This window comes from Erwinia sp. JH02 (genome assembly GCF_013074405.1).
Taxonomy (GTDB): Bacteria; Pseudomonadota; Gammaproteobacteria; order Enterobacterales; family Enterobacteriaceae; genus Erwinia; species Erwinia rhapontici.
In genome coordinates, this window is the sequence record NZ_JABANZ010000002.1 from 461374 (window position 1) to 576716 (window position 115343).

Consider the following 115343-nt stretch of genomic DNA (forward strand, 5'->3'; position numbering starts at 1 on the left):
AGTTCGGGAATTCGAACACGCCTACCGGGCCGTTCCACAGAATAGTTTTGGCTTCTTTCAACAACTTAGCCATTGCCAGTGCGGTTTCGTCACCAAAGTCCATGATCTCTTCGTTGTCCTGAACTTCAGACACTTTCTTCACGGTAGAAGGTGCAGTTTCAGAGAATTCCGTGCCTACGCGAGAGTCAGTTGGCACCGGAATTTTGTATTCGTCGCGCAGTTTCTTAGCGGCAGCCACGAAATCAGGTTCGTACAGAGATTTACCCACGTTGTTGTCGATAGCCACGAAGGTGTTCGCGATACCCCCACCCACAATCACGGTGTCTGCAATGTTCACCAGCGAGTTAAGCACATCGAATTTGGTAGACACTTTAGAACCACCAACCACGGCAACCATTGGGCGTGCCGGGGTTTTCAGGGCTTTGCCCAGCGCTTCCAGTTCACCTGACAGCAGCGGACCCGCACAGGCGATTGGTGCAAATTTGCCCACGCCATGGGTAGACGCCTGAGCACGGTGAGCAGTACCGAAAGCATCCATCACGAAGATGTCGCACAGGGCAGCATATTTTTTAGAGAGGGTTTCGTCGTCTTTTTTCTCGCCTTTGTTAAAGCGCACGTTTTCCAGAACAACCAGTTTACCCGCGGTCAGTTCAACACCGTCCAGGTAATCTTTTGCCAGGGAAACGTTATCTGCACCCAACTTGTCTTTCAGGTAGTTCACTACCGGCAGCAGAGAAAACTCTTCGTTGTATTCACCTTCGGTCGGGCGACCCAAGTGCGAGGTGACCATCACTTTTGCGCCTTGCTTCAGTGCCGCCTCAATGGTCGGCAGAGAAGCGCGAATACGTGCATCAGACGTCACTTTCCCTTCTTTTACTGGCACGTTCAGATCCGCACGGATCAGAACACGTTTACCAGCCAGATCCAGATCGGTCATCTTAATTACAGACATGGTGAACCCTCTCGTTGATTCTCAAAGTTTTACAGACGCTGTACGCGCCTTACCTGAAACCGCTGGCGGCCATCGCTAACGTCGTATCGATCATACGATTAGCGAAGCCCCATTCGTTATCGCACCAGACTAACGTCTTGATAAGGTGCTGACCACTGACCCGCGTTTGGGTGCCGTCGACAATAGCACTGTGCGGATCATGGTTAAAATCAATGGAGACTAACGGCAATTCCGTGTAGTCAACTATACCACTAAATGCCCCTTCTGACGCACTTTGCAGCAGGGCGTTAACCTCGCAGGCGCTGACGGGATCCCGCACACTGACGCTGAGGTCAATGGCCGTCACGTTGATGGTGGGAACACGCACAGCAATCGCTTCAAAACGATCGTTAAATTTTGGGAAGAAACGCGTAATCCCGGCAGCCAGGCGAGTGTCGACAGGAATAATCGACTGACTGGCCGCACGTGTACGGCGTAAATCCGGGTGATAAGCATCAATCACCTGCTGGTCATGCATGGCAGAATGGATGGTTGTCACCGTACCCGACTCAATACCCCACGCATCATCCAACAGCTTGATAATAGGGATGATGCAATTCGTGGTGCAGGAGGCGTTCGACACCAGCAAATGCTCAGGCAGCAGATCTTTTTCATTCACGCCAAAGACCACTGTGGCATCAAGATCGTTACCACCAGGGTGTGAGAACAGGACCTTTTTGGCCCCCGCCTGCAAATGGGCTTCGCCATCTGCACGACTGCCATAAACCCCGGTACAGTCCAGCACGATATCCACATTCAGATCGCGCCACGGCAGCGCCGCAATATCAGTATGGTGCAGCAAACGGATCGTGTCATCGCCAACGGAGAGCAGTTCGCGCTCCTGACGCACATCCCAGGCGAAGCGCCCATGGCTGGTGTCATACTTTAACAGATGCGCCATTCCGGCGGCCTCTGCCAGCTCATTGATGGCAACCACCGTAATCTCAGCACGGCGGCCGGTTTCATACAGTGCACGCAACACGTTGCGCCCTATACGACCAAATCCGTTAATGGCAATGCGAACCGTCATATCACTCCTGCTTCAGAATTCACGATGAAATCGGAGGATTAGCCTGAGCCAGCCACCGCGATTTGTACAGGATATTCTTGCATCATAACAAGGCTCAGTCTGAATGGTGATCCTTGTGCGACATAGTACTGAAACGCTTCAGCTAGAATAATAGAAGTAAGGAATAATAGGAATGATTCGGATCAATTGTGGAGCGTAACTTTCGATCTACGTCACAAATTTGGAATTTTTTCTGGCGGGATAAAGAAGGGTCGGGCATGCCCGACCCCTACGGGGAACTGTATAAGGATGAGGCATACCCGACCCTCAAGGTAAACTGCGTAGGGGCCGGGCATGCCCGCCCCCTACGGGGAACTGTATAAGGATGAGGCATACCCGACCCTCAAGGTAGACTGCGTAGGGGCCGGGCACGCCCGGCCCTCATAGCGGTGAGTCATGCCTCACCCGCTATCTTATTACAGCAGGCCTTTTGCTTTAGCGACAACGTTATCCACGGTGAAGCCAAACAGTTCGAACAGCTTCTCAGCGGGCGCTGACTCACCGAAGCTGGTCATACCGACGATAGCGCCGTTCAGACCAACGTATTTGAACCAGTAATCTGCGATACCAGCTTCAATCGCCACGCGGGCGCTGACTGCTTTCGGCAGCACGGCTTCACGGTAGGCAGCATCCTGCTTGTCGAAAGCATCGGTAGACGGCATAGACACAACGCGCACCTTGCGGCCTTCAGCCGTCAGCTTGTCATACGCGCCTACTGCCAGCTCAACTTCTGAACCGGTTGCAATCAGGATAACTTCAGGTGTACCTGCGCAGTCCTTCAGCACGTAAGCACCGCGTGCTACGTTTGCCAGCTGTTCCGCAGTACGGTCCTGCTGTGCCAGATTCTGACGTGACAGGATCAGGGCCGTCGGGCCATCGTTACGCTCAATCGCATATTTCCATGCGATCGCTGATTCAACCTGGTCACACGGACGCCACAGGCTCATGTTCGGTGTAACACGCAGGCTGGCGATCTGCTCAACCGGCTGGTGAGTCGGGCCATCTTCGCCCAGACCGATAGAGTCATGGGTGTAGACCATCACCTGGCGAATCTTCATCAGTGCCGCCATACGCGCCGCATTACGGGCATATTCAACGAACATCAGGAAGGTTGCCGTGTACGGCAGGAAACCACCGTGCAGGGTGATACCATTGGCAATCGCGGTCATACCGAATTCGCGCACACCGTAATGGATGTAGTTACCCGCTGCATCTTCGTTGATTGGCTTAGAACCAGACCACATTGTCAGGTTGCTTGGTGCCAGGTCAGCGGAGCCGCCCAGGTATTCCGGCAGCAGTTTACCAAAGGCTTCGATGGCATTCTGTGACGCTTTACGGCTGGCGATTTTAGACGGGTTAGCCTGCAGCTCTTCAACGAATTTCTGCGACTCGGTTGCCCAGTTCGCTGGCAGCTCGTTGTTCACACGGCGTTTGAACTCTTCCGCCAGTTCAGGGAAGGCTTTTGCATAGGCAGCAAACTTCTCATTCCATGCCGCTTCTTTTGCCTGACCAGCTTCTTTGGCATCCCACTGCGCATAGATGTCTGAAGGAATTTCAAACGGCGCATGGTTCCAGCCCAACTGCTTACGGGTCAGTGCAATTTCATCATCACCCAGCGGTGCGCCGTGGGAATCATGCGTACCGGCTTTGTTCGGTGAACCGAAACCGATGACCGTTTTGCACATCAGCAGTGAAGGCTTATCGCTAACCGCTTTCGCTTCTTCAACCGCTTTCTTGATGGCGTCAGCGTCGTGGCCATCGACACCACGCACAACGTGCCAGCCGTAAGACTCGAAGCGTTTCGCCGTATCATCGGTGAACCAGCCTTCGATGTGGCCGTCAATGGAGATACCGTTGTCGTCATAGAACGCCACCAGTTTGCCCAACTTCAGCGTTCCCGCCAGTGAGCACACTTCGTGGGAGATACCTTCCATCATGCAGCCGTCGCCCAGGAACACGTAGGTGTTATGGTCGACCACATCATGGCCTGGACGGTTGAACTGCGCTGACAGTGTACGTTCAGCAATCGCCATACCTACTGCGTTCGCAATACCCTGGCCCAATGGACCGGTGGTGGTTTCCACACCAGCGGTATAGCCGTATTCAGGGTGGCCTGGGGTTTTGGAGTGCAGCTGACGGAAGTTAGCCAGTTCACCGATTGGCAGGTCATAACCGCTGAGGTGCAACAGGCTGTAGATCAGCATAGAGCCGTGACCATTAGACAGCACGAAGCGGTCGCGGTCTGCCCACAGAGGGTTTGTAGGGTTGTGATTCAGGAAGTCACGCCACAGGACTTCGGCGATATCGGCCATACCCATTGGGGCACCCGGGTGGCCGGATTTGGCTTTTTGCACCGCATCCATACTTAATGCGCGAATGGCGTTGGCAAGCTCTTTACGAGAAGACATTTTCTACTCCAGGTCGGATTTAACGCTTCGCCGTCCTTAACCTATTGTAATGAATGAGTTATCAGGCAAAGCCGAAGGAAAGTCGACCATCAATGTACATGAAATACGGGTAACATGTACATGCCGCAGGATGTAAAAATAATCACAGAAGTTGCAGTTTGAGAGCATGGCGACTAGGCAATCGCCTTTACACGCGCTATAACACCTCTTCCGTCGGCTTTTTTTACCCGACGTTTTTTTTCAACTTAATGATTTTCCTACCTTGTTACCTAAATGGATGAACTGGAATGAAGAAACGTATTTCTTTCGCTGCACTGGCACTGGCCACGACCCTCTCTGGCTGTCAGAATTTTGATGCTAACACGCTGATGCAGTCCGGTGCACAAGCCTACCAGGCTGCCACACTGAGCGATGCACAGGTCAAAGAGTTAAGCGATAAATCCTGTCAGCAGATGGACAGCGAAGCGCAGATCGCCCCTGCCAGCAGCACTTATGCTAAACGCCTGAGCAAAATCTCAGCGGCACTGGGCGACAATATCAACGGTACCCCGGCAAACTATAAAGTTTATCTGACCAAAGACGTCAACGCCTGGGCGATGGCCAATGGCTGTATCCGCGTTTACAGCGGCCTGATGGACCTGATGACCGATAACGAAGTCGAAGGCGTGCTGGGCCATGAAATGGGCCACGTAGCGCTGGGTCACTCACGTAAAGCGATGCAGTTGGCCTATGCCACGACTGCTGCACGTACTGCCGCAGCTTCTGCGGGGGGCGTTGCCGCATCGCTGTCACAGTCTCAGCTAGGTGCACTGGGCGAGAAACTGGTGAATGCACAGTTCTCCCAGAGCCAGGAGTCCCAGGCGGATGACTACTCATTCGATCTGCTGAAAAAGCGCAACATCAACCCACAGGGCCTGGTGACCAGCTTTGAGAAGTTAGCGAAGATGGAAGGGACTCACGAAAGCAGCATGTTTGATTCGCACCCGGCTTCCCAGGCGCGCGCAGACCACATCAAACAGCGTATTGCGGCTGGTAAATAATCAGCACGGGGCGACCTAAAAAAGATCGCCCTGGCAAACCCAGGGGTTGACCGTCTGTTTCGGTCAGCCCTTCTCACAGGAAACTACCCTTTATTCGCTGCCTGTACGTGCAGCATATCCAGCGCCAGACTGGCAGCCGCCAGCGCCGTGATATCGGACTGATCGTAACCCGGTGCCACTTCCACCAGATCCATACCAACGATATTCATTCCCTGTAAACCGCGTACCAGCTTGCTGGCCTTATCGCTGGTCAGGCCGCCAATCACCGGCGTTCCGGTGCCTGGAGCATGAGCCGGGTCCAGGCAGTCGATATCGAACGTCAGATAGATGGGCAGATCGCCGACAATCGCTTTCACCTGCGCGAGGATATCATCCACACTGCGATCGTTGACCTGAGCAGCATCCAGTACATTAAAGCCCAGAGACTTATCAAACTCGGTACGAATGCCGATCTGTACGGAATGCTCAGGTGAGATCAGCCCTTCTTTCGGCGCCGTATAGAACATGGTGCCGTGGTCAAACGTCGGGCCGTTAGAATAGGTGTCGGTGTGCGCATCAAAATGGACCAGCGCCATCTTACCGAATGTTTTGGCATGCGCGCGCAGCAGTGGCAGCGTGATGTAATGGTCGCCGCCGAACGTCAGCATACGTTTGCCGTTAGCCAGCAACTTTTCCGCATGTGCCTGCAATTTGTCGCTCAGATCCTGAGAATCCCCGAAGGCGTAAACCAGATCACCGCAGTCAATCACATTCAGGCGCTGACGCAGGTCGAACTCCCACGGCCAGCGGCAACCTTCCCAGGCCAGATTGGTGGAAATCTGACGAATAGCGCCTGGACCAAGACGGCTTCCCGGACGACCGGAGGTGGCTGCATCAAACGGAATACCGGTAATCACCCACTCGGCATCACTGTCGTAAGGCTGAAAATTGACCGGAAAACGCATAAAACCGAAGGCGTTAGAAACCAGCGAGTTATCGTACTGGTTACCCAGGGTGTTATTCATAGCAACTCCTTTCTGACTGACAAACAAAAGATGAAAAAAATCCCCACCGCGTCGTTAGCCCGACCCGGAAGGGATTCGTTAATTCAGTATGACCGTTTGGGGGCCAGACTTACTCGTCTTCTAAATACGTGTAGCCATACAGGCCTGCTTCAAACTCTTCCAGGAACTGCGCGCGCAGCTCTTCATCCAGGTCACTTTGCTTGATCTGGTTACGGAAGTGCGTCAGCAACTCTGCCGGGTTCAACTGCACATATTCCAGCATATCGGCCACGGTATCGCCTTCGTCAGAAAGCTGTACTTCCACCGAACCGTCGGCGAAAGCAAAGACGTCGACCGCTTCGGTATCCCCGAACAGGTTGTGCATGTTACCGAGAATTTCCTGATAGGCACCGACCATAAAGAAGCCCAGCATCGGCGGATTATCAATATCGTATTCCGGCATTGGCATGGTGGTGGCAATGCCGTCACCGTCAATGTAGTGATCGATAGTCCCGTCCGAGTCACAGGTAATGTCCAGCAGCACGGCGCGGCGTTCAGGCACCTGATTCAGCCCTTCCAGCGGCATCACCGGGAACAGCTGATCGATACCCCAGGCGTCGGGCATCGACTGGAACAGCGAGAAGTTGACGTAAATCTTATCCGCCATACGCTCCTGCAGCTCATCGATAATCGGACGGTGCGCGCGGTTGCTTGGGTCAAGGTGCTGCTGAATATAGTGGCAGATGCTGAGATACAGCTGCTCGGCCCAGGCACGCTGCGTCAGGTCGTAAGTTCCCTGCGAATAACCGGTGTGGATATCGAACAGATCCATCTGGCTGTCATGTAGCCATTCACGCAATGAGCGGCGGTTGCTCGGCTCATGCATCTCCTGCCAGGTGTCCCACATACTGACAATCGGGCGCGGGGAGTCTTCCAGCGGCGCCTGAGGCTCGCTGAATTCATTACGTTCCACACCGATAATGTTGGAGACCAGCACCGTATGGTGCGCGGTCACTGCCCGGCCCGATTCCGTGATCACCGTCGGATGCGGTAAGCCGTGTTCTTCACAGGCATCACCGATAGCCCAGATCACGTTGTTAGCGTATTCGTTCAGACCGTAGTTAACGGAGCAGTCGCTCTGCGAGCGCGTGCCTTCATAATCCACGCCAAGGCCGCCGCCGACGTCAAAGCACTGGATGTTAACGCCAAGCTTCGCCAGTTCGACGTAGAAGCGCGCCGACTCACGCACACCTGTTGCAATATCACGAATGTTTGCCATCTGAGAGCCCAGATGGAAATGCAGCAGCTGCAGGCTTTCCATACGGCCCGCTTCGCGCATAATCTCGACCAGCTTCAGCACCTGGGTCGCGGACAAACCAAACTTGGATTTCTCTCCGCCGCTCGACTGCCATTTGCCGGAGCCCTGCGAAGCCAGACGCGCACGAATACCCAGGCGTGGTACCACGTTCAGGCGTTCCGCTTCTTCCAGTACCAGCTTCACTTCGGTCATTTTTTCCAGCACCAGATAGACCTTGTGGCCCATCTTCTCGCCAATCAGTGCGAGGCGGATATATTCACGGTCTTTATAGCCGTTACAGACGATCACCGAACGCGTCATCCCGGCATGGGCCAGCACGGCCATCAGCTCGGCTTTCGAGCCTGCTTCCAGCCCCAGGGGTTCACCGGAGTTGATCAGGGACTCAATCACGCGTTTATGCTGGTTAACCTTAATCGGATACACCAGGAAGTAATCACCGCGATAGCCGTAAGACTCACGCGCACGTTTAAACGCGGCGTTAATCGAGCGCAGGCGATGCTGTAAAATTTGTGGGAAACAGAACAAGGCGGGTAAGCGCTGGCCTTCAGCCTCACGCTCTTTCACCAGTTTGGCGAGATCGACGCGTGCTTCCGGCACATCGGGATCGGGACAAACGCTGATGTGGCCGAGTTCGTTCACGTCGTAGTAGTTATTACCCCACCAGGCAATATTGTAAGTCCGCAGCATTTTGCTGGCGTCCAAATCGCTCATGGCGACCTCCTGCATGGAACGGAGTACGCCCTGTTCGCCTGCTGACGAACCCTTAATTGTCTTCATGTCGTCAGACATTTCGATCCTCGAATTTCATTGATGCGAAACAGTAAACTACTATCGCAGGGAAAACCCGCGACAACAACCCATCGACTGGCAGGTTAGTCAGCACAAAACGCTGAAATTCCGCACCGAACAACCTCTTAAGTATAACATTATGCAAAATCTTAATGTGCACAATGCGCCCTCTGTCATGAAAATTTGACACTTTGAACATTAGTTGAAATTTTCATTAAAGAAAAAACGCTGGCAATCCGATTAATGAGTAACCTAGAATAGCCGTCCAGATGTTAATCCGTCTAAACTGGTTAACTTCTATACCCTGAATAATTCGAGTTGTAGCAGGGCGACAAACAAGCGTCGCCAGCGAAGCCACAGCTTGAAGTATGACGCTTATCAGCGTCTTGTTTGTACTGCTCATGGCTTTGCCTGTGGGGGCGTCATGTCTGAGTTTCCAGACTGGTTTCCGGTCCTGGCGCATGCAGTCGATTTTCAACCCGTTAGAGTCAAGGTAAAGAATAAAATGGCTAAACACCTTTTTACATCCGAGTCCGTATCAGAAGGACATCCTGATAAAATCGCCGACCAGATTTCAGATGCTGTGCTCGATGCCATCCTCGAGCAAGATCCGAAAGCTCGCGTGGCCTGCGAAACCTATGTGAAAACCGGAATGGTTCTGGTTGGCGGTGAAATCACCACCAGCGCATGGGTCGATATTGAAGAGATCACTCGTCAGACCGTGCGTGATATCGGCTATGTCCATTCCGATATGGGCTTTGATGCCAACTCTTGTGCCGTACTGAGTGCGATTGGCAAACAGTCTCCCGACATTAACCAGGGCGTTGACCGTACCGACCCGCTGGAGCAGGGTGCTGGCGACCAGGGCCTGATGTTTGGTTACGCCACCAACGAAACTGACGTGCTGATGCCTGCGCCGATCACTTACGCACACCGTCTGGTACAGCGTCAGGCTGAAGTACGTAAAAGCGGCAGCCTGCCTTGGCTGCGTCCGGACGCGAAAAGCCAGATCACCTTCCAGTACGACAACGGTAAAATTGTTGGTATTGATGCCGTCGTTCTGTCGACCCAGCACTCCGAAGACGTTTCGCAGAAAGATCTGCAGGAAGCGGTAATGGAAGAGATCCTCAAGCCGGTTCTGCCGACGGAGTGGATCAACGCCAACACCAAATACCATATCAACCCAACTGGCCGTTTTGTTATCGGTGGCCCAATGGGCGACTGCGGTCTGACCGGGCGTAAAATTATCGTTGATACCTACGGCGGCATGGCCCGTCACGGCGGCGGTGCGTTCTCAGGTAAAGATCCGTCTAAAGTTGACCGCTCTGCGGCCTACGCAGCACGTTACGTGGCGAAAAACATCGTGGCCGCTGGCCTGGCCGATCGTTGCGAAATCCAGGTCTCCTACGCTATCGGCGTAGCAGAACCGACCTCTATCATGGTCGAAACCTTCGGCACAGAGAAAGTCTCAACTGAACAACTGACCCTGCTGGTGCGCGAATTCTTCGACCTGCGTCCTTACGGCCTGATCCAGATGCTGGACCTGCTACATCCGATCTACCGTGAAACGGCGGCATACGGTCACTTTGGTCGCGAACATTTCCCTTGGGAAAAAACCGACAAAGCTGAACTGCTGCGTGATGCTGCTGGCCTGAAATAAACTCAAGCCTGATGTATCAGGGGCACCCTCGGGTGCCCTTTTTTATGCCTGAAAGACCCTAAACACATCGCAGTTAGTGATAACGATTACACTTAATAATTCTTTATTTTTCTTAGTGTTATAACAAATAACATCTTCAACTAAATCCTAAAATGCGCTATTTTCAGCGTTGTCCGATAGCCGTTCATTGTAAAAACGGTTAAAGCTATAAAGTGCTATGACTTACTGGTTACAAAGAGTTACAGCGGGATAAAAAGTGTTTTTCAGAAACTTCCAGAGTGTAAGCGATTACACTAATGTGATCTGAAGCACAGTCTGCTGTACCAGGGTTTCCTAACATCTATAACAACAACATACGGTACTACTTAATGGAGGCGACCATGCCTGATAATAAAAAACGCAGCAGGACATCAAACAAGGCTATGACCCTGTTTGTCTGCTTCCTCGCAGCACTGGCAGGCCTGCTGTTCGGCCTGGATATCGGTGTTATTGCCGGCGCATTACCCTTCATCGCGAAAGACTTCAGCGTGACTCCTCACCAACAGGAGTGGATAGTCAGTTCAATGATGTTCGGTGCCGCAATCGGTGCCGTCGGCAGTGGCTGGATGTCATCCTATCTCGGCCGTAAGAAAAGCCTGATGATCGGGGCCGTGCTGTTCGTTATCGGCTCCCTGTGGTCAGCCTTCTCCCCTAACCCGGAAATGCTGATTGTCGCCCGCGTACTGCTGGGCCTGGCGGTGGGTGTCGCATCGTATACTGCTCCGCTTTACCTGTCTGAGATTGCACCGGAGAAGATCCGTGGCAGCATGATATCGCTGTACCAGTTGATGATTACCATCGGTATTCTGGGTGCTTATTTGTCGGATACTGCCTTCAGCTACTCCGGTGAATGGCGCTGGATGCTCGGCGTGATCACTATCCCTGCCCTGCTGCTGCTGGTGGGTGTGTTCTTCCTGCCTAACAGCCCACGCTGGCTGGCGGCGAAAGGTGATTTCCGCAGCGCACAGCGGGTGCTGGATCGTCTGCGTGATACCAGCGAACAGGCTAAACGTGAACTGGATGAAATTCGTGAAAGTCTGAAGATCAAGCAGTCTGGCTGGTCGCTGTTCAAAGACAACAGCAACTTCCGCCGCGCGGTCTATCTTGGCGTGCTGTTGCAGGTGATGCAGCAGTTCACCGGCATGAACGTCATCATGTACTACGCGCCAAAAATCTTCGAAATTGCTGGCTTCACCAATACCACCCAGCAGATGTGGGGAACGGTGATTGTCGGGCTGATCAACGTGCTGGCCACCTTTATCGCTATTGGTCTGGTGGATCGCTGGGGCCGTAAGCCGACGCTAATCCTTGGCTTCATTGTGATGGCTGCCGGTATGGGCGTGCTGGGTACCATGCTGCACGTGGGGATCCACTCAGAAGGCGCGCAATACTTCGCTATTGCGATGCTGCTGATGTTTATCGTTGGTTTTGCGATGAGTGCCGGTCCGCTGATCTGGGTACTGTGTTCAGAAATCCAGCCGCTGAAAGGGCGTGATTTCGGTATCACGGTGTCGACCGCGACCAACTGGATTGCCAACATGATTGTCGGAGCCACCTTCCTGACCATGCTGAACACGCTGGGTAACGCCAACACCTTCTGGGTGTACGGCGCGCTGAACCTGTTCTTTATTGTCCTGACACTGTGGCTGATCCCGGAAACGAAAAACGTTTCACTGGAGCACATCGAACGCAATCTGTTAGGCGGTAAAAAACTGCGCAATATCGGTCAGCGTAACTAAGTACTGACCGCTTGTCGGTACGGGCTTCCCCGTACCGACATTTCCCTTTCGACTTACTTCGCCATCATCCCTTTTAACGCCGCTTCCGCACACTGCTGATCCAGATTGCCACCTGGCGCACCGCCTACCCCAATTGCTCCGATCGTCTGCTCGCCAGATTTCACCGGCACGCCGCCTGCCAGCAGCAGGAAGCCAGGAATATCGCGCATATTCTCAGCACCTTTATTGGACTGTGCCGCTTCCATCACTTTACTGGTCGGGTTTTTGGTCGACAGCGCGGTGTACGCCTTCATCTGACTGGCTTCCACTGTGTGCGGTCCCGCGTTATCCATACGCTGTACGGCCAGGGTGACACCAGCACGATCCACCACGGTAACACTGACGTTGTAACCGCTGGCAGAGCAGGACTGAATGGTCGCCAGTGCCAGCTGGTTCGCCTGCGCCAAAGACAGATTTTCAACGGCCACCGGTGCCGCCAGAGCAGAGAAAGAAGCCAACGTCAGTGACGCGGTAAGCAGAAAATGTTTCATCGTAAAACCTCGGAAAGTACGTAGAAGACAGGACGCACTTTAACCGGGAGACAACGCGCCGGGTATTCGGTTAACTACGATACCCGCCAGGTAAAACTACCTGGTTCTGACGCAGAAAGTTAAGCATTTCAACCTCTTTAACCAGCTGTGCCAGGGAAGAAATATCCAGCTTGCTGAAAATATTCGCGCGATGCGCTTCAACGGTGCGCGGCGATACCCCCAACGTCTGGGCAATCTCCTTATTCGCCTGCCCCGCCACCATCTGCTGCATCACTTCCGCTTCGCGATCGGACAGCTGGCTGAATTTTTCCGCCAGCTCACGCCGCTGCACGCTCAGTTGATAGCGTTTTTCATACTGACTGAAGGCGGCGCTGACCGTTTCAATGAGCAGGTCGGCATCAACCGGTTTAGTCAGAAACTCAAACGCACCGTTCTTAAACGCGCGGCGGCAGGTTTCGATGTTACCGTGCCCGGTCATCAGGATCACCGGCAGCAACACCGCCTGCTGCTGTAATTCATCCAGCAGCGTCAGCCCGGTTTTTCCCGGCATACGGATATCCAGCAGGATGCAGCCATGCAGTTCAGCGCTGTGCTGCTGCATGGCAATAAATTCCCCCGCGCTGGCAAACGCGGCAACCTGCCAGCCCATTGTTTCCAGCAGCAGGGTAAACGACTCGCGGATAGCGCTGTCGTCGTCAATCAGGTAGACCGTCAATAGCGTCATGCAACCTCCAGCGGTAGCCACAGCGTAAAGCAGGCCCCGCCCTGCGGGCGATTAGCCACCTCAATGCGGCCGTTCATTTTCAGTATCAGGGTTTCCGCCAGCGTCATTCCCAGGCCAATCCCCTCTTCACGGGTGGTGAAAAACGGGATAAAAACATGACTCAGTGCCTGCTCCGATAACCCCGGCCCGCCGTCGCTGACCTCGAGCCTCAGCGCATTACCTTCGCGAAGTGCCGTGACGCTCACCCAGGCTTTATCCTGACCCTGCTGTGCCTGAATCGCATTGCTCAACAGGTTATGAAAAATCTGCTCCAGCCACAGCGGCACCGCCAATAGCTCAGGCAGGGGGCTGGCAAAGCGGTATTCGATTTTCACCTCAGCCTCCCGCAGTTCGCGGTCTAACAGCATTTCTACCCGTCGCCAAATCTGACGAATATCCACTGGTTTACGCTCGGCGGGCTGATTTTGCAGATTGTCCCGCCATGCCTGCAAAAGAGATGAAATACGCCGTACCTGGAGCACGGAAGCCTCCAGCACCGCAGGAATGCGATCGTACTGCTGCATTTCCAGCAGGCGCAATGCGCTCTGGTTATAGCTCATGACCGCCGTCAGCGGCTGATTCAATTCATGGGCCATGCCCGCCGTCATCTCATTGATCGTGTCCATGCGCGTCAGCTCGAAAAAATGAACGCGAAGATCGGCCACCTTGCGACGGTGATTCTGCTGCATTACCTTGCTGACGGTCAGGATCACCACGGCCCACATCAGCACCAGCGCGGCAGCCAGATCCCATGAAAGCAGATGCCAAGGGCGATGACTGCTCGCCGTCAGCAGAAAAGGCTGCGAAGCACTGTTAAGCTGACGCGACCAGTGCCAGCGCGTGCCCTTATCGGGCGTGCCTGACTGATACAACCTTTGCCCTTCCCACAGCAGGCTCACCTGCTGAAAATTCGCCAACTGCGGCAGGGTGTTAATCAGACGCCGGGCATCAATGAGCAAACGTATATGGCGAAAATGGTTGTTCAGCCAGTATTGCCCGGGAGCAGCCAGCGTCACCTGAGCCTGAGGATTACCGGTGACCGGTAGTGGGGCCAGTTGAATAATCTGCGGAAATTTTTTCTGCATCAGCGTGAAACCGTCATCATTGTTCAGTAGCGGCATCAGCGCATCATGCTGCGCCAGTGATTTTGTCAGGCTGGCGGCAATTTGCTCAAACTCTGCCGTTTGTAACCGATATTGTTCGTCCAGCTGGCTGCGGATCAGTATCCCTACCGACAGCGCAGAGAGTAACAACCCGATCAGCAGAAGCTTCATTTTTGCACGCAAGGCAGTCGCATCCATGATGGTGTCAGATAAGAGGCGTAATTTATCACCGTTTACACCTTAGTCTATAACGTGGGGGCATTGCCTGCCGATGCCACTGCTACTTGAATTGCCCGGTGTCGGCCCGTATTCTTGCCTGCATGAAATCCCAGAGACTTCCCATCGCTTTGCAACAGGCCGTGATGCGCCAGCTGCGTGAAAAATTACAGCAGGCCAATGTGCGTCTGGAGCGCGACTATCCCGAACCGGCACTGGTTTATCAGCAGCGTGGAACCGCTGCCGGAACCGCCTGGCTACAGCACTGGGAAATCCGCCTGAATCCGGTATTACTGCTGGAAAATCAGCAGGCGTTTATTGATGAAGTTGTCCCTCATGAGCTGGCCCACCTGCTGGTATGGAAACATTTCGGTCGCGTTGCCCCCCACGGTAAAGAGTGGAAATGGATGATGGAAAGCATCCTTGGTGTTCCCGCCCGTCGTACCCATCAGTTCGCAGTTCAATCCGTACGTAGCCGGGCCTTCCCCTATTTCTGCCGTTGTCAGCAGCATCAGCTGACGGTCAGACGCCATAACCGGGTGGTACGCGGTGAAAGCGAATACCGCTGTCTGCACTGCGGTGACATCCTCAAGTCCGGTGACTTCCAGAAATCTTAAAATCTGCCTGATATGATTGAAATTCAGGCAATTTAAGACACCTGTCTTCGCCACTTATTCGTAATATCCTGCATATCTGTTACTCTCCCTGCCTCTTTCATGGATTACAGATTTACTGGAATATGTCTCGCAAAATTTTAGCCTCTGTGGCCTTTGCTCTGCTGTTACCCGCCTTCTTTTCCCATGCCCTCAGCCTGGATAACTATCATCAGAACAGCTTCAACCAGGCGAAAGCTTATGCTGCGCAGATCAATGAGGGTGCGCCCGGCACTTTCTACTGCGGCTGTAAAATTCACTGGCAGGGGAAAAAAGGCGTTCCTGACCTCGCCTCATGCGGTTATCAGGTGCGTAAGAACGCCAACCGCGCCAGCCGTATTGAGTGGGAACATGTGGTTCCGGCCTGGAGCTTCGGCCACCAGCGCCAGTGCTGGCAAAACGGCGGCCGGAAAAACTGCGCCAAAGATGAGGGCTACCGCCGCATCGAAACTGACCTGCACAACCTGCAACCGTCTATCGGCGAAGTAAACGGCGATCGCGGTAACTTTATGTACAGCCAGTGGAACGGCGGCGAGTCGCAGTACGGCCAGTGCGCCATGAAGGTCGATTTTAAAAATAAGCTGGCTGAGCCGCCAGTGCGCGCCCGTGGCGCGATTGCCCGCACCTGGTTCTATATGCGTGACCAGTACCAGCTGCAAATGTCAAAACAGCAAACCCAGTTGATGACCGCATGGAATAAGCAGTACCCGGCTACTCAGTGGGAATGCGAACGCGACCGCCGCATTGCGCGTGTGCAGGGGAATCACAACCCTTATGTACAGCAGGCTTGCCAGCGGTAAAATCACTGACCTACACTGCACAGCATCCGTGCATTCATTTTGACAGGATTTCCATGCGTATACCCCGCATTTACCACCCTGAATCATTAGAGACAGGAAGTGAAACCGCCCTCAGCGAAGAAGCAGCTAACCACGTTGGCCGCGTACTGCGTATGGTGCCAGGCCAGGCCCTGGAATTGTTCGATGGCACAAATCTGACTTTTGCCGCCGAGATTATTCAGGCAGATAAAAAAAATGTGCGTGTCAAAATCATCGCAACCCGCGCCGACAGCCGCGAGTCCCCCCTTCATCTGCATCTTGGGCAGGTGATGTCACGCGGTGAAAAGATGGAGTTTACGATACAGAAAGCCGTAGAACTGGGAGTAAATGTGATTACCCCCTTGTTTTCTGAACGCTGCGGCGTAAAGCTGGATGCAGATCGTCTGGCGAAAAAAATTCAGCAGTGGCAGAAAATCGCCATTGCCGCCTGCGAACAGTGTGGGCGAAACAGCGTACCGGAAGTCAGGCCAGCAATGGCACTTGACGCCTGGTGTGCAGAGCAGGATCACGGGTTAAGATTAAATCTCCATCCACGAGCTGAACACAGCATCAACACACTGCCGCTCCCGGTTGAGCGCGTGAGGTTGCTGATTGGCCCGGAAGGAGGACTCACGTCCGATGAAATCAGTATGACCGCACAGCATGGTTTCACCGATATTTTGCTGGGGCCGCGCGTACTGCGTACCGAAACCACCGCCCTGACGGCGATTACCGCCCTGCAGGTGCGTTTTGGCGACCTGGGCTAAAACTAATAAACATACTTGAGCGTAATCGTCGCAGACAGTTTGCAGGCTAGATAGCTCTAAGTGGAGAAGAAAGAATGATTAAGCTTGGCATCGTGATGGACCCGATCACTTCCATCAATATTAAAAAAGACACCAGCTTTGCCATGTTGCTGGAAGCACAGCGCCGTGGTTACGAAATTCACTACATGGAGATGAACGATCTCTATCTGCGTGGTGGCGAAGGCCGTGCCCGCACCCGCCTGCTGAGCGTAGAGCAGAACTATGACAAATGGTTCGAGTTCGGCAGCGAGCAGGACATTGCGTTGGCCGATCTTAACGTGGTGCTGATGCGCAAAGATCCTCCGTTCGATACCGAGTTTATTTACGCCACCTACATCCTTGAGCGTGCGGAAGAGAAAGGCACACTGATCGTTAACAAGCCGCAGAGCCTGCGTGACTGTAACGAAAAGCTGTTCACCGCCTGGTTTGCCGAATTGACCCCGGATACGCTGGTCACACGTAATGCCAGCCAGATCCGCGAATTCTGGCAGGAACACGGCGACATTATCCTCAAACCCCTGGACGGCATGGGTGGTGCGTCAATCTTCCGCGTCAAGAAAGAAGACCCGAACCTGTCAGTGATCATCGAAACCCTGACCAGCCACGGCGAGTTCTACTGCATGGCGCAAAACTTTATTCCTGGCATCAAAGACGGGGATAAACGCGTGCTGGTGGTGGACGGCGAACCGGTGCCTTACTGCCTGGCGCGTATTCCAAAAGCGGGAGAAACCCGTGGCAACCTGGCCGCGGGTGGCCGTGGTGAAGCTCGCCCACTGACAGAAAGCGACTGGGAAATTGCCCGCCGCGTTGGCCCAATCCTGAAAGAGAAAGGACTGATCTTTGTCGGCCTGGATATTATCGGTGACAAACTGACTGAAATTAATGTGACCAGCCCAACCTGCGTTCGCGAGATCGAAGCCGCATTCCCGATTTCTATCACCGGCATGCTGATGGATGCGATTGAAAAACGCCTGGCCTGATTGTTGCGGCAGGGCCGGACTGCCCTCCGCTCACCCATTAACGCCCGTGGCGAACCGCCCGGGCGTTAACCAGACTACAGAACACTAAGTATGAATTTACAGCATCACTTTTTGATTGCCATGCCAACGCTACAGGACCCGCTGTTCAAACGTTCAGTGGTCTATATCTGCGAACACAATGATGATGGTGCGATGGGGCTGATCGTCAATAAACCGATGGAAAATCTGACGGTTGACGGCATTCTCACCAAGCTAAAAATATCACCTGAGCCACGTGAATCCGACGCAAGACTGGATAAACCGGTGTTTGCCGGGGGCCCGCTGGCAGAGGATCGCGGTTTTATTCTGCATTCCGCACAACGGACATTTGCCTCCAGCATTCGTGTGTCTGACAACACGGTGATCACCACATCCCGCGATGTACTGGAAACGCTGGGTACGCCGGATCAACCCGAACAGGTACTGGTTGCACTGGGCTATTGTGCCTGGGAAAAAGATCAGCTGGAAAGCGAACTGCTGGAAAATGCCTGGCTGACGACCTCCGCGAACAGCAATATCCTGTTCCATACCCCGATTGCCGAGCGCTGGCGCGAAGCAGCAAAAAGTATGGGTGTCGATATCCATAATATCGCCAGTGAAGCAGGACACGCCTGATGAGCAGTATGACCATGTTGTCCTTTGATTTTGGGACGAAAAGTATTGGCGTGGCGATTGGCCAGCAACTGACCGGCACAGCCCGCCCGTTAACAGCGTTGAAAGCCAATGATGGCGTACCGGACTGGAACAAAATTGAAGCGCTGCTGAAAGAGTGGCAGCCGGACCGCGTAGTGGTGGGCCTGCCGCTGAATATGGATGGCACCGAACAACCGCTGACCGTACGGGCACGTAAATTCGCCAACCGTCTGCATGGCCGTTTTGGCGTACAGATTGAGCTGCATGATGAGCGTCTTAGCACTGTCGAAGCTCGTGCTGAACTGTTTGAGCGTGGGGGTTTTCGCGCCCTGAGCAAAGACAGCGTCGATTCGCTTTCTGCGGTCATCATTCTGGAAAGCTGGTTCGAGAACCATTACACGTAAATGAGCTAAACGGGTCAGGCATGCCAGACCCTACACAATCGCCCTCCCGCCGAAGGGGCGTGGCATCACTCGCCCGTTCCCGGCACAACATTAACTCAATACCCCCAATCTTTGCCGTTCCGCCAGGCTCTGCTCAAACGTCTGCATTCCCAGCTGGCTGCCCGTCTGCAACAGCGCCGGGAGCTGATGCGTTTTCCCCTCGCGGATAAGATTCGCCACCGCCGGGCAGTTAACCAGCACCTCGAACAACGCGACCCTGCCCGTTTTTGCCTGCACCAGACGCTGGGCAATCACCGCCTGTAAACTCCCTGCCAGCTGGCTACGCACCAGGTTTTTTTCATTGCCGGGAAACACATCCACCAGCCGCTCCACAGCCTGTGCTGCGCCACGCGTATGCAGCGTTGCCAGCACCAGATGCCCGGTTTCAGCGGCCGTCAGCGCCAGTTGGATGGTTTCTGCATCACGCAGTTCGCCCAGCAGGATCACATCCGGGTCTTCACGCAGTGCCGCACGAAGCCCCGAGCCAAAGCCGTTGAAGTGCAGGCCCTTCTCACGCTGCTGGATCAGCGACTGTGCGCTGCTATGCAGATATTCCACCGGGTCTTCCAGCGTCAGGATATGCCGCTGCTGATGCTGATTAATTTCGCCAATCAGCGCCGCCAGTGTAGTGGACTTGCCGCTGCCGGTGGCACCGGTTATCAGGATTAACCCCTCTTTGTGGTGCAGCAACGATCGTGTCACCTCCGGCAGGTGCAACACGTCCATTGCCGGGCAGTGACGGGCAATAAGACGCAGCGCCAGCGACAGACCGTGCCGCTGGCGGAAGAGATTCCCCCTCAGGCGCACACCCTCTGGCATCGTCAAGGCAAAGTCCACCTGCCCCTGCTGCGCCAGTTCCTGCTGCTGGGCCGCGCTCAGCCAGTGCTGTGCCACGCTTTCCAGCCATGCATTTTGCACCTCAGGCTCGCCGTCAATCGCTGTCAGACGGCCATCACAGCGCCAGAATGGAGAATGACCACTGCAAAGGTGCAGATCCCCGGCATTATGCTTTACACTAAGGGCCACTATTTCCTCAATATCCATATTTCATCCCTGACTATGACTTCGATTGAGCACAACTTACAGCAAGTCCACCAGCGGATCTCAGCGGCGGCGGCACAATGCGGGCGTGATCCACACGAGATTGAGCTACTTGCAGTGAGCAAAACCAAACCTGCGAGCGCGGTCGAAGAAGCTGTGGCAGCCGGGCAGCGTAGCTTTGGCGAAAACTATGTGCAGGAAGGCGTGGATAAAATCCAGCTACTGGCAAATTCTGCCCTGACCTGGCACTTTATCGGCCCGCTGCAATCTAACAAAAGCCGTCTGGTCGCCGAGCATTTTGACTGGTGCCATACCGTTGACCGTCTGCGCATTGCCAGCCGCCTCAACGAGCAGCGCCCTGACGATTTGCCTCCGCTTAATGTCCTGATTCAAATCAATATCAGCGATGAGCAGAGTAAATCCGGTATCAGGCTGGCTGACCTGCCCGCGCTGGCACAGCAGATAGCCGATCTGCAGCGTCTCACACTGCGCGGATTGATGGCTATCCCGGCACCCGAAGCCGACTACGCGCGCCAGTTGGCGGTATGTCAGCAGATGGCCGAAGCGTTTCAACAGCTGCAACAAGATTATCCCGGCGTGGATACCCTCTCGCTGGGAATGAGTGACGATATGGATGCCGCAATCGCGGCAGGCAGTACCATGGTGCGTATCGGCACCGCAATTTTCGGCGCGCGCGACTACGGTCACACCGCCGTTCATCACAACAACTGAGGAACCTCATGCTAGCGTTGATCTTTCTGGTCACAACGGTGATTGCGATTTACATCAAAGTGTTGTTACTGCGCGTCTGGATGCAGTGGGCACGGTGTGACTTCTACAACCCATTCTCACAGTTTGTGGTGAAAATCACCCAACCGATCGTTAAACCTGTACGCCGCATCATCCCGTCTATCGGGCCGCTTGATACGGCTTCATTACTGCTGGCTTATATCGTCAGCGTGCTGCTGGGGCCGGTGACGTTGCGCCTGTTCGTGCCGGATCCAATTTTCCTCTACCTGGGTCTGGTGATCCTGGTGAAAGCGGCGGGTGTGCTGGTCTTCTGGGTCATTATCGTGCGTTCACTGATGAGCTGGGTCAGCCAGGGGCGTAACCCGGTTGATTACGTGCTGATTCAGTTAACAGAGCCGCTGATGGCACCTGTGCGCCGTATTATTCCGGCGATGGGCGGTATCGACTTCTCGGCAATGGCGGTGATTCTGATTCTGTATATGCTGAATTTCCTGGGCTTAGAATACATCCCCGGCTGGGCCCAGTTTTAACTGTCGTCTTTTACCCTACAGATGCGTTGGCTGCCCTTGTGAACCCCGGTCACTTACTACAGTAAGCTCCCGGGGATTCACTCAGTTGCCGCCTTCCTGTAGGGCAAAATTCTCGGTTAAAACGTTATAAATTAATAATATTCTTGGATCTACTATGCAAAAAGTTGTACTCGCCACCGGCAATCCCGGAAAGGTTCGTGAGCTGGCTGACCTGTTAGCCGCGTTTGGGCTGGATATCGTGGCGCAAACGGAACTGGGCGTGGAGTCTGCCGAAGAGACCGGGCTGACCTTTATTGAAAACGCCATTCTTAAGGCGCGCCATGCGGCGGCCATCACCGGGTTACCGGCCATTGCCGATGACTCCGGGCTGGCTGTCGATGCTCTGGGTGGCGCTCCGGGGATCTACTCAGCGCGCTATGCCGGGCTTGATGCCAGCGACCAGCAGAATCTGGAAAAACTGCTGACGGCACTGGAATCGGTGCCGGACGGGAAACGTCAGGCGCAGTTTCACTGCGTGCTGGTCTATCTGCGCCATGCTGAAGATCCGACACCACTGGTGTTTCACGGCAGCTGGGCCGGGGAAATTACCCGCAGCGCGGCAGGCGTAGGGGGCTTCGGTTATGATCCGATCTTCTTCGTTCCTGCGCTGGGTAAAACCGCAGCAGAACTGAGCAAGGCAGAAAAACTCGCGGTGTCACATCGTGGGCAGGCGTTAGAGCTGTTGTTGAGCGCCATGAAACATGGTTAATCTGCCCCCGTTAAGCCTGTACATCCATATTCCCTGGTGTGTACAGAAGTGCCCGTACTGCGATTTCAATTCCCACGCATTAAAAGGTGAGGTGCCGCACGAAGAGTACGTGCAGCACCTGCTGAACGATCTGGATATTGACCTGCCGCTGACTTCCGGGCGCGAAGTCAGCACCATTTTTATTGGTGGTGGTACGCCAAGCCTGTTAAGCAGTGAAGCGATGCAGATGCTGCTGGACGGAGTTCGTGCACGCCTGCCGCTGTCACCCACGGCTGAGATCACCATGGAAGCCAATCCGGGGGCGGTCGAAGCAGAGCGTTTCAGCGGCTATCAGCGCGCCGGTATCAACCGTATCTCCATTGGCGTGCAGAGTTTCAGTGCGGCCAAGCTGGAGCGTTTGGGGCGCATTCACGGGCCTGAAGAAGCGAAGCGGGCAGCGCAGCTGGCTGAGAACCTCGGGCTGCGCAGCTTTAACCTCGATCTGATGCACGGTCTGCCGGACCAGTCGCTGGAAGAGGCGCTGGACGATTTGCGCCAGGCGATTGCCCTCAATCCACCGCACCTGTCCTGGTACCAGCTAACCATCGAGCCAAACACCCTGTTTGCCTCGCGACCACCGCGCCTGCCAGATGAAGATGACCTGTGGGATATTTTCGAACAGGGCGATGCGTTGCTGACAGCGGCAGGTTATCAGCAGTATGAGACCTCAGCCTATGCCAAACCCGGCTACCGCTGTGAGCATAACCTCAATTACTGGCGCTTTGGTGATTACCTCGGTATTGGCTGCGGTGCTCACGGTAAACTGACTCAACCGGACGGTACCATTATCCGCACCGCTAAAACCAAGCATCCGCGCGGTTTTATGACGGGTAAATATCTCGATAAGCGCCACAATGTGGCCGATGCCGAGAAGCCGTTCGAATTCTTTATGAACCGTTTTCGCCTGCTGGAAGCCGCACCGCGTGAGGAATATACGCGCTATACCGGATTGCCGGAAAGCACCATTCGCGCGCAGATCGATGACGCCCTCGCCAAAGGGTATCTGACGGAAACGGCAGAAGAGTGGCAGATTACGGAGAAGGGAAAATTGTTCCTGAATTCGCTGCTGGAGCTGTTTTTAGCGGAGTAATGCTGTTCGGGTCAGGCATGCCTGACCCCTACGAAATTACGCGAATGCCTCGCCCGGACGCAATAACACGTATCCCTCCAGGGCGAGGCATGCAGCGCCCGGCATAAACGCTTACTTCAACCCGGCAATCAACGCCTTGCGTTGGCCTTCAAGACTGGTCACACGATTACAGACTTCATGACCGAAGTTCTGGAAATCCTGCTCCTGATTGCTCCATTCGGCCTGAATCGCCTGCTGTAAACCACCAAGATTACCCATAATGGCCTGCAACGGGTTATCGCCGTTTCCTGCCTGCTTGCTGCCCATCTCGTTCAGACTGTCCTGCACCACCCCACCCATCGCGTTTTGTACCAGACGCTCGCCATCCTGACGCACCTGCTCAACCGCCTTATGATGGAAGGTTAAACCGTCGCTACGCTGCTCGATAATACGGTTCATCTGCTGCTTCAGCTGCCCGTCCAGCGTGGTCAGACGCTGACGCACATTACTGTTCTGCCCCAGTTTCTGAACAATAACGCGGTCCAGCGCAATCCGCCCTTTTTCCAGACGCTGTTTAGCCCCGCTATCAATCCACGGCAAATCACGGCGTAGCGCAGTCTGATAATCGATAGCTTTCTGGCGTGTGGCATCATCAATATTCGCCACTTTACCATTACGCTGTACATCACCCACAGGGGAGATGCTCAGATTCCCGCTGGCGCCAACGACCTCGACCTGATTCGGGCTGATAATGATATCGTCCTGAGGATTAACGCTGCATTGGTAATCCGCCTGTGCCTGGCCGGCGGCCAGTAGCAGCAATGCACCACTCAAAAGCGCTTTACGCATAAATCGTCTCCTTGATATGAAAAAGGGGCAACCACAAACATGGCCGCCCCCCCTTATGTGGTCATCCCGGAGGGCCGATCGAAAAAATGATCGGCCTCTACAGCGCGATTACCCCACTTTCGCAGGGTCTGACCTTCTGTTGCGGTCAGACCGTCAATCCCACCAAACGTCGAAAAGTTCGGTCACTTTCACATCGTTCAGCTTACGCGCTTCCAGCCAGTTTTTAACCAGCTCACGATGCTCATCGGTGCATTTGCCGATTTTCTGCAGGCAGATCAGACCTTCCCACTGCAGATAACCGCTGCCATCGAAGGCAAGGCCGTTAGCGTCGATCACTTCGTTGATCAGCGCATCAACAGTGCTGTCGATAGTCTCTTCGCTGGTGCCTTCCGGGAAGGTAAAGCCCACGGAGAAGCCTAACTCCTGAAACTCATCAATGTGCATTTTCTTACGAAGACGACGACTGCGTTGTGTAGCCATTATTTAACCCTCTCAAACATCAGATCCCATACACCGTGGCCAAGACGCTGACCACGCTGCTCAAATTTCGTTAACGGCCGCGATTCCGGGCGCGGCACCCAGTTACCTTCTTGCGACTGGTTTTTATACCCGTCAATGCTGCTCATCACTTCCAGCATATGCTCTGCATAGGCTTCCCAGTCGGTCGCCATATGGAACACGCCACCCAGCTTCAGCTTACGCAATACCAGTTCGGCAAACGGCACCTGCACGATGCGGCGTTTATTGTGGCGCGCCTTGTGCCACGGATCCGGGAAGAACAGCTGCACCATACCCAGCGAGTTATCCGGGATCATCAGATTCAGCACTTCAACCGCATCATGACACATCACCCGCAGATTGCTGACGCCCGCCTCTTCCGCCGTCGCCAGGCAGGCACCCACGCCCGGTGAATGCACTTCAATACCCAGGAAGTTCTGATGCGGATTGCTGGCAGCCATCGCCACCAGCGAAGCGCCCATACCGAAGCCAATCTCCAGCACCAGCGGTGCGTCACGGCCAAACAGAGCAGTTAAATCGACCGGTTCCGGCTGATACTCAACGCCCATCACCGGCCACAGTGTCTCCAGCGCCTGCTGCTGACCTTTGGTCAGACGGCCCTGGCGACGTACAAAGCTGCGGATCCGGCGCATAGCGCGGCCATTTTCGTCAAATTCCGGTGAGATAACATCGTTTTTCATGATTCTGCCTGCGGCTGTGCACTGTAGAAAGCGGGCATTATGCCTTCAGGAAGTGAAAACATAAAGGCCGCCTGTTGCAGGGACGCCTGCGTAACTGGTTTGCAGTATAGACCCAAAATAATTCGAGTCCCCTCAGGGGGCCTACTTTTGGTGCAGGAAGGCGGCAATGAAGTATGAAGGGTATCGCTGCCAAAAAATACGCTGACAGCATAGCGTCTCGCAGCAGTTAATCAAATGCAGTGATTATCCGGTTTACAGCCCTTAATCTCTGTGCTGGAATCCCTGCCTGGTTTTCAGATTGGCAGAACGGGGATTCACAACATGCAGGCAGCGCAGTTTTCACATCAGGTACTGGAGTGGTATCAGCGCTATGGGCGTAAAACCCTGCCGTGGCAGCTAGAGAAAACACCGTATAAGGTCTGGCTCTCTGAAGTGATGCTGCAACAGACGCAGGTCGCAACCGTTATCCCCTATTTCGAACGATTTATGGCACGTTTTCCTACCGTCAGCGACCTCGCTGCCGCCCCGCTTGATGAAGTGCTGCACCTGTGGACCGGTCTCGGTTATTACGCCCGTGCGCGTAATCTGCATAAAGCAGCGAAAACCGTGGTGGAAAAGCATGGCGGTGTTTTTCCGCAAACCCTGGAAGAGGTTGAAGCCCTGCCCGGCATCGGGCGTTCCACTGCTGGCGCGGTTCTCTCTCTGGCGCTGGGCAAGCACTTCCCGATTCTGGATGGCAACGTCAAACGCGTGCTGGCCCGCTGCTATGCGGTAGGTGGGTGGCCGGGTAAGAAAGAGGTGGAAAAGCGCCTGTGGCAAATCAGTGAAGATGTCACCCCCGCGGAGGGCGTCAGCCAGTTTAACCAGGCAATGATGGACCTCGGCGCGATGGTGTGTACCCGCTCGAAACCTAAATGTGAAATTTGCCCGCTTAATCTCGGCTGCATTGCTTACGCAAATAATAGCTGGGCGCAGTACCCGGGAAAAAAACCGAAGCAGACCATTCCGGAACGCACCGGCTTCTTATTACTGATGCAGCAAGGGCAGGATGTCTGGCTGGAACAGCGTCCCCCGGTTGGATTGTGGGGCGGGCTGTTCTGTTTTCCCCAGTACAGCACTGAGCCAGAACTGCGCCAGGCACTGCGGCTGCGCGGGCTTGATGACAGCAAACTGCAGCAGATGATCGCCTTCCGCCATACCTTCAGCCATTTCCATCTGGATATTGTGCCAATGTGGCTTGAGCTGCCTTCTGCCCGTGCGGCAATGGATGATGTGCCGGGTCTCTGGTATAACTTAGCGCAGCCGCCCGCCGTGGGGCTGGCCGCGCCGGTAGAGCGCCTGCTACAGCAGTTACGCCAGCCACAACAGATGGCGTTGAATGCTCGCGTAACAGAAGAGGAAGAGTAATGAGCCGAACCATTTTTTGTACGTTCCTGCAACGTGATGCCGAAGGGCAGGATTTCCAGTTGTACCCTGGGGATACAGGCAAACGCATTTATAACGAGATTTCAAAAGAAGCCTGGTCAAAATGGATGGCGAAACAGACCATGCTGATCAACGAAAAGAAACTCAGTATGATGAACCCTGATGACCGTAAGCTACTGGAACAAGAGATGATTAAATTCCTGTTCGAGGGCCACGAGGTTCATATCGAAGGTTATACCCCGCCGGAAGAATAAGTCGTTGGGCCTCACTGATGAGGCCCTCTCAAATTGTGGGCGATGCACGAGAAAATGAAGAAAAAACTGATAAGTTTGCTGATTATTGCGCCGTTGCTGGTTTCCTGCTCAGGCAAGAAGCAAAACGCCTCTCATGAAGAGTGGATTAAAGACACCAACGGTTTTGATATTTTGATGGGACAGTTTGCCCACAACATCGAAAATATCTGGGGAATGAATGAAGTCCTGATCGCCGGTCCAAAAGACTATGTGAAGTACAGCGATCAATACTACACCCGTAGCCACATTAACTTTGATGCCGGTAGCATCACTATCGAGACGATCGCAGGAACCGATCCGACGGCCAGTCTGCGTCAGGCGATTATCACCACCCTGCTGATCGGGGAAGATCCGGGTAATGTCGATCTCTATTCCGACGCCAAAGATATTCAGATCAGTAAAGAGCCGCTGCTGTATGGCCAGGTGCTGGATAATACCGGCCAGCCGATCCGCTGGCAGGGGCGCGCCGCCAGCTTTGCTGACTATCTGATCCAGAATAAGCTGCAACGCCGTAATTCCGGTCTGCATGTGATCTGGTCGGTCACCATTCCGATGGTGCCAAACCACCTCGACAAACGCGCGCATAAGTATCTGCCGATGGTGCGCAAAGCCGCCGAGCGCTATGGCGTCGATCAGTCGCTGATCCTGGCGATCATGCAGATTGAATCCAGCTTCAACCCTTATGCAGTCAGCCATGCGGATGCACTGGGCCTGATGCAGGTGGTACAGCATACCGCCGGGGTGGATGTGTTCCGGATGAAAGGGAAATGGGGCAAACCAAGCCGCAGTTATCTGCTCGACCCGGAAAACAATATCGATGCGGGCACCGCCTATCTGTCTCTGTTACAGGGCAACTACCTGGCCGGTATCAATAACACCACCTCGCGCCGCTATGCGGTGATCACCGCCTATAACGGCGGTGCAGGAAGCGTACTGCGGGTGTTCTCCAGCGATAAAGACCGTGCCTTCAGCGCGATTAACAACCTGTCGCCTGCTGAGGTCTACCAGAAGCTGACCACCAGTCACCCGTCGGCAGAATCGCGTCGTTACCTGTCTAAGGTTAACAACGCGCAGAAGAGCTACCACCGCTATTAATGAATCGGCCAGGGGCGACCAGCAATAAAGGTCGCCCCTGACTCACCTCAACATTTCTTCATTTGCGCGCTTAATGCCGCGACAATATAGCTATTCAGCGAGAGCTGATGTTCTGCGGCGGCCTGTGCCAGTTGTTCGCCAAAAGACTCTGGATAGCGCAATGTGAAGGTTTTCACTTTCTCCTCATGCTCATAGGGATCGATGCCACTCTCATGGCAGTCCGCCAGATAATCACGCAGGGAGATTTCACCTTCGCACTTTAACCCTGTAATACTGTCAGCGACAAAATCACAGTAACCCGATAACCCAAGAAACTTACCGCGAAACGCGCCCAGCTCAGCAACAAAATTGACTGCGGCAGGCTGGCCGCCAATCACCATCACGTTAGGTATAGCCATCACTTTATTCATGGTTCAACTCCTGTCTCTTCCAGCCACTCCTTCACTGCCACTACCGCCCCTTTATCTGTCTCCGGTGACGGATGTGGGCGGTGAAAACGTGCCAGTGAGCCATTAAGCAGAAACCTGACACGGGATCCTTGTGCTTCACGGACTTCACCTCCAAGAGCAATGATCAAGGTTTCTATTCGTTGCCACTTCAGATCCGTGGGTATCGGGCGGGTAAAAATTTGCCGCAACGTATCCCGATGTCGTTTTCTTAATGCCGCTATTCTATTCCTCATTGCATCATCCTTGAAGTCATTTTTTGAAGTCAAAATACACTTCAATGACGTTGACGCAATGTCAGATGCCTGGACTTGCGCAGCGCTACGCATAAAAAAGGCGCAGTAAGCTGCGCCTGGGGAATCTCGGGTGAGGTATTACCGACTGATATTCTTGAACTTACGTGTGGTTTCGGTGAGTGCCACTTCGGTTGGCAGGCGCTCCATTGAGCTGGCGCCGTAGAAACCATCGCACTGCGGGCAATTATCCATAATGTACTGCGCATCTTCCGGGCTGGAGATCGGTCCGCCGTGACACAGCACGATCACGTCCTCGCGCACCGCTTTAGCGGCTGCGGCCCAGGCATTCACCAGCGGCACACAGTCCTTCAACTGCAACGCCGTCGAGGCACCGATATTCCCTCCGGTGGTCAGCCCCATATGCGGCACAATAATATCCGCACCCGCGGCGGTCATCGCCTCTGCGTCGGCGGCGCTGAACACATAGGGCGTGGTCAGCATCTCTTTCTGATGTGCCAGGGCGATCATCTCCACTTCCAGGCCGTAGCCCATGCCGGTCTCTTCCAGGTTGGCGCGGAAGTTACCGTCAATCAGCCCGACGGTCGGGAAGTTCTGTACACCGGAAAAGCCGAGGGCTTTCAGGTCATCGAGGAATTTATCGAAATTGCAGAAAGGATCGGTGCCATTCACGCCCGCCAGTACCGGGGTATTTTTCACCACTGGCAGCACCTCTTTGGCCATATCAACAACGATCTCATTGGCATTGCCGTAGGCCAGCAACCCGGCGAGGGAGCCGCGTCCGGCCATCCGGTAGCGCCCGGAGTTATAGATCACGATCAGATCGATCCCCCCGGCTTCTTCGCATTTTGCTGACAGCCCAGTGCCCGCGCCGCCGCCGATAATCGGTTCACGACGGGCAATCATCTCTCTGAATTTCGTCAGCAGCTGCTGACGGCTAAAAGCAGGCATGGTTATCTTCCTTTCGACGCCAGTTGGCGAAATTGAGCAACGGCTTCAGCGGCGAACTGCCGATCGTTGATGTTCCAGGGCAGGCGAATAATCTGGCGCTGTGCGGTCTGTATACAGCTTGCCTCCAGCGTGGAGATAAACGCCTGGTTGGCCTCGGGCGACCAGAATGGCTGGCCAGGCGCATCCAGCGCAGAAAAGCCCCCTTCAGGGATCAGAAAACGCACTTCCCCTTCGCAGCGGTTCAGCTTCTCAGCGATCCAGCGTGCCATCTCAATATTCTCCTCCACGGTGGTACGCATCAGCGTCACCTGGGCATTGTGATGGTAGAACAGGCGTGAGGCGTATTTCTGCGGCACGCTGGCAGGATGACCAAAGTTCACCATATCCAGCGCCCCGCAGGAGAGCACGCAAGGCAGCCTGCTGCGGGCCAGCGCATCGAAGCGATCTTCATCGCAGGCCAGCACACCGCCAAACAGCAAATCACAGACTTCAGTGGTTGTCAGGTCAAGCATCCCGGACAGCATATTGCTGTCTGCCAGTTTCTCCATCGCTTTCCCCCCGCTGCCGGTGGCATGGAACACGAGGCAGTCATAATCGGCTTCCAGCGCGGCACTGGCGGCCTCTATGCACGGCGTGGTGACGCCAAACATCGTCAGGCCGATGGCAGGTTTATCATTTTCATCAGGAGGAAGTGGGAAGCGGACTGCGCCGGCAATCTGGTGGGCGGCATTCCCCAGCACGCGGCGGGAAATCCGGTTCAGCCCGGCGACATCGGTCACAGAATAGAGCATGGCAATATCGCTGGCACCGACATAGCCAGACACATCGCCAGAGGCCATCGTGGAAACCATCAGCTTGGGTACACCGACGGGCAGCACCTGCATCGCTGGTGTGATCAGCGCCGTACCGCCTGAGCCACCCAGCCCAATAATCCCCGCGACATCATTACGCTGACTAAGGAAAATCTCAAAAGCTTGTGCCATGGCGTTAATCGCCTTACCGCGGTCGCCACAGAAGACAGCATCGCGCCCCTGGGGATGATAATCCGCCACCATGGCGGCCGGGATATTCCCCTCAAAAGCGCGGCTAAGTGGTTGAGTAGACAGGTCAACTGTCACCACGGGTACGCCGACCTGAGCAATCAGATCGCGCACATAAAACAGTTCCCTTCCTTTAGTATCCGCTGTAGCAACAACGTAGATAGATCCAGTATCATTTTTCATGGGCGTTACGATAACCTGTTATTTAGATCAATAAAGAGTTGATAATCTTGATATAAAAACGTAAATAACTTTGAATCACTGAAGAGATTGAGTCTGGAAAACTCACAGTAGCACCTTCAAGATTGATAAATCAATTGAATGAAATATGAGTCTCGTCGAGTTTTGACTACGCTTATAACAGCGGGGAATGGCGCAGGCCGCCCCCCGTTGTCAACACTGGTGAACGTGCTGTCACGCCCACCAGCCCGATAAAGAAACAGGTTAAACTGGATAATGAGGTTATTGTGGAGCAAAGGGATTCCGCTAGCGTTTTGGGGCTCACATCAACACGAGCCAGAACGCGCCGCTTACTAATTGATACCGCGATGAAGATGTTTGATAACGGCGCATTTCCATCGATTACCGAAGTTGCGCAGGAGGCACAGCTGTCACGCGCCACTGCTTATCGCTACTTCCCCACGCAGAGTGCGCTGGTCTCGGCCATTGTGTCTGAAACACTCAGCCCCATCAAAAACTGGCAGCCCACTCAGCAAGATGCCAACGCACGCATTGATGAGCTGCTGAGTTTTGCCTTCCCGCGTATGCTGAAACACGAGGGAACGTTGCGTGCGGCGCTGCATTTGTCGCTGACGCAGTGGGCGCAGTCGCAGTCGGTTGATGCCGTGCCACTGAAAGAGAAGCTGGTGCGCGGAAATCGCAAAGCGATGCTGATGCAGGTGGTGGAACCGCTCAACAAAGAGCTGACACCCGATTTGATGGATCGCGTGGTGCGTTCACTGTCGTTGGTTTACGGTTCGGAGATTTTTCTGGTGATGAAAGATATCTGGGGCTGTGATAACGACGAACTGCAGGATATTGGCAAATGGATCGCGAAAGCGATTGTGCGCCAGGCACGGGAAGAAGCGCTCAATACCTGAGGTCGGATACACACCTGGGCGAGGCATGCCTCGCCCCTACGATGCTGCCAGATGACACCGCGTTTAGTAGGGGTCGGGCACGCGACGCTGCCAGATAACACCGTATTTCGTAGGGGTCGGGCGCGCGATGCTGCCAGATGACACCGCGTTTAGTAGGGGTCGGGCGCGCGATGCTGCCAGATGACACCGCGTTTAGTAGGGGTCGGGCACGCGACGCGGCAAGATAACACCGCATTTCGTAGGGGTCGGGCACGCAATGCTGCCAAGTGATACCGCGTTTAGTAGGGGTCGGGCACGCCCGACCCGGTTTTTTTACACCAAAACGTATCCCTGCAAACGCTTAACACCCTGCTCGTCGGTTTCGGCATACACCCCCTGCAACTCCGGCGAGAAGCCCGGCAGCAGGTTAATGCCCTCCTCCAGCGCGAGGAAATACTGCTGCACGGCCCCGCCCCACTCTTCACCCGGCACCACACACAGCACGCCTGGTGGATACGGTAACGCCCCCTCAGCCGCAATACGTCCGGCTGCCTGTGAAATGGGCACCAGCTCCACATTGCCACGAATAAATTCGATATTGGCATCCTGCGGGTTCATCACCATTTTTGGCAGGCTCTGCTGGCGGAACATCGCCTTTTGCAGATCCTTCACATCATGGCTGACATACAGGTCGTGCATCTCCTGGCACAGTCGCTTCAAGGTGTAACCTTCGTAGCGCGCCGCATTTTTCCGGTAGATCGTCGGCAGCACATCGCGCAGTAACGCATCTTCTTTGATGTGTTGTTCGAACTGGGCCAGTTTCGCCACCAGCTTCGCCATCTTCTCCATGCTCTCTGCCGGTGTCAGCAGGAACAGAATGGAGTTCAGATCGCACTTCTCCGGCACCACGCCATTTTCACGCAGATAGTTCGCCAGAATCGTTGCCGGAATACCGAAAGAGGCATATTTCCCGCTGGCAGCATCAATGCCCGGCGTGGTCAGCAGCAGCTTGCACGGATCGACCAGATACTGATCTTTCTCATAACCGCCAAAGCCATGCCACGACGCGCCCGGTGCAAAGCTGAAGTAGCGCGCATCGGAAGCGATCGTCGCCGTCGGCGCATCCTGCCAGGGTTTGCCGTCAACCTCATCGGGAATAAACGGCTTAATCATCTCGCAGCGCGCCAGAATCGCCTTACGTGCATCAATGCCCAGCACCACGCACTCATGCCACAGACGTCGTCCCGCTTCGCCCTGATGCATTTTGGCGTTGATATCCAGCGCAGCAAACAGCGGGTAGAACGGGCTGGTAGATGCATGCAGCATAAACGCATTGTTCAGGCGTTTGTGGCTGCAAAAACGCTGCTGGCCACGGATATGGTTATCTTTCTTGTGGATCTGCGAAGTCTGCGAGAACCCGGCCTGCTGTTTATGCACGGACTGCGTAACAAAAATGCCGGGATCGGACGGCTTCAGATCCAGCAACAGCGGCGAACAGGCTTCCATCACGGGAATAAACTGCTCATAGCCCACCCAGGCGGAGTCAAACAGGATGTAGTCGCACAGGTGGCCGATGCTGTCGAGCACCTTGCGCGCGTTATACACCGTGCCATCGTAGGTGCCGAGCTGGATCACCGCCAGACGGAACGGACGTTCATCCCCGGCACGTTCCGGTGCCACCTGTTTAATCAGGTCACGCACATAGGCTTCATCAAAGCAGTGCGCATCAATGCCACCAATAAACCCAAACGGGTTGCGGGCAGTTTCCAGATATACCGGCGTCGCACCGGCCTGGATCAGCGCACCATGATGGTTAGATTTATGGTTATTGCGATCGAACAACACCAGATCGCCACGGGTCAGCAGCGCATTGGTCACCACTTTATTGGCGCTGGAGGTGCCATTCAGCACAAAGTAGGTTTTATCCGCGTTGAAGACTTTCGCTGCAAACTTTTGCGCATGTTTGGCTGAACCTTCGTGGATCAGCAAATCACCGAGTTTCACGTCAGCGTTGCACATATCGGCACGAAACACGTTCTCACCAAAGAAGTCAAAGAACTGACGTCCGGCCGGATGCTTTTTAAAGAATTCACCGCCCTGATGCCCCGGGCAGGCAAAGGTGGTGTTATCCATCGCCACGTATTTGGTCAGCGTCTGGAAAAACGGCGGTAACAACCTGGCCTGATACCCGGCTGCGGCGGTTTCCAGCAGCGAAGCATCGCCCTCTTCCCCCGTCAGCACGCCATCAACTTCAGGCAGGTCAACCGCCTGCGCGGCATCGTCGAGGGCAATAAACACCGGCAGGTTAAAACCGGTATGACGCAGCAGCGCCAGCACGCCTGAGCGTGAGTCAGAAACGGACAGAACCACCGCGGCGACATCGGTGAAATCAGTATTATCCAGCGTAACGACTTCGCGCCCGGTCTGGAGATGGATTGCCACAGTGGTGCTGGCTGCAATTTTAAGAGGAGTCATGCACAAATCCCTAACGGTCAAGGATGAGTGGGTGCCAGAGGCACAGCAATAGGAACGGCAGCAAAGCGCACGCGTTCCCGGCGAACAGTCATGTTGGGTTTTCAGCAGAATGACTTCAGCTTCAACCGATAGACATCAGTAAAATCAGATCTTGTCTGTTTTTACGCATGGCCAACAGTTAAGCGTAGAAAGACCTCACCGCATGGTGAGAGAATTTATCGACAAGGTATGACAGCAATAAGATCGACCAGGCTGCATCGGCAGATGCGGGTTACAGATGCTGAACAACAGCAGTGAACCTCTCATGGCGGTGACCTCAGTGTGCAGGGATGACGGGGTTGTCAAAATTTGCGCAATAATGGCATTTTTTAGTACCGGGTTCAATGCCAGTGGCCCGGCAGAATAGCGGATACCCGCAGAAAAAAATGTCGGGTTTATCCCAGGGCGGCACGCTGGCTGGCATAATGAATCCGGTTACGTCCGGCACGCTTCGCCTCATACAAGGCGGCATCCGCCTCGGCATACAGGGTGTCAAAACTACTGCGTGAAGCCCCCCAGCTGACGCCCAGACTGACGGTCACCAACCGATCCGGCAGGGAGTTCAGCACGGACGCATTCAGCGAGGCATGAATATAACCGGCTACCACCGCCGCCTGCCCCATGCTGGTCCCCGGCAGCAGGATGGTAAACTCCTCGCCCCCCACGCGCCCCACACTGCCGCTCTCTGGCACCGAGTTCTCAATCCGTTTGATCAGTTCACTGATCACCGCATCGCCGGTGGGATGGCCGAACTGGTCATTAATGGCTTTGAAATGGTCAATATCGAGCAGGATCAGGGAGGCGTCATCCTGATGCAGTGCGCTGCCGATCTGGTTGATGATGGCGCTGCGGTTATACACGCCGGTCAGCGGATCGTGCGTGGCTTCGTACTCCAGCCGTAACGCCAGCTGGCGCAGTTGCTCGTTGAGAAGCGTCAGTTCGCGCTCAGCACGGTCACTGCGGGAAATGAGGCGCCACGACTCACGCATCATGCGCTGATAGTGGCCGCTGAGGGTCAGTAACGCCGCACGACAGGTTTCCGCATCAAGGTGCTCGCGTGCGGCAATATCCCGCGCCTGTTCAAGAATGGCATTTTCATGCGTGAACAGCTCATCGATGCTCATCATTCCGCGCCCCCCGGATGCATATGGAAGGTGATTGCTGAAAAATCGATACTCAGCTCCTGACCGAACTCTTCGGAGATATCGTCTTCGCTGTCGTAATACCAGTGCAGCTCGGTGCGAACCCCGTTGACTGCCGCTTCGTTCAACACGCCAAACAGGCCGAATAACATTTTGGTGCTGGAGCTGTTGAAGTAGCTGAGTGCCACATGGATGCTGACCAGGCTGAGGTTGCGGAAAAAGGCGCTGCCCTGCCACTCTTCCACCGCGGCCATCAGCGGACGGTAAAAAGCGGCGGCATTTTCTGGCCAGGATTCCCCGCTGAGCGACAGCCTGCCGCTGGCGAAATCAAAGTCCACGGCGGGAGTGCTGCTGGTTGCAGGCATGGAGATGTTGTTCATAGCTAAGGTGTGCCCTGTCAGATAGTCGCTTTCAGGTAGAACGCCGAGAGATCCGTCGATGCAACCTGGTGAAAAGTAAATTCCAGCGGTTGGCTGGCGTCCCGCGCCAGAGTCAGCAGGCCGATATTCGCCCCTTTGCTCCAGGCCGGACTTTCTGTACGCAGTGACTGCTTGTAGGTCACTTTAATTTCTTCCGCGCTCATATTGCGCAGCGCCAGCAGGCATTCACTCAGGCGCGCGGATTCATCCGGTCGCACCAGGTTAGCGCTTTCCAGCACATACTTACCGTCATGCAGACCAAAACAGATCGCGCCAAAGCGCATTTCGTCATTATCTTTGCAGAGCGCCCGGCTGTCTGAGGAGTAGCGCAGGATATTTTGCACCATCTCCACAAAAGTGGAGAACAGCTTACGCCGGGTGACAAACGATGCCTCGTTCTGCTCCAGATAGAGGCGGATCACCTCCCCCATCGCCGTAATATTGTGCTGGGAGAAAAAACCGGTGTAACGCAGCGCCACCACATCGTGCGGCGTGTCCGCCAGCAGCCCGCTGATTATCGGATCAGTATTCATAGTGCTCTTGTGCCCGTTGCCCCGGTTCATCAGTAACGAAACCCTAAAAATGTCATATCATCGCGCCGCAGCTGCTGCCCCTGCCAGGCGAGCAAGGTCTGCTGAAGCCCTTCCGCCAGCTCGCTCATCGGGCGCGTCCGATTGCGTTCCAGCTCTGCCTGAATACGCTTGCGGCCAAACATAATCTGCCGTTCGCCCCCGATCTGATCGGTCAGACCATCGGTAAAGGTTAAGAACAGATCCTGGGGTTTCAGCGGCAGTTCATGGCGCGCCCACTCGTAGTCCACCGGGGTATCGGTGTAACCCACGCCCATGCGATCGCAGCTCAGCAGAATGGCCTGCTCGCTCACCGTCGAGAGCAGAAAACCGGAGATACGCGCACCGGCCCAGATCATGCGGTCTTCGCGGGTATCAACAAACAGCGCCAGCGCATCACAGCCGTCGTTCGACAACGAGGTCTGCTCCGACTGCTGCAACTGCCCCAGCGTCTGTTTAATGTAGCGATTGATATGCTGGAGTAACTGCTCCGGCTGCTCCGGTTCACACTGCGTCAGCGCCTTTTCCAGCGCCGAAGAGAGGATGACCGTCATAAACGCGCCCGGTACGCCGTGCCCGGTGCAATCTGCCATTAACAGCAGCCAGCCGTGAGGAAAGGAGTGAAAGGCGTAAAAGTCACCGCCAACGCAGTCACGCGGCTGCCAGCACAGGCAACTATCACGTAGCTGCTGCACCAGTAAGCGCTGTGACTGGTCGAGCATCGCTTCCTGGATCACCCGCGCATATTCAATGCTCTGCATAATTTGCTGATGCTGACGCGCCTGCTGATCCGAGACAGTTTTGATCAGATCAATACCCAGCCCGATGCCGATATACTCACCCGCACTGGTGAGAATAAAGCCATCTGTCAGTGACTTATCGCCCGATGCCACCATTTGCTGCGCCACGCTATCCAGCGTGCTGGCCGCATCGATCACCAGCGGCATTTTATCCATAAAGGCGATGCAGCTTTTGCGGTCATACAGTTCACGGAAGAACGGCCGCGACATCTGCGATAAAAACAGATGACGGTTAATCAGCCCCAGCGGATGGCGTTGCTCCACCACCGGCAGGCTGGTCAGTGACGGTTGTTTGGTAAACAGCTCCATCACGGCCAGATTATCGGCATCCGGTGTGACAAAAGGCACCTCAATACAGAGATCGCGCGCGGTAAGGTGCGGCGATGGCAGACGTTGGGGTGTTAAAGGCGGTAAGTCTAAGTGCATGATACGCGGCCAGTAATCCTCAGTTAGCCCCAGCCTGACAGGCGATTGTGACAGTTTCATGCCAGTATTAAGAATAATCCTAATAACCCGGTTTTATCGCGTATAAAGGGCAACAGCCAGCATAAATCAGGGCAGAAAATGGAATCAGGATGGGTGATAAAACAGGCTAAAAGAGGGGCTTTCACAACAGACTGGTGGAAAAGAGTGCAATCAGTCGGCTTTTCACCATAAAGCCGTTGACGCTGGCAGTGGCATAAGGTTTAATGCGCCCCGTTGCCCGGATAGCTCAGTCGGTAGAGCAGGGGATTGAAAATCCCCGTGTCCTTGGTTCGATTCCGAGTCCGGGCACCAAATTCATATCAACGGACCTCCACGGAGGTCCGTTTTTGTTTTCCCGCCAGAATCATTGAATCTCCTCTAGCTCAGCTCCACAGAACTCAATCAATACCTACCCACATCAAGCTGCTTGTGCGGTTATAAATGAGTGTATAGCCTGATTCGATAATATTAATCTCCCTTTATGCTATCAACACACTGGGCATCATGCCCCGCCAGTCAGAAGTCATACCTTACCCTCACGGAGCCGCTCACGCCCTCACGCTGGCCCGTATAGCCCCGGAACGACAGGTCCAGCCCCAGGTCAGGATGGCTTTCCACCGGCCGCGTATTCAGACCCAGCTCCATCGTCCCCGTTGCCCCCTTTACCGACGGCGCATTAATGCCTACCCCGTAGGCGTTCGCCTTCGCATCCCCGGCAAACTCATACTCATAGATGCCAGCCAGCGTCGCGGTTATCTGCTTCGTTGCCCGGTAGTTCATCTGCTCTTTCAGCTGTGCACGGGAAGAGGTGGATGAAGCAAAGTTCACCCTGTCCCCGTCAATCACCACGCCGTCACTGTCCAGGATTGTGTAAAGGTAACGAACCGACGTATCCAGACCGTAGCGTTCGTTCAGGGTGTAAACGTACCCTGCCCCCGTTGAGCCGCCGACGTAGTTCGAACGATTTTTGTAATACACCGCCGTCCCGCCGCCGGTCACGATATCACCGGAGCCATACTCCGTACTGGTGCGACCTGCACGCAGGCTGGCCTCCCCGTAAAACCTATCGCTACCCACGGGCAGACTGTAGCGCCCCAAGAGTGCAGGGCCGAAGTTATACGTTCTGCCGTCTCCACGGATATCACCCGAGTCAACGCCGTTATGAGTAACGAAACTGCTGCGCCCGTACTCCATCACCAGCCCACCGGAAAGCCTCTCCGTTGCCTGATAGCGGGTGCCCACCATAAAGCGGTAGTCACGGCTGTCGATGTGCGAACCGCTGTTGTAGCGCGTGGTTCCCCCGTCCAGGATGGCAACGGGCGTAAAGGAACCGGTATCGACGTCCGGTGCGGAGATAACACGCTCCAGCGAATCTGCCCCGCGGGTGACATTCTGCAGGGCGGCAAGGCGTCCCTCGGCCAGCGGCGTGACGTTACGTTTTACCCTGTCTTCAGATACGCTGGCCCCGGTATTCGTGGTTTTACCGATGGTGGCCACCACAGCGTTATGGGTGATGCTGTAGCTCACCTCGGCAGTTTTCACCAGACCGACGTTAATGGCGTTGCCGCTGTCGGTTAAGTCGAAAAAATCGTTCAGGGAGGTGTTGTTCTCACCCTGCGTAACTTTCGCTCTGCTGGCAAGACTGATGAGGTTAATAGTATCCCCCGCGTTGACGGTTTTCTTACCGGATACACCGGTCAGCCTGGCCCTGGATTTATTGATGGTGGTAGTCGACGTACCGTCGTCATTTTTGCTGACCGTATCGTTGTTAAGCAGCAGGGTTGTCACGGTAATCAGTGCCGAGCCTGCATTATTAATCACGCCGTTGTTGTAGTCATTAATCGCGAAGTTGTAGTACTCAAAGTTGCCCAGAGTGGTCACTGTCAGGGGCGCCGAACGCATGTTCAGTGTATTGGCACTAAAGACGTCGTAGTAGGCCGTTTTACCGTTAAGATATCCGCCCCAGATCCCAGAGGCATAGGTAATCATACCATTTGCGTCTTCGCTCTGCAGCTTCGCGCCGTCCGCAATGGTTACTGTGCCGTGTGCAGTCGCGGTGCCACTGTTAGCATTAGCGTTAGCGCCGTAGATATTCCTGCCCACCGTACCGCCGAACAGATTCACGATCCCTTTCGCGTTAGCGCTAGTGTTAGCGGTCACGTAAGCGCCGTTGATATTCCCACTCATTGTGCCACCATAAAGATTCACCGTTCCGGTAGCGTTAGCGGTATCGTTGGTGCTGGCGTAAGAGAAAGCGTAAGCGCCTCTGACATCCTCTTTCACCGTACCGCCGTACAGATTCACCGTTCCGGTAGCATTAGAGTTAGCACTAGCGTTAGCACTAGCGTAAGAGCGAGTGTAAGCAGTCGCGCCGGTAACCCCCCTGTCCACCGAAGCGCCGAACAGATTCACCGTTCCGCTGGCATCAGCATTAGCGTCAGCGTTAGCGCTCGCGCCGAAGACACTCCCGCCCACCTTACCGCCGTAAAGATTCACCGTTCCACTGGCGCCAGCATTAGCAATAGCACTATCACTGGCGTAAGCCTTAGCGTAAGCACCTCTGACTTCACCCGTCACCGTACCGCCGTACAGGTTCACCGTTCCGCTGGCGCTGGCGCTAGTGTTTACATTAGTGTTAGCTGAAGCGTTAGCAGTAGCATCAGCTCCGGTGACCGTCTGAGCGGCACCATCGTCCATAATAAGTGTGTTATTTTCTGCTGTGCAGTCGGTATTACTGAAGCAATACCCGCTATAAACAGTATTTACGCCTGCAGGCGCGCCGGTAATGTATACCACGTTGCCACTAAGATTTTGGGGGATCAGATCCTTATTATTATTAAGTACTGTTTGGGGATCCTTCTCATCAAGCGTAATAACCCCCTGTCCGGCCACCAGCCTGGCATCCTCATCGGTATGCTTGATTTCCGCCATTACGGAGGGCACAAAAAGGGCTGAGATAAACAGTAGCAGAAGGATCTCGCGCGGCAGTATGGTAGTGTCTAAGTTTCTCATTATTATCATTCTCCTGTTTCCTGCTCCTGCAAATACTCCAGCCTGATTTTCAGTGATGACAGGCATAGCAGTATTTTTTAAATGGCGTCATGCCGGCGTATGGTAAAAAACACTTAGTCTGCGTCTGCAGTGTTACCGAATAAAACCGATAAAGTACGGAAGGATAGATTTGTCAAGGGAAGCGAACTCAGATTCAGTCGCCGACACCTTACTTTTAAAAGTGGCGGATGAAAAGAATAAACAGGGCTCCGCGAAAAAATTTAATATCACCAATTTTTGATTTTCTAAATGGTATTTAGCACCTTGACAGAACAGATTCATTATATGTCGCAACTTTTTTCCAACAGAATATTGAGTATCGCCCCCCGTAAATTCAACGTTCCCCACGTGTATGACGGCCTGTCGGCCATTACCAGACAGGCCAGAACTTTCATTAATAACAAATAGAATCTTAGTGAAAACAAGTCACACTTAATTAAAAATCAGCTTTTCGGAAATTTATCCCTTTATATATACGAGAAAGACTCAACCGATCGATATTTTTAGGTTTTCATGAGAGGGAATAGTTAGCAAACAGCCCTATACTCAACACCAGAAAATGAAAACAGGACGATCCCGAATCCTAACCATGCCCCCAAATGAGGCATAACACTCCATCCTTTATCTGCACCGGTAATCCCACTCAGAAGTTATACTGTACAGTCATCGAACCACTCACCCCCTCTCGTTGCCCCGTGTAACCTCGGAACGACAGGTCAATGCCGAGTTCAGGATGGCTTGCCACCGGCGTGGTCTTTAGCCCCAGCTCCATTATCCCTGTTGACCCCTGCACAGACGGCGCGTCAATACCCACACCATATGAGTCTGTCTTCGCGTCTCCCGCAAACTCGTACTCATAGATTCCCGCCAGCGTCCACACAACCTGCTTCGTCGCCTGATAGCTCAGTTGCTCTTTCAGTTGCGCCCGGGAGGAGACTGATGAACCAAAGTTCACCGTATCGCCGTCAATATCCACGCTGTCACTGCCCAGCCTTGTGTACAAGTAGCGCACCGACGAATCCAGTCCATATTGCCCGTTCAGCGCATAAACGTAGCCTGTACCCAACGAGCCACCCGCATAGTTCGCGCGACTTTTGTACGCCGCCGCCATTCCACCGCCGGTGATGATGTCTCCGGAGCCGTATTCCGTGCTGGCCCTCCCCGCACGCAGGCCCGCTTCCATGTAAAAGGTATCGCGGCCCACGGGCAGGCTGTAGCGGCCGGAAAGTGCCGGACCGACGTTATACGTCCTGCCATTTCCGTGGATATCCTCAGCGCCAAAATGGTTATACGTATCGAAGTTGCTGCGCCCGTACTCCATCACCAGCGCGCCGGAAAGCCTTTCGGTTGCTTGATAGCGGGAGCCCACCACAAAGCGGTAGTCACGGCTGTCAACATGCGAACCGCTGTTGTAGCGCGTGCTGCCGCCGTCAAGGATGGCCACTGGCGTGAAGACACCCACATCCGTATCGAGGGCAGACATCACGCGCTGCAGCGCGTCCGCCCCCCGCGTCACGCCCTGCAGCGCGGCAAGCCGCCCTTCTGCCAACGGAGTGACGTTGCGCCTGATGCGCTCATCAGACACGGTGGCGCCGATGCCCGAGGTTTTACCAATGGTTGCCACCACGGCATCGGCCGTGGTGCTGTAGCTCACCTCCGCCGTCTTCACCAGACCCACGTTAATGGTATTGCCGCGGCCCGTCAGGTCAAAAAAGTCCCCCAGCGTGCTGGCACTGGTGCCGCCCTGGGTAACCGTTGCACCGCTAGCGAGCTTGATCAGGTTAATGGTGTCCCCAGCGTTCACCGTTCGCTGTCCGGATACGCCGGTCAGCTTCACTCTGGATTTATTGGTCGTGGTGGTCGACGTACCGTCATCATTTTTGCTGACAGTGTCGTTGTTCACCAGCCCGGAGGTCACGGTCACCAGCGCGGAATCTGCATTATTAATCACGCTGCTGTTGTGGTCGTTAATCGCGAAGTTGTAGTACTCAAAGTTACCGAGCCTGGTCACCGTCAGGGGAGCCGAGCGCATGTTCAGCGTGTTACCGCTGAACACGTCATAGTAGGTGGTGGTGCCGTCCAGATACCCACCCCAGACTTCGGAGGTATAGGTAATCGTGCCATTAGCGTCCTCACGTTGCAGTTTCGCATCATCCGCGATGGTGACCATACCGTGTGCTATGGTCGTAGCTTCAGCGTTAGTGGTAAATTTAGCGGAAGAATAAGCACCGTAGACGTTACGTCCGACCGTACCGCCATAGAGATTAACCTCTCCAGTCGCGGTGGATTCAGAGATAGATGAAAGGGGGGCGTAATTGGCCGCCATCGCGCCATAAATGTTCCCTTTAACCATGCCGCTGTAGAGATTCACTTTTCCATGAGCAATAGAGGTAGCAGTAGTTGCAGCAGAATTCACGGCGGCCAAAGCGGACGAACCGTATACGCTACCACCCACGGACCCGCCGTACAGATTTACCATTCCAGAGGCGTTCGCGTAAGAATTAGAGTTAGCGCTAGCCGTTGTATATAGGTATATCCCATATACACTGTTACCTACGCTTCCCCCGTAAAGATTTACGGTTCCAGTATTGACATTGGTTCCTGTACGCAGATTGCGAGTGCCGTAAAGACTACGAACGGAGCCTGCATCCATGATCACCGTATTGTTTTCCGCTTCGCAGTCGGCGGCATTGGAGCAATACACGCCATATACTGTGTTTGTGTTAGCGGGCGTTCCGGTGACGTACACCACGTTGCCTTTGCTGGTTGAAGGTGTCAGATTACCGTTCTGAAGGACACCATTGGCGTCCGTCGCATCGAGCGTAATGACTCCGGGCCCGGCCAGGAGTGTGGCGTCACCATCGGTGTGCTGAACCGCGGCCATCGACGGTGGTACAAAACAGGCGGAGATAAGCACCGCCTGTAGGGTTCTGCGCGGATCGTTTCGTTTGCGGTTATTACTCATCATCAATTCCTTTTAGTTGGAAAAACGGCGTAACAGTTACCTTCCTCAGGCAGTAACAACCCGTTACACGCACTGTATTTACAATAATCACCTTTATGCGCAGCACCGGAACGGCCAGGCTGCACTTTCAACCTGATAATTTCCGTTCCGAGATCCCATCAATCCGCAACCTGATGCTCGTTATTAAAAGGTTTTACTGAACAGAGCGATTTATAAATACGGTGCTTCGATACGTCGAAGGGCCTGAAGCGTCGGCTACGCAATAGCCCCGCTCAGTAACCTGGCGGATTAGATTCAGGGATTAAACATGGTGTGCCCGTATACTGCTCATATGTTAATAATATAGACAAGAGTAGTCGGGAGATTACGGGGATAACCGTTCGATGGAACGGTTCTTTATAAGTCTGGAAACCAAGTGATTAGCATTGGGAGTAATGTAATTCATTACCACAAAGAACATAACTTGACATATTATTTGGAAAACCCATATTGCACAAAGGAAAAGTAATATGACATATAGCATAAAAACATCGATTTAAATTTTTCTGTCACCACCATATGATTAGTACCCTCCAGTACTTTAATCATTCCATACTTCTCCGATTCCAGTAAAACGCTTCTAAAATGAGTGCGGGATATCCCACATTGTTTAGAATACTTCAAAAGTGTAACTTCATCAAAATGAGCCTCATCACAACCTATTTTGAATAGAGTCACCATAATCATGTGACCAGAGTCCTTATCAATAAAAATATTTGAATTCTCAACCAAATTTATCAATAGAACCCCTGACATATAGATATCTGAGTATGAATTAAAAAAACGAGAGGAATCATGATACCCATCAATATTTCTCACTTCCAGTTTGTCATCCAGCATCTTGAGTGAGGGTACCATTGTATTAATCAATTTACACGAAATGTCACACCCTTTTTCAGTGATGTAGTATCTCTTCTTCCTTTTATCAGTTTGACTTTTAACCACCCTGATACTTCCGTTTATTTGCATAAATGCAAATAAACTTGTTATTGTATTTGAGCTTGCAGCGCCTAATTTTAGACACTCTGATTTCACATCAGACAGAAAAGATTCTTCATTGTGGTAGAAATGAGAAGCCAGTATAGTTGATATTAAAAACCTGTTGTTTTTAAAAATAAATTTATAGAATAATTTTTTACTAGAAAATTCTTTTGTGATGAGTTCACAATGCTTATCTATCGCCAGCATGAAGTTTGGATTATTGATGATTTTATTTTGCAATTCATTAATTTTATTCAGAACCATTATTTTATTCTTCATCGGTAATACCTTCATGCTTTTTTTTGATATCTTTATAAAACCAAAAATATTGCGATATCATAGCAATATATAAGAAATCCTACTACAGAATAACCCAACCCTTTTTCGGCCATAGCTTATCTACAACATAACTATAGCAACGAAATATTATCTTAACTATAAGGGCATAAATTACAACAATTTTCCAAATAATTATCAAACCACTTAAAAAAATTAAAAAACCAACTAAAGGAGGTTCGTTGAATAATCCAGAATTTTGGACGATGTGGTACGGCTGAACAAGCGCCCCGCAAAGGCGCCTGTTCATACCCGGATTTCTTAACTCAGTCAGGCTGCTCAGAAGGCGTACTTCACGCCCAGCACGCCCTGCGTGTCCTGATAGCTGTCAGCACCCAGCTGCTGCGCCACGCTGCCCCACACGCTCAGGTTTTCGCTCACGCGCCCCTCTACGCCGGTTTTCAGCTCGGCAACGTTGCGCTGCCCCTCAAGATAAGCGCTGCTGTCGCCCATCTTCACGCCGTAGTCCTTCGCCGTGTACACCCAGTTCGCTTCCACGTACGGCTCGAACTGACGCACGGTGCCTTTGTCAAGGTGACTCTGACCGGTCATTGACAGGCGCACGCCAAGGCGGGTCCGTACGTTATCGCTACCGCGGCCCTCCACCTTCGTCCCGTTCGCTTCCGTATGATCGTCGGCTTTCACGCCGGACCACAGCACCTGTGCCTGCGGCGTCACGTAGACGTTGTTTTCCATCCCGCCTGACGTCAGATATGAACCCGCATGGAAGACATACCCCGTTTCCAGTGAGACGGTCAGCCCTTTGGATTTGTACTTCTCATACGCCAGCTCATCGCCCTTAACCGAGTTATCGAACCAGTTCCAGGCCAGCCAGCTGTCCCCATACAGGCCGGTTTTGTCCTTCGCATTCTGGTACCAGGTACCGTAGATACCGGTGCTGTACCCCCATACCGAGCCTTTTGAGCCGTACCCGGACAGGCTGTTGCGGGTGTTGCTGTACTGTTTACCGTAGCCCCCCATCAGGCCAAGGCGCCAGGCATCGTCAGCGGCCAGACTACCGTTAACGATATCCCCCCCCAGCTGGAACACCATCCGGTTAGCCGAGTATTTCGACTGCCCATCTGACAGGCGCCCCTCAGTATGGCCACCCACCGAGCGCACCCACATGCTGCTCTCATGACGCTCACCGGTAGCCGGGTCCGTGTAGAAGCTGCCGCCCTGACGGTCTTTCAGTCGCATGTCGAACATCGTGGCGGCCGCCTGCAGGTTGCTTGCATAGCTCCCCCGCTCGGGGCGGTAGGTGCGTTCATTCTGGCTCTGACTGGTCAGGTACCAGTTATTTGTATTTGTGCCGGAGGCGCTGCCCTGCTGAAGGTGATACTCATAGCTGCCGGCGACAACGCGCCCGCTCTGCACAAAGGCATCAGCCGTGGAGCCGCCGGTAGAAATGACCTCAATCCCTTCCAGCGTCTGCGCCCCGGTGCCGCCCTCGTTGGCGACCCTGACATAGGTGGTACCGGAAGCCTTCCCGCTGATGGCCAGCTTATCCGTCAGGCTGCCATCACCGCCCAGTACGGTCCCGATGGAGACGGTCCCGCCATTGCCGGTCCAGTCGCCGTCAACCGCCAGCGTCTGGCCGGCATTAGTGGCCCCGTTATTAATCACGACCAGGCCGCCGTTAATCATGTCACCGTACAGGGTCACTACTTTCGTCAGCACGCCTGCGCCGGCGTCATTAATCAGTACGGTGCCGCTGTTGTTGAGTGTGTTTACGGTCTGGCTGTGACCGCCGAGGTTAAGGATGGCGCCGTCTGCCACCGTCACGCCGGAGGTCGACGCAAAGGCATTATCAACACCGGTTTTCAGGGTGCCGCCGCTCACGGTGGTGGCGCCGGTGTAAGTATTCTGACTCGCCAGAACCAGCGTCCCTTTGCCAGCCTTCGTCAGCGATTTGCCATCCCATACGCTGCCGGCACCACTGATGTTGTCGGCAAGTGTTGTACCTAGCGTCAGTACTGCGCCGTCTTTCAGGTCATAGGTGCCATAGCCATTACCGGCGGTGTTATACCATTTCAGGCCGTAAATAATATTCTTTCCATCATCTGAAAGAGACATCTCCGCATAGTCCGTTGCTCCCACTGTCAACAGGTTGTTGGAGACGCCCCCGGCCGAAAATCCGCTAATGTCGTTGGTGGTGCTGACCAGCGTGTAGGTATCCTGCTGCCAGTTACTGATGTTTCCCCGCAGGGCCGTGGTGCTGTCCAGTAAGAGTGAGTCGGCCTTCAGTGCAGTGTCCCCGGTAAGATTACCGAAGGTAAGCGACGTGTTCCCGGCAAAGGAGGCATTCCCGGTGAGGGTGAGCGTCTTACCGGACAGGGTAACGCCGGTATAGGCCCCGGCAGTCAGATTACCGGTAATGGTAGTGGCAGCATTGCTGATGACCGAAAGGGTGTTGGCAACAGAGGATGTTGTATCAGAGAGAACCACATCGCCGGTGATATCGGAACCGATATTAATGATCAGGCTGTTAATACCGCCCGTTGTTCGTATTGCGGCGCCGCTATTCCCGTTAGTACCATCTTTGCCGCCATGACCTTTACCTGCAGTGCCACCCGTTCCGGCATTGATGGTTCCACTGTTGGTAATGGTCAGGTTACTACTCCTGATGGCATCCCCTCCATTACCACCGTTTCCACCGTTACTTGTCGTGGTCGTCGATCCAGAACCACCTCTCCCTCCGCTGCCACCGGTAATGGTTCCACTATTGACGATATTTAAGCTATCCCCACTGATAGCCTCTCCTCCTGTCGCACCCGCTCCCCCCTCTCCGGGGCCATTAAGACCGGACCCAAACACATCAACCCCGCCATCACCGCCAACACCCCCGTTCCCTCCCTGGACAGCACCACTATTAATAATAGTTGAGCTGTTCCCTGTGACGGCTACCCCACCAGCCCCGCCTGAGCCACTGGTCGAGAGACCAAGAACATCTCCGCCTTTTCCACCTTCACCACCTAGGAGTCGAGCGCCTTCGTTATTATTAATAATGAGGTTATTACCGACTATTGCACTTCCTCCTTTACCACCGGCCCCTATATTCATATCTCTGCCAAGGCCTCCGCCAGCGTCTCCCCCTATTCCACCAGATAATGTGCCGCCATTATTAGTAACAGTTAGATAACTCCCATTAATTGCATTACCTCCGGCTCCACCTGCGCCTGAAGATAGATAATTGCTCATATTATCTGCACCAGCACCACCATTACCTCCTGAGATAGTAACAGCACTAGCAGTCAACTTATTATATTCAGGCTTTTCGGAGTTGGAAGAAAAATCATAAGCTGGCAATCCATCGCCACCACTTTCATCTGTAATTTCATCGTTCATATCGGCGCCATCTGCTCCGGAATGTGACTGGAGTTCATAGCCAGAACCATCGGCAGGAAAATCAATTATTTTAGCTGTAGCAAAGGAAAGCGTGCCAGCCCCCCCTAAAAAGAAAGCACATGTACAGATAAATTTACTTCTCTTATGATTTTTCATTATTACCCCAACAAAAAACGCAATAAATTAAATTAAAAAAATGTAATTAATATTCACTTTTTCTTCGGAAAAATAAATATGTATAACATTCGGTTTTTATTAAACCCCCATATATATGACCAGAGGGCATAAATGCTAGCGCTAAGTATTTAGCAGGAAGAGCTTAGGGGGTTAACTCTAAAACCTCAGCTATTTCAGGTTAGGGGCAGCGTGTCTGATCCGTGTGGTGCAGTAAAGTAAACCAATCTGTTTTTCCCGAACCTCCAAGGCAATGGCTAGCGCTTCCACAGTCAGTGTAGAATCAGGGTTTTCTTCACTCAGTCATCCCGTTCAGAACGCATATTTCACCCCATCATTCCCCGTGTATCTTTTCATTTACCCCATTCGGAACTGAAGCAGTAATTCTTTTTACCGGGATAAAATTATTTCTTCCTTAACACAGTGGGGACAGGCAATGATACCTGGATCACGAATACGTGCGAACTGACATGCCTGCTTTAACGATCTAAAAGTGCCAAGGAAATGGCAACCCTCTCTTTTGAATATACAATTTTCACGGTGAACCTCTGTCAACATGGGGATCTTCCTGCGTTGCGTTAAATAATAATACTCCCCCCTTAAACATCCCACAGAACCCCCCACGAAAATTCGAAAACATTTTACTTAAAACCACAATAATATTATTTAAAAAGATTACTTACAGATCATAGAAACAACCAGCCTATACTTTCACTCTACTTATCAACCCCTAATAAATGAAAAAGACGCTACCGCCCGTTGCTAAAACCAAAGCACACAAGGCAGAATCCTTTCCGATAATAATTCCTACAGCGCATAAAAAATAAAATAATAAACCCTTTCATTTCAAAATCTAAAAACAAGATCTTGCTTTTAGTTAAAAATCATAAATAAAAAACCTTATGAGAATGAGACCATGAATTCCAATAATTTCCTTAAGATACCCGATTAATCTCTCTCGCAAAAAACAAAAAATACCACCAATTTTAAATTGGTTTTTTTAGTTTTCTATATTGACTTTTTTGTTAAATTGTATTATTTGATTTTCAGGAGGTTATCGGGGAGAGCAGTTACACAGATGGCAGCAGTTAAAATACGATACTGTTTATTCACAGTCTGACTCGCTGCGGGTCAATAAAAATTTCGTCAGAAATTCATTAAAATACCTTTCGATAACGATTAAAAATTCGGTACGAATGTCCCGCCGTCAGATCAGACATCTTTCTTACTCTGAACTTATTCATGATATTTAAGTGCGTGGCATAAACCGTTTTTTTACAGTTTCCCATGAGTACAGCCTGCTCAGAGGCGGGATTCTCATTAAAATAACCGCGCAGGGCAAAAAACTCACCCGGACTTAGTTTTGGAACAAGTGAAGATTCAGCAAAAAAATGGCAAGATGCTTGACCAGCTAAAACCTGCATACGTGCCATCGACTGGCTCTTTTCCCAGACGGTAATAACGTGACCGTCGAGTGAGCGGAAATAATTTGCCAGGGGCAGCATCCTTTTGTCGGTGATAATAATTACCGGACCGCCCTTATGTTTTTCTATTCGTTCTGTATTAAGGATCTCGCGCAGACTCCAGGGTTCCAGACTGACAATAAGGTAGTGTATTTCGCCGCCGTTTTTAACTTCCGTTGTCAACGTTAGCATATTAAGCCCCAGTGATAGTAAGCTGTCCGAGCCTGGAAACACGGTCATTTTCATACAAAAAACTCCTGACTGTACGTAAGAATGCGGATGTGCAGCAAGACGCAATCAAGTGCGGATATCTGCCAAAAATAATTTTTATTCCCGGATTGTCGAACATTCAATCCTTGTATCAGGGGACTATTTGCTTTTCCGAAGCGCTTGTGAAAAGGATGGAGCGATCCCCATCCTCCGCTGCGCCTCAGTCGCAGCCTTTCCCACATCACGGAGACTCACGTCATTTCGTGTCGGTTTTTCCATTTGCAGAAGGCAGCGGTTGCGCCGTTGTCGAATCCAATCCCTTTCGGTCGTCGATTTTCGCTGGTCAAATACCTCCAGCCAGCGCCGGGCTGCCCGGCGGTAAAACCCGGCGCTTTCGAGCGCCTCTGCAATAATGTCAGTAACCATTCGGACTCCATCAATTCTGCCAGATGACTCAAATTATTCTGGAACGCCGGACAGCCAGGCGGCAAACGCCCGGCTCCTGAGGGGGTGTGCCAAGAGGTAACCCTGTAAGTAATGCACCCCTCTTCGCACCAGCCAGCTGCGCTGCTTCTCCGTGCTGACACCCTCAGCCACCATGGTTAAATTCATTCGCCGGGCAAGGTGAATGATGGCTTCCAGTACCCGCGTATCTCCCCGGTTTTCTTTAACACTCTCAACAAATACTCTGTCTATCTTCAGGCAGTCCAGGGGTAATTGCTGTACCCATGACAGTGCGCTATAGCCTGTACCAAAGTCGTCAATCGCGACCATAATCCCCCTTTCGCGCAGCCTTTCCAGAGCCAGAACGGTTTCAGAAATATCACTGATATCACTGCGTTCTGTTATTTCCAGCATGATGCGAAAACCTTTTTTCGCTAGCTCGGTTTGTAATTCGACAATATCCGTATAGAAATGGGGATCGATCAGCTGAATGGGCGCAAGGTTAATGCTTAGCCTGAGATTATTCTGTATCGGCCATGTCTCAATATCACGGGCAATAAGCGCGAACAAATGACGGGTAAGTGAAATAATCATCCCTGCACGTTCTGCCGCGGCAATAAATTCATCCGGTGGAATGCTCGTCCCATTTATTCGCGTCCAGCGTAGCAACGCCTCAGCCCCGATGCAGCATCCTCCCTGCGCTTCAAAGACAGGCTGATACATCACACTGAATCCCCCACGCCTCATACCTGCATACAAATGTGCCGCTATTATCCAGTTGCTTCGCCAGCCCATGAGCAGAAGACACGATAGCGCGACAGAAAACGGGAAGGCCTGTAGCAGATAGCGTTGCCAGAGAGCGGTTACAATGGGTACCAGGGCGTGCGTGGTGATCATCATCTTGCCAGGAAGCAGATCCTGGCTCTCAGCAAGACCGGGCATATGACGGCCTGGCACGGATGAAAAAATCACACGGTTATCTCCACCCTTCATTTCAAGATTAACTTCATGAACAGCGAGAAATAACGTCAGTAATGCAAAAAAAACTAAAGGGAAAAAAATGAAAATGAGTATCCGCGATGGGTGAAAAGGGTTCATTTTTCCTCCCCACAGTGAAAATGGGACTGGTATTGTAGTTCTCTCCCTTTTTTCATGCCCACAAAGTTCCCTCTCTTCTTCTTTCATTTTGCCATTTTTATGGTGATACTCTGAGTGAGAGGACATTGACTGCGTATGCTCAGACATTATATTTAACGCTCTCAATATTTGAAAAAAATATAACATAAACTTCCAAAACAACATTTTATGACTTAATGATCGCCACCTAATTGCAACCAAAATGTAAACCAATGAGATTAATTAATTTTTGAAAGAAAACACCATAACAGCAATATCAGAAAAAGTTTTCCTGGTAGCACAGCATTCCGATCAGCCTCTTTCATTGATGTTACCTTTTTCCAATATGTTTGTGTCATTAAAAAAAACAACCAAATTAAGTTTAACAATTACGCATAAAAACATTGACAATTAAAAACTAAAAGAAAAAAAGGAGTAGTGATAATGGACGTAGTGTGTTTCGCTCCCTAAGGTTTAGTTTATTTTAAAACGAGGGCAAATCGAATGATCATTTCTTTTTTACTATCAATACGTTCAACACCACTTTGAAAATAAACAACTGTTAACAGTTGTTATTATACCGTCGTACGATTTATTATTAAAAATCACAACATTTAAATGCACCGTTCCCGCGACTGAGGTGAAATCACCTCGGGGCAGAACTATCACCTGCTGGTTTTTACCGTGTATTTATTCGGTAGCACTGCAGGCGAAGGCCCCTAACAGCAGTATGATAAAAATGTAAAGTTTAAAAAATAATAACATGATCATTTCGAAGGTACTTTCAGAAAAAATAACGACCTCACGTTCAGCAACAGCACCAATAAATTCAAGGTGAAAACCATCCTGATCTGGGCTGGACCTGTCGTTTCGGAGCTAAACGGGCCAGCATGGGGGCGTAAGCGGCTTCGCGATGGTGAGGTATGACTTTTGGTCGGCGCAAAGTCTGCTTCGCTGAGCATCCCACAACCGTTACCTACATCACTAAAATATATCAACATTTTTGGTAATCTCATTTTTTAGCCTCCATCAAAATGCTAAGGGATGAGTATGAAATCACATAAGGCCGGACTGTCGGCTGCCGTTATCCTCCTGTCTACACCCGCCTGGGCCGCTCCACAGTTAAAAGATGCTGAGTCGATATCTGCGGTCATTGCCGCCATGACGCCGGAAGAGAAAGCTGCTCTGGTGACGGGTACCGGCATGAACAATGCCGAAAAAGTGGCGGGCGCGGCGGGTTCAACCTTCGCCATCCCCCGGCTGGGCATCCCGCAAATTGTCTTTGCCGATGGCCCGGTTGGCGTCAGGCTCGGGGCAGGACCAACAGGCGGTGAGAAGCGTTTCGCCAGCGCGTTCCCGGTGTCCATCGCGATGGCAGCCACGTGGGACCCGGCGCTGATCCAGCAGGTCGGCGGTGCGATAGGCAATGAAGCGAAACAATATGGCGTCGACTTAATGCTCGGCCCGGCGATTAATATTCAGCGCAACCCGCTTAACGGCCGCAACTTTGAATACTTCTCCGAAGATCCGTGGCTGAATGCCATGATCACGGTGAGCTATATCAACGGGATGCAGGCGCAGGGCGTGGGCGCAGTGGTGAAACACTTTGCCGCGAATAATCAGGAAACGCGCCGACAAACGGTGAACGAGATTATTTCTCCGCGTGCGCTGCGGGAAATCTATTTCCCCGGTTTTGAATACGCGATGGAGAAAGCCCAACCCTGGGCGGTGATGAGTTCTTATCCGTCGATCAACGGCACGCCCGCTTCGCAAAACGCCTGGCTGCTGAAAGATGTCCTGCGCGACCAGTGGAAGTTTAACGGCCTGGTGATGTCGGACTGGTACGGCGTCAGCGATCCGGTCAGGGCATTGCAGAATGGCAACGATCTTAATATGCCTGGCGGACTGTCGAAAAAGGACACGCCGTTCCTGCGCCGCAATACCGACCCGAAAGACGTGATCCTCGCGGGCATCAAATCCGGTGAGATCAGCCAGCAGCAGATAGATGAAAACGTTCGCAATATCCTGAGTGTGGTGATCAAAACCCACCGCTTTAAAGATGGCGAACCCACCCGCGATCCTATGCCTGCCGATCATGCGTTACTGGCGCGCCAGTCGGCGGCCGATGCCATGGTGTTGCTGAAAAATGATTCCGCGACGCTGCCGCTTACTCCCTCGCTGCGCGTGGCAACGTTCGGCCATAACATCAGTAATTTCTTCGTGGTTGGCGGGGGAAGCGCGGAGGTCAATATCGATCCTAAACGGCTGGTGACGTTACCGCAGGGGCTTAAAAACGCCGGGTTAACGCTGATCGATGCCGCCGGGGGACAAACGCTGGATGAGCACGCCAGCGATGCCGCTATCACCAGCGCGGCGCAGCAGAGTGATATTGCCCTGATTTCAATCGGGCGCAGTTCTACCGAGGGGGCCGATCGCTATTCCATGGCGATGCATGCGGATGAAATAGCGATGATTGCCAGGGTGTCTGCGGCGTTCCATCAGCAGAATAAAAAGGTGGTGGTGCTGCTGAATATTGGTGCCCCTGTCGAGATGGCCTCGTGGGAGCATCACGCAGACGCAATTCTGCTTACCTGGCAACCCGGTGAACAGGCGGGTAATGCGGTAGCGGATATCCTGAGCGGAAAAGTGAACCCTTCCGGTAAGCTGCCGCTCACCTTCCCTAAACGTCTGGAAGACTCACCGGCTTTTGGCAATTATCCGGGCAGCGCAAAAACGGTGATCTACGGTGAAGGGATTTATGTTGGCTACCGTGCTTTTGACATCCGCCAAGTCGCGCCGATGTATCCATTTGGCTATGGCCTCTCCTACTCCGGCGTACAGTATGGCAAGGCCAGCCCGGATAAGCCGGTATTCAATATTGATCAACAGGACAGCATTGCGATCAGCCTCCCGCTGCGCAACCTGTCGCAGAGAGACACCAAAGAGGTGGTTCAGCTCTACGTGCACGATGAGGCTTCGCGCCTCGACAGGCCGGTTCAGGAGCTGAAAGCGTTTGAAAAAGTCAGCCTGCCGGCAGGCGCAGAGCAGCAGGTCACGCTGAAGCTTGATAAACGTTCGTTCTCCTATTTTGATGAGGACAAAAATGACTGGGTGCTGGAGCCAGGCCGCTTCACGCTTCGCATTGGCAGCTCGTCACGCGATATCCGTACCGAGGTTCCGCTGATCGTCACCTCCTCGACCCCGGCATTCTCTCTGGAGACACCGTGGATCGACGTGCAAACCTATGAAAAAGCCGCTGCGATTGTGGCAAACATCATCGGTGATGAGGAGACAAACGCGTGGATTCAGGGTGTTCCCACGCTGGGTGAGAAGCTGGATGCCGCTTTGCAGCAGCAAGCCGAACCGGTGAAGGATGAGGGTAAAAGGAAGGCGATCAAGCAGGAGATCTTACGGCAAATTAATGCGCTGTAATTAAAAACTCATCATCCCGGCCCTTAGGCCGGGATGAAAGATAACACGCTATTCAACCGACGATTTCGTATTAATGCTAAAGACAAAGTCCTTCGTTAATCCCTGCCAGGGTTTATGCGGGGTAAATTTCCACTTCCTGATTGCTCCTAACGCTTCCTCATCAAATATTCCCGCAGGTTCTGAGGATGCCACCCGCGCATTGACCACATCCCCGTCGTTATTCACATCATAGGAAACAACAACATGACCATTAAGGCGGTGAGCAAATGCCCTTGCCGGGTAGGCGGGTTTTACGGTCAATACCGGTTCAGGTTTTTCGGCAGTTTCCTGCTGCGCTGATGCCGTTAATACGCTCAGGCAACAGATGATTAACGCGATTAGATATTTCATTTCGTCCCTGTTTTAGAAAGTATGAAAGATTCCATTGGCAGGGGCAGAATAATACGTCTGATTTCTATACTCAATCCTGGCCGACTGTTTTTAATTCATTCACGTCGCCGCTATCGTCGCCACCAATGCCTGCTCCAGTTTCTCCACCGTAATCGTAAACGGCAGATGGGTGAGGCTGACGGCGGGGAAATGAATCTCATGGGCAATCTGGCGGAAACGCGCAGCAACATCGCCCGTCAGCGCGCCCAGCGTCAGCGGGCTGTCGTACTGCTGTAATAAGCTCAGCAGATTGTCATCGGGCTGCTGCCCGCGCTCAAGCAGTGACTGGATCAGCAGGCAGTACCCCACTTTCTCACCGTGTAGCAAATCGTGCAGCTCCGGTTCGTGGGTCAGGCGGTTGTGGATCTCATGCGCCACGCCCGGCGTGGGCAGGTCGTCATGCACGCTGTTGGCCAGCCCGGCCAGTACGATATTGGCCTCAATCACCTTCTCCAGCGCCGGGGTAACCTGCTGGTTTTGATTGGCGATCACCGCCTCACTGCCCCACTGCGCATACACCTCCAGCGCCTGGCGGGCCACCGACACCTTCAAATCCAGCCCCAGACGCCCCGGGTTCTGGCGCTGATAAGGCTCCAGCTCAAACCATTTTGCCAACGCATCGACAATGCCCGCCTTCAGATAGCGCACATCAGTGTGAGCAATCACTTCACTGTCCACCAGCACCAGAGCAGGTTTTTTGGTGACCAGCAGGCCGTGATGATGGCCGCCCTGGGCGTTGTAGACGATGGCGAACGGCGACCAGGCCGCACAGGTCGCCGCGAGGGTGGCAAAGTTAATCAGCACCACGTCATCCAGTGTGTCTGCCGCCGCTTTGGCACAGTCCAGCACCCTGCCGCCGCCCACGGCTAAAATGCCCTGCGCGCCCTGAGCAACCACGTTGTCCCGCAACCGCTCGATGGCCTCGTCAGTACATTCACCGTCCAGGTACTCCAGCTGCCAGCGGATACCCGCGCTCTCCAGGCTGTGAGATAACTCAGGGTTGACCGCCTGCCAGGCACGTGGCGACGTCAGAATACGTAGCTCGCGGGCATAAGGTTGGATGTGTTCCCCCGCCTGTTTGCGCAGGCCGGGCTGTTGCAGATACGCCGTGGGCGCGGTAATCGTTAGCATCATAAACTCCGGATCAAATAAGATTTATCGCGCAGGTGAGGCTTCGTGGTCGGGGACAAACTCCGGCGGGTCCCAGGCGGTGATCGGCGGCAGCGGCGCATCGAAGCGGACAATCTCCACACGGCAGCTCTGCGCCGTACACCCCTGACCCAGCCGCGAACTCCCCCGATCGTCGGTTAATACGTTCGGATTACCGTGTTTATCCAGCGGCTGCGCATCGCGGGTATTGATCGGGTCATACCAGGCGCCCGTTGACATCTGCACCACACCCGGCCGTATGCCGTCACTGAGATGCACCCCGGCGAGCAGTGAGCCGCGTGCGTTAAACACGTTGACGATATCGCCCTCCGAAAGGCCGCGCTGCGCGGCATCCTGCGGGTGCAGCCACAGCGGTTCGCGCCCGGCAATCTTTGTCTGCTGGCTGATTTTGCCGTGATCGTACTGGCTGTGCAGCCGCGTGCGTGGCTGGCTGGAAAGCAGATGCAGCGGCCAGCGCGGGTCGTCAGCCTCCGGCGCCAGCCAGAACGGATGCCCCGGGCACTCCGCATAGCCGAACCCGGCGACAGTGGACGAGAACAGTTCAATTTTGCCGGAAGGCGTGCTGAGCGGTGCACGCAGCGGATCGGCACGAAACGCCTCCAGCAGGATCTGCGGCGTTTCCGGGCGCGGATACTCCAGCTTGCCGCGCTGCCAGAACGCGTCGAACAGCGGCAGCTCAATGCCCTCCTCCTGCGCACGCGGCCGGGCCTCGTTGTACATCGCTTCCAGCCAGCCGCGCGTATCACGCTGCTGGGTAAAGTCGTCGCCAAAACCGAGCCGGTTAGCCAGATCGCTGAAAATCGCGTAGTCATCGCGAGCCTGCCCGACTGGCGCAAGGTGCTGGCGCATGGCAATCATAAAGCCGTCATTGCTGGCGCTGCCAATATCTTCCCGCTCCAGCGAGGTGGTGGCAGGCAGCACGATATCGGCAAATTTGGCCTGCGCCGTCCAGTACTGCTCATGGACGATAATCGTTTCCGGGCGACGCCAGGCGCGGGTCAGCTTATTCAGATCCTGGTGATGATGAAACACGTTGCCGCCCGCCCAGTACACCAGGCGGATATCAGGCCAGGTCTGCGTTTTACCATCAAATTGATAAGATTCGCCGGGATGCAGCAGCATATCGGCGATGCGTGCGACCGGGATGCGGGTGGTCACCGCATTCACGCCCGCAGGCAGGCGTGGCCCGGAAAAGCGATGGCGGTCCGATCCGGCAAGATTCGTTGAGGCATAGCCAAACCCCAGCCCGCCGCCGGGGGTGCCGATCTGCCCCAGCAGCGCCGTGGTCGCCACCACCGCCCAGAATGCCTGCTCGCCCTGGCGTGCACGCTGCACCGACCAGGCAACATTGATCATGGTTTTATGGTGCGCCATCTCGCGCGCCAGTTCGCGAATGCTGTCAGCGCTTAAGCCGGTGAGCGGCGCGGCCCACGCCGGGGTTTTCACCACGCCGTCATGCTCTCCCAGCAGATAAGCACGGTACGGTTCAAATCCCACCGTGTGGCTGGCAACAAAGTCGCTGTCATATAAACCTTCGTCCACCAGTACCTGGCACACCGCCAGCAGCAGCGCCGTGTCGCTGCCGGGTTTAATCGCCAGCCAGCGCGCATCATCAACCGCCGACAGATCGTTTTTCACCGGGCTGATATTGATAAAGCGCGTGCCGTTACTGCGCAAGGTGTCCAGCCAGTGTTGCAGGGCGTGATCGTTCGCGCCACCGCCGTTAACCTGCGCATTGCGTAGCGGCAGGCCGCCGATCGCCACAAACAGCTCACAGTGCTCTGCCAGCACCGGCCAGTGGGTGTGCTGGCGCTGGAGATCATCCAGATCGCCGAGGATATGCGGCAAAATGCGCTCCCCTGCAGCAATGCTGTAGGTATTGGTGCTGCCCGCGTAGCCACCGAAGCCATTGAGGAAACGGTGCAACTGGCTCTGCGCATGGTGAAAACGTCCGGCACTCGACCAGCCATAAGATCCGGCATAGATCGCCTCATTACCGCGCTCCGTTTTTACCCGTTGCAGTTCATCTGCCACCAGCGCCAGCGCTACGTCCCAGCTCACCTCCACAAAGGGTTCGCGCCCGCGCCCGTTACGGGAGGCCGCGCGGTTGTTTAAATAACCCAGCCGCACCGCCGGACGCTGGACGCGTGACGATCCCTGCACGGCGCCCGGAAGGGATTGGCCGATTTTCGACGGATTGCGATCCCACTCCACCGGGCTGATCCCGGTGAGCTGACCGTCGGTGACGGCAACGCGATAGGTTCCCCAGTGCATTACCGCCAGGTCGTGGTTGTCGGGTTTATCGGGTTGTGTGCTCATCAGTGCATCGTCATGCCGCCCGTGACGTTAATCGCCTGGCCGGTCATATAAGAGGAGAGAGGGCTGGCGAGAAAAGCCACCACGTTGGCGACATCAAGAGGCTGTGCCGTGCGCCCCAGCAGTACCTGGGAGCAGTCTTCCGCGTAGATCGCTTCCGGCGTCAGGCCGCGCAGTTCTGCCCCTTCGCGCCGTTCACGCCACTTCATTTCGGTTTCCACAATGCCGGGGCACACCGCATTCACCAGGATATTGTCACGCGCCAGCTCAATCGCCATCACCTTCGTCAGGCCCAGCACCGCATGTTTGGAAGCAACATATTGCCCCATCAGCCGGTAGCCGTTTTTTCCTGCCTGGGAAGCGATATTGATAATGCGCCCGGCCTGTCGCACCTTCATCACGCGAATGGCGGCTTCGGACAAATAACTGAGGCCTTTGACATTCACATCGAGAATACGCTGCCAATCATCATCGTTCATCGCATCCACCGGGCTCATTGCCGAGACGCCGCAGCTGTTCACCAGAATATCGACGCCGCCAAAGGTGGCGACAGCGTCATCAATCAGCGCCTGTGCCGCAGGGCGTGATGCCACGTCCACCGGCACGATCAGCTGACGCTCTTGCTGCTGGCGCGAGGGGGCAGCGATGTCGCCAATCACCACATTCGCCCCTCCCTCGAATAACAGATCGGCAATCGCTTTGCCGATCCCCTGCAAACCGCCGGTGACCACGGCGGTCTGCCCACTGAAATCGAGCATCAGCATCGCAGATTACCTCCTGAAGGCGTCGTCGCTGATGCCTGCTGCAAGGACCTGCTTCGCATACTCCTGAGCGGAGAACAGCGAATGGTCACGGTAGTTGCCACAGGCCAGCGCCGTCACGGCAGGCACATCCGTTGCCGTCACCACACGTTCCAGCACACGTGTTAATGCCGCGGCGATCTCCGCAGGCTGATGCTCATCCCACAGGATCAGATAGAACCCGGTGCGGCATCCCATCGGCGAGATATCGATAACGCCTTCCAGCTCTTCGCGCAGGCCAAAGGCCAGCAGGTGCTCCAGCGTATGCAAGGCCGCCGTGGGAATGGCGTCAGCATTCGGTTGCAGGAAGCGCAGGTCGAATTTCTGCACCACGCTGCCCAGCGCATGGCGTTCATAACCCGCCTGGCGCACATACGGCGCTTTGACAAGGGTGTGGTCGAGGGTGAAGCTCTCTACAACTGGCATGTTATAACTCCTTAAAACGTTAAAAAAAGGGCCGTTATTCGCGTCGGATGCGGCGCGACAGACGGGTGCCGAGTGTCTGAATAAGCTGGACGATGACGATCAGCACCAGCGCTGTCACCAGCGTGGCAAAGGCGTCAAACCGCTGGTAGCCGTAGGTGATCGCCAGGTCACCAATCCCGCCGCCACCGACGGTGCCCGCCATGGCGGTCGCCCCCAGCAGCCCGATGGTTGCCGTGGTCAGGGCGAGGATCAGTGAAGACGCGGCCTCCGGCAGCATAAAGTGCCAGATGGTCTGGCCGACCGTGGCGCCCATCGCATCGGCCGCTTCAAGAATGCCTTCATCCACTTCCAGCAGGGAGCTTTCCACCAGCCGCGAAATATACGGGGCGATAAATACAATCAGCGGCACAATCGCGCCCGCCGTCCCAATGGTGGTGCCCACCAGCAACCGGGTGAAGGGCAGAATGGTGATCAGCAGAATAATAAACGGCAGCGAACGCAGGACGTTGATCACCGGGTTCAGCACCTGATGGACAAAACGGTTCGGCAGGATGCCGCCAGGACGGCACACCACCAGCACAATCCCCAGCGGGACCCCCAGCAATGAACCAAAACCCAGCGACACGGCGATCATCACCAGGGTGTCATGCAGCGCCAGCAGGAACTGATCGCCGGTCACGGCGGTATCGATAAAGTCAAACATGGGTGATTTTCACTCCTGCTTCGCGGAGGTAACGCACGGCGCTGTCGGTCTGCTCTGCCTCGCCCAGGATCTGCACGATCATAAAGCCGAGGATCGTGCTCTGAACCTCGGACATACTGGCGAACAGGATATTCACTTCGATGGCGTAGTCTTTGATAATGCGGTTAATGATCGGCTGTTGCGCGGTAGCGCCAACAAACTCCAGCCGCAGCGTTTGTCCGTTACCGGTACGCTGCAACAGATCGACCACGCTTTGCGGCAGGCGATCGTGGATCACCGACTGGACAAAGCTGGCGGTCACCGCATGTTGGGGGTCGGCAAACAGGGTGAAAACCTCCCCCTGCTCGACCACCCGACCGTTTTCCATCACCGCCACCTTGTTGCAGATTTTTTGGATCACCGACATTTCATGGGTAATCAGCACAATGGTGATGCCGTAGCGGCGGTTGATCTCCTGCAACAACAGCAAGATCTGCACCGTGGTATGCGGGTCCAGCGCCGAGGTGGCCTCATCACACAGCAGCACCGACGGGTTAGTGGCCAGCGCACGAGCGATCCCCACGCGCTGCTTTTGCCCACCGGACAGCTCGTTAGGGTAGCTGTGGATTTTGTCACTGAGATTGACGAACGCCAGCAACTCCGTCACCCGGGCCTGAATAAACGCCCGGTCGCGTCCCTGTAAAATTAACGGGATGGCGATATTGTGAAATACCGTTTTCGAATTCAGCAGATTGAAATTCTGAAAGATCATGCCGATATCTTTTTTTACGGTATTCAGGCGTTTTCCACTGACGTGCTGTAACGACTCACCGTTAATCACCACCTCACCGCTGCCGGGTGATTCAAGACGATTGATTAAACGCAGCAGGGTACTTTTTCCAGCACCGCTGTAACCAATAATCCCGAACACATCACCTTTATCGATATTCAGGCTGATATTATCCAGCGCCAGAATATCATTACCGTTTCTGGAAAAAGTTTTACTGACCTGGCGAAACTCAATCATGGCATTATTCACTTCAGATAGTCAGGGAACAGATAGCCTTTGTACTGCTCATGCCCGAGAATATACTGTTTGAATTCTGCAGAGTGATAACCGGCAATAATGTCTTTAGCGAACTCAGCCTGTTTATTTTTACCGGCGACGGTCACCACATTAATAAATTTACTGCTGGCCGATTCGAGTTTCAGCGCGGAGTCGAGTTTAATGCCGTTGGAGACCGCAAAGTTCCCCTGAATCAGGCCGTAATCGACATCGGGAAGTGCGCGCACCTGCTGTGCGTTATCCATCTCTTTCAGCACGATTTTATACGGGTTTTCCGTAATGTTACGCTGAGAGAAAGTGGCCGCATCGCTGTTGTCGGCGATCTTAATCCAGCCCAGACTTTGCAGGACCAGGGCTGCGCGATACTCGTTTGCCGCCTGATTGGGCACGGAAATAGTGGTGCCCGGTTTTGGGGTTGCCAGCTGTTTGATCTTACCGGCATAAAGCCCCATCGGCGGTGTTGGCACCTGAACAATCCCGGTGTTATCAATGCCCAGGCGTTCATTGACCGATTGCAGGTAAACAGGATGCTGCATAATATTGGCTTCAATATTACCGCGTGCTACGGCATCGTTAACCTGAATGCCATCGCTAAAATCTTTATACTCGACTTTATACCCTTTTTTGATCAAATAAGGGGCAACACCTTTTTCGAACTGCTCTTTATAAGGTCCGGGATTAAACCCGACACGAATTAATTTATCCTGAGCATTAGCAAAAAATGAAGAGGTCGATAACAAAGCAACAACAACGCCGAGAAGAACGGGCTTTTTCATCAATATTTTCCCTGAAAAGAGTGCGAATAAAATTGATTAAATCACAGCCCTCTTCCGGTTGTAAGTAAAACAGCGGCGTTTAATTTTGCTTTTTTGTGATAAGGATAATCAATCATCACATATCTGTTTATTGCACATCGATAGTGATTTTTATCTTTTAGGCCGACATCAACATTAATGTCATATTGAGCCATCACTGTTTAATTCGAGAATACAATGCCTGATTTCGCTGCCTCCCCTCTGGTTAATGCCCTGGAAGAGAACTTATTTAGCGTGCTGGAAAAACTGGCACGAGAGGTGGATACCTCGGAACTGTCACTGATTGACCTGTCGAGCGGCAGCCCGCGACAGCCAACACCGCCTGCGATTATCGCTACGCTGCAAACCACGGCGGCATCACCCGCCAACCATGAATATCCTTCCTTCTGGGGCAAGCCGCAGGTGCGCCAGGCGATCGCAGATTTTTACCTGAACCACTATGGCGTTGAGCTGGATCCGGAGAGCGAAATCGCCGTGTTTCAGGGGTCGCACATCGGTGTGAACGGCATCCCGCGTGCGGTGGTCAGCCCGGGGCAAACGATCATTTCCACCGATCCCTGCTACCCGATGTACCGCTCAGCGGCAGTGCAGTCACAGGCGCAGTTTTACGGCATCCCGCTGGAGGAGAAGGATAATTTCCTGCCCGACTTCTCACGCGTCCCTGAAGAGGTGGCACGCCAGAGCGGGCTGCTGATCCTGAACTATCCGCACAACCCGACCGGCGCGATGGCCACGCCGGCACTGTTCGACGCGGCGCTCGCCTTTGCCCGCGAGTACCACACCCCGGTGCTGCATGACTTTGCCTACGCGGCGATTGGCAGCCATGCCGCCGACATCCCGGCCAGCCTGCTGGCACAGCCGGGAGCGAAAGAATGGGGCGTGGAAACCTATACGATGTCGAAAACGTTCTGCATGGCAGGATGGCGTTTTGGCTTTGCGGTGGGAAATGCCTCGATTATCCGGGCGTTTAAAAAACTGCACACTCACAGTTACAGCACCGTGTTCGGCGCGATTCAGGATGCCGCCATCACAGCGCTGTCGCTGCCTGCATCGCAGATTCAGCAGATCGCCAACGTCTATCACCAGCGCCGCGAGTGGGTGCTGCAAAAGCTGGCCGCCATGAACTGGCCTGTACCGCCTAATCAGGGCACCTTCTTCCTCTGGCTGCCTGTGCCTGACGGAGAGCGTGCCCAGCCGTTTGCCGAACGACTGCTGAAGGAAGCGCATATTATCGTGGCCCCCGGCACCGGATTTGGCCAGGGCGGGGAAGGCTATATCCGCATCAGCCTGACCGCCGATGATGCCGCGCTGAATACGGCGCTGACACGTATTGACGCCTTAAAGCTGTTTAGCTGAAGGGCTGGCATCGTAACGCTGCTCTCTGACACAACAAGGTAGTCTGGTCGTAAGAATGATTCCGGCATAGCCTCTGTTTTACTGTGTATATGCACAGCATTAACGACAGGAAGAGCAAAGGAGAACATCATGCCAGGATTTAACTACGGTGGTGGCAAAGGTGATGGCACGGGATGGAGTTCAGAGCGCGGAAATGAGCCGAGTCCGGGCGGTGGTAGCAAGGGAAATGCAGGCAATCACGATAAAGGCAAAGGGAGTACTTCTGGTAAGGGGTCGGGCACAACACCGGGTATATCGCGATCGGTCGGTGATGCACTGGCCCTGAAAGCGGGCCTGAATCCGGGGGATTTTACCGGCTATTTTATTAATGCTGATGGTAATGCCATAGGAATAAGCCCTCTTGTCGGTGGCGATGCCTTTGGTGTTAACCTTGGCCCGGCGCCTGCAAATCCCGCTGTCGGCGGTGGCAATAGTGGTAACGGCAATAGCGCTAACACACTGAATCCTTTCAATGCGGTGATTGTGACATTTAAAGGTGACACCTCCGATGCGCGCATTGCCGCGCTGAATAAAATCATTGCCGATAATGCACGGATGGCTAACAGCGGTCAGGCCGGGCAACGGATACGTAATGCAGTAAAAGCCACAAAACAGGCTAAGGCGGAGCTTGCCTTGATTAATGCGGCTCGTAAGCAGAAGGCAGCGAAGCAGGCTGCTGAAGCCCGTGCAAAAGCAGAGGCAGCGGCGAAAACGAAGGCTGAAGCTGAAGCCCGCGCAAAAACAGAGGCAGCGGCGAAAGCGAAGGTTGAAGCTGAAGCCCGCGCAAAAGCAGAGGCAGCAGCTAAAGCACAGAGAGAAGCCGCAACCAACCGCCTTCGATCTGCCAGTGTACAGGCCGTACGCGGCGTTGAGATCGGTACGCCCGCATCCACAGCACCTGCCAGTTGGGCCATCGCCTCAGCGGGTGCCATTACGCTAGGTGAAGACGTAGCGGGTAGCCTGTTATCGCGCATTTCTGCGGTACTGACAGAATTGCGTGGTATTGCCGCCGCCAGTCTGGCCGGGCCGGTGGCCGCGACCCTTGCCGGGTTGTTGTATTCTGAAAAAGTGGGTGTGGGAAGCGATGTGGTTCCCGGCCGGGACATCAGTGCCCTGCTGAGTACCGATACCCTGTCCCTGCCGGACGCAAGCGCACTTCTCCGCGCGGCTGACGCGGGTACCCCGATCGATATGGCAGTGCGCGGACGTCTGATCGTACACGACGACGGCACGCTGGAAACCCAGCTGGTGCGCAGCAAAGTACCGGGAAAGGTGCAGGTGGTACGGGCGGTTCAGGATAGCGTCACCGGCTACTGGGGAGTTACCCTGCCCAAAGTCGCTGATGTACAGGGCCCAACCATTCTGGTCAGCCCTGTCAATCAGCCGGGTGCGGGTTCAGCAACGCTGACCGATCCGGTCCCGGTTCCTGAACAGATCACGCATTTCGGTGGCCCGGTGACGGTCCCACAGGGTCCCACTGTGCTGATCACCCCGGTGGCGGAACCACCAGGCATTCACGATATCATTCTGGTGTTCCCCCCTGAATCAGGCCTGAAGCCGCAATACATCATATACAACAGCCCGTATGGCGAAACCAATGCCAAAGGTAAATACAGCGGGCGTGATTACAATAAGGACAAGGCGGGTGGCCCCATTCAGAACCTGGACTGGAAAGAGGCAACCATTGACCGTGCCGGTGTCGACAAGGTAAAACTGCACGCAGGGCGCTTTGGGGAATCGCCGGACAATAAAGTGATGATCGAACGCCTGGAAAAAATTCTGACAGGCGAGCTACAGGTGACCGATACCGATAAGCGTTATTACACTCATGAAATCCGGGAGCTGGAACGGTACAGAAATCTTGGGGTTAAAGATGGTACGTTACCGGAAAGCGTTCAAGAAAAAAAATCAGTTTGGAATAATACTCATACTGCGACGTTAGAAGATTATAAAATTAATGAGAGAGAGCAAACGCTCTATACCGATGCGGCTTTACAAGCCGCATATGAACAAGAGTTGAAGGATGCTTTCAAAGGAGATAAATAATGTCTTTAACAGAAATAGTAAAAAATGAAAGTGTAGAGGATGTATTAACTTTCCTTGGGCCTACATCTGATTATACAAAACTGGATAAGCTGTTCACTTATAACCGATATGACGTCATATCCAGCGGAGAGCTTTCTGCAACGTATGACGAATTATTCAGGAAGGGCGTGCTTCAGGACCTGAACGGACAAGCGGTCAAAGGCCCAAACTGGAAAGAACCGAAATTTGTCACTGACAAGAAGTACGGCATTGAGTGAGCTCCCTTAATTTAGCGCCATCCGTCTGGATGGCGTTTTTATTCGATCGACCAGCGCGCTGAATAAAATTCAATAAACGCACGTGCCGCCGGGCCAATGCGCCGGTTGGGCCGCACGCAGTACAATCCCGTTTCGCGCCCGGTCCACTGCGGCAGCACCTGCACCAGATCCCCGGCATTGATCGCCGCCGCCATCGTTAACGCTGAGTGAAAGGCAATGCCGAGGCCGTCGATGCACAGCCGTCGGGCTGCATCTGCGTTGTCCACGTTAACGCGCCCACGGGGTTCCAGCGTGCGCTGTTCACCCTGAGAAAACAGACGCCAGGACAGACCATCCTGGCTGGCCGCAGAGACAATACACGCGTGCTGCCCAAGCTGATCAATCGTTGTGGGCGTGCCTCTTAACGCCAGGTAGGCCTTCGATGCCACCAGAATGCGTCGGTTCTCCAGCATTTTATGGGCAACCAGTGAAGAATCCTTCATCTGGCCAATACGCAGCGCCAGCATTATCCCGTCAGCCACCAGATCGACGTAACCATCAGACAGACGCAGATCCAGCTGCACCTCAGGCCAGGCCTGAAGAAACGCCGCCAGATGTGGCACCACATGGGTATGACCAAACGCAACAGGTGCGCTGACCACCAGCCTGCCTTGCGGCCTGACCTGTTCGTCGCGCACCCGATCGGCGGCATCGCGCAACTGGCCTAACGCCTGCTGGCATTCAGAAAAATAGCGCTGCCCGGTGTCGGTCAGCGACATCGCCCGCGTGGTGCGGTTCAGCAACTGGGTGCCCAGATGGTGTTCCAGCATCTTGATAAAACGACTGACGGAGGAAGGGGTGATCGCCAGTGCTTCCGCCGCACGGGCAAAACTGTTGTGTTCAACCACAGCGATAAAGGTTTGCACTAAGTGCAGAGGCGGCGCAGGCATTATTGCTCTCAATAAACGAATGAATCATATTGGCAGCTATTATCAAGAAAATTAAGCATGATTAGAATCGTTCTTTTTTTGGAGAACATCTGATGAACACCTCTTCCGCCACCCGGTTCCACGCCCTGCACCACCAGCCCCTCCCTCTGCGTCTGCCCAATGCCTGGGATGCCGGGAGCGCACGCCAGATCGAAATGCTCGGCGCACAGGCGATTGCCACCACCAGCGCGGGCGTTGCCTGGTCGCTGGGCTATCGCGATGGCAACCAGCTCCCGGTCGCAGAGTATGTTGCCCGCGCCGCATCCATCGCCCGCGTGATCAACATCCCCCTCAGCGCCGATATCGAAGGGGGTTATCACGAACATCCTGCCACCGTGGCCGACACGGTAAGACGGATGATTGATGTGGGCGTGGTGGGCATCAATATCGAAGACGGCAGCGCCGATCCACAGTGGCTCTGCCATAAGGTTGAGGCCATCAGAGCCGCCAGCATAAGCGCAGGCGTTGAGCTGTATATCAACGTTCGTACGGACGTCTACGCACGCAATCTGGTCCCGGCCGGGGATAGGGCGGGCGAAGTGATCCTCAGAGCACAGAACTACCGGCACGCCGGGGCTGATGGGCTGTTTGTGCTGGGGTTAGTGGAAGCGCAGGAGATTCAGGCGATTGCCAAAAGCAGCGACCTGCTGCTCAACGTGAGTATCTGGCCCGGTCTGCCATCGTTAGATTATTTGAGTGAATACGGTGTGCGCCGCATCAGCGTGGGATCCTGGTTGCCGCAAACGCTTTGGGCGCACAACGAACAGTTAGTGCGTGGCTTCTTATCGGATAATGAGACCGCGCCGCTGATGGCAACGGCGACGCCCTATTCCGCGATCAACGCGCTTTTTTAACGAAAAAACAGCGCCAGAGAGTCAGGTACACCCAGGGGGCATCCCCCCCTGGACGGTCATACGCGGAATGTATCCGTCATCGCCTGAAGACTGTGGACCTGTTCCGCCAGAGAGTGTGATGCGGTTGAAGACTCTTCCACCAACGCCGCATTGCTCTGCGTGACATTATCCATCTGGCTGACAGCTGTGCTGATTTGCGAAATACCCTGCATTTGTTCACTGGAGGCCAGGGCGATTTCATCCATCGAGGCCGCCAGTTCGCTTACCATGCTCACTACCGCCACAATACTACGTCCGGTATTGTCAGCCACCGTCACACCATTTTCGACTTCTGCCACGGCTTCAGCGATAAGAGACTTGATTTCACGCGCGGCCGTTGCGCTTCGCTGTGCAAGGATGCGAACTTCACCAGCAACCACGGCGAACCCGCGCCCCTGCTCACCCGCACGTGCAGCCTCAACGGCCGCATTCAGCGCCAGAATGTTAGTCTGGAAGGCGATGCCCTCGATGACGCCCGTGATATCACGAATTTTTCCAGAACTGTGCGCAATGTCTTTCATGGTGCTGCCCATTGCCTGGACATGTTCCTCACCTTCCCGCGCCAGTACCGCTGCACCACGTGCAGACGTTGCCGTCTGTGTTGCGTTCTGGGAGTTATTTCTAATGGTGGCCGTGAGCTGCTCCATGCTGGCAGCCGTCTGCTGCAACGCCGCTGCCTGTTGTTCCGTGCGCGAAGACAGCTCGGTATTGCCCTGGGCAATCTCATCCGAAGCCAGTGAGACCGATGCTGCCGTCTCCTTAATCTGCGTCACCAGCCCACGCAGACGGGTCTGCATCACATCCAGCGAGGCCAGCAGACTGGTGGTATCTCTGGCACGCAGTTCAACCGTGGTATGCAGGTCACCATCGGCAATGGCCGAAGCCAGACGCTGGGCCTGGGCAGGCTCTCCTCCCAGTTGACGTTTGATGTGGCGGGTGATCAGCCAGCTCATCAACAGCCCCAGCATGACAGAAGCCACCGTCAGAACGATCAGCGTGAAAAATACGCCGGAGAGGCTTTGCTGCGACTGAACGGCGGTGCCTTTCGTCACCCGGCTCTGATAATTGACCATGTCATCAATCGCCGCCAGATAGGCATCCTGGGTGGCCTGAAGAGGGCCGGTAATTAGCGCACGTTCACCCTGCATGTCATTGGCACTTTTCAGCTGTAGAAGCCGGGTCATAACCGCGACAAACTCCGGCTGTGTTTTCTCAATAGCAGCCAGCAGTCCGGAGGCTTCCTCCACTTCTTTCAGGTTAATGCCTGGCAGCGATTTCGCGCCCTCGACCAACTGGCGAAAATGGGTAATGATCGCCTGATTATCGGCCTGAGCCTGTTCAATTTTCACCAGGGTATCAGACGCAATCGGGCCATTTTCCGTGGCAAGTGCCCGCAGCATCAGCTTGGATTGCAGGCTGGTATTGTCCTTAACCGTTCGCAGTATCTGCAGGTCATCCAGACGCGCACTGGTTAACTTCTGCTGATCGTTGGCATCGGAAAGTTTAATGCCCGCAAAGACCGACACCATCACTCCGCCAGCAATCACCGCCAGAAAGGCCAGGTTCAGCATCACACTGAGTTTTATATTATTTTTTCTGAACATGTTTTCACCTTAGGCAAAGATTGGAATTTCAGGCTCTCTGGCAACTGAGTGAGAGCCCATTCTCAATCTTGTTATCGGCAAAGACGGCAGAATATTCAGCCGGTAACCCCGCAACCGTGTTTCGCAGTAAATGCACGAAAATCACTCATGCTGAGTGGACGGGAAAAGTAAAAGCCCTGAAACGCCGTGCAACCGAACGCCTGCATCACCGACCATTGTTCAGCCGTTTCAATCCCTTCGGCCAGTACTTCCAGCTTCAGCTCAAGCCCCATCCGCGCAATGTTCATGGCGATCACCGCTCCTTTTGGTCCTTCCGTTGCTCCGGAAATAAAGCTGCGGTCGATTTTTATCTGCTCCAGCGGCAGGCGACGCAGATAACTGAGCGATGAAAATCCGGTACCGAAATCGTCGAGGGAGAAGCGGAATCCGGCAGCGGCCAGCGCATGCATTTTCGCCACCACGGTTTCAATATCCGTGGCGAAAACGCTTTCTGTCAGCTCAAGCTTAACGCGCGAAGGGGACACCTGTGTCACTTCGGCCTGGCGTATCAGATTGGGGACGAAGTCTGGCTTCATCAGATGATCAACGGTGATATTCACGGAAAGGGTCAGATGCGCGGTCGCCGGGTTATTCTGCCACTGCGCCAGCTCCCGGAAGGCGCTGACAATCACCCAATCGCCCACGGCGGGCATCAACCCTGCCTGTTGTGCATCAGGAATAAATTCCGACGGCGGGACCATCCCCTTGCCAGGGCATTGCCAGCGCAGCAGTGCTTCAGCACCGTTGATCTGCCCGGATGAATTGAACAAAGGCTGGTAGAACAACACAAACTCGTTATTGTACAGCGCATGCTGAATGGCCCTGATTTTTTCGTTGCGGCGGGAGAAGTCAGCATGCATCGCCACGATGCCACCACACAGAATAGCGGTCGCCAAAATGGCATTCACTAGCGAAATAAAGAAGCGCAACGGGTGCGGGAGTGGGCTGGCGAAAGGGAAAATCAGGTCAGCACTGCTGAGGGCCATAAATGACAACAGGCTGGCCGCTATCAGCGCCATCTGCACCCGCGTGGGTTTGCGTTGATAGTTAATGTATCCCACCAGCGCGATGGTAAGAAGATAGAGATGCGTGGTTCTGGGAATACCGTCATCCGGCACATCACACAGCAGACAATAGCCGACCGCATACGCCATATGCACCCCCTGCGCCAGCATCAGCCCGGTGGAAAAGTTGCCACGCATCGCAATTCGCCAGCTACAAACTGCCGCACCTCCCAGCACCAGCAGCGAGATGACAATTCCCCACTCCTCCAGGGCAATGAACACCGCCAGCCATCCCACGATGACCACAAGGCCACTGAGAAAGGCCATCCGGCATATAAATTCAAGGTGTTCATCATTGGGAGATGTCCCCCCTCTTCTTCCTGGCATGACGAAGATCACTCCATATAAATGGACCCGTATTTTATTATATTTTTGTATTCTATTTTACTTTTATAACTTAATTATTACCTGTTCAGATAGCCAGTTATCTGGCCTGACAGTATACATTATATGGAAATCCTGCAGAGGGAGGCCGTTCACGGATCATCATAAGACAAATAATATTTAAAAAGCGGAGAAATCCCCCTCTGATGTTAAAAACCAGAGGGAGATAAAAGGAAGCATTATTTTTTAGCGAGATAGACTTCTTCGCTCCGATAGTCGCCATTTTCATTGTAATAAGTGTAAGACGCGATAATCATATCTTCGCCATTATAGTTTACATAATGTGGCTGTAAGAAGGCCTCGACCGGAAGAATGCGCTTGGTGGTTTTGTCTGCAAGATCGGTTTTCCAGATGCAGGCATAACCACCCTCATTGTCAAAATAGAATGACGAACCCCGTCCCCAGACATAATTGCGGTCATAACTGTAATCCGCCCCTTTGGCGGTATCCGCCTGCGGCAGGAACACGTTCATACCGGCATCCGGCCGGTCATGCGGGAAGACGTACATCCCTTCGTCAATCTCGCTATTGCTGCGATCGGCGGAGGCCAGACGCCACTGGCCGTCCGGGGAAGTCAGCCGGCTGTTGCACTCGTTACTGCCACAATAGCCCACCCACTTCTTGTTGGCGGGTTCGCTGGCTGGCGGGGTCACCTCTATGATATTGCCGATCTCTTTCGCAGACACCTTCAGCGCAAAAGCCTGCGGCGTCGCAAAGTCACTTTCGCTGTTCACCGCCACGCCCGGCGCCCGGTATTCCGCCACAGAATAGAGAATATCGCCTTGGGCTGCGCCGTTTTTATCCAGCAGTGACAGCTCAAGGTTATATCCCTCGTACACCGCCTCTACCCGGGGTTTCTCTCCGTCTTTCAGCCTGAGAAGAAACGCGCCCTTCTTCTGATCTTTTTCGACATACAGCACCACAAAGACAATCAGGTCATTATTCACGATGCGGTGCGTCAGGGTGCTGAGATAATGCCCGCTGGTGCCCACGGTCAGATTGGCAACATCACTGGAGGTGATTAACGGACGGACGCGCCACGGCTCCTCTGACAGCGTGAAACCGGCTTCACTCTTTAATCCGGGGGCGACAGGTTTATCCAGCTTATCGCCGGGACGGGTAAAGACATCACTGATCTTGTGATAAACCCCGGCGCGCGACAGAATTTTATTGCGCTCAATGTAACGCTGCTTAATGCATTCCGCGTCGGTACCACAGCGGTTTCTTTCTGCCAGCCACTTGCGCTGATCTCTGGCCAGCGTCCCCACGTCGTAGCTGTTGTCCATCGCTTTCACAAAGTAACCGTTGGTCACGTTATCCAGCCCGGAAAGATACGTATCCGCACAGATAGTTTTTTCCGTTTCATTCAACCCGGTTAACGTGCAGTCAAAACCGGCAGCGAGCGCGTTCTGCGCCAGCAAAGAAAACCCGAGTGCGATGCCATACTTTAGCTTTATCATTTCTATTTCCTTACGCCCTTTCCATCATGTCATTCTTATTAGCAGGTGTTTCTGGCTTTATTCCAGCGAGGCATTTATCCCGTTATCCAGGCATTCTGTCGGCAGCAAGGCCATGTGCCAGAAAAGGCAAAGATAAGGTCATTCTCAAGCCCGGCACTATAGCACTGCGCTGTTAAAAAATAACCATTCGCGATAAGCGTCCGCTTCCAGTGCCTCAACACAAACACTGATCGGCCAGTTCATAAAAATGATGGGAAACGTACAGGCGCTAAGGTCACTGGTCTGCCGTTGTTCACGGCAGACCAGACACACTTACTTCATCGCCGGGGTGGGCAGTTTCTGCTGGGCACCGGTTTGCTGCCGCAGGGTGGCCACTTGCTGCTGGGTGACTTCATTACCCTGATTCCCCCAGGAATTACGCACAAAGTTCAGCACCTGGGCAATCTGGGTATCATCCATTTTCCAGTCAAACGCAGGCATGCCTGCCGCCGTCTGTCGCGCTTCGGTATGCGGGGCACGCGCGCCACGCAGCATCGCATGGATCATATTGGTCGGGTCATTCTGCATCGCATGATTTCCGGCAAACGCCGGAACCATACCGCTAATCCCTTCGCCCTTCAGACCGTGACAGGCGGAACAGTTCACCTCATAGCTTAACGCTGCATTGCTGTGGGCCGCTTCATCCATACGGAAACCCTGTGAGACCGGTGTGGAAGATGGCGTAACACCACGCAGATAAGTGGCAATGGACTGCAAATCGCGCTCATTGAAATACTGCGTGGAGTGCTCAACCGCTTCCGCCATCGGCCCGGCGGCGACACTGCTGCCGTTCGATCCCGTTTTCAGATACTGGGTGATGTCCTCGTCGCTCCAGCTTCCGGTGCCGGCATGCGGGTTGGGGGTGATATCCGGTGCAAACCAGGCCCCCAGGCTCCCGCCCTGTAAATAGGCACTGCCGATCTCACCGCCCAGCGCATTGCGAGCGGTATGGCAAACACTACAGTGCGCCGGACCATCAACAATGTACTTGCCGCGATTCCACTCCTCATTTTTCAGCATGTCCGGCTTAAAGCCATTATTGTTGAAGAACAGCATATTCCAGCCTGCCATCGCCAGACGAATATTGTAGGGGAAGTTCATCCCCGCATTTTCATCAATGCGCTGCTTCACCGGCTCAAGACTTGCGAAGTAAAGCCACAGATCGTGCATGTCCTTATCGCTGATCTGAGTGTAGGCGGTATAGGGCATCGCCGGGTAGAGCAGGCCATGATCGCCCCGCCCCTGACGCACGGCGTTAAAGAAATCACGCTCGGTCATCCTCCCGATGCCGGTATCAACATCCGGGGTGATATTGGAGGTTTCCAGCACGCCAAACGGCGTATCAATTTTATAGCCCCCGGCAAAGTTCGGATTGTGGCAGGCGGCACAGTCCGACAGGCGCATCACATATTCACCGCGCGCGATGGCGGCCTTATCCGTGCTGCGCACATCAGCCAGCGCCACCTGATCATCCGCGACTGCCGAGCGCGAACTTTCCATCACCACCCACAGACGGCCAAACGCCGCAATCCCAACCAGTACGGCCAGCGCGGCAATTCCGCAGCTTATTTTCTTTTTTCTGCTCATGTTCATTATGCCTCCACCAGCGGCGCAGGATTTTTCATGTAGGTCTGATAAATCGCCTGCGCGGCGCGGATGGCCAGCGCCCCCACGGTGACGGTTGGGTTGTAGCCGCCGTTATTCGGGAACGCCGATGCGCCAACGACGAACAGATTGTGGGCATCCCAGCTTTGCAGGAACGGGTTCAGAGCCGAGGTCGTCGGGTCCGCGCCCATCACCGCACCGCCGATGGTATGCGAGCTATGCTGTTGATACGGGTTCCAGCTTTTCTCTGACTGGTTATCCACCACCAGATGCTGCCCACCGGTCTCTTTCATGATCTTAACGGCACGATCGGTGACGTACTTAGCCATGTTGATATCGTTCTGGTTCCAGTCAAACGTCATGCGCAGCAGCGGCTGGCCGTGGCGATCTTTGTAGCGGGGATCGAGGTCGAGGAAGGCATCACGTACCGGCATTGATGTGCCCTGGCAGAAGATGGTGCCCGCCGTCTGATAGTCACGGGCATAGCCTGCTTTCCACTCACTGCCCCAGCGTCGTGTGCCCGGACGCAGGTTATCCATGTTCTGGATCGGGCGCCCGTTAGTGGAGAAACCCATAATGCCCGCGCCACCGATAAAATCTAAATGGCTATGGTCGAAGTTATCGCCATTGAAATCATCAATCTGCACGGCCAGTGCGCCGCCACCAATAAACGGGTTCATCTTTTCGTTATCAAAGAAGCCGGTCACGGTTGAACAGGTCTGGTAGTTGTAGTTACGGCCGATGGTGCCGCGCCCGGTGCGCGGGTCATACTGCTCACCCACCCCGGACAACAGCATCAGCCGCACGTTGTCCATCTGATAGGCGGTAATGCAGACGATATCCGCAGGCTGAAAACCTTCCTCGCCCTCTTTGGTTATAAATTTCACGCCCTTCACGGTCTTGCCGTCGTCATGCTTCACTGCGTGCAGCACTTCGGTATCGGTCAGCAGAGTGAAGTTCGGGCGGCGCATCAGGGCCGGTAAAATACAGGCCTGCGGCGAGGATTTAGAAAAGTTACCACAGCCGTGAAAATCACAGAAACCGCAGTAGGTACAAGGCCCCATTGTCACCCCCAGCGGATTCACATAAGCCTGAGAAATATTGCCTGCCGGAATGGTGAAGGGGTTGTAGCCCATTTTTTGCGAGGTGTTTCTGAATTTGCGCATCCAGTGGGTGTCTTTCAGCGGCGGGGTCGGGTATTCGCGTGAGCGCGGGCCTTCAAACACATTGCCGCCCGGGCGTTTTTCTCCATTCAAATTCCCGGCAATGCCGGACGTCCCGGCGATACGCTCAAAGCGATCGTAAAGCGGTGCCATCTCATCATAGGTGACGCCCCAGTCCTGTAACTGTAGCCCCGCCATTTTTGCCGCACCGTAGCGTTCGCGCGTCTGGCTGGCCACCTCGAAATCCCACGGTGAAAAACGCCATGACATCCCCGCCCAGTGTGTCCCTGCACCGCCAACGTTCCAGCCAAACTGGAAGGCCGACCAGTTTCGTACCGGGGCGGCATCCTGCCCACTGCGGTTACGGAAGGTGGTGGTTTCCACGCTCATGGGCTGCATAATTTTACGGCGGGATTTCCAGCGTAATTCATCCGGGTCAACGGCCGGGGGGAAGTCGGTTGAGGTATCGCGCCAGGCCCCACGTTCAATGGCCACCACGTTTAATCCGGCACGGGTCAGTTCTTCTGCCATGACGGACCCCGCCCAGCCCAGGCCGACAATCACCACGTCGGCGCGGTTTCTGATATGTGACATTTGCTTTGCTCCAGCTATTTTTAATCGTTTGGAATCAGGCTAACCGGAATCAGCTGCAGATCTTCATTGTGGCGGTCAACATAAGGGCGGTAGTCATATCTTGCGCCTGGAAAACCAATCATTTTCCAGCCGGACATATTTTTATTACCACCATAGATAGGATCGGCCAGATAGCCTTCACGTACGTTTTGCAGCATCAGTTCAAATAACGCCTGGCTGTTGATATCACTGCCAAGGTTAATTTCCCCTTTTTCCATTTTCGTCAGGAAAATATCAATCTGATCGGCGTTCAGTGAATGGAAGGATCCCCGGTGCTGGCTCTGCGCCCAGGCTTCTAATGCTTTCAACCCGGTGAGATAACGTTCGCGCGGTGAGGTAAGAAACTGCGGGCTGCCCATCAGTTTTTCTTCGTTTTCCGGCTGTAACGGTCCATCCAGATAGAGCGCGGCGCCGGAGCCGTAATCCCCAGCCAGCTCTGCATCAATGAACTCGATACAACCTGATTCACTGGCTGAGGGGCCGAAACTGTCAGCGGGGATCAGACGATCGAACAGCGCAGCCAGGTTTTGTCGATCGGTTTCATTGGTCAGGACCCGATACCCCTTCTGCCAGGCAGGCTGAGGCAGATGGTCGGTGCTCATCTTTGTATCGAGCGGGACCCCCTTCATCTCTTCCGCCCGTAACTTCGGCGTCACGGCCAGCGCCGCCACGATCGAACTCAGCGAAAATATCGCTTCTCTGCGGTTCATGTGTATTTCCTTGATGAATTTAAGACGTCGTTATCCCTGCGAGATAATTAAAGCTCTCGCACAAAATGGCAGAATATCTTTGCCATTATTTTTCATAAACCAGAGGTAATTAAATCGACGCAGGCCCCCAGGCATAATATTCAGCCTGTTTGAGTCGTCATGATTGAAAGAGAGTGTGACTTATCTCCGGAATTATCCGTTTTTATTTTTAGCGGGGTGTGTACAGCGGAAATAACCACACCCCATGTTACCCTTTATATTTCAAACTTCAGAGGCATGGGTTGCCCTCATGCATCTGAATCACTGACTTCAGAATGATGGCTCGCGTTTCAGATGCGACTGCCGGACGCGTATTTCGCCCCAGCACCAGTCACCTTCCGCTGTGCTGACGTCATCGATCAGGCGGTTGAGCGCTTCATTAATCAGCCCTTCAATCCCCTGACTCCAACTGGTCAGCATCCAGTCATCGGAGGCAGCATCATCGATATCATCAAACCCGACGATGCCGATCTGCCCCTGTCGGCCATAGTGTTTTAACGCCTGCATGGCACCCAATGCCAGGATGTCGTTTTCGCAAAAAATCGCATCGACGACATCCGTACCTGATTGCAAATAGTCGTTCATTGCCCGGTAACCGTTTTGACGGTCGTAATGCCCGGCATTCAGCACCTGTTCAATGGCAAAACCGTTCTGCTGTAACCGATGCTGATAACCTTCCATCCTGAGCAAATGATGGCCTTCGGTATCCGGCCCCTTCATATAACCAAAACGCTGGTAACCCTGCGTCAGCAACAGTTGGGCAATCTCCTCCCCGGCGCGAAAGCCATCAATGTTGACCACGTCGATCTCGTCGGTGTCGTTATTACGGCACACCTGCACCAGCGGGATATGGTGCATATCATGCGCAATGGCAATCAGCTCTTCCGTCAGGATGGTGCCGAGAAACAAAATACCGTCCACCTGGAGCTGATCGGCCATCGACAGCACCGAGCGGTAGTTCTCCCCAGGGGTAATATTCAGCACCAGCGCCATATTACTGCGGGCCTGAAGCTGCCGGGTGACCACATCCAGCATCATCATGGAGTGCGGATTTTTTAACTCATCAATCACCACACCGATAATCTGCGTTCTTTTCTTCGACAGGCTGCGCGCCAGCAGATTGGGCCGATAACCCAGCTCTTTCGCCGCGGCTTCTACCTTCTCACGCGCCCGATCGGAAACCGATGCTCCCGGCGTAAAGGTGCGGGATACCGTCCACTTAGATACTCCCGCCCGTTTTGCCACATCGTTGGCGGTGGTTTTATGGCGCATTTTTACATTCTTAGTCATAACACCTGCGTTCTGGAGTCTGGTAACCCTGCATTGAACGCTAAACGCCGGTGAAAATAAACTGTCCGCCGCGATATCTGTACCCTGGCGCTGTCGTCTTAGGAGTTCCCCTACTAATGTTGCGATTATGTTCGATCTCTGCACCCGATTGCAATTATTTTTGCAATCGGGTGCAAGGTGTTATTTTTTTGTGACGGAAACCGATGATTTGATCTTTCGGGGATTGACTAAATTTTAGGCGTAGCCGACATTCCTCAGACGCACCGGGAAGCCACCTTCACATCGTGGCAGATAACGGTCCTTTTTTGCACCCGGTTGCATAAAAATATTTCTATAACGATAAAACCTCAACCTACGGAATAACCCAATGAAAATATTCAAAGTATTACTGGTAATGTTCAGTGCCCTGCTGGCATTCGGCGCACAGGCAAAGACCGTGAAGGTCGGCGTGGCGTTGGCTAACTTCGATTTAAATTTTGTCTCCATTCTACGCACGCAGATGATCGGCGAGCTGAAAAATCTTGAGATGGACAGCCAGTTTTCTGATGCCAAAGGCGACGTTGCATTGCAGATTCAGCAGGTTGACGATTTTATCAACCAGGGCGTGGACGCCATTATCCTCAATCCGGTGGATACCCAGGGCGTTCTGCCAATGATGCAGGCAGCGAAGCGCGCCAACATCCCGCTGGTGTTCGTTAACCGTAAACCGGAAGTCAAACTCGGTGCGGGCCAGGCCTATGTCGGTTCGGACTCGGCCCTGAGCGGCAGGCTGCAAATGGAAGCGATGGCGAAGAAAATGAATTACAAGGGCAATATCGCCATTCTGATGGGCGCACTCTCCAACGAAGAGGCACGCGAGCGTACCAAAGCGGTGGAAGAAGTGATCGCACAGCATAAAGAGATGAAAGTGATCGAAAGACAGAGCGCGAAATGGCAGCGTAACGAAGCGGTGGATGTGACGTCCAGCTGGTTGCTCAACGGTGCGCCGATTGACGGCATCGCTGCCAACAATGACGAAATGGCGATTGGTGCAATCATGGCAATCAATCAGGCGAAGAAATCCAACATCGTTGTAGCAGGCATTGATGGCACGCCGGATGGTCTGCAATTTATTAAAAATGGCGAAATGGCTGTCACCGTCTTCCAGGATGCCAAAGGCCAGGCTATCGGGGCTGTAAAAGTGGTTAAGTCACTGGTAGAAAAACAGAAAACCGAGACCTACAACTGGATCCCTTATGAGGTTGTCACCAAAGAAAACTACCTGAGCTTCACCGAGAAAAATAAGAAGTAAGCCGAAGGCACCCACTCTGTGGGCGAATAAAAAAACAGATGCACCCGGGTGCATTTTGTTGAAATTTTGTGATCAACCTTGTGAGTTTTGCATGATGTCGATTGACTTAATATTCGCCATCTTGAAGAGTGCAGCACATGACAAGCAGTTGCATCACCGCTTTTCTCAGTTTGAAACGAACACGATTACGCCCTATTTTGCACCCGGGTGCACACAACAACTCAGGAGTCGAAAATGTTAAATGGTGAAAGAAAAATCCCCCGCCCACTTCGCTGGGCAATGATTGGCGGCGGCCGCCTGAGCCAGGTCGGTTATAAACACCGTAGCGGTGCGCTGCGCGACAACACCGCCTATCAGCTGGTGGCCTGCGCATTCGATATCGATGCCGCACGCGGCCGGGATTTCGGCGTTAACCTCGGCGTGGCCGCAGAGCGTTGCTACGACGGCTACCAGCAGTTGCTGGCGGAAGAAGCGAAGCGTGATGACGGTATCGAAGTCGTTACCATCGCTACGCCGAACGGCACCCACTATGAAATCACCAAAGCGGCGCTGAATGCGGGTATCCATGTAATTTGCGAGAAGCCGCTGTTCTTCACCACAACCGAAGCGCGTGAAATCAAAGCGCTGGCGGCGGCCAAAGGGCTGATCGTGGGTGTCACCTACGGCTTCTCCGGCCACCCGCTGCTGATGCAGATGCGCGCGATGATCGCCAACGGTGACATCGGCGACGTACGCATGGTGGAGTTGCAATACACGCACGGCTTCAGCGCCAATGATAGCGCCGACAAGTTCAGCGAAGCCCAGAAGTGGCGCGTTGACCCGAAAATTGCCGGGCCAACCTTCGTGCTGGGCGATATCTCTACTCATACCTTCTATATCTCACAGCTGGTGCTGCCAGATCTGCACATCAAGTCTTTGCTGTGTGACCGTCAGAGCTTTATCCCGTCCCGCGCCCCGCTGGAAGATAACGCGATGGTGCTGATGCATTACGAAGGCGGCGCAGTAGGCCGTATGTGGGCATCATCAATTAATGCAGGTTCCATGGACAGCCAGTTTATTCGCGTGATTGGTTCACAGGCCAGCCTGGAGTGGAACGACTATAATCCTGGCGAACTGAAGTATGAAATCCAGGGGAAACCCACGCAGATGATGCATCACGGTATGCCTTACCTGGATGAGAGCGCACTGGCCGATGAACGTCTGGGCGCGCTGCACACCGAAGGTCTGGCCGAATCCTGGGCCAATATTTATCTGAAATTTGCCATTGCCATCAGCGCCCAGCAGCGCGGTGACCAGCAGACGCTGGATACCCTGATTTATCCCGATATTGACGCCGGCCTGGAAGGCGTTCGCTGGATTGAAAACTGTGTACGTTCTGCCGACAACGGCTCCACCTGGGTCAATTACGAGTAAGGTTAGCAAGATGAAATTATCGTTCTGTACCGACAGCCTGGGCCATCTGCCCTTCGAACAAATGCTGGATAAATTACTGGAGCTGGGCGTTTACGGCGTGGAGATGACCACCGGCGGCTGGTCGGGCGCGCCTCACCTGCGTACAGATGAACTGCTGGCAAGCAAGGCTAAACGCCAGCAGGTTCTTCAGGCGCTGGAAAGCCGTGGCATGCAGATTGCCGCGCTGAACGTGTCCGGTAACCCGCTCGACCCGGGCGAGCTGGGCCAGCGCCACAAAAGCGACACCGACAAAGCGTTACAGCTGGCTGGTGAGTTTGGCGTGAAGAAAATCGTGATGATGAGTGGCCTGCCGCCGGCCAGCCCGAATGACACCATCCCGAACTGGATCACCTATACCGTAAGCTGGCCGCCAACGCTGAAAAACTGCCTCGACTATCAGTGGAACGAGGTCGCGATCCCTTACTGGCAGGGGCTGGTTGCCCGTGCCAAAGAGTGCGGCGTAGATAAATTTGCGCTGGAAAACTTCAGTTCCATGCTGGTGTGGAACCCGGAAACACTGTTCCGCCTGCGTGATGCCGTTGGGTCAACGGTGGGCCTGAACCTCGACCCAAGCCACCTGCTGTGGATGGGCGCGGACCCGATTGCCGCGGCACGTGCACTTGGTCCGGCGATCCACCATGTACACGGTAAAGATGTGCGCCTGGAGCGCGGTCTGGTGGGAATTAACGGCCTGCTGGAAACCAAACCGGTAGAAGATGTGGCAAACCGTGCATGGAACTACGTGGCGGTTGGTTGCGGTCAGGATCTGCAGTGGTGGAAAGAGTTCTTCTCCGTTGTGCGCATGATGGGCTACAACGACTGGGTATCGCTGGAGATGGAAGATCTCACCATGTCTGTTGAGGCCGGCGTTACCTCATCCATTGCTGCGCTGCAACAGACCATCAGCCAGTAATCCGATATTCCCGGGCTGCACGCTGTTGCAGCCCTGCTTTATCGCTTTCTGCTTATTTCGCCATAAATCGCTAATTATCCATTTTTAGGGGTATTGATGGTTTCCTCTTTCCCAAACCTGTCTTTCAACCGCCGTATCCTCTACTCTCACCGCAGCGCGACCTGATAAGGGAATGACAAGGATGATTGAATAAAAGGAGGCCACCATGACCGAATTAGAAAAGGATTTACTCGCCAACGGTTTTAGCGAAAACGATTTGAAAAAACTCAGAAGGGCCAGAGAACGGGCGAAACAAGATGAGCAGGTCGAGGGTGATAATGCGTTAGATTATGATGATACGTTGAGAGAGGAGATCAAGGTATTGGGTTCAACTTTCTTGTGCATTACATATGCTATTTTAGTTATACTCATTCTTTTTAATACATCACGAATATCAGAAGAGTACTCAACACTAGAGATGATGACACTAAGTTTTATCATTACCGTGTTTGTTTATTTATGTTCAAGCATTGCTAATCCATTAATGCTGGGATTAAAATCATGCTTATACAAAAAAAGATTTAAAAATAATAAATAAAAATGCCACGCATTAAAATCGTGGCAACTCAGAAATTATTATTAAATATTACAACTCACCACCTGAATGCATTCCATAAATAAACCTCAAGTTATTACCTGAAACAACCACTTCCAACATTAAAGATGCTTTACTCATCCTGCCAACCTGAATATAAAAATCAGATGGAATGAATTTATAGAGTCGCCAGGCATCTGCTTTGAGGCTCATTTTAAAGACACCGTAGGCGGAGCTGACAATCTCCATAGAATGATAAGTTGTAAGCCCTATCCTCAGGTCAAAACCCATAAATTTAGCAACACCTACATAAGCATCTTTTAAAAAATTTGGTGGATCTTCTTTTCCATATAATTTTAAAATATTTTCTAACATTGAAGTCCCACTGCTTATAATAATGTAAGAGCCAGCAATTTTCCCCACCATGGATCCCGCTTTAATTGCACTCCTTGCTATAGAAACCCCGCCGGCTAGCTGCACAGTACCCATGACAAGATTCACAGCATCAATGGTATAACCCAGCTCTTTATTATACTTCTCCATGCTGACTGTAAGAAATATCTTTGCCTGCCCCATCGTCAGCCGGTCGCCCTGAGTGCTGATGTTATTGCTCTCCTCCATGATATTATTAATGGCGGCTTTGCACTGAGCATCACTTTTAGACTTATTGATTTCATGAAGATTAGCGTTAGCAAACGCTTTCACCTCGTCAAGAAACCGGGCGCGGATAAAGTGATCGCGTATATGTTTCCCGGCAACGATCTCTGCCACCCGGTATAAATCCGAGGCAGCAGACTGCCCCATTGCAGCGAAATACTTTTTATCGTTACTTCTTCTGTTTAGATAAATATCCATAAATTACTTCTTCTCCTTGAAGTACATTAACTATCTCATCAGGATTTTATTAACAAATTAATTATTCGATGTCACGCGGAAGAGGTACAGAATATCGAGATACACATGGTAACTGCACTTTTTTGATGGAAGGAGATTAAGCTTAATGAAAAATAAATAGTTAATAGTCCATTTTTCATGATGCAGATGAATTTTCTTATCCCAGGACTGTCTTTCAACCGACTTATCCTCTACTCTCACCGCAGCGCGACCTGATAAGGGAATGACAAGGATGATTGAATAAAAGGAGGAAACCATGACCGAATTAGAAAAGGATTTACTCGCCAACGGTTTTAGCGAAAACGATTTGAAAAAACTCAGAAGGGCCAGAGAACGGGCGAAACAAGATGAGCAGGTCGAGGGTGATAATGCGTTAGATTATGATGAGACGTTGAGAGAGGTGATCAAAGATCTGGGCTCAAGCTTTTCATTAATCATATATATAACATTAACCATGCTTTTTCTCTTGAATGCCACATGCATATCAAAAGAGTATCCAACATGGAAAATAATAGAAGGAAATGCCTTTATCATCTGCATTGTCATTATATGCTCATCCGTCGTATTCCCCGTACTGTTAGGGTTAAAATCATGGATGTACAAAAAAAGAATAAAATAATAATAAGCCACGCTTTACAACGTGGCAATTTACAACTAACTATGGCGTGGACTTATTATTAAAATTCATGCCAGAAATCACCCTCAAATTATTACCAGAAACCAGTATTTCAAGAGTTAACGATGCTCTACTCATCTGGTTAACCTGAATACGAAAATCAGCAGGAATAAATCTATACAACCTATGTGCGCCAGGCTTGAGGCCCAGTCTGAACACGCCATAGGCGGAACTGATGATTTCCATCGAGTGGTAGGCTGTCAGACCTAACTTCTTATTAAAGCCCATGAACTTAGCCGCCCCAACGTAGGCATCTTTCAAAAAACTAGGTGGGTTAGCATCACCATTTAATTTATAAAGACTTTCTGTTGCTGAACTCCCACCGCTAATGGCAACGTAGGAACCTGCGATCTTCCCTATCAGAGATGCCGTTTTAATTGCACTCCTTGCTATAGAAACCCCGCCTGCTAGCTGCACAGTACCCACGACAAGATTCACAGCATCAATGGTATAACCCAGCTCTTTATTATACTTCTCCATACTGACAGTAAGAAAGATCTTTGCCTGCCCCATCGTCAGTCGATCGCCCTGAGTGCTGATGTTATTGCTCTCCTCCCTGATATTATTAATGGCGGCTTTGCATTGAGCATCACTTTTAGACTTATTGATTTCATGAAGATTAGCGTTAGCAAACGCTTTCACCTCGTCAAGAAACCGGGCGCGGATAAAGTGATCGCGTATATGTTTCCCGGCAACGATTTCTGCCACCCGGTATAAATCCGAGGCAGCAGACTGCCCCATGGCAGAGAAATACTTGTTATCGTTACTTCTTCTGTTTAGATAAATATCCATAAATTACTTCTTCTCCTTGAAGTACATTAACTATCTCATCAGGATTTTATTAACAAATTAATTATTCGATGTCACGCGGAAGAGATACAGAATATCGAGATACACATGGAAACTGCACTTTTTTGATGGAAGGAGATTAACCTTAATGAAAAATAAATAGTTAATAGTCCATTTTTCATGATGCAGATGAATTTTCTTATCCCAGGACTGTCTTTCAACCGCCTTATCCTCTACTCTCACCGCAGCGCGACCTGATAAGAGAATGACAAGGATGATTGAATAAAAGGAGGGAACTATGACCGAATTAGAAAAGGATTTACTCGCCAACGGTTTTAGCGAAAAAGATTTAAAAAAATTCAGAAGAGCCAGAGAACGGGCGAAACAAGATGAGCAGTTTGAGGGAGATAATGACTTAGATTATGACTTTACCTTGAGGCGGGAGATAAATATATTGGGGTCGTGTTTTGCATGGTTTTCATCTGCAATATTATGCATATTAATCCTTTTAAATACATCAGGGATTTCAGAAGGATACACTTTATGGCGAATAATACAGGAAAACCTATTAACGATCATTTTTACTGCTTTAATCTTAAACCTTGTAATTCCACTATCACTGGGCTTCAAATCCTGGCGTTATAAAAGAATAAAGAAAAAGAAAAAATAACCTCAAAAATGCCACGCGCCAACGGCGTGGCATTCCTGTCATATGAGGTCGGGTTTATCTCAAGCTGGCCCCATCCCCGCATCAAAAGTCATTGCCCTGCCGTGCTCATCCATGCGCGCTTTATCGCGACGAAAAGCCATTGATGAACGCAATCCGCCGAACAGGGCACCGCGCTGATAAATCTCGCCTGCACGTTCCAGCAAATATTCATCCTGCGGGCTGATGGCCAGACCGCGATCCACCCAGACTTTTGCCAGATAACGGTTTGCAACGCAGCCAGAACCGGTAAAGAAGGCGTGAGCATAATAGGCGGCGGCGTACTCCTGATTGGCAGGGCGTTCATCGTTCCACAGTGCAGCCAGCACCTCTTCCACCGCAAAGCGACGATCCGCATCGCTGGCGTACTGATTAAACAGGATCAATCCCGACAGCTCACGCGTGGCGCGCTGCCAGACTTCCAGCCCGACATTAGCGGCATTCATCACCCCGATAAACAGATCGCGTGCACGCTGATACTGCTGTGCGTTAACAATCTCGTTTTCACGGGAAATGACGTACCCCAGGTTGTACTGGCAAATCACGTTACCGGCCTCTGCTGCCCGTTCCATCCACGCCAGAGCCTGCTCGCGATTTTCCCAGGCTGTGGCATCGCGGCCATAGCGGCGCGACATCCGGCCCGAATAGAGGTCGTATAATCCGGCCATTGCAGAGGCATCACCGGCGTCAGCCGCGGCCTGCGTCAGGAAAATCCCCGCCTCTTCGGATACAGACTCAAACAGGTTGGCACCTGCCTGGCCGATATCAAGATCGGACTCCAGCGCCAGGCCCAGCGGGATCAGTCGCTCATGGTCAAACTGCCCCTGACGGATGCCATAAAAGCCGTATTTGCTGGCCAGCCCCGCCACCAGCACCTCGTACTGGCAGTCGCCCCACTGCTGACTGCGCTCCAGCCACATTGGGCGCAGGCCAAAGCTGTCCTCAATACCCGCAAAATCCAGGCAGGAGAGTAAAGAGCTGAACGCATCATGAAGCCCAGGATCGGCAACCGGATGATCAACCTGCCATGCCTTGACCAGCGCATCGTAGGCCTGCTGCATCTCTGGCTTGTTCCAGTGCACCTCACCGTCCTCTTCCGTGCGCGCGTAGTGACAAAGGAAGTTGGCAAAACTGCGCAGCACAGAGGCATGCTGGCGCGGAGTCAGGTTGAGTGCTAACAGGGCATCATATTGCCGCAGACAAAAAGCAATGTTCTCCCGATCATCCTCCTCCGGCATTAACGCCACATAGCCGAGATAATCCCAGGCCTGTGTCATGCGTAAACCGTTACGTTCACTTTCGGTCAATCCACGACACCAGTCACTGTCGATAAACGCCGACATTTCCTGATGGCTCCCGCCCCAACGCGGATAGAGGAAATGCACCCAGGAACTGAGGATGGTGTACAGATTCGGGCGCGCGTCCAGCGTCAGCCGCAGCCAGTAAAGCTTACTGTTCTGTTGCTCCTCTTCACTGCGCGGCGATAAACATGCCGGCAGGGCCTGAGGGATAATGGCCAGCTCACTGCCCCCTTCCTCGCGCAACCACTGCATGCCAGCGGCCCAGACCTCCGGGTCGACCTCAGACTGGCGCTGCGTATAGCTGTCGGGCTGTTCACCCAGCGCCAGTGCGAATAACCACTGCGGCTCACCCAGATAACAGCTCAGACGGAAAATACGGAACAGCGCATACGCGGGTTTCGGATGCAAAGGTAGCGCGCGCAGATAGGCGGCAATGCCTGAATCACGCGCCAGTTCCGCCCCCATCCAGCGGTCGTCTGTCACGTAATCACCACCATTTTGAGTACGGATACGGCCCGCGGCACGCTCCCAGTAGCACCCCAGTAGCAGATGAGCATGGTAGGAATCAGGATGAAGGGCGACCCACGCCTCCAGCGCGGCCAGGGTCTCAGCCACCGGCTGGAGCGGGTCGAACAGCATGTCGATGCTCCACTCATAGTCGTACGCTTCACTGACACCGTTCAGCCAGGGCTGGGATTGCTGTTCAAGTAATGCATCGAGTGCCGCAAACTGCTGGCTGACAAACAACGCACGCAGGTGCGCACGGCGTGCAAGAATTGACGCCAGAGGTTCATAATCAGAGGCCATATTATCTGTTCTTCCTGAGTGTTCGCTCATCGCCCTTCCTTTAAGTCAAATTCAGCGAAAAGTCCCTGAGCTATTGAAAAGTTTCATAAAAGATAATTTTTTGAGCCTTCGTTATATCAGCAATATTGAGCAAATTCAGGATAAAAATGATCCAAACCAGAGAAATTTACATTAACGAGGCTGACCGCTTTTCCTGCTGGTCAATGTGCATCACTTTAGGTAAGCTTGATCTACAAAACTAGTACAAGAGATCAACCATGACCTTTACCTGTATTGAAGATGTGAGAAAAAGCATCGACCAGATCGACATCCGCCTGGTGGCGCTGATTGCCCAACGGGGAGAATGTGTAAAAGCCGCCGCGGCATTTAAGAAAGACAGTGATGCCGTACGTGCACCGGATCGTGTGCAGAAGGTGATTGATAAGGTGCGTCAGCAGGCCGCAGAACACCATCTGCCGGAAGAGATTATCGAGAAAGTGTACCGCGCAATGATTGGCGCATTTATTGATTATGAACTGGAACAGCACCGACAACTGAGCGAAAGCAGGACGCCGCCGTCTTCCAGATAACAGGGAGTGGTAGGGTGGTATGCTGTTAATATTGTCCTGTTTATCAGTTGTATTCATCACTAAGGAGTAAGAGATGATCACCTTCCGCTTAATGACAGAAGACGAGTTCCCTGCTTATCTTGAATATTTTATTCCAGATTATGCCAACGAGATAGGGGCAAATTATGGACTATCCCCAAGTGCTTCTCTTGTGAGAGCAAAGCAGGAAATAACAGAAGCGCTTGCGGAAGGCGTTAATACCTGTGGGCAGGTTTTAATGTCCCTGGTTGCGCGATTAGATAAGACTGAAATGCATGTAGGCTATCTCTGGTATAAACCAGATACGATTATGCGTACAGTTTTTATCTACGATTTTCATATCTTCAGCTCTTTCCAGGGCACAGGGCTGGGTAAACAAACTCTTCGCGCCTTTGAAGATAATCTTCGGGAAAAGGGTTTTAAAGAGATTAGACTGCGCGTTGCAGGAGATAATGCTCGTGCTCGCCATATCTATGAGACCAGCGGTTTTGGCGTCACGGGTATCAACATGAGCAAGATTATCGCAGGCCAGAATAACTGATGATATTCATTTGAGACGAGCGTCGGTCTCGCATGCAACCCGCGACGAGACGTTTCCAGGCCCCTGAAAAAACAGACAGCCTCAGTGAGACCCCAGTCACATATTTCCACCCTTAAGTTTACCGGCGAAACCGCTTTACGTCGGTAAGCTACCGCTTAATCCCCCATATCGCCACTCAACGAATTATCCCCCTGCTTTCTGTATAAATTCGCCACCATATCGCTGGTATAAAACTCTTTCGATTGCACACCATCTAACTTCGTATAAATCCAGGTCTCCCTATGAATAAAAACAAGCTATTCAAGCACATACCATGGATGATTCTCGGGATCATCGGTGCGTGTTGTCTGGCCGTGGTCGCACTCAGACGCGGCGAACATATCAGTGCGCTGTGGATCGTTGTGGCATCCGTGTCGGTCTATCTGGTGGCATATCGTTATTACAGCCTCTACATCGCCCAGAAGGTGATGAGACTCGACCCGACCCGCGCGACGCCTGCGGTGATCAATAACGATGGCCTGAACTATGTGCCAACCAACCGTAACGTCTTGTTTGGGCACCACTTCGCGGCGATTGCCGGGGCGGGGCCGCTGGTCGGTCCGGTGCTGGCGGCGCAGATGGGCTACCTGCCCGGCGTGCTGTGGCTGCTGGCGGGCGTGGTGCTGGCCGGGGCGGTACAGGACTTTATGGTGCTGTTTATCTCCCAGCGCCGTAACGGTGCTTCACTCGGTGAGATGATCAAAAATGAGATGGGCCCGGTTCCCGGTACCATTGCGCTGTTCGGCTGCTTCCTGATCATGATTATCATCCTTGCGGTGCTGGCCCTGATCGTAGTGAAAGCGCTGGCTGAAAGTCCGTGGGGCGTGTTTACCGTCTGCTCAACGGTGCCGATTGCGCTGTTTATGGGCATCTATATGCGCTTTATCCGGCCGGGGCGGGTCGGGGAAATCTCCGTTATTGGCGTGATCCTGCTGATAGCGTCGATCTACTTTGGTGGCGTGATTGCCCACGATCCGTACTGGGGCCCGGCACTGACCTTTAAAGACACCACCATCACCTTCACGCTGATTGGCTATGCCTTTATTTCTGCATTGCTGCCCGTGTGGCTGATTCTGGCCCCGCGTGACTATCTGGCCACCTTCCTGAAAATTGGGGTGATTGTTGGCCTGGCCATCGGGATTGTCATTCTGAATCCTGAACTGAAAATGCCGGCGCTGACACAGTACATTGATGGTACTGGCCCGCTGTGGAAAGGCGCGTTGTTCCCGTTCCTGTTTATTACGATCGCCTGCGGTGCCGTTTCCGGCTTCCATGCGCTGATCGCTTCCGGCACCACGCCGAAACTGCTGGCCTGTGAAACCGATGCGCGCTTTATCGGTTACGGCGCCATGCTGATGGAGTCGTTTGTTGCGGTGATGGCGCTGGTCGCGGCCTCGATTATCGAACCGGGTCTCTACTTCGCGATGAACACTCCCCCCGCAGGCCTCGGCATCGTCATGCCAAACCTGCATGAGCTCGGCGGTGCCAACGCGCCAATGATTATGGCGCAGCTGCAGGATGTGACCGCTCAGGCGGCAGCCACCGTCAGCTCCTGGGGCTTTGTGATTTCTCCTGAGCAAATCCTGCAAACCGCGAAAGATATCGGTGAGCCGTCGGTGCTGAACCGTGCAGGTGGTGCGCCAACGCTGGCCGTCGGGATTGCCCATGTGTTTGACAAAATTATGCCGATTGCCGATATGGGCTTCTGGTATCACTTTGGCATCCTGTTTGAAGCGCTGTTTATCCTGACCGCGCTGGATGCCGGTACCCGTTCCGGCCGCTTTATGTTGCAGGATTTGTTGGGTAACTTTGTGCCTTTCCTGAAGAAAACCGATTCACTGCTGGCGGGTGTTGTCGGCACCGCAGGCTGTGTCGGGCTGTGGGGCTACCTGCTGTATCAGGGCGTGGTTGACCCACTGGGCGGCGTGAAAAGCCTGTGGCCGCTGTTTGGTATTTCCAACCAGATGCTGGCCGCGGTGGCGCTGGTACTGGCGAGCGTGGTGCTGATTAAGATGAAGCGTACGCAATACATCTGGGTGACGATGCTACCTGCTGTATGGCTGCTGATTTGTACCACCTGGGCGCTGGCGCTCAAGCTGTTCAGCACCAATCCGCAGATGGAAGGTTTCTTCTATATGGCCAGCGAGTACAAAGCCAAAGTGGCCGCCGGAGGCGCTGAGCTGACGGCTCAACAGGTGAGCAATATGAATCATATTGTGATCAACAACTACACTAACGCGGGTCTGAGTATTCTGTTCCTCATAGTGGTGTACAGTATTATCTTCTACGGCATTAAAGCCTGGCTGAACGCACGCCAGTCCAGTGAACCAACCGATACGGAAACCGCTTACGTTCCGGTGCCGAAAGAAGGGGTTAAGGTGTCATCCGGCCATTAACCCTGTTAAAAGACGGGCGAGGCATGCCTCGCCCTTACTCCGATCTGTACAACAGGGAATACATCATGTTCGATAACTTAGGCGCGGCGAAGAAATACCTCGGCCAGGCGGCGCGTATGCTGGTCGGCATTCCTGATTACGATACCTACGTTGAACACATGCAGACCAATCACCCGGATAAACCGGTGATGACCTATAAAGAGTTCTTCCGAGAGCGCCAGCAGGCGCGCTATGGCGGAGATGGAAAAGGCGGCATGCGCTGCTGCTGATGCAAGACGACTATCAAGGTAGATAACCTATGACCCCCATTGCTGTCACGGTACTGACCGGTTTTCTCGGCGCGGGAAAAACCACGCTGTTACGTCATATTCTGCATGAACAGCAGGACTACAAAATTGCGGTGATTGAGAATGAGTTTGGTGCCGTCGCCGTCGATAATCAGCTACTTGGCGATCGCGCCACGCAAATCACTACCCTTACTAACGGCTGTATTTGCTGTACCCGTTCCGGGGAGCTGGAAACCGCCTTGCTCGACCTGCTGGACAGCCGGGATAACGGCGACATCACCTTCGATCGCTTAATCATCGAATGCACCGGCATGGCCGATCCTGGCCCGATTATTCAGACCTTTTTCTCCCATGAGATCCTGTGCGAGCGCTATCTGCTGGACGGCGTGATCGCGCTGGTTGATGCCGTACATGCCGGGCAGCAGATGGATCAGTTTACTCTGGCGCAGTCGCAAATAGGCTACGCCGACCGCATTCTGCTGACCAAGACGGATATCAGTGGCACGCCGCCGGAGCTGATGGAGCGTTTGCAACGCATCAATGCGCGTGCACCGATTTACCCGGTGATCCATGGCGATATTGACCTGGCGCTGTTGTTTGATACCCGGGGATTTATGCTGGAAGAGGCGATCGTCACGCCAAAACCGCGTTTTCAATTTATCCCACAGCAGCAGAATGCCATCTCCTCCATAGTGCTGGAGCTGGACTACCCGCTGGCACTGGAGGCGGTGTCGAAAGTGATGGAGGATCTGCTGGCCGGTTTTGCCGATAAGCTGCTGCGCTACAAAGGGATGTTGTGGATTGCCGATCAGCCGTGCCGCCTGCTGTTCCAGGGCGTACAGCGACTGTACAGTGCTGACTGGGATCGCGAGTGGCAGGCTGATGAACAGCCTGCCAGCACGCTGGTATTTATCGGCATTGAGCTACCGGAAGAGGAAATCCGTGCGGCCTTTGCCGGCTTAAAACCGTAGCTTACAAGCCCACGGCCTCCTTCAGGCTTTTCAGATAGCGGCGGCTCACCGGCACGGTGTGACCGCTGCTCAGTAACAGCTCTCCCTGGCCATTATCCTCAAGGCGGATCTCTTTCAGATGCGCCATGTTCACCAGAAACTGACGGTGGCATCGCAGCAGCGGTGTGCGATTTTCCAGCGTGCGTAACTTCAGCTCGGTAAAGCCCTCTTTCCCTTCCTGGCTGGTGACATACACCCCGCTCAGGCGGCTACTGACAAATACCACGTCCTGCATCTGTAACAGATAGATACGGCTCTGACCGCTGCAGGGAATAAACTTCAGATCCTGCTGATTATCCGGCAGCACGGAGACATCCTGCCCGTGGCGATCCTGACGCAGGCGCATCAGCGTTTTCTCCAGTCGCGGAACCTCCACCGGTTTCAACAGGTAGTCAAAAGCATGTTCTTCAAATGCCTGCACCGCAAACTCATCATAGGCGGTGAGGAAGACAATCCAGGGACGGTCCTCCGGGTCAAGCATACTGACCATTTCCAGGCCGCTGATGCGCGGCATCTGGATATCGAGGAACAGTACGTCAGGGCGCAGTTTATGCACCATGCCGATCGCCTCAACAGCATTTCCACACTCGCCGACAATTTCGATATCCGGCTCTTTCTGTAACATGACGCGCAGGTTCTCGCGCGCCAGGGGTTCATCATCGACAATCAATACGCTGATCATAGGGGCTCCTCCAGCGGTAACCGCAGTGTAATGCGGGTGAGACAATCCGGTTCACAGGTGACGGTGATACCGTAAGCGTCGCCATATCGCACGCGCAAACGTTTATCCACCAGGCTCATCCCCAGCCCACCACCGCTCTCTTTGGGCTGATAAAGCCCGGCGTTATCTTCAATATCCAGCACCAGATGCTGCCCGTCACGGCTGGCCTTCAGGGTAATTTCACCGATGCCAGGCAGCTGTGAGGTGCCGTGTTTTATTGCATTTTCCACAATCGGTTGCAGGGTAAAGGCAGGAAGCTGGTAGTAAGCCAGCTCCTGCGGCACCCACAACCGGATGCTCAGTCGCGACTGAAAACGCGCCTGCTCAATTTGCAGGTAGGCGTTCACATGTTCGATTTCATTCGCAAGCGTGACAACCTCCGACGGACGCTTCAGGTTTTTCCTGAAGAACGTGGAGAGATACTGCACCAGTTGCCCGGCTTTTTCGCTGTCATGGCGGATCACCGCCATCAGCGTATTCAACGCATTAAACAGAAAATGGGGGTTTACCTGAGCGTGCAGTAGTTTGATTTCGGACTGGGCCAGCAGCGCTTCCTGACGTTCATACTGCCCGGCGAGGATCTGCGCAGACAGCAACTGCGCGATGCCTTCGCCCAGCGTACGGTTGATGGAGCTGAACAGGCGGTTGCGCGGTTCATACAGCTTTATCGTGCCGATCACCTTCTGGTTTTCGCCTCTGAGCGGGATCACCAGCGTCGAGCCAAGTTTGCAATTGGGGTGCAGCGAACAGCGGTAAGGCACTTCGTTACCGTCGGCATAGACCACTTCTCCGCTGTCGATAGCACGCCAGGTATAGGAGGAGGAGATCGGCTTGCCCGGCAGATGGTGATCGTCACCGGTGCCGGTAAAGGCCAGCAGGCGTTCACGGTCAGTGATGGCCACGGCGCCGATATCCAGCTCTTTGTAGAGCACCTGCGCCACCTTCATGCTGTTCTCTTCATTAAACCCCTGGCGCAATATCCCCTCGGTCGAGGCAGCCACCTTCAGCGCCGTGGCCGAAAACGCCGTGGTGTACTTCTCAAACATCGCCCGCTTATCCAGCAGGATGCGCATAAACATCGCTGCCCCCACGGTATTGGTCACCATCATGGGTGCCGCAATGCTCTGCACCAGATGCAAAGCATCCTGGAAGGGTCGGGCAATCAGCAGGATAATCGCCATCTGCACCAGTTCAGCGACAAACGTAATGACGCCCGCCGTCAGCGGGCTGAAGACTTTGTTACTGCGTCCGCGTTTGATCAAAAAACTGTGCATCAGGCCGCCCAGCAGCCCCTCGGCGATCGTGGAGATCATGCAACTGAGCGCCGTCATGCCGCCCAGAGAATAGCGATGCAATCCGCCCGTCAGCCCCACAAGACCGCCGACCACCGGGCCGCCTAGCAGGCCGCCCATCACGGCACCAATGGCGCGCGTGTTAGCAATCGAGTCTTCAATATGCAGACCGAAATAGGTGCCCATAATGCAGAAAATGGAGAAGGTGATATAGCACAGCAGCTTATGGGGCAGACGCACCGTAACCTGCATAAGAGGGATGAACAGACGGGTTTTACTCATCAGCCATGCGATGACCAGAAACACACACATCTGCTGTAGTAACAATAAAATCAACGTAAATTCGTACATGCCCTGTAATCCACATTCTCCTGTGGGAGCAGCGTACACCGGACGGAGCGATCTTTCCCTCCATCATTCCTTGAAATGCGAGCTGGTACTGAATTTTTTTAAAAATACCTCAGACAGCGGCACGAAAGGATCACCGAGCCCTTGCCTGAGGATTTATCACACCGCCGTGCTGAGCGGCTGGATCACCGGATTGCCTGCGCGATCGCGCAAGATCTCAACCTCAACGCCGTACGTGGCGGCAATCAGTTCGGCGGTCACCACATCACGCGGATTCCCGGCAGCCTGAATTTTCCCCTGCGCGACCACCAGCAGGTTATCCGCATACTGGCAGGCCAGGTTAAGATCGTGCAGCACAATCACCGTCACCCAACCCCGTGCCCGGGTTTCACGCCGGACCAGGTCGAGCAGCGCCAGCTGATGCTTGAGATCCAGTGCGCTGACCGGCTCATCCAGCAACATCGCCAGAGGCTCACGCATCATGACCTGAGCAAACAGCACCATCTGGCGCTGACCGCCGCTTAACGAAGCGATGTCGCGCCCGGCAAGATGGGCAATTCCGGCCTGCGCCAGGCGCTGCATGGCAGCTTCCAGCGTTTCATCATCAATATGCAGCGAGAGTTTGCCCAGCCGCCCAAGTACCACCACTTCCAGCACCGTCAGGCCAATATCGGCGCTGCTGTCCTGCGGTAAATACGCGAAGATCTCACGCCAGGCATGCAGCACCCGGCCAGGCTGTTTTCCTGCCGCCAGATGATGTCCACCACAGCCGATCTGCCCGGATGCCAGCGCCAGCTCACCAAAGATGGCACTCAACAGCGTCGTTTTTCCGGTGCCGTTCGGGCCGATAATCACATGGATTTTACCGGCTTCCAGCCCGGCGCTCACTGCATCAATAATCGGCCGTCCCTGGCGATGAACAGAGACATTATCAAGCTGGATCACAGGGCGCTCCTCCGGGGAGAAAAAATCAGCCATAGCAGGAAAGGCACGCCGACAATGGCGGTGACGATCCCGACCGGGAACAGCGCACCGGGCACGATGGATTTAGACAGCACCGACGCCGCTGACAGCATCAGTGCGCCACTGAGCACCGACATCGGCAGGGAAAATCGCTGATCTTCCCCCACCATCATGCGTGCAATGTGCGGTGCCACCAGCCCGATAAACCCGATAACACCGACAAAACTGGTGGCTGTGGCGGTCATGACCGCGACAATCACCAGCACTTTCATCCGCAGTTGCCGCACGTTAACCCCCAGGCTGAGCGCACGCATTTCCCCCATACGCAGCGCAGCCAGCTTCCACGAGTCCGCCATCAACAGCAGGCAGCACACCAGCGTGACTGCCGCCGTCAGCGTCAGCGTGGGCCAGGTCGCTTTCGTCAGGCTGCCAAACAGCCAGAATAAAATCTGCTGCGACAACTCCGGGGAGGAGAGGAACTGGATCAGCGACAGCATCGACTGGAACAGAAACAGCAGCGCGATGCCGCCCAAAATGATGGTTTCGGTACGCACCCGACGCATTGAGGCCAGCATAAACAGGAACAGTGCCGCCAGCATGGAGAAGATAAAAGCGCCAATCGGCACAGCAATCATGGGATTCAACCCAAAGCCGCCAAAGGCCAGGCTTAACGCCGCGCCAAAGCCTGCCGCCGCCGCCATCCCCAGGGTATAAGGGCTGGCCATCGGGTTATTCAGCAGGGTTTGCATCTGTGCCCCGCCCGCCCCCAGCGCGGCCCCCACCACCAGCGCCATCAGCGCCATCGGCAGGCGAAACTCACGCACAATAGCATCGGTCATGGCCGCACGTTCACCGATGCCGGTCAGTGAACGAATCACTTCAGAGGGCGCCAGCATCGACGGGCCGGTAGCAATATCCAGCACCAGACAGAGAGCGGTCAGCAGCAGGAAGAGGAATACGTAGCGCCAGCGTTTGCCTTCACGCGCGCGATGCGCAGCAATGGCTGCACGGTTGTCGGTGGGAGTGTTCATTCAGCGGTCCTGTGTCACAACAAGGGGCGGCCCAGAAGCGGCCGCCCTTGCGGGATATCTTCAACTTACTCTTTTACACTCACCACAAACGTCCCTTCCGGGGTAACCGGCAGGTATTTTTTGTAGAAGTTCAGATAGTTAGCCAGCGGGTCGATATCCTTAAACAGCTCAGGATAAAGCTGCTTCGCCATATACTGCACCATCGCGAAGTCAGACAGCGTGCGCGATGCGCCCTGATAAACGCCAAAGACTTTGCCATTTTTCACCGCCGGTAACTCGTTCCAGCCACGACGTTGTTCAAAGCCTTTCAGCTTCGTGCGCGCTTCAGCAAGATCCACGCCCTGGCCCATCGGCAGCGCATGCGGATTTTTGTTGTTCTCACGGCCGGAGATAAAGATCGCATCCGGTTTTGAAGCCAGCACCTGCTCAGGGTTCAACGGGCCCCACCACTCCACGAACGGCGTGGCGATATTATTGCCGCCAGCGGCGGTTGCCATTGAGCCCCACATATTTTTGCCGTAGGTAAAGGAGTACTCTTCCGGGCCTTTATTGCCGAACTCAACATACACTTTTGGCTGAGGTTTACCCGCCGCAGCAATACGATCCGCCACCTGCTTCAATGCACCGGCATACAGTGCCGCCATTTCACTAGCGCGCGCATCCTGCCCGGTCAGCGTGCCCAGCACGCGGGTGGAGGCCACATGGCGCTCAACGGTCTGCGCGTTGTAGTCGACGACCACAATCGGGATACCCTGTTTTTCAATGCGCTGAACATCCTGGCCCAGAGCCTGGAACTGCCAGTCGGCAAGAATGACCAGATCCGGGTTCAGACTCAGCACTTTTTCTACCGAGAAGCTCTGTGCTTCCACTTCACCCACATCCGGGATGTTTTTCAGCGATGGACGATGCGCGACGTGCATATTCCAGTTCGCTGGCACCCAGCCTTCCCAGGCTTCACGGGAAATCCCTACGACTGAGTCATAGGCTTTTTCGCCCCCCACGGACATGTAGTCTTCAAAGTAAAAGCCCAGCACGACGCGCTTAGCGGGCAGGTCAACTTTCACTTCACGGCCAATGACATCGGTCAGGGTCTGGACTTTTGCCGATACGGAGGTGGTCACCGCAAGTACAGCAAACGATAACGCGCAAGCCAGCGCGCGCGGGTTAAACAGAGAGATATTCATGGATGCAGGTTCCTGGTAAGAAACTAAAGGCAAATAAAAATGATTATCAGTTAGATTTGACACGGTTTTTTACACAATTAAACGATTTCCTGCAACTCATTTAACCGCTACATTATTTCTCTACGGAACGGATAACCTCAGAAAGACCTCAATGATGAAATTTTCCATTAAACAGATCGCCGCCCAGGCGGGCGTCAGTAAAGCCACGGTAGACCGCGCCCTTCACAATCGCGGTGCCGTTCATGCCCAAACCGAACGAAGGATCTCGCAGGCAATCCGCGATCTGGAGCAGCAGCAGCGCATGAATCTGGCCAGCGGCAGAACCCTTACCGTTGATGTCATCATGCATACTCCCGCCCGCTTCAGCCAGCTGGTCACCGATGCGCTGCTGGCCGAGCTGGGCAGCTTTGCCCCCTTTCGTCTCACCCTGCGACTGCATCTTTTCGAGGAGATCAGCGCGCAGAAGATCCGCCAGCTGATGCTACGCTGCGCCAGCGACAGTTACGGCATCATCCTGAAAGCGGAAAGCAGCCGGGACCTGACGCAGGTGATTGAAGAGCTGCTTAAACAGCGCGTGCCGGTGGTCACACTGGTGACCGACCTGCCGGACAGCCAGCGTATTCGCTATGTGGGCATGGACAATTCGTCTGCGGGTAAAACCGCCGCCTGGTTGATGTCCCGCCTGCTGGGGCAGCATCAGCCGGACGTGGCGGTGGTCACGGGCAGTGCGCATTTTCTGGGTGAGGAAGAGCGCGCAGACGGGTTCTGTGCCGCGATGTCGACGATGGCACCGGGGCTGAAAGTACGCCGGATCAGTGAAGGGTATGGCATTGATTCCCCGACCTACAGCGCCCTGTCACAGCAGTTGGAACAGCATCCATCGCTGGGCGCTGTCTACTGCGCAGGCGGAGGCAACACCGCGATCCTGCGCGCCTTTGCTGATGCGGGGCGCGCGATTGAGGTGTTTATTGGCCATGATCTCGACAGTGAAAACCGTCAGCTACTCAGTGACGGTAAGCTGGATGCGATTATCCACCATGAATTACAGCAGGACGCCCGACGCATTTTTCACAGTATTCTGGCGTTTCACGGTTTTATTTCGCCTCCCGAAGAACAGACGCCATTTTCTAAAGTCAGCGTTATCACGCCTTACAACATGTAAGGCAGTGAAATCGACTGCAAATAACGTAAAAAACCAGCGTAAAGAATTGCAAATTAACCAGCATAACCCTCAATGATCGGGTAAAAGAGGAGCAACATTAACCACCGAGGACAATTTTCTTTCCGCATCGACGAGAAGCAACAACGCGGATAAGTTGTAAATATTATGGATAATATGTGCAAGGCCTGGCAAAACCGCTCTTCCCTTTTTTCTTCCGCTTATTCCCTTTCCGGTGAACAACACTGGCGTAACGCGCTTTAGTCCCCTTTCCTAAAACATATCCCCTGCTGTTTCAGGCAGCCTGACTTCTTTTCGGGCTGGCGTGTAGTTATGTTTGTTGATGGAAAAAATCATGTTTTACTGGATGTTACTGGCACTGGCGATCGCTCTTGAGATCACCGGGACGCTGTTTATGAAGTGGTCGAGCGTCAGCGATAATCAGCTGGGATATTTCCTCATGCTGATCATGATTGCCCTCTCTTATATTGCCCTTTCCGTTTCGATTAAAAAAATTGCGCTCGGCGTTGCCTATGCCATGTGGGAAGGGATCGGTATTTTATTTATTACGCTGTTCAGCGTGCTGTTATTCGATGAGTCGATCTCGCCCGCCAAAATGCTCGGTCTGGCGACGCTGGTCGCGGGTATTGCCCTGATTAAATCAGGTACCACCAGCAGGAGGCAGCATGCAAGCGTTTGAATGGGTACACGCCGTCTGGCTGTGCGCAGCGACCCTGCTGGAAATCGCTGCCAATATCTTCCTTAAACTGTCGAATGGTTTTAAGCATAAAGTCTGGGGCGTGCTGTCACTGCTGGCCGTACTGGCGGCCTTTAGTGCGCTGTCGCAGGCAGTAAAAGGCATTGAGCTGTCTGTCGCTTACGCATTATGGGGTGGATTCGGGCTGGTCGCGACCATTGCAGCAGGCTGGGTAATGTTCGGGCAGCGCCTCAATTACAAAGGCTGGATTGGGGTGGCACTGCTACTGATGGGCATGGTGCTGATCAAGCTGGCCTGATCTCTATCTGCCATACCGCTCACAAATTCTGTTTTGCAAAACGCAATCTGGTTGCCTTTAACCGCGACAAAATATAGAAGTGATCCCAGGCGTGTCACTGGTATCCACCAGGCAAGACCTGAAGCTCTCTCTCACCGGAGGGCTTCAGGTCTTTTTTTTTGCGCAAAAGAGGGTCGTCAGATGAACCACATGGAAACGGCAAAGCAAATTATTACCCTGGTGGGTGGCATCAATAACATTGACCACATTGAGCACTGCTCAACCCGCCTGCGGCTGACGCTCAATGACAACGGGCTGGTCCAGCAGAGCGCGCTGGAAAAAGTGCCCGGCATCCTCGGCGTGCGCATCAATGTGCAGTGCCAGGTGATCATTGGCAAAGAGGTGATCGGCATTTATGAGGCCGTGCGAGACATGGCCGCCGGGCGCGAGCCGGGTACGAAAACCGCGTCTGCACGCGTCAGCCCCGGAGCCTGGTTTATCGACTTTGTAATCAGCATTTTCCAGCCGCTGATCCCGGCGATTGCCGGTGGCGGGGTACTGAAATCCCTGCTGCTTTTGCTGGATCTGATGGGCTGGCTCAGCCGCAGCAGCTCCACCTGGAAAGTGCTGGATAACATCGGTTCCGCCCCGCTCTACTTCCTGCCGATCCTGGTGGCGATCACCACCGCCACCAAGCTGAAGGTGAATATTCTGGTGGCTGTCTCCGCGGTGTCGGTGATGGTGCTGCCCGCGATGGCCAAACAGCTGGCAGAGGGCGCGCAGTTTCTCTCCCTCGACCTGCAAAATGTCGCTTATGCCTCGCAGGTGTTTCCCGCCATTCTGTGCGTCCTGCTCTATGCGCAAACCGAGAAGCTGTTTAACCGCTACTCTCCCTCTGCCGTACGGGTGTTTCTCTCACCGATGCTGTCGCTGATGGTCACCGTGCCGGTAACGCTGCTGTTCCTCGGCCCGCTGGGTTATGAGCTGGGCGCAGGCATGGCCACAGTGATCTTCTGGCTGTTCAGCAAACTGGGGTTTGTGGCTACCGCGCTGCTGGCAGGCGTGCTGCCCTTTATGGTGGCATCCGGGATGCACAAACCGATGATCCCTTACGTCGTGGCCTCCATGTCACAGTTTGGCCGGGAGATGCTCTACCTGCCCGCTTCGCTGGCGCATAACATAGCGGAAGCCGCGACCTGCTTCGCCATCTACTTCAAAAGCCGGGACAAAATTAAAAAATCCACCGCGCTGTCGGCGGCCATTTCCGCCCTGTGCGGCATTACGGAACCGGCACTGTATGGCATCACGCTACTGAACAAAAAGGCGCTGTATGCGGTGATCGTTGGCAGCGTGATCGGCGGTGGCTTTATTGGCTGGATGGCGGTAGAAGCCTTTGCGCTGGTGGGGCCGGGGCTGGCGAGTATCTCGATGTTTGTCTCCGCCGATAACCCATACAATATCCTCTATGCCCTGCTGGGTGCCGCGCTGGCGTTTGTCATCACCTTTGTTGCCACCCTGCTGTTCTGGCATGAAGAGCCGCAGCAGGCGGCCAGCCCCGTTCCCACGACCGTCAGTGACTTCGCGCTCAGCAGCCCGGCAGAGGGCACCGTTATCCCCTTAGCCCAGGTGAATGATGACGTGTTCTCCTCCGGCATGATGGGCGACGGCATTGCGGTGATCCCCACCCGCGGCGCGCTGTTTGCCCCGGCTGACGGCACCATCAGCAGCGTGTTCGAAAGTGGTCACGCGCTCAGCATGCTCACCGACAGCGGCGCAGAGCTGATTTTCCATATTGGCATCGACACCATCAAAATGGACGGTCGCGGCTTCTCTCCTAAGGTTAAAGAAAATCAGTCGGTTAAATCCGGCGATCTGTTAGTTGAGTTCGATCTTGAGGCGATTATCGCCGCCGGATTTGATCCGGTGGTTGTCATGGTGGTGACCAACAGTGAGCGTTTTCAGGTGTCAGCGAACACCTCCGCCACTGCGGTTGACCATCCCTGGAACGTGATGACTTTAAAGGAGTCGGTATGAAACAGAACACCCCGGTTTTCCCCCCAAACTTTCTGTGGGGCGCGGCCATTGCCGCTAACCAGGCCGAAGGCGCATGGAACGTGGCGGGTAAAGGCCCGTCGGTTGCCGATGCCATTGCGCACAAATCCAATCTCGACCTGACGGATTACAGCGGCCATATGGCGCTGACCGATGAGAACATCCAGGATGCACTGAACGGCACTAACGACGCCCGCTACCCGAAACGTCGCGGCATCGACTTCTATCACCGTTATAAAGAGGACCTCGCGCTGTTTGCGGAGATGGGCATTAAAGTGCTGCGCGTTTCCATTGCCTGGTCACGCATCTTCCCCGCGGGCGAAGAGGCCGAGCCCAATGAAGCGGGCCTGCAATTCTATGAAGATCTGTTCCGTGAAATGCGTAAGCACAATATCGAACCGCTGGTCACGCTGTCTCATTATGAGATGCCGCTGAAGCTGAGTGAAAAATACAACGGCTGGGTTGATCGCAAGGTGGTGGATGCCTTTGTGCACTACAGCAATGCCTGCTTTGATCGCTATAAAGATCTGGTGCGCTACTGGCTGACCTTTAACGAGATCGACAGTATTCATCGCCATCCGTTCACCACCGCCGGGATCCGCGAAGAGAAATGCGCACCCGGCCAGGCGGTGCAGGACATCTATCAGGGGCTGCATCACCAGTTTGTTGCCTCGGCGCTGGTGACGCGTGACTGTCATGCGAAAATCCCCGGCAGCCAGGTGGGTTGTATGCTGACCAAACTGACAACCTATTCCCGCACCTGCCATCCGCAGGATGTGGAAGCCACGCTGAAGAAGAACCTGGAAAATTACTTCTACACCGATGTTCAGGTCAAAGGCGAATACCCGCCGCTGATCCTGCGCGACCTGGAACGGCGCGGTATTCATCTGGAAATGCAGCCTGACGATCTGACGATCCTGCGCCAGCACACCGTCGACTTCCTGTCGTTCAGTTACTACATGTCGATCACCGAATCCACCCAGCCCGATGCCGAGCGCATTCCGGGCAATACCGTTCTGGGCGTCAAAAACCCCTACCTGCCGGCGTCAGAATGGGGATGGCAGATTGACCCGGTCGGCCTGAAAATTTCGTTGCTGGAGCTGTATGACCGCTACCAGAAACCGCTGTTTATTGTCGAGAATGGCCTGGGGGCAAAAGACGTGGTGGTCGAGGGACAGATACACGATGACTACCGCATTGACTACTTCAGATCACACTTTGAACAAATGCAGGCCGCGATTGATGAAGGTGTTGATCTGTTGGGCTTTACCAGTTGGGGAACCATTGACATTATTAGTGCCGGCACATCGCAGATGTCCAAACGTTACGGCTTTATCTACGTCGATCAGGATGATGAAGGACAGGGCAGCCTGGCGCGTCTGCGTAAAGATTCGTTTTACTGGTATCAACAGGTTATTGCCAGTAACGGCAGCGACCTGAGCTGACCGTCAAGGAACTCTCTCGATGAAAGTGAAGAAATCGCTGAATAACAGCATGCTGCTGGTCCAACGGGACCAGAGCGAGCTGATTCTGTTCGGCAAGGGGATCGGCTTTGGCGCCAAACCCGGTGCCGATGTGGATAGGGATGCCATCGAACAGGTGTTTATCCCACTGGAAGGGGTTAAAACTCAGCACTTTCTCTCACTCACCGATACGGTTCCGGCAGCGTATTTTGACCTGACCCACGACATCATTGCGCTGGCGCAAAAACAGTACGTTGAGAAGCTGAACAACGTACTGTTTTTCACCCTGGCGGAGCATCTTTTCTATGCGGTTGAGCGCTGCAAAGCGGGTAATCCGCTGGCAAATAAGCTGAACTGGGAAGTGAAGCGTTATTACCCACGTGAATATCAGATCGGCGTGCAGGCACGCGATCTCGCCAACGACCGTTTTCGGGTGGCGCTGGATGATGACGAAGCGGTACATATCGCCTTTCATCTGATTAATGCCTCCGGCGATCCGGACAGCGGGAATGCGCATCAGCAGGTTCAGTTAGTGAACCGTATTGCCGAAATCGTCAGATATAAACTGAATAGAAATATCGATATTAACAGCGTGAATTACAATCGCTTTATTACCCACCTGCGTTATTTCGCCGAGCGCGTGATGGCACAAAAAATCGCAACACAGCACAGTGATGACTTTTATCACGAGATGATGAAGTTCCACCCACAGGCAATGTCGATTGCCTGTACCGTACGCGACTATATTCAGGAAAAATATCAGTACCGCTTACCTAATGATGAATTAACCTGGATGGGTATTCATATCAGCCGTTTAGCGGATACGGCATCATAAGCCATCAATTCGATGTGAAAAGGCCCTCTACCCTGTAAAATCCTGACGGATAACATCATCACAGCAGGGACCGCACCATGACTCACAAAAAAGCCACGCTGACCGGGCTTATCGCCATCATTCTGTGGAGCGCCATTGTCGGGCTGATACGCGGTGTCAGTGAGGGGCTCGGCGCTGTCGGCGGAGCCGCGATGATCTACACGCTCAGCTCGCTGCTGTTGCTGCTGACGGTGGGATTCCCGAAGGTAAAAACATTTCCCCGCGCCTATCTGCTGTTGGGCAGCCTGCTGTTTGTCAGCTATGAAATCTGCCTGTCTCTCTCGCTGGGCTATGCCCGTAGCGGCACGCAGGCGATTGAAGTGGGCATGGTGAACTATCTCTGGCCCAGCCTCACCGTCCTGTTATCCGTGTTTATCGCCCGGCAAAAATGCAGCCTGCTGATCGTCCCGGGAATGGCGGTCTCCCTCGTCGGGATCGCCAAAGTGCTGGCGGGTGAGCATACGTTGTCGCTGGCGGAGATCGGCAATAACATCGCCTCAAATCCCCTCAGTTATGGGCTGGCCCTCGCGGGCGCCGTGATCTGGGCACTTTACTGCGTACTGACGCAAAAAATAGCCCGGGGAAGCAACGGCATCACACTGTTCTTTATGCTGACCGCACTGGCGTTGTGGATAAAATATTTCTCTGCACCTCAGCCAGAGATGGCCATCACGTTTCCGGTGCTGGTGAGTCTGGCACTGGCTGCGCTGGCAATGGGCCTGGGTTATGCGGCATGGAACATCGGCATCCTGCACGGTAATGTGACGTTGCTGGCCACCGCGTCCTATTTTATTCCCGTGCTTTCGGCCATGCTGGCCGCCTGGATGCTGAACGCCAGCCTGTCGGTCAACTTCTGGCAAGGCGCTGGCATGGTCAGTCTCGGCTCGCTGCTGTGCTGGTGGTCAACGCGTATCAAAACCTGACCCCCCCTGCTTTCACGTCAGCAACGCTAAGTGTACCGATGTCGCGAATGGCGGTCGCTTCCCCGCTACGCGGACGAAGTGACCTGATCTCATTTTTCAAGAGGGATCGGTTCAGGCAATGATTCCAGGCTCGCCAGTTTTGAAACACCTGCCGTATAAATAATAATGAACTGAATCAGAAAACCAATCAAAACAACCCAGATGCAATTATCAATACCAATATATGTTCCCAGCACACCGCCTAATGCCGCCCCAATAGGGCGCGCGCCGAAAGTCGCCATCATCACCAGGGAGGATACACGGCCTAACATATTCTCAGGTGTAATAGCTTGTCGTAAGGTCACGGAAGAAATTGTCCATATTATTGGTCCTACACCGAAGAAAAAATAGCTCAAAATCACAATCGGATAAGAGGGATAAAATAGTGTCACCGCCATCAAAACCGCGCCAAAGAGTGCGCTTGTTGGGCCCAACTTCAGCAGTGTTCCAAAAGATAAACGCCTGCTGATAAATGGCATAATCACTGCACCTGCAACCATCCCAATACCATAAACCCCCATACTGCTGCCAATTAAGTCCGTTGTAAAATTCAGCTTATTCATTGCATAAATAATATATATGGATTGCAATATAAACCATGATATGTTGAAAACAATCGATGTATACAGCATCTGCCTCAGATGTAAATTCCTGGCAACAAACAATGCCCCAACTTTCAAATCCGATAAAATATGTTTTTTCCCTTGCTTAACACGAGGAGGTTCTTTTAAATTTAATATAAGAATAAATGCGACCATCGAAAATAAAACAGAAATGACAAAGGACACTGAAACTCCACTATGAGCGATTAAATAACCTGCAATAGTGGGGCCAATAGCCAGTGCAAGGCAGCGGGCTAATTCGACTCGTCCATTCGCTATGGCCATATTATGTTTGGGTACTAATGCAGGAACCAGAGAAGGCACCGCAATACTGTATACCACGGTACTCGTGGCACCAATAAAACCTAACACAGCCAAAACAGGAATAGAAATACTTGATTTGAATATAAAAAAACAAATAAGTACTAACGACAAAGCGCGTAATACTTCAGCAGTGAGCATCGTCAGCGTTCTTGAAAGTCGATCAACCAACAATCCTGCAGGAATAGACATCAATAAAAAGGGTAGAGTTTGCGTTAACTGTAAGAAACTTATCTCGCTGACAGATGCATTCAAATAAATAGCGGCGTACATTAACGCACCCGCCAAAACCAATTGTTCCGAAAGTTGAGCAAAAAGATTAGAAAATGAGATCTTATTAAATTCCCGCGGCAACCGCTCTTGCTTTGATGCCATCATACCTGACCGCCTTAACTGAAAATTACATCAAAAAACATCTGCACTCATTGAATTTAAAAAAAGTTTAATCAATTTTTATTTTCTCTAGCTTATCCATAAATTCACTTTCCTTATCTTTCCACCAGGGAGGAATCATCAGATTACTGCCTAGTGCCTGTGGGGTTTCATCAATACAAAAACCAATATCAGAAGTAGCAAACTCGATGAGAATACCGCCAGGCGATCGTACATAGATAGAATGAAAGTAATTTCTATCTTTAATTTCTGACACATCAGGAAAGCCTAATCCGACAAGGTGTTCTTTAATTTCTAACTGTTCTTTCTCTGTCTCAACAGCAAATGCAATATGGTGCACGATACCTTGTGCAAATCCCCAGGTTCCCTGAGGTAGGGATGGATCGTACAGGACATCGATGGTACGCTGCGGGCCGCCCGCGCCAATATGAAAGCGTTGATAAGCGCCATCTTCAGCGGCCAGCGTCATCTTAAGACCATCCGTGAAAAAACGTGCTTGTTCAGTGTAATCCCGCACAGAAAGTGTCACGCCAAAAATACCTCGAATAGCATGATCGTCATGGATTTCATCAGTTACCCAACCCTGGATATCATTAACCTCTGATTCCGTTAATTCAAAAACAAGTCCAGAGGGGTGTTCAAATTCAATATATTCCGCACCAAATTTATATTTTTTCGTGATGGGTTTTATTAAATGCAAGGATAAACGTTGTTCCCAAAACGCCATCGATCCGGGTGGAATAGCATAGGCAACTGCACTGATCTGGCCGCTTCCTTTTCGCCCTTTGTATCCGAGATCTTTAAAGGGTAGCGTTGTCATAATCGATCCCGCCTGAGCATCCTGACTGCCATAATACAAATGATAAACAGGGTTTTCACCATCAAACAACACGGTTTGTTTGATCATCCTTTGGCCCAGTATTTTTGTAAAAAAATCGACGTCCTCTTGCGCTCCAGAAACCCCGCTGGTTATATGATGGATTCCTGTCAGATGCCCGTTAATAGCATTCATAATTTTTCCTATGCATTTTTATCATTAAACACCAAGATAAGATTGTTCCAGTACTTTTTTAAAACCGGGAACCTGAGAAATAATATTATCCAGATACATAATTCTGGGGTAATGATTAAAATCAGAAATGAAACGACGAGCAAGAAACAATTGAGAAGCTAAAAACACGTCAGCAATGGTGGGTTTATCACCATAACAATAACGTCCTTTTTTTGACTCATTAACTAAAATAGCTTCCAATATTTCAAGGCCGGACCGTATCCAGTGTACACACCATGCATGAATATCTTGCGGTGTTACATGATGACTGGTCATATACAACCTGACTCGGGCATTTGTTAAAGGTTGCATTTCGCTTGCTATAAACTGGCAGATAGATCTCACCCTTGCCCGATCTTCTGGAGATTCAGGAATAAGTGGATATCTGTCAGGGTACTTCTCTTCTAAGTATTCAATAATAGCGATTGATTGAGTCAAGGTAACATCACCATCAACCAGTGTTGGAACCAGTTTTTGAGGGTTTAATTCATGATACCCCCCTGTCTGATGGGCCCCCTTGGATAAATCCACTTCGATCAGTTTATAATCAAGCTTCTTATATTCCAGTGAAAGGCGAATGCGTATTGATGCTGATGACAAATGAAATGAGTAGAGTTTCATTACATATCCTTATATTTTTCAAAACACATATCCGTTGTTATTCTCACACCGCCCCCAACAATATAAACACCCTATCGACACAACACTCCAAATCTTGCTTTTGCATTCAAAAAACATGGAAATAAAAGTAATCATTGTAAAAACGCCGTGAAACTTTCATAAATGAATTGATGACATGGTGAATTTAATGAGATCACGAGATGTGAGGTTTCTGTCAATAACACAGACACATTTTGTATACGCAGGAAGATGAGGATGAGATTGATGGTGGTACGCAATAAAATGATGTGCAGGGCAGCACTTTTTCCTGCCCTACTGTGTTAGCGGTAATACATCGCAATACGCTGGCCATTGACCTGCTCAACGGTCACGGGCAGATCGAAGATCTGCTCAATCACCTCTGGCACCATCACCTGCTCAGGCGTACCGCGGAATACCACCTGTCCGTCCTTCATCGCCAGGATGAAGTCGGAGTATGCCGAGGCAAAGTTAATGTCGTGGATCACCAGCACGATGGATTTCTCTAACTGATCGGCGGCGCGTCGTAGCTGCTTCATCATCGCCACGCTGTGCTTCATATCCAGATTGTTCAGCGGCTCGTCCAGCAGGACATATTGCGTGTCCTGGCACAGCACCATCGCCACAAAGGCGCGCTGGCGCTGACCGCCGGATAACTCATCCAGATAGCGATGACGCAACGGCAGCAAATCAAGAAACGCCAGCGACTGCTCAATATGCTGGCGATCATTTTCATTAAGCCGCCCCTTGCTGTAGGGATAACGCCCAAAGCTCACCAGATCCCACACCGTCAGACGGCTGGTAAAATGGTTCTCCTGGCGCAGCACTGACAGTACCTTTGCCAGTTTTTCACTGTTGGCATCGCTGACGTCCAGCGCGTCCACCGTCACCACGCCGCTGTCCGCTTTCAGCAGGCGGCTGATCACCGACAGTAACGTTGACTTGCCGGCACCGTTTGGCCCGATAATAGAGGTAATGCCTGACGATGGCAGGGTTTCGCAGATGTTCTGTAACACCGGCTGAGTATCGTACTGTTTGCTGACCTGCTTAATGTCGATCACTTGGCGCCCTTTCTCAGCAGTAAATAGATGAACAATGCCCCACCGCTAAACTCAATCACCACCGACAGCGTCCCGGCCATATCCAGCAGCCGTTCCAAAATCAACTGCCCGCCCACCAGCGTGATGATGCCAATCAGCACACAGCCGGGCAGCAGATACGCATGTCGCCAGCTTCCCATCAGCGGATAGGCCAGATTGACGATCAGCAGGCCGAGGAACATCATCGGCCCCACCAGCGCGGTCGAGACCGCCACCAGCAGCGAGATCAGCAGCAGTAAACCGGTGACATGACGTTGCCAGGCAATACCAAGCGCAATAGCGCTATCCGGCCCCAGCGCCATCACATCCAGACGGTGACGCAATCGCCAGACCAGCGTGGCAACCACGGCAATCACCCCGGCTGAAATCAGCAGCACATCGCTGTCGGCACGGGTAAACGTGGCGAAGATGCGGCTTTGCAACACCGCGAACTCACCCGGTTCCATCAGGCGCTGCATCAGGCCCGAGATACTGCGGAACAGCGTGCCGCACACCAGGCCTATCAGCAGCACCCGGTGCAGATCCAGCCCGGCGCCCCCTAACAGCCAGCGATACAGCAACGTGGCAAACATCACCAGCAGTGCGCTTTCGGCGATGAAGCGCCCTACGCTGCCCAGCATATTCAGCCCGCCGACATCCAGCGCGAAGATCAGCAGCGTCTGCATCAACACAAACAGCGACTCCAGCCCCATCACCGACGGCGTCAGAATGCGGTTACGGGTCAGGGTCTGAAACAGCAACGTACTGATGCCGGAGGCGAAACCGACCAGCACCATCGTGGCGAGGATCTGCCCGCGATGCCGCAGGATATAAGCGATATTGCCGTGCAGACCGAGGGTCATGAAAATCCCCATCAGCACCAGCAGCAGCGTCGTCAGCAGCAACAGGCGTTTGCCGGGTGACAAAGCATCAGTGCGCATGGCGTTTCGACCTCACAATCAGCACGAGGAAGATCATCGCGCCCAGCACGCCAAGCAGCGCACTGACCGGAATTTCAAACGGGTGGATGATCAGACGGCCGAGAATATCGCAGCCGATCACCAGCATCGCGCCCACCAGTGCCACCCAGGGCACGGTGCGCCGCAGGTTGTCACCCAGCGCCAGGCTGACAATATTAGGCACAATCAACCCCAGGAATGGCAGCACGCCGACCACCACTACCACCACGCCACTGATCATGGCGATCATTGCCATCCCCATCAGCATCACGCGGCGATAGTGCAGCCCGACATTGACCGAAAAATCACGCCCCATGCCCGCCACCGTAAAGCGGTCAGCCATCACCGCTGCCAGCAGTGTGATCGCGCCCACCGCCCACAGCAGTTCATAGCGTCCCTGCATCACGCTGGAAAAGTCGCCTGATTCCCAACCGCCCAGCGACTGGAGCAGATCAAACTTCATCGCAAGGAAGGTGGTGACTGAACTGAAAACCGCGCCCAGCATAATGCCGGCCAGTGGAACCATCAGGGAGGATTTCATACGGATACGCTGGATCATCAGCATAAACAACGCGGTGCCTGCGAGGGAAAACAGTGTGGCAACGCCCATTTTCAGCATGATCGGCGCGGCAGGGCTGATGATCATCACCAGCAGCAGTCCCAGACTGGCAGACTGCGTGGTGCCGACCACCGAAGGCTCAACAAAGCGGTTTTGCGTCAGCATCTGCATCATCAGCCCTGCCACGCTCATCGCGCTCCCCGCCAGCAGTAACGCGGCGGTACGGGGAAAACGGCTGATCAGCAGGATCTCCCGCATTTCAGGATCTGACCACAGACTGAGCAGAGTGACACGGCTGACGCCGACAAACAGGCTGCAAACAATCAGGCCCAGCAGTAATGCCAGGCCTGCAATAAAGGCTACGGATTTCATTTACGGCTGGGTTTTCGTTTTATCCAGCACCTGCTTCACCTGAGTCATCAGATTGCTGTAGCTCTGAATGCCGCCTGCAATATAAAGCGAACCGGAATCGAGATAGACCACCTGCTGTTTTTTCCAGGCATTGGTTTTACGCACCAGCAGGTTATCCAGCACCTGCTGTGCGGATACGCCCTCTTTGCGGCCAATGGCGCTGTCGCGATCCAGCACAAACAGCCAGTCAGGATTCGCTTCCATGATGAACTCAGGCGACACCGCATTACCGTGTTTGCCGGTTTCCGGGAAAGCCGTGGCCGGTTTAAATCCCAGCACATCGTAGATAAAACCAAAACGTGAACCCGGTGAGTGCGCGCTGATCTTGCCGCCGTTAATCATCAGCATCATCGCGCTACCGGCGGTGGCGGACTCTTTACGCACGTCAGCAATCTGGGCATTAAACGCCGCAATCACCTGTTGTGCCTTCTCTTCTTTACCGAAGATCGCTCCCAGTTGTTCGGTACGTTCGGTCAGGCTTTGCACGAAGTGTTTCGGGTCGAGATCCAGTGAGAGGGTCGGGGCAATTTCACTCAGCTTGCCATAGGCATCATGAGCGCGGGCACCGGCCAGAATCAGATCGGGTTTGGCATTGCTCAGGGCTTCAAAGTTGGGTTCAAACAGCGTGCCGGCATTCAGATACGCCTTGCCATTGTACTTCGCCAGATGCTGCGGATAGTGCGCGCTGGTTTGTGGCACCCCCATCGGGTTAATCCCCAGGGCATCAGCAATATCCAGCGTTGCCGGGCTGAGGATCACCACACGTTGCGGATGTTTCGGCACAGCGGTGGAACCCTGCGCGTGCACGACCGTCAGTGCGGGAGCATCTGCTGCAAAGGCCGCAGGCGCACAGGCGAGCATGGCGGAAAACAGCGATAAAACGAAGGCCTGAGGGAAGCGCATTTTCTCTCCTGAGAATCAGATAAGTAGCAAAAATGAGAACGATTCGCGTTCGATTTTGTTGCGGGATAATAACGACTGCCTGGCAGGATGGGTAGACAGAACATGGCATCCGCTGTTCACAAAACAGACAAACCTCACAATCCGTATCAAATAAGAAGATTGCGAGCCAAATGTGAAGGATGCAATCAATTGATTTATAGCGAATTAAATATAACCACTGACTTTTACTGACAAAACTGGCCAATTGTGGAGATTTTAAGGATTCGTATTTCCCACCATAGAAATGATAACAATTATCGTTATCATGCACATTCTCTTACAACACCGAACAATTTGAGATGATGCGATGAACAGGAATGGACGCTTTCGATTACACCCTCTGGCACTGCTACTGACCGCCACGCTGGCCGGGACGGCCAGTGCCGATGACGATACCGCCCCCGCCAGTGACGTGGAAGATGTGCTGCTGGTACAAAAAACAGCAGAACAGGAGTTAAAACAACAGCCTGGCGTCTCTATCATCACGGCAGAGGATATCGCGAAGAACCCGCCAGTGAACGATTTGTCCGACATCATCCGCAAAATGCCCGGCGTCAACCTGACCGGAAACAGTGCTAACGGCAGCCGGGGGAATAACCGCCAGATTGATATTCGCGGTATGGGCCCGGAAAACACCCTGATCCTGATTGACGGCGTGCCGGTCAGCTCGCGTAACTCCGTGCGTTACAGCTGGAAAGGCGAACGTGATACCCGTGGCGACAGCAACTGGGTACCAGCTGAAATGGTCGAGCGTATTGAAGTGCTGCGTGGCCCGGCCGCCGCCCGCTACGGATCCGGTGCCGCCGGTGGCGTGATCAATATTCACACCAAGCGCCCGACCAAAGACTGGCACGGTTCCCTGTCGCTGTTTACCAACCAGCCGGAAAACAGCAAAGAAGGTGACACCAAACGTGCCAACTTTAGCCTGAGCGGCCCGCTGGCGGGTGACGCGTTGACCATGCGCCTCTACGGTAACCTCAACAAAACCGACGCCGATGCCGCCGATATCAACCAGGCGCAAAACGGCGCGTATGCCGCGGGCCGTGAAGGGGTGCGTAACAAAGATATTAATGCGCTGGTTTCCTGGAAAATGACCCCCTCGCAGATCCTCGACTTCAGCTATGGCTACAGCCGCCAGGGCAATATCTACGCCGGAGATACCCAGTACAGCAATGGCAACATCAGCCCCGGTGGCCTGGTCGACTCGCTGTACGGTTCCGAGACGAATCGCCTGTACCGTCAGTCTTACGGCCTGACCCATAACGGCTTCTGGGAATGGGGCGATTCTAAGCTCGCCTTCAACTATGAAAAAACCAATAACACGCGCCTGAAAGAAGGTTCTACCGGACGCGTGGAAGGGATGATTAACAGCGACGAGTACAGCACCAGTCGACTGGAAAATTACCGTGCCAGCGCGGAAGCCAATATGCCGATGGACCGCTGGATTGAGCAAACCGTGACCCTCGGCGCTGAGTGGAATCACGAAAAGCTGGACGACAGCACCTCCATGTCAGCCACCGATGCCAGCGGCGTGATCATCGGCGATATGTCGGGGGATCCGGCCAATCGCAGCAGCAAGAACAGCGCGACCACGGCCGCACTCTACGTCGAAGATAATATCCAGCCATGGGAAGGCACCTTCCTGATCCCGGGCGTGCGTTTTGATCACCACAGTGAATTCGGCAGTAACTTTAGCCCGAGTTTTAACTTCTCTCAGGACCTGGGTGAAGGGTTCAAACTGAAAGCCGGTATTGCGCGGGTGTTTAAAGCCCCGAACCTCTACCAGTCAAGCGAAGGCTACCTGCTGGCCACCCGGGGTAACGGCTGTCCGACTTCAGTTGCTACCGGCAGTTGCTATCTGCTGGGTAACACCAATCTGGATGCCGAAGTCAGCGTCAATAAAGAGCTGGGGCTGGAGTTTGCTGCTGATGGCTATGCCGCGGGTGTGACCTGGTTCCGCAATGACTACAAAAATAAAATCGTCTCCGGCACCGACCTGCTCGGCACCGCCTCTAACGGCTATAACATCCTGCAATGGGAAAATGGTGGCAAAGCGCTGGTGGAAGGGCTGGAAGCCAGCCTGACGATCCCGGTGGTGCGTGACGTGCTCGACTGGCGGACTAATGCCACCTATATGCTGGAGTCGAAAGACAAAAAAACCGGTAACCCGCTGTCGATCATCCCTAAGTACACCATCAACTCGATGCTGGATTATCAGATTACCGATAAGTTCTCCACCGAGCTGAACTGGACGCTGTACGGACGCCAGAAGCCGCGTGAATTTGTGGAAAGCCGTCTGGAAGGCAGTAGCGGGCTATCCAGTAAAGAGATCGGGGCATATTCCCTTGTCGGGCTGAATCTCAACTATAAGTTCACCAAAAACCTGAGTGTGAAAGGCGGCGTCAGCAACCTGTTTGATAAGCAGATTTACCGCGAAAATGACGGCGCTTCTACTTATAATGAACCGGGTCGCGCGTACTATGCGGGCGTA

The 115343-nt window shown here is 53.5% G+C and carries 100 protein-coding genes and 1 tRNA gene (2 of these 101 only partly in view); 42 read left to right on the forward strand and 59 right to left on the reverse strand.

What is annotated here, in order from left to right:
- From pgk to tkt, 3 genes are all read right to left on the reverse strand, one after another.
- A protein-coding gene (gene pgk / locus HHI26_RS06865; RefSeq protein ID WP_133846174.1) for a phosphoglycerate kinase crosses the window boundary here: on the reverse strand, nt 1–952 show its 5' portion. Its footprint begins 215 nt before the window's first position; only the first 952 of its 1167 coding nucleotides appear in the window; the start codon lies at nt 950–952; its stop codon lies beyond the left edge, outside the window.
- 49 nt (nt 953–1001) lie between these two features.
- Nucleotides 1002–2021, reverse strand: coding sequence for an erythrose-4-phosphate dehydrogenase (gene epd, locus HHI26_RS06870; protein WP_159337591.1), 1020 nt, complete (start codon nt 2019–2021; stop codon nt 1002–1004).
- A 455-nt stretch (nt 2022–2476) separates the two neighbouring features.
- Entirely contained in the window at nt 2477–4468 is a 1992-nt protein-coding gene (tkt, locus tag HHI26_RS06875; RefSeq protein ID WP_133846172.1) for a transketolase, read from the reverse strand.
- 287 nt (nt 4469–4755) lie between these two features.
- On the opposite strand from tkt, the gene HHI26_RS06880 reads away from it, so the two are divergent.
- Complete coding sequence (locus HHI26_RS06880) at nt 4756–5508, forward strand: M48 family metallopeptidase (RefSeq protein WP_133846171.1); 753 nt, start codon at nt 4756–4758, stop codon at nt 5506–5508.
- An 83-nt stretch (nt 5509–5591) separates the two neighbouring features.
- On the opposite strand, the gene speB is transcribed toward HHI26_RS06880, so the two are convergent.
- On the reverse strand, nt 5592–6512 hold the full coding sequence (gene speB, locus HHI26_RS06885) for an agmatinase (protein WP_133846170.1): 921 nt from the start codon (nt 6510–6512) through the stop codon (nt 5592–5594).
- 109 nt (nt 6513–6621) lie between these two features.
- Complete coding sequence (speA, locus tag HHI26_RS06890) at nt 6622–8598, reverse strand: biosynthetic arginine decarboxylase (RefSeq protein WP_133846169.1); 1977 nt, start codon at nt 8596–8598, stop codon at nt 6622–6624.
- A gap of 505 nt (nt 8599–9103) precedes the next feature.
- Between speA and metK the strand changes: the two genes are divergently transcribed.
- The gene (gene metK, locus HHI26_RS06900; protein WP_133846166.1) at nt 9104–10258 is read left to right on the forward strand and encodes a methionine adenosyltransferase; all 1155 of its coding nucleotides are present in this window, start codon (nt 9104–9106) and stop codon (nt 10256–10258) included.
- A 380-nt stretch (nt 10259–10638) separates the two neighbouring features.
- Entirely contained in the window at nt 10639–12036 is a 1398-nt protein-coding gene (locus HHI26_RS06905; RefSeq protein WP_171148820.1) for a sugar porter family MFS transporter, read from the forward strand.
- Nucleotides 12037–12089: 53 nt separating this feature from the next.
- On the opposite strand, the gene HHI26_RS06910 is transcribed toward HHI26_RS06905, so the two are convergent.
- From HHI26_RS06910 to HHI26_RS06920, 3 genes are all read right to left on the reverse strand, one after another.
- Nucleotides 12090–12566 carry a heme-binding protein gene (locus HHI26_RS06910; RefSeq protein ID WP_171148821.1) on the reverse strand — a complete coding sequence of 159 codons (477 nt, stop codon included), beginning with the start codon at nt 12564–12566 and terminating at the stop codon, nt 12090–12092.
- Nucleotides 12567–12636: 70 nt separating this feature from the next.
- Nucleotides 12637–13290, reverse strand: coding sequence for a response regulator (locus HHI26_RS06915; RefSeq protein ID WP_171148822.1), 654 nt, complete (start codon nt 13288–13290; stop codon nt 12637–12639).
- A complete protein-coding gene (locus tag HHI26_RS06920; protein ID WP_171148823.1) occupies nt 13287–14603 on the reverse strand; it encodes an ATP-binding protein in 1317 nt (438 codons plus the stop codon). Before HHI26_RS06920 ends, HHI26_RS06915 begins: the two co-directional genes overlap by 4 nt.
- Nucleotides 14604–14752: 149 nt before the next feature.
- On the opposite strand from HHI26_RS06920, the gene HHI26_RS06925 reads away from it, so the two are divergent.
- From HHI26_RS06925 to ruvX, 6 genes are all read left to right on the forward strand, one after another.
- Complete coding sequence (locus HHI26_RS06925; protein ID WP_133846321.1) at nt 14753–15265, forward strand: SprT family zinc-dependent metalloprotease; 513 nt, start codon at nt 14753–14755, stop codon at nt 15263–15265.
- Nucleotides 15266–15387: 122 nt separating this feature from the next.
- A complete protein-coding gene (endA, locus tag HHI26_RS06930) occupies nt 15388–16101 on the forward strand; it encodes a deoxyribonuclease I (RefSeq protein ID WP_133846164.1) in 714 nt (237 codons plus the stop codon).
- Between the two features lie 53 nt (nt 16102–16154).
- Nucleotides 16155–16886, forward strand: coding sequence for a 16S rRNA (uracil(1498)-N(3))-methyltransferase (gene rsmE / locus HHI26_RS06935; protein ID WP_167864027.1), 732 nt, complete (start codon nt 16155–16157; stop codon nt 16884–16886).
- 74 nt (nt 16887–16960) lie between these two features.
- Nucleotides 16961–17905: a glutathione synthase gene (gene gshB, locus HHI26_RS06940; protein ID WP_133846162.1), complete on the forward strand. Its 945-nt coding sequence runs from the start codon at nt 16961–16963 to the stop codon at nt 17903–17905.
- A 90-nt stretch (nt 17906–17995) separates the two neighbouring features.
- A complete protein-coding gene (locus tag HHI26_RS06945; protein ID WP_133846161.1) occupies nt 17996–18559 on the forward strand; it encodes a YqgE/AlgH family protein in 564 nt (187 codons plus the stop codon).
- Nucleotides 18559–18981 carry a Holliday junction resolvase RuvX gene (gene ruvX, locus HHI26_RS06950; RefSeq protein WP_171148824.1) on the forward strand — a complete coding sequence of 141 codons (423 nt, stop codon included), beginning with the start codon at nt 18559–18561 and terminating at the stop codon, nt 18979–18981. Before HHI26_RS06945 ends, ruvX begins: the two co-directional genes overlap by 1 nt.
- Before the next feature lie 90 nt (nt 18982–19071).
- Here the strand turns inward: ruvX and HHI26_RS06955 are convergent, their stop codons facing one another.
- On the reverse strand, nt 19072–20064 hold the full coding sequence (locus HHI26_RS06955; RefSeq protein ID WP_133846159.1) for a type IV pilus twitching motility protein PilT: 993 nt from the start codon (nt 20062–20064) through the stop codon (nt 19072–19074).
- Nucleotides 20065–20079: 15 nt separating this feature from the next.
- On the opposite strand from HHI26_RS06955, the gene HHI26_RS06960 reads away from it, so the two are divergent.
- From HHI26_RS06960 to hemW, 4 genes are all read left to right on the forward strand, one after another.
- On the forward strand, nt 20080–20793 hold the full coding sequence (locus HHI26_RS06960) for a YggS family pyridoxal phosphate-dependent enzyme (RefSeq protein WP_171148933.1): 714 nt from the start codon (nt 20080–20082) through the stop codon (nt 20791–20793).
- An 8-nt stretch (nt 20794–20801) separates the two neighbouring features.
- Nucleotides 20802–21341, forward strand: a complete 540-nt coding sequence (locus HHI26_RS06965; RefSeq protein ID WP_133846158.1) for a YggT family protein — start codon at nt 20802–20804, stop codon at nt 21339–21341.
- A 154-nt stretch (nt 21342–21495) separates the two neighbouring features.
- A complete protein-coding gene (gene rdgB, locus HHI26_RS06970) occupies nt 21496–22089 on the forward strand; it encodes an RdgB/HAM1 family non-canonical purine NTP pyrophosphatase (RefSeq protein ID WP_171148825.1) in 594 nt (197 codons plus the stop codon).
- Nucleotides 22082–23218, forward strand: coding sequence for a radical SAM family heme chaperone HemW (gene hemW / locus HHI26_RS06975; RefSeq protein WP_159337580.1), 1137 nt, complete (start codon nt 22082–22084; stop codon nt 23216–23218). Before rdgB ends, hemW begins: the two co-directional genes overlap by 8 nt.
- A gap of 111 nt (nt 23219–23329) precedes the next feature.
- Here hemW and HHI26_RS06980 read toward each other — a convergent pair whose 3' ends face one another.
- The 3 genes from HHI26_RS06980 to trmB all read right to left on the reverse strand — a co-directional run bounded on the left by HHI26_RS06980 (nt 23330) and on the right by trmB (nt 25245).
- Complete coding sequence (locus tag HHI26_RS06980; RefSeq protein WP_133846155.1) at nt 23330–24046, reverse strand: DUF2884 domain-containing protein; 717 nt, start codon at nt 24044–24046, stop codon at nt 23330–23332.
- 153 nt (nt 24047–24199) lie between these two features.
- Nucleotides 24200–24526, reverse strand: coding sequence for a YggL family protein (locus tag HHI26_RS06985; protein WP_133846154.1), 327 nt, complete (start codon nt 24524–24526; stop codon nt 24200–24202).
- Nucleotides 24526–25245, reverse strand: coding sequence for a tRNA (guanosine(46)-N7)-methyltransferase TrmB (gene trmB, locus HHI26_RS06990; protein WP_133846153.1), 720 nt, complete (start codon nt 25243–25245; stop codon nt 24526–24528). Before trmB ends, HHI26_RS06985 begins: the two co-directional genes overlap by 1 nt.
- A gap of 321 nt (nt 25246–25566) precedes the next feature.
- Here trmB and mutY point away from each other — a divergent pair, with 321 nt between their 5' ends.
- The 3 genes from mutY to mltC are packed head-to-tail and all read left to right on the forward strand — an operon-like array spanning nt 25567 to nt 28058.
- A complete protein-coding gene (gene mutY, locus HHI26_RS06995; RefSeq protein WP_133846152.1) occupies nt 25567–26652 on the forward strand; it encodes an A/G-specific adenine glycosylase in 1086 nt (361 codons plus the stop codon).
- Complete coding sequence (locus HHI26_RS07000; protein WP_133846151.1) at nt 26652–26924, forward strand: oxidative damage protection protein; 273 nt, start codon at nt 26652–26654, stop codon at nt 26922–26924. The genes mutY and HHI26_RS07000 overlap by 1 nt, the downstream gene beginning before the upstream one ends.
- Before the next feature lie 54 nt (nt 26925–26978).
- Nucleotides 26979–28058: a membrane-bound lytic murein transglycosylase MltC gene (gene mltC, locus HHI26_RS07005; protein WP_133846150.1), complete on the forward strand. Its 1080-nt coding sequence runs from the start codon at nt 26979–26981 to the stop codon at nt 28056–28058.
- 47 nt (nt 28059–28105) lie between these two features.
- Here the strand turns inward: mltC and HHI26_RS07010 are convergent, their stop codons facing one another.
- The 4 genes from HHI26_RS07010 to HHI26_RS07025 form a co-directional block, all read right to left on the reverse strand.
- On the reverse strand, nt 28106–28468 hold the full coding sequence (locus HHI26_RS07010) for a type II toxin-antitoxin system HicB family antitoxin (RefSeq protein WP_133846149.1): 363 nt from the start codon (nt 28466–28468) through the stop codon (nt 28106–28108).
- Complete coding sequence (locus HHI26_RS07015; RefSeq protein ID WP_133846148.1) at nt 28465–28740, reverse strand: type II toxin-antitoxin system HicA family toxin; 276 nt, start codon at nt 28738–28740, stop codon at nt 28465–28467. Before HHI26_RS07015 ends, HHI26_RS07010 begins: the two co-directional genes overlap by 4 nt.
- Before the next feature lie 138 nt (nt 28741–28878).
- Nucleotides 28879–29709, reverse strand: coding sequence for a phosphoenolpyruvate hydrolase family protein (locus HHI26_RS07020; RefSeq protein WP_171148826.1), 831 nt, complete (start codon nt 29707–29709; stop codon nt 28879–28881).
- A 2-nt stretch (nt 29710–29711) separates the two neighbouring features.
- The gene (locus tag HHI26_RS07025) at nt 29712–30932 is read right to left on the reverse strand and encodes a Tm-1-like ATP-binding domain-containing protein (RefSeq protein WP_171148827.1); all 1221 of its coding nucleotides are present in this window, start codon (nt 30930–30932) and stop codon (nt 29712–29714) included.
- A gap of 266 nt (nt 30933–31198) precedes the next feature.
- Here HHI26_RS07025 and HHI26_RS07030 point away from each other — a divergent pair, with 266 nt between their 5' ends.
- On the forward strand, nt 31199–31849 hold the full coding sequence (locus tag HHI26_RS07030; RefSeq protein WP_133846145.1) for a TetR/AcrR family transcriptional regulator: 651 nt from the start codon (nt 31199–31201) through the stop codon (nt 31847–31849).
- Nucleotides 31850–32161: 312 nt separating this feature from the next.
- Here the strand turns inward: HHI26_RS07030 and HHI26_RS07035 are convergent, their stop codons facing one another.
- The 5 genes from HHI26_RS07035 to HHI26_RS07055 form a co-directional block, all read right to left on the reverse strand.
- On the reverse strand, nt 32162–34303 hold the full coding sequence (locus tag HHI26_RS07035) for an ornithine decarboxylase (RefSeq protein WP_159337575.1): 2142 nt from the start codon (nt 34301–34303) through the stop codon (nt 32162–32164).
- A gap of 434 nt (nt 34304–34737) precedes the next feature.
- Entirely contained in the window at nt 34738–35469 is a 732-nt protein-coding gene (locus tag HHI26_RS07040; RefSeq protein WP_171148828.1) for a GGDEF domain-containing protein, read from the reverse strand.
- Nucleotides 35466–35864, reverse strand: a complete 399-nt coding sequence (locus HHI26_RS07045) for a DUF1987 domain-containing protein (RefSeq protein WP_133846142.1) — start codon at nt 35862–35864, stop codon at nt 35466–35468. Before HHI26_RS07045 ends, HHI26_RS07040 begins: the two co-directional genes overlap by 4 nt.
- A 17-nt stretch (nt 35865–35881) precedes the next feature.
- Nucleotides 35882–36436: a SiaB family protein kinase gene (locus HHI26_RS07050; RefSeq protein WP_133846141.1), complete on the reverse strand. Its 555-nt coding sequence runs from the start codon at nt 36434–36436 to the stop codon at nt 35882–35884.
- 29 nt (nt 36437–36465) lie between these two features.
- Nucleotides 36466–37698: a SpoIIE family protein phosphatase gene (locus HHI26_RS07055; protein ID WP_171148829.1), complete on the reverse strand. Its 1233-nt coding sequence runs from the start codon at nt 37696–37698 to the stop codon at nt 36466–36468.
- Nucleotides 37699–37973: 275 nt separating this feature from the next.
- Here HHI26_RS07055 and HHI26_RS07060 point away from each other — a divergent pair.
- Nucleotides 37974–38049 (forward strand) — tRNA-Phe (locus HHI26_RS07060).
- A 204-nt stretch (nt 38050–38253) separates the two neighbouring features.
- Here the strand turns inward: HHI26_RS07060 and HHI26_RS07065 are convergent.
- From HHI26_RS07065 to HHI26_RS07095, 7 genes are all read right to left on the reverse strand, one after another.
- Entirely contained in the window at nt 38254–40749 is a 2496-nt protein-coding gene (locus tag HHI26_RS07065; RefSeq protein ID WP_171148830.1) for a hypothetical protein, read from the reverse strand.
- Nucleotides 40750–41431: 682 nt separating this feature from the next.
- Nucleotides 41432–43753 (reverse strand): autotransporter outer membrane beta-barrel domain-containing protein, encoded by a 2322-nt coding sequence (locus HHI26_RS07070; RefSeq protein ID WP_171148831.1) that lies wholly within the window; start codon nt 43751–43753, stop codon nt 41432–41434.
- A 471-nt stretch (nt 43754–44224) separates the two neighbouring features.
- On the reverse strand, nt 44225–45052 hold the full coding sequence (locus HHI26_RS07075) for a hypothetical protein (protein ID WP_171148832.1): 828 nt from the start codon (nt 45050–45052) through the stop codon (nt 44225–44227).
- 336 nt (nt 45053–45388) lie between these two features.
- Nucleotides 45389–47926 (reverse strand): autotransporter outer membrane beta-barrel domain-containing protein, encoded by a 2538-nt coding sequence (locus HHI26_RS07080; RefSeq protein ID WP_171148833.1) that lies wholly within the window; start codon nt 47924–47926, stop codon nt 45389–45391.
- Between the two features lie 1862 nt (nt 47927–49788).
- Nucleotides 49789–50340 (reverse strand): hypothetical protein, encoded by a 552-nt coding sequence (locus tag HHI26_RS07085; RefSeq protein ID WP_171148834.1) that lies wholly within the window; start codon nt 50338–50340, stop codon nt 49789–49791.
- A gap of 123 nt (nt 50341–50463) precedes the next feature.
- Nucleotides 50464–50730: a PerC family transcriptional regulator gene (locus HHI26_RS07090; protein WP_171148835.1), complete on the reverse strand. Its 267-nt coding sequence runs from the start codon at nt 50728–50730 to the stop codon at nt 50464–50466.
- Between the two features lie 33 nt (nt 50731–50763).
- Nucleotides 50764–51846, reverse strand: coding sequence for an EAL domain-containing protein (locus HHI26_RS07095; RefSeq protein WP_171148836.1), 1083 nt, complete (start codon nt 51844–51846; stop codon nt 50764–50766).
- Between the two features lie 1068 nt (nt 51847–52914).
- Here HHI26_RS07095 and HHI26_RS07100 point away from each other — a divergent pair.
- Entirely contained in the window at nt 52915–55296 is a 2382-nt protein-coding gene (locus HHI26_RS07100; RefSeq protein ID WP_171148837.1) for a glycoside hydrolase family 3 C-terminal domain-containing protein, read from the forward strand.
- A gap of 48 nt (nt 55297–55344) precedes the next feature.
- On the opposite strand, the gene HHI26_RS07105 is transcribed toward HHI26_RS07100, so the two are convergent.
- The 8 genes from HHI26_RS07105 to HHI26_RS07140 form a co-directional block, all read right to left on the reverse strand.
- Nucleotides 55345–55686 carry a TonB family protein gene (locus HHI26_RS07105; protein ID WP_171148838.1) on the reverse strand — a complete coding sequence of 114 codons (342 nt, stop codon included), beginning with the start codon at nt 55684–55686 and terminating at the stop codon, nt 55345–55347.
- 99 nt (nt 55687–55785) lie between these two features.
- Entirely contained in the window at nt 55786–56856 is a 1071-nt protein-coding gene (locus HHI26_RS07110) for an iron-containing alcohol dehydrogenase family protein (protein ID WP_171148934.1), read from the reverse strand.
- A gap of 24 nt (nt 56857–56880) precedes the next feature.
- Nucleotides 56881–59214 (reverse strand): molybdopterin-dependent oxidoreductase, encoded by a 2334-nt coding sequence (locus HHI26_RS07115; RefSeq protein ID WP_241008232.1) that lies wholly within the window; start codon nt 59212–59214, stop codon nt 56881–56883.
- Entirely contained in the window at nt 59214–59975 is a 762-nt protein-coding gene (locus HHI26_RS07120; RefSeq protein WP_133843532.1) for an SDR family NAD(P)-dependent oxidoreductase, read from the reverse strand. Before HHI26_RS07120 ends, HHI26_RS07115 begins: the two co-directional genes overlap by 1 nt.
- A 6-nt stretch (nt 59976–59981) precedes the next feature.
- Nucleotides 59982–60437, reverse strand: a complete 456-nt coding sequence (locus HHI26_RS07125; protein ID WP_133843534.1) for an S-ribosylhomocysteine lyase — start codon at nt 60435–60437, stop codon at nt 59982–59984.
- 34 nt (nt 60438–60471) lie between these two features.
- Entirely contained in the window at nt 60472–61140 is a 669-nt protein-coding gene (locus HHI26_RS07130) for a methionine ABC transporter permease (RefSeq protein WP_133843536.1), read from the reverse strand.
- Entirely contained in the window at nt 61133–62146 is a 1014-nt protein-coding gene (locus tag HHI26_RS07135) for an ATP-binding cassette domain-containing protein (protein WP_171148839.1), read from the reverse strand. Before HHI26_RS07135 ends, HHI26_RS07130 begins: the two co-directional genes overlap by 8 nt.
- Before the next feature lie 8 nt (nt 62147–62154).
- Nucleotides 62155–62961: a MetQ/NlpA family ABC transporter substrate-binding protein gene (locus tag HHI26_RS07140; protein ID WP_133843540.1), complete on the reverse strand. Its 807-nt coding sequence runs from the start codon at nt 62959–62961 to the stop codon at nt 62155–62157.
- 216 nt (nt 62962–63177) lie between these two features.
- Between HHI26_RS07140 and HHI26_RS07145 the strand changes: the two genes are divergently transcribed.
- The 3 genes from HHI26_RS07145 (at nt 63178) to HHI26_RS07155 (ending at nt 66698) form a co-directional block, all read left to right on the forward strand.
- A complete protein-coding gene (locus tag HHI26_RS07145; RefSeq protein ID WP_171148840.1) occupies nt 63178–64356 on the forward strand; it encodes an aminotransferase class I/II-fold pyridoxal phosphate-dependent enzyme in 1179 nt (392 codons plus the stop codon).
- A 129-nt stretch (nt 64357–64485) separates the two neighbouring features.
- Nucleotides 64486–66441 (forward strand): S-type pyocin domain-containing protein, encoded by a 1956-nt coding sequence (locus HHI26_RS25615; protein WP_277395210.1) that lies wholly within the window; start codon nt 64486–64488, stop codon nt 66439–66441.
- Nucleotides 66441–66698 (forward strand): immunity protein, encoded by a 258-nt coding sequence (locus HHI26_RS07155; RefSeq protein ID WP_133843548.1) that lies wholly within the window; start codon nt 66441–66443, stop codon nt 66696–66698. The genes HHI26_RS25615 and HHI26_RS07155 overlap by 1 nt, the downstream gene beginning before the upstream one ends.
- 38 nt (nt 66699–66736) lie before the next feature.
- On the opposite strand, the gene HHI26_RS07160 is transcribed toward HHI26_RS07155, so the two are convergent.
- Nucleotides 66737–67627 carry a LysR family transcriptional regulator gene (locus tag HHI26_RS07160; RefSeq protein WP_133843550.1) on the reverse strand — a complete coding sequence of 297 codons (891 nt, stop codon included), beginning with the start codon at nt 67625–67627 and terminating at the stop codon, nt 66737–66739.
- Between the two features lie 92 nt (nt 67628–67719).
- On the opposite strand from HHI26_RS07160, the gene HHI26_RS07165 reads away from it, so the two are divergent.
- Nucleotides 67720–68520, forward strand: coding sequence for an isocitrate lyase/phosphoenolpyruvate mutase family protein (locus HHI26_RS07165; RefSeq protein WP_171148841.1), 801 nt, complete (start codon nt 67720–67722; stop codon nt 68518–68520).
- A gap of 56 nt (nt 68521–68576) precedes the next feature.
- On the opposite strand, the gene HHI26_RS07170 is transcribed toward HHI26_RS07165, so the two are convergent.
- The 7 genes from HHI26_RS07170 to HHI26_RS07205 all read right to left on the reverse strand — a co-directional run bounded on the left by HHI26_RS07170 (nt 68577) and on the right by HHI26_RS07205 (nt 78589).
- Nucleotides 68577–70163, reverse strand: coding sequence for a methyl-accepting chemotaxis protein (locus HHI26_RS07170; protein WP_159338617.1), 1587 nt, complete (start codon nt 70161–70163; stop codon nt 68577–68579).
- A 95-nt stretch (nt 70164–70258) separates the two neighbouring features.
- A complete protein-coding gene (locus HHI26_RS07175) occupies nt 70259–71533 on the reverse strand; it encodes an EAL domain-containing protein (protein ID WP_159338616.1) in 1275 nt (424 codons plus the stop codon).
- A 296-nt stretch (nt 71534–71829) separates the two neighbouring features.
- Nucleotides 71830–73110, reverse strand: a complete 1281-nt coding sequence (locus HHI26_RS25460; RefSeq protein WP_241008233.1) for a hypothetical protein — start codon at nt 73108–73110, stop codon at nt 71830–71832.
- A gap of 312 nt (nt 73111–73422) precedes the next feature.
- On the reverse strand, nt 73423–74742 hold the full coding sequence (locus tag HHI26_RS07190; protein ID WP_241008234.1) for a cytochrome c: 1320 nt from the start codon (nt 74740–74742) through the stop codon (nt 73423–73425).
- Complete coding sequence (locus tag HHI26_RS07195) at nt 74742–76511, reverse strand: GMC family oxidoreductase (protein WP_171148842.1); 1770 nt, start codon at nt 76509–76511, stop codon at nt 74742–74744. Before HHI26_RS07195 ends, HHI26_RS07190 begins: the two co-directional genes overlap by 1 nt.
- A gap of 20 nt (nt 76512–76531) precedes the next feature.
- Nucleotides 76532–77260, reverse strand: a complete 729-nt coding sequence (locus HHI26_RS07200; protein ID WP_171148843.1) for a gluconate 2-dehydrogenase subunit 3 family protein — start codon at nt 77258–77260, stop codon at nt 76532–76534.
- A 309-nt stretch (nt 77261–77569) separates the two neighbouring features.
- Nucleotides 77570–78589, reverse strand: coding sequence for a LacI family DNA-binding transcriptional regulator (locus HHI26_RS07205; protein ID WP_171148844.1), 1020 nt, complete (start codon nt 78587–78589; stop codon nt 77570–77572).
- A 367-nt stretch (nt 78590–78956) separates the two neighbouring features.
- On the opposite strand from HHI26_RS07205, the gene HHI26_RS07210 reads away from it, so the two are divergent.
- The 4 genes from HHI26_RS07210 (at nt 78957) to HHI26_RS07225 (ending at nt 82822) form a co-directional block, all read left to right on the forward strand.
- Nucleotides 78957–79880 (forward strand): substrate-binding domain-containing protein, encoded by a 924-nt coding sequence (locus HHI26_RS07210; RefSeq protein WP_133843564.1) that lies wholly within the window; start codon nt 78957–78959, stop codon nt 79878–79880.
- 234 nt (nt 79881–80114) lie between these two features.
- A complete protein-coding gene (locus HHI26_RS07215; RefSeq protein ID WP_171148845.1) occupies nt 80115–81293 on the forward strand; it encodes a Gfo/Idh/MocA family oxidoreductase in 1179 nt (392 codons plus the stop codon).
- Between the two features lie 10 nt (nt 81294–81303).
- Entirely contained in the window at nt 81304–82245 is a 942-nt protein-coding gene (locus HHI26_RS07220) for a sugar phosphate isomerase/epimerase (RefSeq protein ID WP_171148846.1), read from the forward strand.
- A 205-nt stretch (nt 82246–82450) separates the two neighbouring features.
- The gene (locus HHI26_RS07225) at nt 82451–82822 is read left to right on the forward strand and encodes a hypothetical protein (protein WP_159338615.1); all 372 of its coding nucleotides are present in this window, start codon (nt 82451–82453) and stop codon (nt 82820–82822) included.
- 48 nt (nt 82823–82870) lie between these two features.
- Here HHI26_RS07225 and HHI26_RS07230 read toward each other — a convergent pair whose 3' ends face one another.
- On the reverse strand, nt 82871–83674 hold the full coding sequence (locus tag HHI26_RS07230) for a DUF4225 domain-containing protein (protein ID WP_171148847.1): 804 nt from the start codon (nt 83672–83674) through the stop codon (nt 82871–82873).
- A gap of 295 nt (nt 83675–83969) precedes the next feature.
- Between HHI26_RS07230 and HHI26_RS07235 the strand changes: the two genes are divergently transcribed.
- On the forward strand, nt 83970–84332 hold the full coding sequence (locus HHI26_RS07235) for a hypothetical protein (RefSeq protein ID WP_171148848.1): 363 nt from the start codon (nt 83970–83972) through the stop codon (nt 84330–84332).
- A 39-nt stretch (nt 84333–84371) separates the two neighbouring features.
- Here HHI26_RS07235 and HHI26_RS07240 read toward each other — a convergent pair whose 3' ends face one another.
- The gene (locus HHI26_RS07240; RefSeq protein ID WP_133843572.1) at nt 84372–85181 is read right to left on the reverse strand and encodes a DUF4225 domain-containing protein; all 810 of its coding nucleotides are present in this window, start codon (nt 85179–85181) and stop codon (nt 84372–84374) included.
- 295 nt (nt 85182–85476) lie between these two features.
- Between HHI26_RS07240 and HHI26_RS07245 the strand changes: the two genes are divergently transcribed.
- Nucleotides 85477–85848: a hypothetical protein gene (locus tag HHI26_RS07245; protein WP_171148849.1), complete on the forward strand. Its 372-nt coding sequence runs from the start codon at nt 85477–85479 to the stop codon at nt 85846–85848.
- Nucleotides 85849–85907: 59 nt separating this feature from the next.
- Here the strand turns inward: HHI26_RS07245 and HHI26_RS07250 are convergent, their stop codons facing one another.
- On the reverse strand, nt 85908–88022 hold the full coding sequence (locus HHI26_RS07250; protein ID WP_241008235.1) for a DUF4034 domain-containing protein: 2115 nt from the start codon (nt 88020–88022) through the stop codon (nt 85908–85910).
- Nucleotides 88023–88249: 227 nt separating this feature from the next.
- Here HHI26_RS07250 and HHI26_RS07255 point away from each other — a divergent pair, with 227 nt between their 5' ends.
- The 5 genes from HHI26_RS07255 to yjiA all read left to right on the forward strand — a co-directional run bounded on the left by HHI26_RS07255 (nt 88250) and on the right by yjiA (nt 92813).
- The gene (locus tag HHI26_RS07255) at nt 88250–88561 is read left to right on the forward strand and encodes a chorismate mutase (RefSeq protein ID WP_133843574.1); all 312 of its coding nucleotides are present in this window, start codon (nt 88250–88252) and stop codon (nt 88559–88561) included.
- A 73-nt stretch (nt 88562–88634) separates the two neighbouring features.
- Nucleotides 88635–89120 (forward strand): GNAT family N-acetyltransferase, encoded by a 486-nt coding sequence (locus HHI26_RS07260; protein ID WP_167864014.1) that lies wholly within the window; start codon nt 88635–88637, stop codon nt 89118–89120.
- Between the two features lie 281 nt (nt 89121–89401).
- Nucleotides 89402–91555 (forward strand): carbon starvation CstA family protein, encoded by a 2154-nt coding sequence (locus HHI26_RS07265; RefSeq protein WP_133843578.1) that lies wholly within the window; start codon nt 89402–89404, stop codon nt 91553–91555.
- A gap of 65 nt (nt 91556–91620) precedes the next feature.
- Nucleotides 91621–91824: a YbdD/YjiX family protein gene (locus HHI26_RS07270; RefSeq protein ID WP_133843580.1), complete on the forward strand. Its 204-nt coding sequence runs from the start codon at nt 91621–91623 to the stop codon at nt 91822–91824.
- Nucleotides 91825–91853: 29 nt separating this feature from the next.
- Nucleotides 91854–92813: a GTPase gene (yjiA, locus tag HHI26_RS07275; protein ID WP_167864012.1), complete on the forward strand. Its 960-nt coding sequence runs from the start codon at nt 91854–91856 to the stop codon at nt 92811–92813.
- Between the two features lies 1 nt (nt 92814).
- Here yjiA and btsR read toward each other — a convergent pair whose 3' ends face one another.
- The 5 genes from btsR to HHI26_RS07300 form a co-directional block, all read right to left on the reverse strand.
- Entirely contained in the window at nt 92815–93534 is a 720-nt protein-coding gene (btsR, locus tag HHI26_RS07280; protein WP_133843584.1) for a two-component system response regulator BtsR, read from the reverse strand.
- Entirely contained in the window at nt 93531–95216 is a 1686-nt protein-coding gene (locus HHI26_RS07285) for a sensor histidine kinase (RefSeq protein WP_133843586.1), read from the reverse strand. Before HHI26_RS07285 ends, btsR begins: the two co-directional genes overlap by 4 nt.
- A gap of 156 nt (nt 95217–95372) precedes the next feature.
- Entirely contained in the window at nt 95373–96158 is a 786-nt protein-coding gene (locus HHI26_RS07290; RefSeq protein WP_133843588.1) for an ABC transporter ATP-binding protein, read from the reverse strand.
- Complete coding sequence (locus tag HHI26_RS07295; protein ID WP_133843590.1) at nt 96155–97207, reverse strand: iron ABC transporter permease; 1053 nt, start codon at nt 97205–97207, stop codon at nt 96155–96157. Before HHI26_RS07295 ends, HHI26_RS07290 begins: the two co-directional genes overlap by 4 nt.
- A 65-nt stretch (nt 97208–97272) precedes the next feature.
- Nucleotides 97273–98391, reverse strand: a complete 1119-nt coding sequence (locus tag HHI26_RS07300) for an ABC transporter substrate-binding protein (protein WP_171148850.1) — start codon at nt 98389–98391, stop codon at nt 97273–97275.
- Between the two features lie 151 nt (nt 98392–98542).
- Between HHI26_RS07300 and HHI26_RS07305 the strand changes: the two genes are divergently transcribed.
- From HHI26_RS07305 to yddG, 7 genes are all read left to right on the forward strand, one after another.
- Nucleotides 98543–99553 carry a LacI family DNA-binding transcriptional regulator gene (locus HHI26_RS07305; RefSeq protein WP_342345408.1) on the forward strand — a complete coding sequence of 337 codons (1011 nt, stop codon included), beginning with the start codon at nt 98543–98545 and terminating at the stop codon, nt 99551–99553.
- 352 nt (nt 99554–99905) lie between these two features.
- Nucleotides 99906–100250, forward strand: a complete 345-nt coding sequence (gene mdtJ, locus HHI26_RS07310) for a multidrug/spermidine efflux SMR transporter subunit MdtJ (protein ID WP_133843594.1) — start codon at nt 99906–99908, stop codon at nt 100248–100250.
- Nucleotides 100237–100566 (forward strand): multidrug/spermidine efflux SMR transporter subunit MdtI, encoded by a 330-nt coding sequence (gene mdtI, locus HHI26_RS07315; protein WP_133843596.1) that lies wholly within the window; start codon nt 100237–100239, stop codon nt 100564–100566. Before mdtJ ends, mdtI begins: the two co-directional genes overlap by 14 nt.
- A gap of 180 nt (nt 100567–100746) precedes the next feature.
- Nucleotides 100747–102579, forward strand: coding sequence for a beta-glucoside-specific PTS transporter subunit IIABC (locus tag HHI26_RS07320; protein ID WP_133843599.1), 1833 nt, complete (start codon nt 100747–100749; stop codon nt 102577–102579).
- The gene (locus tag HHI26_RS07325) at nt 102576–104042 is read left to right on the forward strand and encodes a family 1 glycosylhydrolase (RefSeq protein WP_133843601.1); all 1467 of its coding nucleotides are present in this window, start codon (nt 102576–102578) and stop codon (nt 104040–104042) included. Before HHI26_RS07320 ends, HHI26_RS07325 begins: the two co-directional genes overlap by 4 nt.
- 19 nt (nt 104043–104061) lie before the next feature.
- Nucleotides 104062–104895: a PRD domain-containing protein gene (locus tag HHI26_RS07330; protein WP_171148851.1), complete on the forward strand. Its 834-nt coding sequence runs from the start codon at nt 104062–104064 to the stop codon at nt 104893–104895.
- Nucleotides 104896–104972: 77 nt separating this feature from the next.
- Entirely contained in the window at nt 104973–105857 is an 885-nt protein-coding gene (gene yddG, locus HHI26_RS07335; protein ID WP_171148852.1) for an aromatic amino acid DMT transporter YddG, read from the forward strand.
- Between the two features lie 89 nt (nt 105858–105946).
- On the opposite strand, the gene HHI26_RS07340 is transcribed toward yddG, so the two are convergent.
- The 7 genes from HHI26_RS07340 to HHI26_RS07370 all read right to left on the reverse strand — a co-directional run bounded on the left by HHI26_RS07340 (nt 105947) and on the right by HHI26_RS07370 (nt 112771).
- Nucleotides 105947–107197, reverse strand: a complete 1251-nt coding sequence (locus HHI26_RS07340) for an MFS transporter (RefSeq protein WP_171148853.1) — start codon at nt 107195–107197, stop codon at nt 105947–105949.
- A 64-nt stretch (nt 107198–107261) separates the two neighbouring features.
- A complete protein-coding gene (locus HHI26_RS07345; RefSeq protein WP_133843609.1) occupies nt 107262–108224 on the reverse strand; it encodes a VOC family protein in 963 nt (320 codons plus the stop codon).
- A 24-nt stretch (nt 108225–108248) separates the two neighbouring features.
- A complete protein-coding gene (gene maiA / locus HHI26_RS07350; protein ID WP_171148854.1) occupies nt 108249–108884 on the reverse strand; it encodes a maleylacetoacetate isomerase in 636 nt (211 codons plus the stop codon).
- Nucleotides 108885–109204: 320 nt separating this feature from the next.
- Nucleotides 109205–109963: an ABC transporter ATP-binding protein gene (locus HHI26_RS07355; RefSeq protein ID WP_167863865.1), complete on the reverse strand. Its 759-nt coding sequence runs from the start codon at nt 109961–109963 to the stop codon at nt 109205–109207.
- The gene (locus tag HHI26_RS07360) at nt 109960–110922 is read right to left on the reverse strand and encodes an iron chelate uptake ABC transporter family permease subunit (RefSeq protein ID WP_133843614.1); all 963 of its coding nucleotides are present in this window, start codon (nt 110920–110922) and stop codon (nt 109960–109962) included. Before HHI26_RS07360 ends, HHI26_RS07355 begins: the two co-directional genes overlap by 4 nt.
- Nucleotides 110912–111871 (reverse strand): iron chelate uptake ABC transporter family permease subunit, encoded by a 960-nt coding sequence (locus HHI26_RS07365; RefSeq protein ID WP_171148855.1) that lies wholly within the window; start codon nt 111869–111871, stop codon nt 110912–110914. The genes HHI26_RS07360 and HHI26_RS07365 overlap by 11 nt, the downstream gene beginning before the upstream one ends.
- Nucleotides 111872–112771, reverse strand: a complete 900-nt coding sequence (locus tag HHI26_RS07370) for a siderophore ABC transporter substrate-binding protein (RefSeq protein WP_241008249.1) — start codon at nt 112769–112771, stop codon at nt 111872–111874.
- 388 nt (nt 112772–113159) lie between these two features.
- On the opposite strand from HHI26_RS07370, the gene HHI26_RS07375 reads away from it, so the two are divergent.
- On the forward strand, nt 113160–115343 hold the 5' portion of the coding sequence (locus HHI26_RS07375) for a TonB-dependent siderophore receptor (protein WP_171148857.1). It continues 15 nt past the right edge of the window; only the first 2184 of its 2199 coding nucleotides appear in the window; it begins with the start codon at nt 113160–113162; its stop codon lies beyond the right edge, outside the window.

Coding starts and splice junctions, on each gene's coding strand:
- HHI26_RS07250 (WP_241008235.1), bottom strand. CDS start 88,022: ATGAGCGAACACTCAGGAAGAACAGATAATATGGCCTCTGATTATGAA.
- HHI26_RS07365 (WP_171148855.1), bottom strand. CDS start 111,871: ATGAAATCCGTAGCCTTTATTGCAGGCCTGGCATTACTGCTGGGCCTG.
- HHI26_RS07340 (WP_171148853.1), bottom strand. CDS start 107,197: ATGATGGCATCAAAGCAAGAGCGGTTGCCGCGGGAATTTAATAAGATC.
- HHI26_RS07360 (WP_133843614.1), bottom strand. CDS start 110,922: ATGCGCACTGATGCTTTGTCACCCGGCAAACGCCTGTTGCTGCTGACG.
- ruvX (WP_171148824.1), top strand. CDS start 18,559: ATGAGCAGTATGACCATGTTGTCCTTTGATTTTGGGACGAAAAGTATT.
- HHI26_RS06920 (WP_171148823.1), bottom strand. CDS start 14,603: ATGAAGCTTCTGCTGATCGGGTTGTTACTCTCTGCGCTGTCGGTAGGG.
- HHI26_RS06965 (WP_133846158.1), top strand. CDS start 20,802: ATGCTAGCGTTGATCTTTCTGGTCACAACGGTGATTGCGATTTACATC.
- trmB (WP_133846153.1), bottom strand. CDS start 25,245: ATGAAAAACGATGTTATCTCACCGGAATTTGACGAAAATGGCCGCGCT.
- HHI26_RS25615 (WP_277395210.1), top strand. CDS start 64,486: ATGCCAGGATTTAACTACGGTGGTGGCAAAGGTGATGGCACGGGATGG.
- HHI26_RS07100 (WP_171148837.1), top strand. CDS start 52,915: ATGAAATCACATAAGGCCGGACTGTCGGCTGCCGTTATCCTCCTGTCT.
- HHI26_RS06960 (WP_171148933.1), top strand. CDS start 20,080: ATGACTTCGATTGAGCACAACTTACAGCAAGTCCACCAGCGGATCTCA.
- HHI26_RS06925 (WP_133846321.1), top strand. CDS start 14,753: ATGAAATCCCAGAGACTTCCCATCGCTTTGCAACAGGCCGTGATGCGC.
- yddG (WP_171148852.1), top strand. CDS start 104,973: ATGACTCACAAAAAAGCCACGCTGACCGGGCTTATCGCCATCATTCTG.
- speB (WP_133846170.1), bottom strand. CDS start 6,512: ATGAATAACACCCTGGGTAACCAGTACGATAACTCGCTGGTTTCTAAC.
- HHI26_RS07230 (WP_171148847.1), bottom strand. CDS start 83,674: ATGGATATTTATCTAAACAGAAGAAGTAACGATAAAAAGTATTTCGCT.
- HHI26_RS07265 (WP_133843578.1), top strand. CDS start 89,402: ATGAATAAAAACAAGCTATTCAAGCACATACCATGGATGATTCTCGGG.
- gshB (WP_133846162.1), top strand. CDS start 16,961: ATGATTAAGCTTGGCATCGTGATGGACCCGATCACTTCCATCAATATT.
- HHI26_RS06955 (WP_133846159.1), bottom strand. CDS start 20,064: ATGGATATTGAGGAAATAGTGGCCCTTAGTGTAAAGCATAATGCCGGG.
- HHI26_RS07190 (WP_241008234.1), bottom strand. CDS start 74,742: ATGAACATGAGCAGAAAAAAGAAAATAAGCTGCGGAATTGCCGCGCTG.
- HHI26_RS07165 (WP_171148841.1), top strand. CDS start 67,720: ATGAACACCTCTTCCGCCACCCGGTTCCACGCCCTGCACCACCAGCCC.
- HHI26_RS06915 (WP_171148822.1), bottom strand. CDS start 13,290: ATGACGCTATTGACGGTCTACCTGATTGACGACGACAGCGCTATCCGC.
- HHI26_RS07270 (WP_133843580.1), top strand. CDS start 91,621: ATGTTCGATAACTTAGGCGCGGCGAAGAAATACCTCGGCCAGGCGGCG.
- HHI26_RS07200 (WP_171148843.1), bottom strand. CDS start 77,260: ATGAACCGCAGAGAAGCGATATTTTCGCTGAGTTCGATCGTGGCGGCG.
- HHI26_RS06985 (WP_133846154.1), bottom strand. CDS start 24,526: ATGGCTACACAACGCAGTCGTCGTCTTCGTAAGAAAATGCACATTGAT.
- HHI26_RS07075 (WP_171148832.1), bottom strand. CDS start 45,052: ATGAAGAATAAAATAATGGTTCTGAATAAAATTAATGAATTGCAAAAT.
- HHI26_RS07225 (WP_159338615.1), top strand. CDS start 82,451: ATGACCGAATTAGAAAAGGATTTACTCGCCAACGGTTTTAGCGAAAAC.
- HHI26_RS07300 (WP_171148850.1), bottom strand. CDS start 98,391: ATGAATATCTCTCTGTTTAACCCGCGCGCGCTGGCTTGCGCGTTATCG.
- HHI26_RS07125 (WP_133843534.1), bottom strand. CDS start 60,437: ATGCCAGTTGTAGAGAGCTTCACCCTCGACCACACCCTTGTCAAAGCG.
- HHI26_RS07130 (WP_133843536.1), bottom strand. CDS start 61,140: ATGTTTGACTTTATCGATACCGCCGTGACCGGCGATCAGTTCCTGCTG.
- yjiA (WP_167864012.1), top strand. CDS start 91,854: ATGACCCCCATTGCTGTCACGGTACTGACCGGTTTTCTCGGCGCGGGA.
- HHI26_RS07025 (WP_171148827.1), bottom strand. CDS start 30,932: ATGAAAAATGATACTGGATCTATCTACGTTGTTGCTACAGCGGATACT.
- HHI26_RS07090 (WP_171148835.1), bottom strand. CDS start 50,730: ATGGTTACTGACATTATTGCAGAGGCGCTCGAAAGCGCCGGGTTTTAC.
- HHI26_RS07050 (WP_133846141.1), bottom strand. CDS start 36,436: ATGAATACTGATCCGATAATCAGCGGGCTGCTGGCGGACACGCCGCAC.
- btsR (WP_133843584.1), bottom strand. CDS start 93,534: ATGATCAGCGTATTGATTGTCGATGATGAACCCCTGGCGCGCGAGAAC.
- HHI26_RS07170 (WP_159338617.1), bottom strand. CDS start 70,163: ATGTTCAGAAAAAATAATATAAAACTCAGTGTGATGCTGAACCTGGCC.
- HHI26_RS07245 (WP_171148849.1), top strand. CDS start 85,477: ATGACCGAATTAGAAAAGGATTTACTCGCCAACGGTTTTAGCGAAAAA.
- mutY (WP_133846152.1), top strand. CDS start 25,567: ATGCAGGCAGCGCAGTTTTCACATCAGGTACTGGAGTGGTATCAGCGC.
- mltC (WP_133846150.1), top strand. CDS start 26,979: ATGAAGAAAAAACTGATAAGTTTGCTGATTATTGCGCCGTTGCTGGTT.
- HHI26_RS07020 (WP_171148826.1), bottom strand. CDS start 29,709: ATGCCTGCTTTTAGCCGTCAGCAGCTGCTGACGAAATTCAGAGAGATG.
- HHI26_RS07010 (WP_133846149.1), bottom strand. CDS start 28,468: ATGAATAAAGTGATGGCTATACCTAACGTGATGGTGATTGGCGGCCAG.
- HHI26_RS07295 (WP_133843590.1), bottom strand. CDS start 97,207: ATGAACACTCCCACCGACAACCGTGCAGCCATTGCTGCGCATCGCGCG.
- HHI26_RS07140 (WP_133843540.1), bottom strand. CDS start 62,961: ATGAAAAAGCCCGTTCTTCTCGGCGTTGTTGTTGCTTTGTTATCGACC.
- HHI26_RS07145 (WP_171148840.1), top strand. CDS start 63,178: ATGCCTGATTTCGCTGCCTCCCCTCTGGTTAATGCCCTGGAAGAGAAC.
- HHI26_RS07325 (WP_133843601.1), top strand. CDS start 102,576: ATGAAACAGAACACCCCGGTTTTCCCCCCAAACTTTCTGTGGGGCGCG.
- hemW (WP_159337580.1), top strand. CDS start 22,082: ATGGTTAATCTGCCCCCGTTAAGCCTGTACATCCATATTCCCTGGTGT.
- metK (WP_133846166.1), top strand. CDS start 9,104: ATGGCTAAACACCTTTTTACATCCGAGTCCGTATCAGAAGGACATCCT.
- HHI26_RS07055 (WP_171148829.1), bottom strand. CDS start 37,698: ATGCACTTAGACTTACCGCCTTTAACACCCCAACGTCTGCCATCGCCG.
- HHI26_RS07240 (WP_133843572.1), bottom strand. CDS start 85,181: ATGGATATTTATCTAAACAGAAGAAGTAACGATAACAAGTATTTCTCT.
- rsmE (WP_167864027.1), top strand. CDS start 16,155: ATGCGTATACCCCGCATTTACCACCCTGAATCATTAGAGACAGGAAGT.
- mdtJ (WP_133843594.1), top strand. CDS start 99,906: ATGTTTTACTGGATGTTACTGGCACTGGCGATCGCTCTTGAGATCACC.
- HHI26_RS07215 (WP_171148845.1), top strand. CDS start 80,115: ATGTTAAATGGTGAAAGAAAAATCCCCCGCCCACTTCGCTGGGCAATG.
- HHI26_RS07000 (WP_133846151.1), top strand. CDS start 26,652: ATGAGCCGAACCATTTTTTGTACGTTCCTGCAACGTGATGCCGAAGGG.
- rdgB (WP_171148825.1), top strand. CDS start 21,496: ATGCAAAAAGTTGTACTCGCCACCGGCAATCCCGGAAAGGTTCGTGAG.
- HHI26_RS07205 (WP_171148844.1), bottom strand. CDS start 78,589: ATGACTAAGAATGTAAAAATGCGCCATAAAACCACCGCCAACGATGTG.
- HHI26_RS07065 (WP_171148830.1), bottom strand. CDS start 40,749: ATGAGAAACTTAGACACTACCATACTGCCGCGCGAGATCCTTCTGCTA.
- HHI26_RS07115 (WP_241008232.1), bottom strand. CDS start 59,214: ATGAGCACACAACCCGATAAACCCGACAACCACGACCTGGCGGTAATG.
- HHI26_RS07255 (WP_133843574.1), top strand. CDS start 88,250: ATGACCTTTACCTGTATTGAAGATGTGAGAAAAAGCATCGACCAGATC.
- HHI26_RS06910 (WP_171148821.1), bottom strand. CDS start 12,566: ATGAAACATTTTCTGCTTACCGCGTCACTGACGTTGGCTTCTTTCTCT.
- endA (WP_133846164.1), top strand. CDS start 15,388: ATGTCTCGCAAAATTTTAGCCTCTGTGGCCTTTGCTCTGCTGTTACCC.
- HHI26_RS25460 (WP_241008233.1), bottom strand. CDS start 73,110: ATGATAAAGCTAAAGTATGGCATCGCACTCGGGTTTTCTTTGCTGGCG.
- tkt (WP_133846172.1), bottom strand. CDS start 4,468: ATGTCTTCTCGTAAAGAGCTTGCCAACGCCATTCGCGCATTAAGTATG.
- HHI26_RS07085 (WP_171148834.1), bottom strand. CDS start 50,340: ATGAAAATGACCGTGTTTCCAGGCTCGGACAGCTTACTATCACTGGGG.
- HHI26_RS07045 (WP_133846142.1), bottom strand. CDS start 35,864: ATGAACAACATCTCCATGCCTGCAACCAGCAGCACTCCCGCCGTGGAC.
- HHI26_RS07015 (WP_133846148.1), bottom strand. CDS start 28,740: ATGAGGAATAGAATAGCGGCATTAAGAAAACGACATCGGGATACGTTG.
- HHI26_RS07220 (WP_171148846.1), top strand. CDS start 81,304: ATGAAATTATCGTTCTGTACCGACAGCCTGGGCCATCTGCCCTTCGAA.
- HHI26_RS07235 (WP_171148848.1), top strand. CDS start 83,970: ATGACCGAATTAGAAAAGGATTTACTCGCCAACGGTTTTAGCGAAAAC.
- HHI26_RS07120 (WP_133843532.1), bottom strand. CDS start 59,975: ATGCTGATGCTCGATTTCAGTGGGCAGACCGCCGTGGTCACCGGCGGT.
- HHI26_RS07305 (WP_342345408.1), top strand. CDS start 98,543: ATGATGAAATTTTCCATTAAACAGATCGCCGCCCAGGCGGGCGTCAGT.
- HHI26_RS07110 (WP_171148934.1), bottom strand. CDS start 56,856: ATGCTAACGATTACCGCGCCCACGGCGTATCTGCAACAGCCCGGCCTG.
- HHI26_RS07035 (WP_159337575.1), bottom strand. CDS start 34,303: ATGACTCCTCTTAAAATTGCAGCCAGCACCACTGTGGCAATCCATCTC.
- speA (WP_133846169.1), bottom strand. CDS start 8,598: ATGTCTGACGACATGAAGACAATTAAGGGTTCGTCAGCAGGCGAACAG.
- mdtI (WP_133843596.1), top strand. CDS start 100,237: ATGCAAGCGTTTGAATGGGTACACGCCGTCTGGCTGTGCGCAGCGACC.
- HHI26_RS06880 (WP_133846171.1), top strand. CDS start 4,756: ATGAAGAAACGTATTTCTTTCGCTGCACTGGCACTGGCCACGACCCTC.
- HHI26_RS07160 (WP_133843550.1), bottom strand. CDS start 67,627: ATGCCTGCGCCGCCTCTGCACTTAGTGCAAACCTTTATCGCTGTGGTT.
- HHI26_RS06945 (WP_133846161.1), top strand. CDS start 17,996: ATGAATTTACAGCATCACTTTTTGATTGCCATGCCAACGCTACAGGAC.
- HHI26_RS07210 (WP_133843564.1), top strand. CDS start 78,957: ATGAAAATATTCAAAGTATTACTGGTAATGTTCAGTGCCCTGCTGGCA.
- HHI26_RS07105 (WP_171148838.1), bottom strand. CDS start 55,686: ATGAAATATCTAATCGCGTTAATCATCTGTTGCCTGAGCGTATTAACG.
- HHI26_RS07040 (WP_171148828.1), bottom strand. CDS start 35,469: ATGATGAGCATCGATGAGCTGTTCACGCATGAAAATGCCATTCTTGAA.
- HHI26_RS07095 (WP_171148836.1), bottom strand. CDS start 51,846: ATGAACCCTTTTCACCCATCGCGGATACTCATTTTCATTTTTTTCCCT.
- HHI26_RS07155 (WP_133843548.1), top strand. CDS start 66,441: ATGTCTTTAACAGAAATAGTAAAAAATGAAAGTGTAGAGGATGTATTA.
- HHI26_RS07175 (WP_159338616.1), bottom strand. CDS start 71,533: ATGGCCTTTCTCAGTGGCCTTGTGGTCATCGTGGGATGGCTGGCGGTG.
- HHI26_RS07070 (WP_171148831.1), bottom strand. CDS start 43,753: ATGAGTAATAACCGCAAACGAAACGATCCGCGCAGAACCCTACAGGCG.
- HHI26_RS07330 (WP_171148851.1), top strand. CDS start 104,062: ATGAAAGTGAAGAAATCGCTGAATAACAGCATGCTGCTGGTCCAACGG.
- HHI26_RS07135 (WP_171148839.1), bottom strand. CDS start 62,146: ATGATTGAGTTTCGCCAGGTCAGTAAAACTTTTTCCAGAAACGGTAAT.
- HHI26_RS07345 (WP_133843609.1), bottom strand. CDS start 108,224: ATGAATGCTATTAACGGGCATCTGACAGGAATCCATCATATAACCAGC.
- maiA (WP_171148854.1), bottom strand. CDS start 108,884: ATGAAACTCTACTCATTTCATTTGTCATCAGCATCAATACGCATTCGC.
- HHI26_RS06905 (WP_171148820.1), top strand. CDS start 10,639: ATGCCTGATAATAAAAAACGCAGCAGGACATCAAACAAGGCTATGACC.
- HHI26_RS06980 (WP_133846155.1), bottom strand. CDS start 24,046: ATGCGTAAAGCGCTTTTGAGTGGTGCATTGCTGCTACTGGCCGCCGGC.
- HHI26_RS07320 (WP_133843599.1), top strand. CDS start 100,747: ATGAACCACATGGAAACGGCAAAGCAAATTATTACCCTGGTGGGTGGC.
- epd (WP_159337591.1), bottom strand. CDS start 2,021: ATGACGGTTCGCATTGCCATTAACGGATTTGGTCGTATAGGGCGCAAC.
- HHI26_RS07195 (WP_171148842.1), bottom strand. CDS start 76,511: ATGTCACATATCAGAAACCGCGCCGACGTGGTGATTGTCGGCCTGGGC.
- HHI26_RS07285 (WP_133843586.1), bottom strand. CDS start 95,216: ATGTACGAATTTACGTTGATTTTATTGTTACTACAGCAGATGTGTGTG.
- HHI26_RS07370 (WP_241008249.1), bottom strand. CDS start 112,771: ATGCTCGCCTGTGCGCCTGCGGCCTTTGCAGCAGATGCTCCCGCACTG.
- HHI26_RS07260 (WP_167864014.1), top strand. CDS start 88,635: ATGATCACCTTCCGCTTAATGACAGAAGACGAGTTCCCTGCTTATCTT.